At 42.8% G+C, this 115,343-nt stretch carries 99 protein-coding genes, 1 pseudogene and 1 riboswitch; of the genes and pseudogenes, 69 read left to right on the plus strand and 31 right to left on the minus strand.

Going from position 1 to position 115,343, the window contains the following annotated elements:
* From parE to EYR97_RS11145, 5 genes are all read left to right on the plus strand, one after another.
* Window positions 1-1,662, plus strand: a 1,662-nt coding sequence (parE, locus tag EYR97_RS11125; RefSeq protein WP_131093891.1) for a DNA topoisomerase IV subunit B, incomplete at its 5' end; no start/stop codon positions are given.
* Window positions 1,663-1,772: 110 nt separating this feature from the next.
* Window positions 1,773-2,429, plus strand: a complete 657-nt coding sequence (locus tag EYR97_RS11130) for a TnsA endonuclease N-terminal domain-containing protein (protein WP_131093892.1) — start codon at window positions 1,773-1,775, stop codon at window positions 2,427-2,429.
* A complete protein-coding gene (locus EYR97_RS11135; protein WP_131093893.1) occupies window positions 2,422-4,395 on the plus strand; it encodes a Mu transposase C-terminal domain-containing protein in 1,974 nt (657 codons plus the stop codon). The genes EYR97_RS11130 and EYR97_RS11135 overlap by 8 nt, the downstream gene beginning before the upstream one ends.
* Complete coding sequence (locus EYR97_RS11140) at window positions 4,376-5,407, plus strand: TniB family NTP-binding protein (protein WP_165478030.1); 1,032 nt, start codon at window positions 4,376-4,378, stop codon at window positions 5,405-5,407. Before EYR97_RS11135 ends, EYR97_RS11140 begins: the two co-directional genes overlap by 20 nt.
* Window positions 5,404-6,444, plus strand: coding sequence for a TniQ family protein (locus EYR97_RS11145; protein WP_131093895.1), 1,041 nt, complete (start codon window positions 5,404-5,406; stop codon window positions 6,442-6,444). The genes EYR97_RS11140 and EYR97_RS11145 overlap by 4 nt, the downstream gene beginning before the upstream one ends.
* On the opposite strand, the gene EYR97_RS11150 is transcribed toward EYR97_RS11145, so the two are convergent.
* From EYR97_RS11150 to EYR97_RS11160, 3 genes are read right to left on the minus strand one after another with little or no spacing between them, the layout of a single operon-like run.
* Window positions 6,441-6,791: a hypothetical protein gene (locus EYR97_RS11150; protein ID WP_131093896.1), complete on the minus strand. Its 351-nt coding sequence runs from the start codon at window positions 6,789-6,791 to the stop codon at window positions 6,441-6,443. The two genes, EYR97_RS11145 and EYR97_RS11150, sit on opposite strands and share 4 nt — an antisense overlap.
* 14 nt (window positions 6,792-6,805) lie before the next feature.
* The gene (locus EYR97_RS11155; protein WP_131093897.1) at window positions 6,806-7,339 is read right to left on the minus strand and encodes a hypothetical protein; all 534 of its coding nucleotides are present in this window, start codon (window positions 7,337-7,339) and stop codon (window positions 6,806-6,808) included.
* Window positions 7,332-9,065 (minus strand): hypothetical protein, encoded by a 1,734-nt coding sequence (locus EYR97_RS11160; RefSeq protein WP_165478031.1) that lies wholly within the window; start codon window positions 9,063-9,065, stop codon window positions 7,332-7,334. Before EYR97_RS11160 ends, EYR97_RS11155 begins: the two co-directional genes overlap by 8 nt.
* A 214-nt stretch (window positions 9,066-9,279) precedes the next feature.
* On the opposite strand from EYR97_RS11160, the gene EYR97_RS11165 reads away from it, so the two are divergent.
* The 5 genes from EYR97_RS11165 to EYR97_RS11185 all read left to right on the plus strand — a co-directional run bounded on the left by EYR97_RS11165 (window position 9,280) and on the right by EYR97_RS11185 (window position 14,220).
* Window positions 9,280-10,155 (plus strand): WYL domain-containing protein, encoded by an 876-nt coding sequence (locus tag EYR97_RS11165; protein WP_131093899.1) that lies wholly within the window; start codon window positions 9,280-9,282, stop codon window positions 10,153-10,155.
* Window positions 10,156-10,270: 115 nt separating this feature from the next.
* A complete protein-coding gene (locus EYR97_RS11170; RefSeq protein ID WP_131093900.1) occupies window positions 10,271-11,311 on the plus strand; it encodes a DNA adenine methylase in 1,041 nt (346 codons plus the stop codon).
* Window positions 11,304-11,846: a hypothetical protein gene (locus EYR97_RS11175; RefSeq protein ID WP_131093901.1), complete on the plus strand. Its 543-nt coding sequence runs from the start codon at window positions 11,304-11,306 to the stop codon at window positions 11,844-11,846. The genes EYR97_RS11170 and EYR97_RS11175 overlap by 8 nt, the downstream gene beginning before the upstream one ends.
* On the plus strand, window positions 11,834-12,991 hold the full coding sequence (locus tag EYR97_RS11180; RefSeq protein WP_131093902.1) for an AAA family ATPase: 1,158 nt from the start codon (window positions 11,834-11,836) through the stop codon (window positions 12,989-12,991). The genes EYR97_RS11175 and EYR97_RS11180 overlap by 13 nt, the downstream gene beginning before the upstream one ends.
* The gene (locus EYR97_RS11185) at window positions 12,988-14,220 is read left to right on the plus strand and encodes a 5-methylcytosine restriction system specificity protein McrC (protein ID WP_131093903.1); all 1,233 of its coding nucleotides are present in this window, start codon (window positions 12,988-12,990) and stop codon (window positions 14,218-14,220) included. The genes EYR97_RS11180 and EYR97_RS11185 overlap by 4 nt, the downstream gene beginning before the upstream one ends.
* Here the strand turns inward: EYR97_RS11185 and EYR97_RS11190 are convergent.
* On the minus strand, window positions 14,174-15,343 hold the full coding sequence (locus EYR97_RS11190) for a site-specific DNA-methyltransferase (RefSeq protein WP_131093904.1): 1,170 nt from the start codon (window positions 15,341-15,343) through the stop codon (window positions 14,174-14,176). The two genes, EYR97_RS11185 and EYR97_RS11190, sit on opposite strands and share 47 nt — an antisense overlap.
* Before the next feature lie 397 nt (window positions 15,344-15,740).
* Here EYR97_RS11190 and EYR97_RS11195 point away from each other — a divergent pair, with 397 nt between their 5' ends.
* The 3 genes from EYR97_RS11195 to EYR97_RS11205 all read left to right on the plus strand — a co-directional run bounded on the left by EYR97_RS11195 (window position 15,741) and on the right by EYR97_RS11205 (window position 18,617).
* Window positions 15,741-16,703, plus strand: a complete 963-nt coding sequence (locus EYR97_RS11195; RefSeq protein WP_165478032.1) for a nucleoid-associated protein — start codon at window positions 15,741-15,743, stop codon at window positions 16,701-16,703.
* Between the two features lie 71 nt (window positions 16,704-16,774).
* Window positions 16,775-17,959 (plus strand): hypothetical protein, encoded by a 1,185-nt coding sequence (locus EYR97_RS11200; RefSeq protein WP_131093906.1) that lies wholly within the window; start codon window positions 16,775-16,777, stop codon window positions 17,957-17,959.
* A gap of 43 nt (window positions 17,960-18,002) precedes the next feature.
* Entirely contained in the window at window positions 18,003-18,617 is a 615-nt protein-coding gene (locus EYR97_RS11205; protein WP_131093907.1) for a DUF6988 family protein, read from the plus strand.
* A gap of 29 nt (window positions 18,618-18,646) precedes the next feature.
* Here EYR97_RS11205 and EYR97_RS11210 read toward each other — a convergent pair whose 3' ends face one another.
* On the minus strand, window positions 18,647-18,949 hold the full coding sequence (locus EYR97_RS11210; protein ID WP_131093908.1) for a hypothetical protein: 303 nt from the start codon (window positions 18,947-18,949) through the stop codon (window positions 18,647-18,649).
* A gap of 74 nt (window positions 18,950-19,023) precedes the next feature.
* On the opposite strand from EYR97_RS11210, the gene EYR97_RS11215 reads away from it, so the two are divergent.
* From EYR97_RS11215 to EYR97_RS11225, 3 genes are read left to right on the plus strand one after another with little or no spacing between them, the layout of a single operon-like run.
* Entirely contained in the window at window positions 19,024-19,944 is a 921-nt protein-coding gene (locus tag EYR97_RS11215) for an L-histidine N(alpha)-methyltransferase (protein ID WP_131093909.1), read from the plus strand.
* Window positions 19,945-20,832 (plus strand): hypothetical protein, encoded by an 888-nt coding sequence (locus EYR97_RS11220; protein ID WP_131093910.1) that lies wholly within the window; start codon window positions 19,945-19,947, stop codon window positions 20,830-20,832.
* Window positions 20,822-22,228 (plus strand): sodium:solute symporter family transporter, encoded by a 1,407-nt coding sequence (locus tag EYR97_RS11225; RefSeq protein ID WP_165478033.1) that lies wholly within the window; start codon window positions 20,822-20,824, stop codon window positions 22,226-22,228. The genes EYR97_RS11220 and EYR97_RS11225 overlap by 11 nt, the downstream gene beginning before the upstream one ends.
* Window positions 22,229-22,404: 176 nt before the next feature.
* On the opposite strand, the gene EYR97_RS11230 is transcribed toward EYR97_RS11225, so the two are convergent.
* Window positions 22,405-22,623 (minus strand): hypothetical protein, encoded by a 219-nt coding sequence (locus EYR97_RS11230; RefSeq protein ID WP_242634990.1) that lies wholly within the window; start codon window positions 22,621-22,623, stop codon window positions 22,405-22,407.
* Between the two features lie 647 nt (window positions 22,624-23,270).
* Between EYR97_RS11230 and EYR97_RS11235 the strand changes: the two genes are divergently transcribed.
* From EYR97_RS11235 to EYR97_RS11255, 5 genes are all read left to right on the plus strand, one after another.
* Window positions 23,271-25,145, plus strand: a complete 1,875-nt coding sequence (locus tag EYR97_RS11235) for a methyl-accepting chemotaxis protein (protein WP_131093912.1) — start codon at window positions 23,271-23,273, stop codon at window positions 25,143-25,145.
* A 14-nt stretch (window positions 25,146-25,159) separates the two neighbouring features.
* A complete protein-coding gene (locus EYR97_RS11240) occupies window positions 25,160-26,329 on the plus strand; it encodes an alginate export family protein (protein WP_131093913.1) in 1,170 nt (389 codons plus the stop codon).
* Between the two features lie 48 nt (window positions 26,330-26,377).
* Window positions 26,378-26,779, plus strand: coding sequence for a hypothetical protein (locus EYR97_RS11245; RefSeq protein WP_131093914.1), 402 nt, complete (start codon window positions 26,378-26,380; stop codon window positions 26,777-26,779).
* 141 nt (window positions 26,780-26,920) lie between these two features.
* A complete protein-coding gene (locus EYR97_RS11250; protein ID WP_131093915.1) occupies window positions 26,921-27,271 on the plus strand; it encodes a hypothetical protein in 351 nt (116 codons plus the stop codon).
* On the plus strand, window positions 27,247-28,335 hold the full coding sequence (locus tag EYR97_RS11255; protein WP_131093916.1) for a S41 family peptidase: 1,089 nt from the start codon (window positions 27,247-27,249) through the stop codon (window positions 28,333-28,335). The genes EYR97_RS11250 and EYR97_RS11255 overlap by 25 nt, the downstream gene beginning before the upstream one ends.
* A 257-nt stretch (window positions 28,336-28,592) precedes the next feature.
* On the opposite strand, the gene amt is transcribed toward EYR97_RS11255, so the two are convergent.
* Complete coding sequence (gene amt, locus EYR97_RS11260; RefSeq protein ID WP_307722612.1) at window positions 28,593-31,661, minus strand: ammonium transporter; 3,069 nt, start codon at window positions 31,659-31,661, stop codon at window positions 28,593-28,595.
* 152 nt (window positions 31,662-31,813) lie between these two features.
* Between amt and EYR97_RS11265 the strand changes: the two genes are divergently transcribed.
* A complete protein-coding gene (locus EYR97_RS11265; RefSeq protein ID WP_131093918.1) occupies window positions 31,814-32,512 on the plus strand; it encodes an HAD family phosphatase in 699 nt (232 codons plus the stop codon).
* Between the two features lie 142 nt (window positions 32,513-32,654).
* Complete coding sequence (locus tag EYR97_RS11270) at window positions 32,655-33,953, plus strand: hypothetical protein (RefSeq protein WP_131093919.1); 1,299 nt, start codon at window positions 32,655-32,657, stop codon at window positions 33,951-33,953.
* Window positions 33,954-34,004: 51 nt separating this feature from the next.
* Here EYR97_RS11270 and EYR97_RS11275 read toward each other — a convergent pair whose 3' ends face one another.
* Window positions 34,005-34,337 carry a primosomal replication protein PriC gene (locus EYR97_RS11275; RefSeq protein ID WP_131093920.1) on the minus strand — a complete coding sequence of 111 codons (333 nt, stop codon included), beginning with the start codon at window positions 34,335-34,337 and terminating at the stop codon, window positions 34,005-34,007.
* A 133-nt stretch (window positions 34,338-34,470) separates the two neighbouring features.
* On the opposite strand from EYR97_RS11275, the gene EYR97_RS11280 reads away from it, so the two are divergent.
* The gene (locus EYR97_RS11280; RefSeq protein ID WP_131093921.1) at window positions 34,471-34,662 is read left to right on the plus strand and encodes a hypothetical protein; all 192 of its coding nucleotides are present in this window, start codon (window positions 34,471-34,473) and stop codon (window positions 34,660-34,662) included.
* Window position 34,663: 1 nt separating this feature from the next.
* Here the strand turns inward: EYR97_RS11280 and epmB are convergent, their stop codons facing one another.
* Window positions 34,664-35,689 carry an EF-P beta-lysylation protein EpmB gene (epmB, locus tag EYR97_RS11285; protein WP_131093922.1) on the minus strand — a complete coding sequence of 342 codons (1,026 nt, stop codon included), beginning with the start codon at window positions 35,687-35,689 and terminating at the stop codon, window positions 34,664-34,666.
* Window positions 35,690-35,725: 36 nt separating this feature from the next.
* Here epmB and efp point away from each other — a divergent pair, with 36 nt between their 5' ends.
* The 5 genes from efp to EYR97_RS11310 all read left to right on the plus strand — a co-directional run bounded on the left by efp (window position 35,726) and on the right by EYR97_RS11310 (window position 41,382).
* A complete protein-coding gene (gene efp, locus EYR97_RS11290) occupies window positions 35,726-36,295 on the plus strand; it encodes an elongation factor P (protein ID WP_131093923.1) in 570 nt (189 codons plus the stop codon).
* Window positions 36,296-36,431: 136 nt separating this feature from the next.
* The gene (gene epmA, locus EYR97_RS11295) at window positions 36,432-37,400 is read left to right on the plus strand and encodes an elongation factor P--(R)-beta-lysine ligase (protein WP_131093924.1); all 969 of its coding nucleotides are present in this window, start codon (window positions 36,432-36,434) and stop codon (window positions 37,398-37,400) included.
* A gap of 167 nt (window positions 37,401-37,567) precedes the next feature.
* Window positions 37,568-40,051: a TonB-dependent receptor gene (locus tag EYR97_RS11300; protein WP_131093925.1), complete on the plus strand. Its 2,484-nt coding sequence runs from the start codon at window positions 37,568-37,570 to the stop codon at window positions 40,049-40,051.
* 126 nt (window positions 40,052-40,177) lie between these two features.
* Entirely contained in the window at window positions 40,178-40,801 is a 624-nt protein-coding gene (locus EYR97_RS11305; protein WP_131093926.1) for a gamma-glutamylcyclotransferase, read from the plus strand.
* Between the two features lie 62 nt (window positions 40,802-40,863).
* The gene (locus EYR97_RS11310; protein ID WP_131093927.1) at window positions 40,864-41,382 is read left to right on the plus strand and encodes a GNAT family N-acetyltransferase; all 519 of its coding nucleotides are present in this window, start codon (window positions 40,864-40,866) and stop codon (window positions 41,380-41,382) included.
* 67 nt (window positions 41,383-41,449) lie between these two features.
* Here the strand turns inward: EYR97_RS11310 and EYR97_RS11315 are convergent.
* Together EYR97_RS11315 and EYR97_RS11320 are read right to left on the minus strand one after the other, a co-directional pair.
* A pseudogene (locus tag EYR97_RS11315) lies at window positions 41,450-42,059 on the minus strand (peptidylprolyl isomerase).
* 16 nt (window positions 42,060-42,075) lie between these two features.
* Window positions 42,076-43,287 carry a methyltransferase gene (locus EYR97_RS11320; protein WP_131093928.1) on the minus strand — a complete coding sequence of 404 codons (1,212 nt, stop codon included), beginning with the start codon at window positions 43,285-43,287 and terminating at the stop codon, window positions 42,076-42,078.
* 250 nt (window positions 43,288-43,537) lie between these two features.
* Between EYR97_RS11320 and EYR97_RS11325 the strand changes: the two genes are divergently transcribed.
* The 3 genes from EYR97_RS11325 (at window position 43,538) to EYR97_RS11335 (ending at window position 45,167) form a co-directional block, all read left to right on the plus strand.
* The gene (locus tag EYR97_RS11325) at window positions 43,538-44,194 is read left to right on the plus strand and encodes an alpha-ketoglutarate-dependent dioxygenase AlkB family protein (RefSeq protein ID WP_404840963.1); all 657 of its coding nucleotides are present in this window, start codon (window positions 43,538-43,540) and stop codon (window positions 44,192-44,194) included.
* 61 nt (window positions 44,195-44,255) lie between these two features.
* A complete protein-coding gene (locus EYR97_RS11330; protein WP_131093929.1) occupies window positions 44,256-44,576 on the plus strand; it encodes a BolA family transcriptional regulator in 321 nt (106 codons plus the stop codon).
* 9 nt (window positions 44,577-44,585) lie between these two features.
* Window positions 44,586-45,167 (plus strand): nucleotidyltransferase family protein, encoded by a 582-nt coding sequence (locus EYR97_RS11335; RefSeq protein WP_207308057.1) that lies wholly within the window; start codon window positions 44,586-44,588, stop codon window positions 45,165-45,167.
* Window positions 45,168-45,214: 47 nt separating this feature from the next.
* Here EYR97_RS11335 and EYR97_RS11340 read toward each other — a convergent pair whose 3' ends face one another.
* Together EYR97_RS11340 and EYR97_RS11345 are read right to left on the minus strand one after the other, a co-directional pair.
* The gene (locus EYR97_RS11340; protein ID WP_131093930.1) at window positions 45,215-46,591 is read right to left on the minus strand and encodes a nitrate regulatory protein; all 1,377 of its coding nucleotides are present in this window, start codon (window positions 46,589-46,591) and stop codon (window positions 45,215-45,217) included.
* A gap of 307 nt (window positions 46,592-46,898) precedes the next feature.
* Window positions 46,899-47,186, minus strand: a complete 288-nt coding sequence (locus EYR97_RS11345) for a hypothetical protein (RefSeq protein WP_131093931.1) — start codon at window positions 47,184-47,186, stop codon at window positions 46,899-46,901.
* Between the two features lie 239 nt (window positions 47,187-47,425).
* Here EYR97_RS11345 and EYR97_RS11350 point away from each other — a divergent pair, with 239 nt between their 5' ends.
* The 15 genes from EYR97_RS11350 to EYR97_RS11425 all read left to right on the plus strand — a co-directional run bounded on the left by EYR97_RS11350 (window position 47,426) and on the right by EYR97_RS11425 (window position 67,758).
* On the plus strand, window positions 47,426-48,991 hold the full coding sequence (locus EYR97_RS11350) for a SulP family inorganic anion transporter (protein WP_131093932.1): 1,566 nt from the start codon (window positions 47,426-47,428) through the stop codon (window positions 48,989-48,991).
* A gap of 340 nt (window positions 48,992-49,331) precedes the next feature.
* The gene (nirB, locus tag EYR97_RS11360) at window positions 49,332-51,881 is read left to right on the plus strand and encodes a nitrite reductase large subunit NirB (protein WP_131093933.1); all 2,550 of its coding nucleotides are present in this window, start codon (window positions 49,332-49,334) and stop codon (window positions 51,879-51,881) included.
* 32 nt (window positions 51,882-51,913) lie between these two features.
* On the plus strand, window positions 51,914-52,267 hold the full coding sequence (gene nirD / locus EYR97_RS11365; RefSeq protein WP_131093934.1) for a nitrite reductase small subunit NirD: 354 nt from the start codon (window positions 51,914-51,916) through the stop codon (window positions 52,265-52,267).
* A gap of 26 nt (window positions 52,268-52,293) precedes the next feature.
* The gene (locus EYR97_RS11370; RefSeq protein WP_131093935.1) at window positions 52,294-55,122 is read left to right on the plus strand and encodes a nitrate reductase; all 2,829 of its coding nucleotides are present in this window, start codon (window positions 52,294-52,296) and stop codon (window positions 55,120-55,122) included.
* A 25-nt stretch (window positions 55,123-55,147) separates the two neighbouring features.
* On the plus strand, window positions 55,148-56,086 hold the full coding sequence (cobA, locus tag EYR97_RS11375) for a uroporphyrinogen-III C-methyltransferase (protein ID WP_131093936.1): 939 nt from the start codon (window positions 55,148-55,150) through the stop codon (window positions 56,084-56,086).
* Entirely contained in the window at window positions 56,070-57,056 is a 987-nt protein-coding gene (locus tag EYR97_RS11380; protein ID WP_131093937.1) for a glycosyl transferase family protein, read from the plus strand. Before cobA ends, EYR97_RS11380 begins: the two co-directional genes overlap by 17 nt.
* Before the next feature lie 435 nt (window positions 57,057-57,491).
* A complete protein-coding gene (locus EYR97_RS11385; RefSeq protein ID WP_242634992.1) occupies window positions 57,492-58,760 on the plus strand; it encodes a bifunctional UDP-sugar hydrolase/5'-nucleotidase in 1,269 nt (422 codons plus the stop codon).
* 1 nt (window position 58,761) lies between these two features.
* A complete protein-coding gene (locus EYR97_RS11390) occupies window positions 58,762-60,360 on the plus strand; it encodes a diguanylate cyclase (RefSeq protein WP_131093938.1) in 1,599 nt (532 codons plus the stop codon).
* A 206-nt stretch (window positions 60,361-60,566) separates the two neighbouring features.
* Entirely contained in the window at window positions 60,567-61,157 is a 591-nt protein-coding gene (locus EYR97_RS22690; RefSeq protein ID WP_165478035.1) for a PAS domain-containing protein, read from the plus strand.
* 37 nt (window positions 61,158-61,194) lie between these two features.
* On the plus strand, window positions 61,195-61,884 hold the full coding sequence (locus tag EYR97_RS22695; RefSeq protein ID WP_165478036.1) for a methyl-accepting chemotaxis protein: 690 nt from the start codon (window positions 61,195-61,197) through the stop codon (window positions 61,882-61,884).
* Window positions 61,885-62,365: 481 nt separating this feature from the next.
* Entirely contained in the window at window positions 62,366-63,775 is a 1,410-nt protein-coding gene (locus EYR97_RS11405; RefSeq protein WP_131093939.1) for a CmpA/NrtA family ABC transporter substrate-binding protein, read from the plus strand.
* 90 nt (window positions 63,776-63,865) lie between these two features.
* Window positions 63,866-64,861 (plus strand): ABC transporter permease, encoded by a 996-nt coding sequence (locus EYR97_RS11410; RefSeq protein ID WP_131093940.1) that lies wholly within the window; start codon window positions 63,866-63,868, stop codon window positions 64,859-64,861.
* 19 nt (window positions 64,862-64,880) lie between these two features.
* The gene (locus EYR97_RS11415; RefSeq protein WP_131093941.1) at window positions 64,881-65,759 is read left to right on the plus strand and encodes an ABC transporter ATP-binding protein; all 879 of its coding nucleotides are present in this window, start codon (window positions 64,881-64,883) and stop codon (window positions 65,757-65,759) included.
* A 169-nt stretch (window positions 65,760-65,928) separates the two neighbouring features.
* Window positions 65,929-67,131 carry an alginate export family protein gene (locus tag EYR97_RS11420; RefSeq protein ID WP_404840964.1) on the plus strand — a complete coding sequence of 401 codons (1,203 nt, stop codon included), beginning with the start codon at window positions 65,929-65,931 and terminating at the stop codon, window positions 67,129-67,131.
* Window positions 67,132-67,758 carry a molybdenum cofactor guanylyltransferase gene (locus EYR97_RS11425; protein ID WP_131093943.1) on the plus strand — a complete coding sequence of 209 codons (627 nt, stop codon included), beginning with the start codon at window positions 67,132-67,134 and terminating at the stop codon, window positions 67,756-67,758. It begins immediately after the preceding gene.
* A gap of 33 nt (window positions 67,759-67,791) precedes the next feature.
* Here EYR97_RS11425 and EYR97_RS11430 read toward each other — a convergent pair whose 3' ends face one another.
* The 5 genes from EYR97_RS11430 to ccoG form a co-directional block, all read right to left on the minus strand.
* Window positions 67,792-68,382, minus strand: a complete 591-nt coding sequence (locus tag EYR97_RS11430) for an HD family hydrolase (RefSeq protein ID WP_131093944.1) — start codon at window positions 68,380-68,382, stop codon at window positions 67,792-67,794.
* 66 nt (window positions 68,383-68,448) lie between these two features.
* A complete protein-coding gene (locus EYR97_RS11435) occupies window positions 68,449-69,081 on the minus strand; it encodes a thiol:disulfide interchange protein DsbA/DsbL (protein ID WP_131093945.1) in 633 nt (210 codons plus the stop codon).
* Between the two features lie 386 nt (window positions 69,082-69,467).
* Complete coding sequence (locus EYR97_RS11440) at window positions 69,468-71,390, minus strand: TonB-dependent siderophore receptor (RefSeq protein WP_131093946.1); 1,923 nt, start codon at window positions 71,388-71,390, stop codon at window positions 69,468-69,470.
* 80 nt (window positions 71,391-71,470) lie between these two features.
* A riboswitch (cobalamin riboswitch) is annotated at window positions 71,471-71,724 on the minus strand.
* Between the two features lie 17 nt (window positions 71,725-71,741).
* Entirely contained in the window at window positions 71,742-72,725 is a 984-nt protein-coding gene (locus EYR97_RS11445) for a serine/threonine protein kinase (protein WP_131093947.1), read from the minus strand.
* Window positions 72,722-74,152: a cytochrome c oxidase accessory protein CcoG gene (gene ccoG, locus EYR97_RS11450; RefSeq protein WP_131093948.1), complete on the minus strand. Its 1,431-nt coding sequence runs from the start codon at window positions 74,150-74,152 to the stop codon at window positions 72,722-72,724. Before ccoG ends, EYR97_RS11445 begins: the two co-directional genes overlap by 4 nt.
* Before the next feature lie 480 nt (window positions 74,153-74,632).
* Here ccoG and EYR97_RS11455 point away from each other — a divergent pair, with 480 nt between their 5' ends.
* Window positions 74,633-74,998, plus strand: a complete 366-nt coding sequence (locus EYR97_RS11455; RefSeq protein WP_131093949.1) for a hypothetical protein — start codon at window positions 74,633-74,635, stop codon at window positions 74,996-74,998.
* Between the two features lie 35 nt (window positions 74,999-75,033).
* Window positions 75,034-75,588, plus strand: coding sequence for a DUF3016 domain-containing protein (locus EYR97_RS11460; RefSeq protein WP_131093950.1), 555 nt, complete (start codon window positions 75,034-75,036; stop codon window positions 75,586-75,588).
* A 153-nt stretch (window positions 75,589-75,741) separates the two neighbouring features.
* Here EYR97_RS11460 and EYR97_RS11465 read toward each other — a convergent pair whose 3' ends face one another.
* Window positions 75,742-77,502 carry an acyl-CoA dehydrogenase family protein gene (locus EYR97_RS11465; RefSeq protein ID WP_131093951.1) on the minus strand — a complete coding sequence of 587 codons (1,761 nt, stop codon included), beginning with the start codon at window positions 77,500-77,502 and terminating at the stop codon, window positions 75,742-75,744.
* 207 nt (window positions 77,503-77,709) lie between these two features.
* On the opposite strand from EYR97_RS11465, the gene EYR97_RS11470 reads away from it, so the two are divergent.
* On the plus strand, window positions 77,710-78,459 hold the full coding sequence (locus tag EYR97_RS11470) for an SDR family NAD(P)-dependent oxidoreductase (protein WP_131093952.1): 750 nt from the start codon (window positions 77,710-77,712) through the stop codon (window positions 78,457-78,459).
* A gap of 67 nt (window positions 78,460-78,526) precedes the next feature.
* A complete protein-coding gene (locus EYR97_RS11475) occupies window positions 78,527-79,396 on the plus strand; it encodes an amidohydrolase (RefSeq protein WP_131093953.1) in 870 nt (289 codons plus the stop codon).
* A 320-nt stretch (window positions 79,397-79,716) separates the two neighbouring features.
* Here the strand turns inward: EYR97_RS11475 and EYR97_RS11480 are convergent, their stop codons facing one another.
* The 3 genes from EYR97_RS11480 to EYR97_RS11490 all read right to left on the minus strand — a co-directional run bounded on the left by EYR97_RS11480 (window position 79,717) and on the right by EYR97_RS11490 (window position 82,226).
* Window positions 79,717-80,901: a mandelate racemase/muconate lactonizing enzyme family protein gene (locus tag EYR97_RS11480; RefSeq protein ID WP_131093954.1), complete on the minus strand. Its 1,185-nt coding sequence runs from the start codon at window positions 80,899-80,901 to the stop codon at window positions 79,717-79,719.
* 27 nt (window positions 80,902-80,928) lie between these two features.
* Window positions 80,929-81,696 (minus strand): class II aldolase/adducin family protein, encoded by a 768-nt coding sequence (locus EYR97_RS11485; RefSeq protein WP_131093955.1) that lies wholly within the window; start codon window positions 81,694-81,696, stop codon window positions 80,929-80,931.
* A gap of 92 nt (window positions 81,697-81,788) precedes the next feature.
* The gene (locus EYR97_RS11490; protein ID WP_242634993.1) at window positions 81,789-82,226 is read right to left on the minus strand and encodes a DNA mismatch repair protein MutT; all 438 of its coding nucleotides are present in this window, start codon (window positions 82,224-82,226) and stop codon (window positions 81,789-81,791) included.
* Between the two features lie 299 nt (window positions 82,227-82,525).
* Here EYR97_RS11490 and EYR97_RS11495 point away from each other — a divergent pair, with 299 nt between their 5' ends.
* The 6 genes from EYR97_RS11495 (at window position 82,526) to EYR97_RS11515 (ending at window position 90,746) form a co-directional block, all read left to right on the plus strand.
* Window positions 82,526-83,575 carry an efflux RND transporter periplasmic adaptor subunit gene (locus EYR97_RS11495; protein WP_131093956.1) on the plus strand — a complete coding sequence of 350 codons (1,050 nt, stop codon included), beginning with the start codon at window positions 82,526-82,528 and terminating at the stop codon, window positions 83,573-83,575.
* 13 nt (window positions 83,576-83,588) lie between these two features.
* On the plus strand, window positions 83,589-86,693 hold the full coding sequence (locus EYR97_RS11500; protein WP_131093957.1) for an efflux RND transporter permease subunit: 3,105 nt from the start codon (window positions 83,589-83,591) through the stop codon (window positions 86,691-86,693).
* A gap of 655 nt (window positions 86,694-87,348) precedes the next feature.
* Entirely contained in the window at window positions 87,349-87,753 is a 405-nt protein-coding gene (locus EYR97_RS11505; RefSeq protein ID WP_131093958.1) for a phosphate ABC transporter substrate-binding protein, read from the plus strand.
* A gap of 32 nt (window positions 87,754-87,785) precedes the next feature.
* Window positions 87,786-88,532: a hypothetical protein gene (locus EYR97_RS22350; protein WP_242634994.1), complete on the plus strand. Its 747-nt coding sequence runs from the start codon at window positions 87,786-87,788 to the stop codon at window positions 88,530-88,532.
* Window positions 88,507-88,968, plus strand: a complete 462-nt coding sequence (locus EYR97_RS22355) for a hypothetical protein (protein ID WP_242634995.1) — start codon at window positions 88,507-88,509, stop codon at window positions 88,966-88,968. The genes EYR97_RS22350 and EYR97_RS22355 overlap by 26 nt, the downstream gene beginning before the upstream one ends.
* A gap of 158 nt (window positions 88,969-89,126) precedes the next feature.
* Window positions 89,127-90,746: a methyl-accepting chemotaxis protein gene (locus tag EYR97_RS11515; protein ID WP_131093959.1), complete on the plus strand. Its 1,620-nt coding sequence runs from the start codon at window positions 89,127-89,129 to the stop codon at window positions 90,744-90,746.
* Window positions 90,747-90,872: 126 nt separating this feature from the next.
* Here the strand turns inward: EYR97_RS11515 and rpoD are convergent, their stop codons facing one another.
* The 4 genes from rpoD to rpsU form a co-directional block, all read right to left on the minus strand.
* Entirely contained in the window at window positions 90,873-92,708 is a 1,836-nt protein-coding gene (rpoD, locus tag EYR97_RS11520) for an RNA polymerase sigma factor RpoD (protein WP_131093960.1), read from the minus strand.
* Window positions 92,709-93,143: 435 nt separating this feature from the next.
* Window positions 93,144-94,922 carry a DNA primase gene (gene dnaG / locus EYR97_RS11525; RefSeq protein ID WP_131093961.1) on the minus strand — a complete coding sequence of 593 codons (1,779 nt, stop codon included), beginning with the start codon at window positions 94,920-94,922 and terminating at the stop codon, window positions 93,144-93,146.
* 138 nt (window positions 94,923-95,060) lie between these two features.
* Complete coding sequence (locus tag EYR97_RS11530; protein WP_131093962.1) at window positions 95,061-95,507, minus strand: GatB/YqeY domain-containing protein; 447 nt, start codon at window positions 95,505-95,507, stop codon at window positions 95,061-95,063.
* A 234-nt stretch (window positions 95,508-95,741) separates the two neighbouring features.
* Entirely contained in the window at window positions 95,742-95,957 is a 216-nt protein-coding gene (rpsU, locus tag EYR97_RS11535) for a 30S ribosomal protein S21 (RefSeq protein ID WP_012517258.1), read from the minus strand.
* Between the two features lie 426 nt (window positions 95,958-96,383).
* On the opposite strand from rpsU, the gene tsaD reads away from it, so the two are divergent.
* Window positions 96,384-97,409: a tRNA (adenosine(37)-N6)-threonylcarbamoyltransferase complex transferase subunit TsaD gene (tsaD, locus tag EYR97_RS11540; RefSeq protein ID WP_131093963.1), complete on the plus strand. Its 1,026-nt coding sequence runs from the start codon at window positions 96,384-96,386 to the stop codon at window positions 97,407-97,409.
* A 12-nt stretch (window positions 97,410-97,421) separates the two neighbouring features.
* Here tsaD and plsY read toward each other — a convergent pair whose 3' ends face one another.
* Window positions 97,422-98,024 carry a glycerol-3-phosphate 1-O-acyltransferase PlsY gene (gene plsY, locus EYR97_RS11545; RefSeq protein ID WP_131093964.1) on the minus strand — a complete coding sequence of 201 codons (603 nt, stop codon included), beginning with the start codon at window positions 98,022-98,024 and terminating at the stop codon, window positions 97,422-97,424.
* 253 nt (window positions 98,025-98,277) lie between these two features.
* On the opposite strand from plsY, the gene folB reads away from it, so the two are divergent.
* From folB to EYR97_RS11570, 5 genes are all read left to right on the plus strand, one after another.
* The gene (gene folB, locus EYR97_RS11550; protein WP_131093965.1) at window positions 98,278-98,631 is read left to right on the plus strand and encodes a dihydroneopterin aldolase; all 354 of its coding nucleotides are present in this window, start codon (window positions 98,278-98,280) and stop codon (window positions 98,629-98,631) included.
* A complete protein-coding gene (folK, locus tag EYR97_RS11555; protein ID WP_131093966.1) occupies window positions 98,632-99,138 on the plus strand; it encodes a 2-amino-4-hydroxy-6-hydroxymethyldihydropteridine diphosphokinase in 507 nt (168 codons plus the stop codon).
* Complete coding sequence (locus EYR97_RS11560) at window positions 99,135-99,935, plus strand: undecaprenyl-diphosphate phosphatase (RefSeq protein WP_131093967.1); 801 nt, start codon at window positions 99,135-99,137, stop codon at window positions 99,933-99,935. Before folK ends, EYR97_RS11560 begins: the two co-directional genes overlap by 4 nt.
* A gap of 52 nt (window positions 99,936-99,987) precedes the next feature.
* A complete protein-coding gene (locus EYR97_RS11565; protein ID WP_131093968.1) occupies window positions 99,988-100,359 on the plus strand; it encodes a histidine triad nucleotide-binding protein in 372 nt (123 codons plus the stop codon).
* A 205-nt stretch (window positions 100,360-100,564) separates the two neighbouring features.
* On the plus strand, window positions 100,565-100,858 hold the full coding sequence (locus tag EYR97_RS11570; protein WP_131093969.1) for a hypothetical protein: 294 nt from the start codon (window positions 100,565-100,567) through the stop codon (window positions 100,856-100,858).
* A 97-nt stretch (window positions 100,859-100,955) separates the two neighbouring features.
* Here EYR97_RS11570 and EYR97_RS11575 read toward each other — a convergent pair whose 3' ends face one another.
* Window positions 100,956-102,593 (minus strand): dipeptidyl-peptidase 3 family protein, encoded by a 1,638-nt coding sequence (locus tag EYR97_RS11575; protein ID WP_242634996.1) that lies wholly within the window; start codon window positions 102,591-102,593, stop codon window positions 100,956-100,958.
* 546 nt (window positions 102,594-103,139) lie between these two features.
* Between EYR97_RS11575 and EYR97_RS11580 the strand changes: the two genes are divergently transcribed.
* Window positions 103,140-103,976, plus strand: a complete 837-nt coding sequence (locus EYR97_RS11580) for an HDOD domain-containing protein (protein ID WP_131093971.1) — start codon at window positions 103,140-103,142, stop codon at window positions 103,974-103,976.
* Window positions 103,977-104,085: 109 nt separating this feature from the next.
* Here the strand turns inward: EYR97_RS11580 and EYR97_RS11585 are convergent, their stop codons facing one another.
* The gene (locus EYR97_RS11585) at window positions 104,086-105,234 is read right to left on the minus strand and encodes a benzoate/H(+) symporter BenE family transporter (protein ID WP_131093972.1); all 1,149 of its coding nucleotides are present in this window, start codon (window positions 105,232-105,234) and stop codon (window positions 104,086-104,088) included.
* 149 nt (window positions 105,235-105,383) lie between these two features.
* Between EYR97_RS11585 and EYR97_RS11590 the strand changes: the two genes are divergently transcribed.
* Window positions 105,384-105,956, plus strand: a complete 573-nt coding sequence (locus EYR97_RS11590; protein ID WP_131093973.1) for a helix-turn-helix domain-containing protein — start codon at window positions 105,384-105,386, stop codon at window positions 105,954-105,956.
* Between the two features lie 100 nt (window positions 105,957-106,056).
* On the opposite strand, the gene rdgC is transcribed toward EYR97_RS11590, so the two are convergent.
* Together rdgC and EYR97_RS11600 are read right to left on the minus strand one after the other, a co-directional pair.
* A complete protein-coding gene (gene rdgC / locus EYR97_RS11595; protein WP_131093974.1) occupies window positions 106,057-106,968 on the minus strand; it encodes a recombination-associated protein RdgC in 912 nt (303 codons plus the stop codon).
* A gap of 85 nt (window positions 106,969-107,053) precedes the next feature.
* On the minus strand, window positions 107,054-108,799 hold the full coding sequence (locus tag EYR97_RS11600; RefSeq protein ID WP_131093975.1) for a sensor histidine kinase: 1,746 nt from the start codon (window positions 108,797-108,799) through the stop codon (window positions 107,054-107,056).
* Window positions 108,800-109,015: 216 nt separating this feature from the next.
* On the opposite strand from EYR97_RS11600, the gene phoB reads away from it, so the two are divergent.
* The 4 genes from phoB (at window position 109,016) to EYR97_RS11620 (ending at window position 115,292) form a co-directional block, all read left to right on the plus strand.
* On the plus strand, window positions 109,016-109,705 hold the full coding sequence (phoB, locus tag EYR97_RS11605; RefSeq protein WP_014997327.1) for a phosphate regulon transcriptional regulator PhoB: 690 nt from the start codon (window positions 109,016-109,018) through the stop codon (window positions 109,703-109,705).
* A 63-nt stretch (window positions 109,706-109,768) separates the two neighbouring features.
* Window positions 109,769-111,070, plus strand: a complete 1,302-nt coding sequence (phoR, locus tag EYR97_RS11610) for a phosphate regulon sensor histidine kinase PhoR (RefSeq protein WP_131093976.1) — start codon at window positions 109,769-109,771, stop codon at window positions 111,068-111,070.
* Window positions 111,071-111,104: 34 nt separating this feature from the next.
* Window positions 111,105-112,106 (plus strand): PstS family phosphate ABC transporter substrate-binding protein, encoded by a 1,002-nt coding sequence (locus EYR97_RS11615; RefSeq protein ID WP_242634997.1) that lies wholly within the window; start codon window positions 111,105-111,107, stop codon window positions 112,104-112,106.
* 390 nt (window positions 112,107-112,496) lie between these two features.
* Window positions 112,497-115,292: a hypothetical protein gene (locus EYR97_RS11620; protein WP_131093977.1), complete on the plus strand. Its 2,796-nt coding sequence runs from the start codon at window positions 112,497-112,499 to the stop codon at window positions 115,290-115,292.
* Window positions 115,293-115,343 lie beyond the last annotated feature (51 nt).

The raw sequence follows: 115,343 nt of genomic DNA on the forward strand, positions 1-115,343 counted from the left end.
GAAGAAGGTATTTCTGGCGTCGAGCTTATCTTGTGTAAGCTGCATGCGGGTGGCAAGTTTTCAAATAAAAACTATGCGTTTTCAGGCGGCTTACACGGTGTAGGTATATCGGTTGTTAATGCCCTTTCCACACGCGTAGAAGTGACCATTCGCCGCGATAGCAATGTATATCAAATTGCATTTGAAAACGGTGATAAAGTCGAAGAGCTGCAAGTTATTGATACCTGCGGTAAGCGCAACACGGGAACGCGAGTTCATTTTTGGCCCGATCCTCAGTACTTTGATTCAGCAAAGTTCTCAGTTAGCCGTTTGATACACAACTTGCGTGCTAAAGCGGTACTTAGCCCAGGTTTACGCATACGGTTTGACAATAAAATCACCAAAGAAAGCCAAGAGTGGTATTACGAAGACGGGCTTAAAGATTATCTCTATCAAGCGGTTGAAGCTTTTGAGACGCTACCTTCAGATACGCCTTTTGTGGGTACATTCAGCGGCAATACAGAAGCGGCTGATTGGGCTGTGATGTGGCTACCTGAAGGGGGTGACCTAGTCACAGAAAGCTATGTGAACCTTATTCCTACTGCCCAAGGTGGTACTCACGTTAACGGCTTGCGCCAAGGCTTGCTAGAGTCAATGCGCGAATTCTGTGAATTCAGAAATTTAATGCCACGTGGGGTCAAGCTGTCTCCCGATGATATCTGGGACAGATGTGCGTATATCCTCTCGACCAAAATGCAAGACCCTCAGTTTGCTGGGCAAACCAAGGAGCGCTTGTCCTCACGTCAAGCCAGTGCGTTCGTATCGGGTATTGTTAAAGACGCATTTAGCCTATGGCTTAACCAACACACTGAAATTGCTGAAGCATTGGCGGAAATGTGTATTAACAACGCGCAGCGCCGTCTTCGTCAAACTAAAAAAGTGGCCCGTAAGAAAGTCACTCAAGGTCCCGCTTTACCAGGCAAGCTTACGGATTGTTCTTCACAAGACATTACCTACTCAGAGTTATTTTTAGTGGAAGGTGACTCAGCGGGTGGCTCTGCAAAGCAAGCGAGAGACAGAGAGTTTCAAGCCATCATGCCGCTACGCGGTAAAATTCTTAACAGCTGGGAAGTCGATTCGTCGCAGGTGTTAGCCTCCCAAGAAATTCATGATATATCCGTTGCACTGGGTATCGATCCCGATTCATCTGATTTGTCAGGCCTGCGCTACGGAAAAATTTGTATTTTGGCCGACGCTGACTCAGATGGATTACACATTGCTACCTTGCTATGTGCATTGTTTGTGCGTCACTTTAGAACCTTAGTAGATCAAGGCCACGTGTACGTTGCCATGCCGCCCTTGTTTAGAATTGATGTGGGCAAAGAGGTGTACTACGCATTAGATGAAGGTGAAAAACAAGGGATTTTAGATCGCATTGAAGCTGAGAAAAAACGAGGCAAAGTGAATGTTCAACGCTTTAAAGGTCTCGGTGAAATGAACCCACTGCAACTGCGTGAAACGACCATGGACCCGAATACTCGTCGTTTAGTGCAGCTTACTATTGAAGATGCCGAAGAAATGATGGAGCTAATGGACATGCTATTGGCCAAAAAGCGCTCTGGCGATAGAAAAACATGGCTAGAAAGCAAAGGTAATATGGCGGAAGTGGCGCTAGTTGGTTAGTCATTAAAGCAATTAATGACAAATTTAAAGTTTAGTTTGACAAATTTAAAGAATGGTTTGACAAATTGATGTGTGTGACCAAAGCTGAGAGATAGTCAGTGGAGGTCGCAATGTCGAATTTACGTGGTGAGCAACGTCGTGATTTAGGTGCTGTTTTCGGGAAGTCCATAGGGGTATTTCCGAAAAAGAAGCATAAAAATCCTGGAACTCTACTTGTTGAGGGTAGTTTAGAGACTGAGTATTGTTATCACCTAGAGTTTGATAAAAACGTTATTGAATATGAATCTCAGCCATTGGGATTCCATTATTATTTCGATAACAAACGCAGGTTCTATACTCCCGATTTCCTCGTTACATACGTTGATGGTCATCAGACTTATGTGGAAATAAAGTATTTAGAAGATATCGAGGGCAATGCTGATTTCGAAAGAGATTTTCCTCTTTGGCAAAATCAGGCTGAAGCTCTTGGTATCCCACTCGTTAAAATTACAGATAAGTTCATCAGGAAAGAGCCGTTTTTTTCGAATATTCGGCATCTCCGTAGGGCTAGTATCTACCCCAAACTATCAAGCCAATTCAAATTGAGGGCGCTGGAAATCATTCGAATGAATGGTGGTGAATTGTATGCGTCAGAATTGATGGAGCATACGGAAGTCTCTGATATCGGTGTTGTTTATCAGTTAATTGCCGAAGAATTGTCACTTGTAAACTTGCATAAAGAAGCCCTGGGGCCAGATGTTCTATTAAAGTGGGGGACTAATGATTAGTGAGTTAGTGGCTGGCGCAGAATTAATCATTGATGGCAATAAGTTCCGAGTAACGTCTATTGTCGCAGGGCAAGTTCACTTAATGGATTTAATAACTAAAGCTGAGCTAACTTACAAAAAGCGCGATATTGAAACGCTAATATTCAAAGACGAAGCTAAGTTTTCTTACGATGATCCAAAGCTCAGACGAATCACTGCTACCACGGCTGGAGATTTTTCGAGCCTGTCAGATAAGGATAAGAATATAGTGCGCGAGCGGCTGGCGTACATCGAGGCTGTGTTGGATGCAGGCATTAGAGGTTTGACGCAAAAGAACCTCGATCCTCTAATCGAAGAGGTCTCAGCAAAACTCAAAGGGAAGCGTCCCAATTGGCGAACCTTAAAGCGATGGAAAGACCTACATACGCAATACGGAAATGCCGGTCTTATTCCAAATTACGGAAAAAGAGGAAACAGGAAGTCGAGGGTTAATACGAAGCTTGATGAGCTCATTGATAAATCACTTGATGAACTCAAAAGAAAAGAAAAAATATCTTTCATCGAGGCGTACAAGACTTTCAAGGATTCAGTTGTTTTAACAAATCGTGAGTTGCAGGACAGTGAAAAGTTAAAGCCGATAAGTTATGTCGCATACTTGGCAAGAGCCAGAAAGCTAAATGCATATGAAGTTGCTGTCGGGCAATATGGTAAGAAGGTAGCCAATAAACTGTATCGAGAGAACAAGGAAAACAGGGTAAAGAGGTCAGTCAAATACATCCTCGATAGAGCAGAAATCGACCATACGAAATTAGATTTATTTATTTTTGACCACAGTACAGGATTACCTTTAGGTCGACCTTGGATAACTTCGGTCTTAGATATGAAGTCTAAAAGTGTTCTTGGGGTTTACGTTGGCTTTGAACCACCGAGTTTTGTCAGCGTGGGTAGGGCCATAAAGAGCGCGATTTCTGATAAATCAGAACTATTGAGTAGGTACGAAAGTGTAAAGAATGAATGGCTCTGTAGAGGAGTGTTTCATGTAATTGCCGTAGACCGCGGAAAAGAGTTCATGAGTCAATTGTTAGAAGAGGCGTTATTCGAGCTCTCTATCGTGATTGATAGAAATCCGGTCCTGAAACCTTGGTACAAAGGATCCATCGAGTCACACTTCAATTCAGTAAACAGGAAATTATTGTCTGGCTTACCGGGTAAAGTATTTTCGACTTTAGTTGACAAGAGAGAATATGACCCAGCAAAAAATGGGTGTATCTCGTTCAAAGCATTTTTGAATATTTTATACTTGTGGATAGTTGACGATTACCAAGTCAATAAAAACTCATCATACAATGTGCCTAACTTGATATGGCGACAGGATGAGCCTTCAGTGGATACACGCCCCATATCGAATCAGAAGCTTGAACTGGTATTTGCGGAAAATAAAACCCCAAAGAATTCTGAAAAGGGTATCCGAATTAACCATATTCAATATGACAACAGAGAATTACGTAACCTCAGGGTTCGTGATGGTTTTGGCAAAGTTAAGGTCAAATATAATAGAGAGGATATCGACTTCATTTGGGTCTGGGATTCTCATAGCGAGTCGTATTTTAAAGTCTATTCTTTGACCCCCAACTACACGCGAGGCCTGAGTCTGTACCAACATCAGACGATTCTGAAGTACCACCGTAAGTTCGTTGACGAAAATATTGATACAGAAGCATTGGTAGACACGCGGCAAGCGATAAAAAACATCGTTCTTGAAGAGCTTGCGAATCGGAAAAGGCAGAAAAGATCAGCAACAATGGCAAAAGCCTCTAGATACGGGAATGTTTCCAGTCACTCAGGAGGAGAAAAGTCTCTGCATGAGTCAATGCAAAATCATGCAAAAAATATTGATGACATAGCTACCATTGATACAAAAAAACTTGAAGAAGACCTTTTGAAACCAATTGATGACGATGATATCGATGAATTTGACTTTAGCTAAAAACCCCAAATATGAACCGGAATCTTGTAGAGAAAAGCGGAGTATTCAGGTTGGACAAGTGTTTGTGCCCTCAGAGTTTTTGCAAGAGATTATAAATGACATTAAGCAGTCTAGGTTCTTAGCAAAAGAGGTCGGATATGACGAACAGCCGGACTCGATACTCATTGTCGGAGAAAGTGGTGTTGGCAAAACAGAGCTGTTAAAGCGTTATGTTAGCCAATTTCCTCGGTATGTTAGGACAAATCAGGACGGTATCCCATGTGATATAGTCCCTATCGTTTCTGTCAGCCTGCCTGATGATGCCTCTGGAAGGGCTGCTCCAGTCGAAATTTTAAAAGCTTTAGGCGGTGAAGCTGACAAGCCAAAAGGTACGAGAGCTGAACTTAATCGAAGGTTTTGTAACAGAGCGAAAGATTCGAAAGTTGAGTTGATCGTCATTGATGAATTTCATCATGCGTTTTCAAATATCACGTCGGTCCAGCTTAAAAATGCAGCTGATTGGATAAAAAACCTAATAAACAAAACGGGAATCCCAGTGGTATTAATGGGGTTGCCTATTTGTCTTGAAATACTTCAGCGACATCCAGAATTGAGGAATCGATTTTCCATTGTCCATCAAATTGAACGATTTTCGTTAGCGGATATAAAAAAATGGCGAGTATTCTTAAAGAAACTTGATCAAAGCCTAGGCTTTAAATATCTAACTGGACTAGATGAGCCGGACTTGGCACTGAGACTTTTAGCTCTATCGGGGGGATTGTTAACAGTGCTAATGAAAAAAGTAATTCGCCCTGCCGCTCGGATGGCAATTGATAATGGAGAGGAATATATTTCAATTGAAAACATGCTCTCGGTATCTTGTAAAAGATTGAATATGCAAATGCGTGACAACCCCCTTTCCAAAGAGCACTTTAGTCAAGAAGATGTTCTAGCTCGCATATACGGAAACGAAAAGGAGTTGAAGAAGCGCTGGACTCCCACAAGCAATAAGATTGGTGATGTTTTCAATTGATTGACCAAAAATTACTGTGTCGTCCTACCCCAGAGGTAGATGAGTCCTTTCAAAGTTATGTTGAAAGGTTAGCATTTTACAACCATGTGAAACCGCAAGACCTCTTATTATTTTCGCAGGCAAAACTGAAGTATCCCGCCACTAGTAGGGAGCAGAAACTTTCAATACTTACATTATTGTCTGAATTAACAGAATATTCAGAATCTGAGGATCTTTTTGATATCCGATTAGTCCCAAAAGAATACAAAACCCTGTTTGATTTTGACTTTAAGAAAGTCTGCCAAAAATGCTTGTATGATCGTGCTTATTTCAGAGATATTTGGAGTTTGAAAAATTACGTTGTTTGCGCTGAACATCGAACTCCTCTATCAAGTCACTGCCTCAGCTGTGGAAAAATGTTCAGTTTTGAGTCGGCTTTTCTGAAAAAGTGTGATGGTTGTAATAGCCACTTTAGAGGCACAAGTAATGCGCAGTCTGTTTATGACCCAATATCAGAATACATTTTTAAAGTGTTTGACGGCAGTGATTCAGCACTCAAAGAAATTACGAAAAAAATTAAGCAACTTCAGCCGTATATTAGGCTAATTAATAACGGACGATTTGAGAATATCGAATCATTGAGAAAAGGTAATTTGACCGGTTTCGCTCGTTTGCAAGCTAGCAGCGCTGAATTGATGCTTGATAATGATAAATCGGTCGAAGCTTTCTCAAAATACTTAGCTTCTAAAGTCAATAAAAACGAATGGTCAAAAGCCTTAAACGGTTTTCGTGATGTTACCTCTAATCCGAGCGAATATGAATTTGCTGATGTAATGAAAAGAACGATATTAGAGCGAACTGGAGACATCGGAGACGGGGCAATAAGCTACGACTTGCTTGCGAAGATTTGGAAGTTAGACGCAAGTAAACTGACTCTTGCAATTCAAGAGTCAGTTCCGGACGAAGTGCTTATTAAGACAGGACGACACAAAATTAGATGTTCCGATTTTACAAATTATTGGGAACATATATTGGCTGCATATTCGGATCTAGGCTAGTCAGAGCAATCCAATAAATAAGTCACGTAAATACCACTGTATCCACTAGTATGAAAGTAGAGTTTCTGCCAAGGTGAAAGCGTCACTGAGTGACCTAATATCGAAACAATGTCGACGACAGGTAACTCTGTACAATCCAAATCAGCTGAACGCAGCAAACACACCCGGCTTGGTCCATCCTCCAGCTCGATACTCCAATCTTCATTGGGTTCTACCGAGATGCAGGTCTTAACAATTTGATAAGGTCCTGCGAACCCGTACCAACATTGAAGTTCGTTGGGGTTTACCAGCACACATTCATGGCTATTTCGCCCAGATTTTGAGGGGCAGGGAATTAGAGATTGCATAGCAGCTTCTCCTTTTAGTTTAGGTTTAACGATGAAGTCATGCCCTTTAAGCCAACATTGGCAAACTGGACAACTGGGGAGTCTTGAAAGTTGAAGCCGAGACTCGGCCCTCTTTCTGCTACAAAACCGAAAATATCGATCATGGTAACGCTGGCGAACATATAGTCCGCTTCGTCCAAAAATGTTGAATCTGTATGGTTGTGCAGAATGGACTCAATGCCCAGGTACATGTACTCGTATGCATGCAATTCCGAGAGTACTCTTTGGGTTCGGGGTTGTTTCCCTGAAAGGCTTAGCCCAAGCAGCAAGCAACTGGGAATGCACCCAACATGTGCCAGGACTTGCAAGTAGGCCTGTTCTTCCGTGCGCATAGGCGATACGAAGCCGCGCTCACCTAAAAGCGAGTGAGGCAATATAAAGCGTTTGTGAGGTAACTTTTCCAGATTTTCATTGGCGCACAACTGTTCTATTTCAGACATAGTCTTTGCTGGTAGTAGGTCGCCTAACCAAAGCGCCTTACATTCCATTATTGAATCGAAGTTAGCCATGATTTTTTCCTTCTGAGACGTGAACGTGGCGGTAAATATTCAGTAGCGCACCATCAATTTTCGGCCCACTGATGCAGATCAAGTTGTCTCGCTTTCGGGGTTTCAAAACATACTTCGCCTTGAATGCGTTGATTGACTCGACGGTAATCAGGCAGATTTTTCGAGAGTGAGAAGGAAGCTTGATCATCTGACTATCTAAGTAATTCCTTTTCGCAAGGTCATACACAGCATTCAGGTTTACACCCAGTAATCGAGTCACTTGTTTTGGCATCAGGTAACCGAGGTGTGAAAAGTCTGGTTCATCGGTCACTAATGGATGGAACTGATTTAGTGAAAGTGGACGGTTTTTGTCAGGGTGGAAAGCAAATTTAACCTTTCCTGCCAGCATATCGGAAACGACCTCTGCCGTTGATTTACCCTTGAAATGGAGGCTGCGCATCGGCACATGGGGAAGTACGCTTTTGTTATTGATTATTCGGCAACCGCCTTTACTCAGTGCCAGAATAAAGCGACTGATATGCCGTGTATCGAAAAGCCAGTCTCGGTGTTCATCGTCCGGCTGTGCAATGGAAGGAAGCAGGCCTTCTTTGACCAGCTGTACAACACCCGAACTGCTGAGCTCCATTCTGTTGCATAAATCACTCAGATTAATGTAATGATGCTGTTCAGCAGCAAATTTCAATACATTTGATTTACTCAGAAGCCTTACACCACTTTGTGTTTCACTGACATCGCCGAGCAATCCAAGCTTTATGAGTCGTTCAAGCCCTTTCTCACGAAGCCCCAATAACTGCATGGCCTGTTTGCAGGACATATTCTGTATACATTCGCTGGGTAGTAGCTTGTGATTCGGGCTCCATAAAGGCGTTGTGGAATCTGATCTCTGAACGAACGTCTCAAATGCCTTTTGCAAACATGAGTAGGCATAGGTATTGCGGTACGGACCAGCATACAGTTCGTCATAAATATCGCGAAAGACGGCTCTCAATCCATGGCCATTATTTGTTTCAATACCCGCAGTTTCACGGTGAAGAAACAATGGGAAGATCGAAGTCGGCCAAGTATGGAGTAATGAAAACGCATGTTCCCAGGCATCTATTGGGGCGTACCGCGGTCTGCTGCTACCCGATATTCTGGGATCAAACTTCACAATAAATCGCAACAACAGCAGCAGGTCAAACAGTGTCAATAAATGTATTGGTTGTGGTAGTCCGGTATCCGGCACTCCACTTGAAAGTCTGACGATGAGTAAACTCAATTCTATGGCATCGTCTGATGCCATAGAACAATCATCAGGCTCTTCGACCAGCTTCGACCATATATCTTGCTCACCCCAACTAAGTAGCTTGCCATCGTGCCAACAGTTGGTCAGTTTGCCCCCGTGCTTCGGACAAACAGTCATAGGCACCATTGCGCTGCTAAACGGAATGTACCCCATTTCTTCGAAACACTGGCGACACAGCTTAGGATGAGAAAAATCCAGCATATCGGTCGGAAACTCTTGGTTAAAAGCCTGTGTTTTTGCCGCCGCGATATTAACCGCATTGTCCTCAAGCAAGCTAACGTCGAGCTGTAAATTGTGAGCGAGCACATCAACGTCGAACGCACCAGTTACCAGCTTTCTGTGCGCAATTCTGCAATTTAGGGTTTCAAGTTCGCAGGAGAACAACAGGTCCTGCAAACACCGCATATGGTTTAGCCAACTTACCCGCATCATAAATGCCAATAAGTGCTCGTTTCGCTTTGGAAAGGGTCTAATCAAAAATCTCATCATTACCGCCTTTTACATCGTCTCTCGTAGACAGTTTAGACCGATTTTAAAAAGATCGTATTAAAATGATAGGATTAAATTAATATTATCTAATTGATAGGATTAAATTGATAGCCAGGCGGGATTGCAGTAAGGTAGAGAAAATTACAACAAAAATGTGAAATTCAGGGTGAGTAATCAAACTGGTGATCTGCTTAATATTCAGTACGCACAGCGAGAAAGGCTGGCGTTCATAGACTATTGCCTGGAGTATGTCGGTAAGGTAAGTCGCACAACTCTCGTTGCTCATTTTGACGTGGGTGTGGCAAGTTGTTCGCGCGACTTCAAGCTGTACACCTCACTTGCGCCAAACAATGTAACTTTCACCCATCGTGATAAATTTTATTACCGAACTGAAGAATTCACGCCGCTATTTAAGCACGAGCCTTCTGTAGTGCTAAAAAGCCTCTCTGAAGGGTTTGGTGATGGGTTTGTTAACCCCAGAGTGCAAATTGATTGGATCTTTGATGCGCCTGCATTGATGCTGCCAAAACCTGAATTAGTAGGGACTATCACACGCGCTATCGCCTCTGGTTCTGCTATTACAATCTGTTATCACTCAATCAGTTCCGGCGAAAGTGAACGCACCATTGTACCGCATGCCATTGTGAATAACGGGCAACGATGGCATGTCAGAGCGTTTGATCTCCAATCTCAATCTTTCAGAGACTTTGTGTGTACCCGCATCGAGCATGTTTCATCTTCAGATCACGTTATTGACGAGGCACAAACAGCCAGCGCTGATGATCAATGGCAGAAGCAAGTCAGCCTTGAACTTGTGCCACATCCAAAGTTAAAGCACAGAAAATCCATCGAATTAGATTTTGGGATGCAGGAAGGAATACGCGTAATTGAAACACGTGCTGCGCTTGCTGGATATCTTCTGCGTTACTGGAATGTGGATTGTTCAGACGATGCCCGTCTGCCTCCAGATAAAAATCAATTGTGGCTGAAAAACGCTGAAGTTAAATCGGCCATAGAAAACATTGGAGTCGCTTTAGGGTAGAGGTATTGAAATAATATGACTAAGAGAGTTTTGTCAGTTTGTTGTAAAAAGTATCTATGAGACCATGTGTAGCTCTCATAAAGGCATTTGATTTTGATAATAAATAAGTAGTGTTATGTCGTACAGGTATCTAGGAAATAAAAGCCGTATCTCGGACTGGATTGTCCAGAATATTTCAAGTCGGTTAGCCGAAGGTTCTTCTATTGTTGACCCTATGTGTGGCACAGGTGCAATGTCTGAAGCACTCGCGACAAAAGGATATTCGGTGACTGCTGGGGATATACTTTCATTTCCGGTGTTGCATGCTAAGGCAAGATTACTGCCTTTAACTGATTCACATTTTGAGGGGGTAGGTGGCTCATACGAACATGCGATAAGAGCGTTGAATGACGTTGAGCCCATTAAAGGTTTTTTTTGGGAAGAATATAGTGCTGATGGAAGTCCGAGAAATGGAAGTAAGCCTAGAAAATATTTCACTGGTGAAAATGCCGCGAAAATTGATGGGATAAGGAAACAATTGCTTACATGGAAGGAACATGAAAGAAATATGGCGGCAGTTGATAGGCTTACGCATGACTTATTATTAGCAGTAAATAAAGTTGCCAACATATCTGGCACTTATGGGTACTATTGTGCAAAATTTGGCAAAAATAGCTTATCGCCTTTGAACTTGAATGCGTCGCGGACAAATAGTTTCGGTACCAAAATGAACGTAGTTCAAGGAGATGTACTGACTGTTTCCAAGGCTAATCCTGCTGATGCTTACTATTTAGACCCTCCATACACAAAAAGACAATATGGTGGTAACTACCACATACTTGAAACAATTGCATTGCATGACTTTCCTGAACCAGCAGGTGAAGGTGGATTGAGGGATTGGAAGCCAACCGCATCGGATTTTTGCTACAAGCGAAAGGCTAAACTTGCATTTGAAAATGTTATTAAAAACATAGATGCCAAGTATGTTTTCGTAAGTTACAGTGATGATGGTCAAGTCAGTAAAGAAGAACTAATTGAATTGCTTTCATCGATGGGTGAAGTTGCTTTACACGAGAGAAGTCTGGAACGTTATAGCAGCAACCCCAATGGAATTAAAAAAAGTCATGTAACTGAATATTTATTTGAGCTGAAAAAAAGGGAGTTTAACATTGCTTAAAATCAAAGAATTATGGTCGCTTAGGATAAAACCTTCAGACTTATACAATATAGAGCGTATACCCGCTGATAAACCGGAAAATGGGGGCGGACATACTTATATTCAAATTCCTAAAAGAAGGGTTGAAGATACTCTGGAATTCTTACGCTCTTCTTATCCTCCCAATGGTAAGCCCATCAAAGTTCAGGTGTTAGATTTAAAAAAAGCCATTGATAAGCAAGATGCTTTTGAGCTTGAGTTTAGTTCAAAGTCTTCGGGACGAATGAGGATAAATCGACAAAATCGAAATTCTCAGTCTAGGCTACCTGCTTGGGATGCATCTCGCGGCTTCCCAAAATTAGAACCTTATGAGGGCTCAGATGTAGCAGACGAGCTTTTAAAAAGTATAGGTCATGCTCATGTATTTTTAGTACGTGATGATCAAGAAAATTTGTGGGCAGGTTTTACAAAAGGAACACCCAGCAGCGCTGATTCTAAACAGCCATTCAGTGATATTTTGTGGGGAGAAAATGATGGTGGTTTATGGAAATCTTAGATAGTGTTTTAGAGTCTCTAAAAGAACAGAAGAACGTACTTATCTATGGCCCACCTGGGACCGGTAAAACGTACCTTTTATCTCAAATTATTTCGAACCTTTGTGGAACCAAAGATGTAACTCCGGTAATTACTCCGGGAGAAGATGAAGTGTTCGGGCTAGCTGAGGGTGGAGATTGGAAAGCTCAAATACCCAGTAACATTGAGGTTGAGTGGGTGACATTCCATCAATATTATTCATATGACGACTTTATATTGGGTAAACGGCCAATACCAAAAGACGGAGGTATGTTTCTGGAACCATACCTAGGAATATTGACCGACGGGGCGTTAAGAGTTTCTGTTGGTGAAAGTGAAGCTTACCTTTTAATAATAGACGAGATTAACAGAGCAAACACTAGCCAAGTTTTTGGTGAATTTATAACTTTTATGGAACCGGGTTACAGGGCGACAATAGACGGCAAAGAAAACTCAAATGCTTTGCCAGTTAGGTTTCCGGGCGTAATTTATGAAGATGATAGATCTGAACATCTGTTATCGTTACGTAATGGGAATCGCTATCAAATCCCATATAATTGGAAGTTTCCCGAAAACGTTTTCGTCGTTGCTACCATGAATTCTGTTGACAGAGCTGCATTGCCTCTTGATTCAGCGCTTACTCGACGCTTTTATCGAATCGAACTGCGATGTGATCTCAAAGTTCTTGCTGAGAACTTGGGGCTCACTGAGGAGCCATCAAGAGATACGGCTAGTTTGGATTCAATCGGGTATAAAGAATGTGCCTATTTTTTGCTTGAAAGGCTGAATACTATCATTTGTGCGGAAATTGGAAGTGATTTTGAATTAGGACACTTTTTGTTAAAGGACCTGTTTAGTGCTTCTTCTGATGAAGATGGTTGGAATTTATTAATTGATGCTTGGGACCATAAATTATTCCCTCAAATTATGGATAGATTTACTGGTAGAAATGAAGTCTTAAAGGATATTTTCAAGGTTTCAGAAGGATCAGTAACAGAGCTTGTTTTTAACGAAATCCATTATTCTTCAGCTGAGGGTGTTGAATCAGGTTCTTATATAAAAGCAAGTAGACTTAAGGACGTTGAAACAGACGGTGCAATCAACGTCATTAAGCAAATTAGTTTATGACAAAGTTAATTGAGTATGGCCCAGCCAAAATAGTTAGTATTGATGAAAAGACCGCACATGAAATAGAGTTGGCAGGCTACAAATGGAAAGCTATTTTGGGTCTCCAGAGAAACCCTCTTATCATCAATAGACTGCGAAAAAATACATATAAAGTAGAGGCGAAAGGTGTTGCGGGCTTTATAAGCTTCAATCAGGTCGGGTTTGAGATTATTCCCAAATTTTTGTCAGAGGATGAGATTGGTGCTGAATGGAAGATCTCGATGTGGAATTTTTTCTTGTATGGTTCAGGCTTAACTATATTTGGTAAATCTAACTCTTCGATAGAATCTTTCGATGGAATTGTCGATCTGCTTGCTTATGCATTTATCAATGAATTCAAAAAGTCTTATGTGCGAGGGTTTCCATTTGAATATCAAAGTGTAAGGCTATCTTCATCTTCAATAAAAGGAAGACTTGATTCCAAAAGGTTTTTTAAATTACTCCCAGTTACAGGAAAGGTAGATCAGATACAAAATCGCTTAAGTCAAAATACTAATGTGGCTTCTTTGCTGAAGTGGTCTTGTTTGCAAATGATGAACAATGTCAGTTCAGGTCAGCTACGCCAGCAATTATCTGATATCTCAAGTCAAATACCGTCAGAAAGCAATCGGAAGCCAAATTATTTAGATGTCTTTACAGCAAAGAGAAGCTGTCCTCACCTATCTTCTCTTATTGATATCGCAATGGTGATATTTGATGACAAAACTTTAAATTTTGGTAACTCAGAAATGAAGCTGCCAGGGTTTTTGTGGAATTCTCATTCACTTTTTGAAAAGGTGGTTTTCAGGCTTTTTAAGGAGTCATTTCAGCCTGAAGACATTACGATTGAAAAAAGTGCTCAACGTTTACTTCAACCAAATAATGGTCGATATCCCGTAAATACAATACCTGACCTTAGACTAGTGAAAAATGGTGAAACAAACTATCTGATAGATGCAAAGTATAAGATTCTGAAGAATCAGCCAAAAACTGAAGATGTATATCAAGTTCTGGCTGGTGGAAGAATAAATCGTATCAGAGAGGTGTGTCTTATATACCCAGGGAACGGGGTTGATAATACTCATAAGGAATACGATGTGATGACTGACTCTCACCCATCTAAAGTTCTGACCTATAAGCTTGATTTAAGTATGTTTTCATCCCTCAAAAATTTGAACGAGTTAAAGCGTAAAGTTTCACTAGTTTTTTAATCAACGCATGCTCGCAGAGTGTGACGAACCTTCGGCTTGATTGAGACTCTATACTTCGATTATTGGTTACGTATTTAATCCTTGGCAATGTAAATTCATAGAACGTCCTTTCTTCTTTTTCTGTTGTAAGCCAACGCCGGTTAAGCTTCTCTGCAACTGCGGCAGTGGTACCCGAACCGCCGTAAATATCTATTACATAGTCATTTTCATTGGTTGCTATCCGAATGGCACGCTTAACGAGCTCCTCTGGCTTCGGTGTTTCAAAAGGAGTCAGTTCAGGGAATATAGATTTGAGGTGCTTTTTGGCACTGTCGGCAGTCCCTACTTCTTCTCCAGACCACCAAGTATTGGGCACCAACCCTGCATCTACTTCACACAGAAATCTTTTCAGTCTTGGCATAGAATCCCCACTTCCAAAGTAGATTCTATTGTCGGCAATCATTTCATCCAGTCGGTCTTTCGTGTATCTCCATGCAGTGCCGGTGGCAGGTCGCACGATTCTGCCTGAGGGAAGCTGTAAATCATAGAACTGAGAGGCTCTTCTTCCTGGACCAGCCTTTGCGGTAAGATCTCCTGAGGTCCAAGGTCCTCTTGGATCATTGTCTTTGTTCTTATATCGGGAAAGTTGCTCCTCAGTTGGGGGAAGTTTATTACGCGTTTGTTTCCATAAGGCTTTATCCTTTGCATAAACAAGTATGTATTCGTGCGTCGCAGAAATTAGGGTTCTATTATCGCGACTAAGTGATTTCTGCCAAACAATCGATGCTACGAAGTTCTTCTCTCCGAAAATGCGATCCAATGTAATGCGCGCTCTTATCATTTCCGCATCATCAATGTGCATCCATAAGCTACCATCCTCGTGGAGGCAATCTCTTAACAACCGACAATGAGTCTCCAACGTATCAACCCACTTATCTCGGCACATACTATCATTGTAATGGTGAAACTTTGTTCTCCTATTGTAAGGCGGATCAATCAAAGCCATTTTGACTTTGTTGTTAGATTCCTTCAACACAGATAAAAGCTCTTGCCCATTGCCATGCATTGCAAGAGATAATTCTCCCTCAAATATCTTATTAACCTCATGGATATTTAGTGCTTTCATTTCATCTGATATTTTCATACTACTTATCGACCTTACATGAGGGGTTCATTTGTATCTAGCCATTGTGGACGGGGACGGAGTTTAACATACGGTATTTTTTTATTCGTTAAAACTGTACTTCAATCGAGTTTAGGGAAAGGTTTTCTTGAAGGGTCAGTGTTTGAGTAGTAACTTATAAAAAATTGTCAATAAATGCTTAAATAGCGTTATAATTTTGTCATTATATGCTTAATTATTTTATGCGGATTTATGAAAGCCTTGTCATTCAATGAATGTTTACAAGTAAATTTGTCAACTTATGCTTTAATGACCATTGGTTAAGTATAAGCTGTCAAAATCAAAAAAGATATTGTCAAAATAAAGCATAAGTTGACAATATCTTTTTTCTATCCTTTAAAAATCTTTTCAATTCATCGTGCTCTGCTGTTATGGAACTAAAGATAATAATGCTATTTTTGGTACGTTTGCTTCTACTCAAGAAGAAAGAGGTTACTTTCCCGGAAAATTTGAAAAGTTTAGGGCAGGAAAGCAAGAAAAACTAGACTTCATCGAACTAACTAAAACCGCGATGAACTCTTTGCAGAATAAAGCACGAGATGTGAATTTTGCTTCTGGTGGTTATATCTTATTTGCATCTTACGTAAGTGATACTAAACCATTCTTGTTGGTTGCTATGATCAAACAGCGTGCGGGTATTCAATTAAATGAAAAGCTTGAACCTGTCGGTATCCAAGAATTAGATCTTAGCAAACTTCACAAAGCAGCAAGAATAAATGTTGAACGGTATTTGCAGCACGAAGAAGCAGAAGAAGAGGATAAAGATCAGTTTAGTTACTTAAGTTTTGTCAGCCCAAGAACAAATCAAAGTGCGTCAGGCTATTTTATTAAAGCATTAGGCTGTAGCGGAGGGGTTGCAGCTAGTCGCGCTACTGATTCTGCATGTAAAGAAACGGCAAAATTCTTTCGTAAGAACTCTGAGCTTAAAGCTAATGTAAAAGAATTAAAAGCTGATGTTTTATCATACTTAAGAGAATGCTATGACGAAAAGAGAGCCGCATCAATTAATGATTTAACTGGTATTGCAAGAAAACATCTTCCAGCAAATTATGGTGATGATAAAAGAAATGAAATGGAGAAGGAACTTGCTGAACATCTAAATAGTAAAGATGTGCAGGTTCCTAATGAGTTCAGGGTTCATCTAGCTACTATTAATAAACATGCAAAAATTAAACTTAAAACTGCTAACTGGCAGTTTCAGTTTGAAAAGCATGCGTTAGGCTCAACAGAAAACGCTGAAATTTGGTACGACAAAACAAATAATCGTTTGGTTATTAACAATCTAACGGAAGAAACTAAATCAGCTATTACAGATGATTAGCGATGGTAACCAAATCTAACAACATTAATAGTTCTTTACATTTAGTAGTCAGTCTATACAGGGCTGCGGGTTTGCCAATTATTTCGGATAACCGATTTGAAGCAGAGTTAAATGCGGATGAACAGCTAATATCTGTTATTGAAGAGAGCTTGTTGCTTAATAAATCTTTTGGAAGATTTGATGAATTATTAGTCGATGATTCTGAATTAAGCGACAATCAAAAAATTCAGGTAGGTCAAAACATACAATTTACTTGGGCACTTTCGACTAGTGGTTCTCTACCTTTTTATCAGAGCTTCGAACAGTTACTTAGCAGTAGAAAAACCATTTATAAGGGCGACTCACCAGAATGCTACTACATAGCAAATGCGGATCTGTTAGTAGAATCCGATACTAGTAATGTTATGGGGCAAAGGCTAAAGAGTATTTGTCAGTTAATAAAATTATTGTCTCAAGTCGCCCATTATCATGATAAAAAAAGTCAAGCTGATACATATCAGTTAGTTTTTGTTATTAATGATTCATCCAAAAACGGTTATCACCCTGTTGTTCTAGATACAAAATTTGAGCAATGTGACTTAGATGGTGAGGTACTTGATTTACGCACAATGGAGTATATAGTCCACGCAGAGCAACGCGCAGAATCTCATGCTCAAGAAAAAGCGAGTATGTTTAGACTGTGCCTCGCTGAAATAATTGAGTCAGCTCCCAAAGGTGAAAAAGCATTTAAGTACATGCTAAGTAATTGGGAAGAGCTACTAGCAAAATATAAACAGAATTTTGACGTGTATTTCAGTGGCTTTTCATTTAGCAAACTAAGAAATGAGCTGGCTAAAGCGGAAGTTGAAATTGCAAACTCACTTTCGAAAGTATTAAGTGATGTGACAGGTAAGTTATTTAGTATCCCATTGTCGTTTGCAGCACTACTTACAGTGAATAAATTGAAAACAATTGGAGAATCAGTTTTATTTGTCATGGGAACGCTATTGGTATCAATGATTATCAGTGGGTTGGTAAGAAGCCAGTTTCTTCTCAAGAGGAATATTGATTCAAGCCGAGACATGATATTTGGAGAGTTTGAACTAAAACGCGATGACTACCCTCAGCAGCTCAAAGACTGCTTGGATGAGGCTAAAACAACAATTGAAAATCAGTCTAAGCTACTAAACAGAACATTGCATAGAGCGAGAGTGTTAGGGTGGAGTATTAGTGTTATTGCAACTTGGATATTTGTCTTGCGGTTTTGGCCTTATTAATTGCTTAAAAGTTAATTGAAGTGGAAAGGTTGGTAAGAGTTAAATGGATGAGCTTTTAGAAAAGTCGGAAGGGTTAAGTAGTGAATTCAGCCGTATTTTTGAATATGGACCAATTGATGAAAGCAACCGAGTCATAGCAAGTTGGGTGATGTGTTCAGTAGCGCTGGAGCATAGCGCTAGTCTTCGACAATTAGTACTGAACGGTAATTATACTTCAGCAATTTGTATTATGCGGTCTCAATTTGAGGCATTAACTCGTGCTTTATGGCTATTTTATGCAGCTAGTAACCAAAAAGTTGATAACACAATGGCGCTGCTATCAGAACGTTCTCAAAATGCAGATCAAAAACCAAATAATAGTGAGATGATTACGAAGCTAGAGGGGAAAGCTCCAGAACAGGCCGTACAAATGCTAAAAGAGTTTAGGGATATTCAATGGAAAGCTTTGAACTCTTATGTTCATGGTGGAATACACGCTCTACAGCGTCATGGTACTGGTTATCCAGAAAAGTTAGTAAAGGATATAATAAAATCATCAAATGGATTGTTAACTATGACTGCAATGATGGCAGCTATACTAACTGGTAATAAACTAATAGTTCAGGATATTTCGAGAATACAGTTGAAACATAAAGATTGTTTACCTGTACTTTTGTAAACATGCGAATGTCATAATGGTGTTAGAGACTAATGAACCTTGCCAATGGATAAACCATTAAACATGCTAATCTGCTCTGGACTGAACCCCTGTCGAAGCAACTCAAAATCATGAAAATTAATGGAAGCTTGCTTACCTTCACCTAAGGTTTGGTAAAGGCTGCCACTGGTGGTTTTAACCAGTTTGGTGTGAGAGTTGAAATCTGTTATGCGTGAAGTACTAACATAATCACCAGCAGAAAAGCGGCAGGTCATATCATCAACACATATGCCCCACAATACTTCACCAATTTTACCTAATTCGCCAACAAGAAACTGTGGAGATTTTTGCAAGTAACTATTTGAAAGGTTGTGTAATTAATGTACAGTTGGTTTTATGGATTGGGATAAAACAACTAATAGTTAAAATGGATATTAAATTAGAAATTAGGAATAACCTGTTTAAGCAAATAGAGCGAGCTAAATCTAACGTTATAAAATTATCTTTGCCGCATTATTTGTACCAGACAACAGAACAAGCTAAGGCTTATGAGTTGGCTACTTATGGAAGTAAGCAATATCACGATAGCCTCGATCTACCAATCTTAAATCTTATTGAAGAGAATATTAATTTACTCTGCGACTCTCTACCTCAAAATATTCAATTCATTGACCTCGGCCCCGGATATCCTAGCAAATCTTTCAGAATCCTAGACGAACTGCAATTTAAGGGATTAAATATTACTTATTTCCCGGTTGACGTATCTGAGTTTTTTTTAAAAAGAGCAACAACAGCAGTAACCAGTAGAGGGATACATTGCAATCAAATTCACGAGAAGTTTGAAAACCTAGCTGAGGTGCTAGATCGAAAATTGTTTCGTGATGATGGAGCTAGATATATTTTTTTGGGCCTTACATTCAATAACTTTCAACCCGAATATATTAGTAAAATTTTATCTGGTTTAGTAAATAAGGGAGATAGATGTGTCATATGTTGCCAATCGCCAGAGGGAATTAGTGAAGAGAAGCTAACTTCACCATACAAGACTCAGTCAGTGGACGATTTTTGTTTCTATCCGCTTAAGTTGTTAGGGTTAACTAGAAATTCTTTTGAATTCACTGTGGTATTTGAATCGGATGCGGTTCGAGTTAGATATCAAGCAAAACAAGCGGTACGGGTTCAGGACTTAGTGGTTGATAAGGGAACAATTATCGAAACCTCAGCATCTTACCGTTATTCATTACCTGATGTAGAGAAAGCTCTAGCTCCTTACTTTCAAATTGAGGGAGTATTTAGGTCTAAAGTTGAGAACCTCGCGCTATTGCAACTTGGATGTAAGGAGCTTTAAATGGAACTAATGATTGTAATAACAGTGACTTCAATTGCTTTGTCTATTGTCATAACTATAGTCACCTCTAAGTTCGCTGGTACAAAAAAAGACGAGTTCCAAAGAGCAGCCATATTAACGCTCTGTACTACAATTTTATTTAATATTTTATTTCAGCGATATGAAGTTGATAAGTTGGCTGAGCCTATTAATACTGCTGCAAAGGCTTTAAGTGAAGAAAAAATTAATTCGATTTTAGTAGCGTTTAAGGACTCTCAGGAAAAATTCGCTGATAAATCAAATGATGTAATGCTTAACGCTCTTAAGTTGCGGTTTAGCGAATTTGAAGAAGCTATTACAGAAGTCTCAAGAACTGGAGTGCTAGCAGTCAGATTGACTGACCTAGAACCAGTTGCACTTAATATTGTTCAGTCTGCAAATAATAGTATTAAAGCAACCAGTTATGTTGATTCTAGTGAATGGTGGAAAAAACCTTGGGGCAGAAGGTATTTCAACTTAAATGCTAGGGAAATACAAGACGGAGTAGAAATTGACAGAATATTTATTTTCGAAAATGAGGAAGCTTTAAAAAAGGATAACGACCTTTTAGTTTGTAATGCAATGATTGGAGTGAATGTGCATGTACTTCTATTATCTGATTTATCTAGGCCGCTGGGAGAGGATGTAATAATTGTTGATGAAAATGTTGTAGCTGGTCAGCTAGTCTTTAACCCTCATAAGTCTATTGTGGCGAGCAATTTCTCTGCTTCATTTGAGTTTATTAAAAAAAGGCATGATACCTATGAAACGGCTCTGTTTAATTCGACAGAGTATGAAATGCCTGAGAACCCTATTTGTCCTTATTACACAATGTCAAACTTCAACAAGGAAGAGAATAATGGCACTTGAACATATCGTATTTTTATTGACACTTTTACCTATTCCTATTCTCGTTTACCTCGCAAAAAGAAATACAGATGTTAGAGATGAGTTTGGCGGCAAGACTTACGGTCGGTTTGCTGTGGGTATAAGTGCTGCTGCTACTGGAAATAGCGGATTCATAATGACAGGCGCTGTCGGGCTGGGCTATGCCTATGGACTGCAATGGATTCTGCTTCCTCTATCGTGGCTAATTGGCGACCTAATTTTTTGGAAGTATGGCCCAAAGAAATTAAATGGCTATTGTTCGAAAAACAATCTTTCTAATGTTGTAGAAGTTATTTCAGGGAAAGGGGGAAAGCCATCGTCCTACCTTTTCATATTTACACTTATTTTTGTAATAACACTCTTAAGTGCATATATTTCCTCTCAATGGCTTGCCGGTGCGAAGATTATTACAGGTTTTGTAGATATAGAGCCTGAACTAGCAATTGTATTGTTTGGAGGGTTCGTCTCAGCGTATTGTATAGTGGGTAAATATAGAGGGTCTGTCTATACAGATCTCTATCAAGGATTATTGATGTTAATAGTAACCACCCTTTCTCTATATTTAGTTTTCTCTCTTGATAACACTATTCAAACAGGGCTGGATGATAGCTTTTATTCAATAACGGGTAGCATGTCAGCTATATCTGTATTGGTTTTTGTTTTTGGCTATTTGACCGCAAGCATTGGTTTTGGATTTGGTCAGTTACAAGTTACAAGTAGATACATAAGCGCGAAAGATCCTGTTGAAGCAGAAAATGCTAGGTGGATCTATATTTTGTTTCTACAGTATACATGGATTGGAATGACGTTATTCGGAGTTATCTTACGACAAAAGAGTTTTCAAGTAATTGATCCCGAAGCTGCGCTAATCCCTTTCTTTCATGAAAATGCTGGCGCTATCCTCACAGGAGTGGCTGTAGCGGGGATATTTGCTGCTATTGCTTCTACTGTAGATTCTATAATTATATCCATTACAAATTTAATAAAGTCAAAGTCTACGAGTTTTATCAAAAGCCATAAATTCGTTGAACCCTTAACTATTTTCAGTATCGCAATTGTTACAGTAGGTTTTTCGATACAATCCAACAGCTCTGTATTTTCTATTGCGTTGATTTCAATATCGATGATTGGAGGAGTGCTAGCGGGGCCTATTATAATTAGGCTTTATGACTTTAAACATACAGATTGGTCATTGTTCATTTCTATTGTTACTAGCTGCATAGGTTGTATTATGTGGAGAGTGAATGGCCTTTCGAGTATTATCAACGAGGCTGTTATCGGAATTGGTTTGTCATTTGTTGCTAATTATTTTGCTTATTTATCAATCGCAACGAAAAACGAAAATCAAGGTCCTAAGGGAGAAGTAGAAAAGGGTTAAGCTTTGTAAAAGTATTACTTTTATGAATTCATCGTTATTGGCAAAACCTTTAAGTAGTATTTTGTTTTTAGGTAATCTTAATCTTTTATAAAAAGTGCCAAACGTTTGAACGCATTAATTTGCTCTGGACAGAACCCTTGTCGCAGCAATTCAAAATCATGAAAGTCAATGAAAGCTTACTTCCCTTCACCTAAGATTTGGTAAAGGCTGCCACTGGTGGTTTTTACCAGCTTAGTGTAGGAGTTGAAATCTGTTATGCGTGAAGTACAAACATAATCACCAGCAGAAAAACGGCAGGTCATATCATCAACACATATGCCCCACAATACTTTACCAATTTTATGTTCGCCTTCAATGATTGTCACGACTTGCCAGTTTGAAAGAATGGTGTTCATTAGCTTATCTCCGCCAACGTATGAACACCAATGATAAGAAACAAAGATTTGAAAAGATAATCAAACCGTGGAAGTAATATCGTTTTTTGGAGGCTCTGGCAAATAACAACACTACAACGGGTAGGTTATGCTAGCAGGAGTATTTGGACAGCATTTGCTTTATTTTTTGTGTTTTGTGCCGTTTAATGGTTATGTCATCTAAACTAATGAAACGTGAAAGTAGCGTAGCTCTTGCTCTAGAGATGATGGATTTAGACAGCTTTTGGTTTATTTGGTAGGCGCTTTAGGTTCTCAAACTCACCCTCCATACCAAATATTGATAGGCGTAGGTAAGAGATCGCTTTTTAACCTACGCCTTCTAATAAGTAATTTTCAAACTATCAACACCCTACCTTTTCTCTTTTTCTTTCGTCCACACGGATTACTTTAATCTCAACAGCCCTCATTTTCAGACGTATTGAGCGTCTGAAATGGATTACCTATTTCAATAATCAAAAACGTACGATTTGCTCCAAATTTCAGTGTTTTGGTTTACTTCTTGGTGTTTTTTCTACGTAGCCTAGCAACGGCAGCCGTAAATACTCCTAACACAAAGCAACGATGATTTGCGGTTAAAGAATAATAACAATATCAATGAGAAGAACACTGTGTTTGAACAGGTTATAGACAACAATGCTTACGAAAGCAAACTGCCAAGATGGTTTATTTTTGCGGTTTGTTTATGCTCGTTTACCCCTTTAGTTTACAATCTACTCGGTGGAAATGCCGCTGTATTAGGGTATTCCAACGAATCAGCGATTGTTCACAGCCACTTAGAATTCGCCGAACAAGCTCACCAGTTAGCGGGAACGAATGAAAGTACCCGAACAATCGGCAAATTTGTCGATCATTTATTTTATAGTTTACCCGGTGCATTTTGGCATGTTATATGGGAGTGGAGCTCAGTTGCCATCGCATTTTTGAGCGTCATTTTGGCGTTTGCCCATTATCGCGTACGTAAGAATCTCGTTGTACCATTAATCGGCATTGTTATGTTGTGTGCAGGTATTATGGATTTATATCACACACTTGCAGCAGCCCGCCTCATTAACGTTCATGCACCTAATGCAGATTTAATTCCATTTACTTGGGCTGAAGCTAGATTATTTAGCGCTGTGGGATTCACTATTGGTGCTTTGATTTTACTAGTAAACGTAAAGGAATCCCATTACACCACTGTGTTGTTTACAACAGGGGGAGGATTATTAGCGGCAGCCATCACTATAATGGCTCTAACAAGCGCAAGTGAGACGTTACCTGTAAGTCAATACTCAGACTCTCTTATCACACGTCCCTACGATGTTATTCCCCTTGTGTTGTACATATTACTTGCATTTGTACTTTTGCCGATCCTCAACAAAAAAGCATCGTCCATATTTGTATCAAGTCTTATCTTAAGTATGGTGCCTCAAATTGTCGCACAACTCTATATGGCATTTGGATCTAATGCCTTGTTTGACAATGGCTTTAATATTGGGCATTACCTTAAGTCACTGTCATACCTCATTCCGTGTGTTGGGATTATTATCGATTACGTCGCAATATCAGAGCGCGGTACACATATCACCAATAATTTGGAAACGTTACATAACAACATTACAGAAGCGGTTACAAAGTCAGTAGAAGAGCTCACAGTTGTTGCGAAACAAGTAGGGGAAGGAGCAAGTGCTGTTTCTACCTCTAGTAATAAGGTGAGAGAGCTTGTAAATAAGCAATTCGAATACACCACGCAGTGCGCTTCGGCCATGGAAGAAATGACCGTATCTGTAGAAGACGTAAGTATGAATACTCGCAATGTTGCAGATACCTCTCTAAGTGCGAATGAAGAAGCCATTACAGGAAGTAAAACGGTTGCTTCAAGTATCAATTCGATGGACCAAATAGCAAATGCCGTGACATCAGTCGCGGAAAAAATAGAAAGGTTGAATGTAAGCAGCGAAGAAATTGCGAAAGTCGTGTCAGTAATCAGCACAATTGCCGATCAAACTAACTTACTTGCACTAAATGCGGCTATTGAAGCGGCTAGAGCAGGCGAGCATGGTCGTGGCTTTTCAGTTGTTGCAGACGAAGTTCGCGGACTTGCTGCAAAGACACAAAATGCCACTAATCAAATTGTTACTACGGTAGAAGCTAATCTTACAGATACACAAATTTCAGTAGAAAGTATGCGACACAGCATGGAAATGGTGTCTATTGGAACGGAATCTGCCTCAACAGCAAAAGAAAATATGGAAAGCATTGTCAGAAGTTTTGATCAAGTCACCATGATGATATCGCAAATCGCCACGGCTAATGACCAGCAAGCGGCTGTCGCGAAAGAAATATCACACCAGCTCAATCACATTAATGAAATAAGCGCTGAAGTTGTTGAGACCATTAATAACGTAGCCGACTCCGCTGAGACACTCTCTCGCTTTTCTAAAAAGACACTAACGCTCGCCAGTGAACTTTCTTTAGAAAGCACAAAACAAGAAAAACAATAATAAAGGTAAGTGATATGAAATACGTCTTGATGATGCTATTTGTGTTATCTCCATTGTCTTTTGGACAGTCATTGGAAAATATTGCTTCAGCAATCAAATCAGGCGAAATTGACGTGAAATTTCGCTACAGAGTTGAAGCCGTTGACCAAGATCTACTATCAGAAAATGCACTAGCATCTACATTACTTTCTCGGTTTACATATCAGTCAAATCAAGTTAGAGGTTTCTCAATAGGCCTAGAGGTAGACAATGTGTCTCATCTTGGTGCTCAGAAATATAATGACACGATTAATGGGAACACGTTATACCCTGTCGTTGCAGATCCAGACGCCACCGATATAAACCAGTATTACGTAAAATACTCAAGTGATGTATTTACAGCTACGGCCGGACGTCAAAGAATTAATCATCAAAATCAGCGGTTTATAGGTGGTGTCGGTTGGCGCCAAAATGAGCAGACTTACGACGGTTTTAGGCTACAGTGGCAAGTTCTTGCTAAATGGAATATAGACTATAGTTACCTTCATAATGTGAATCGTGTATTTGGACCTAATGGAAACAACGCAAATTTAGCTGGCAATTTTCACCTTATCAATAATCAATTGAGCTTAACGCCATTCCATGAACTTTCGGTGTTTGGATATTGGCTCGACTTTGATGACAGCAAAGCACTATCCAGTCAAACGCTTGGCTTTGACTACAATGGAAGTTTTAAACACTTAAGTTGGCATGGAGCATACGCGCAACAAACCGACTACAGAGAGAACCCTGAATCATTCTCGCTCGATTACTGGGCTTGGGACGTTAAACTCGACTTGGATAAAAATACTGTATTTATTGGGCAAGAAGTCCTTGGCGGTAATGGTACTCACCGTTTCACAACACCGCTGGCTACATTGCACAAATTTCAAGGCTTCGCTGATAAATTTCTTGTAACACCGGTCGATGGCTTACGCGATAGTTTTATTGGAATAACGCAGCAGGTTGGCGCTTTTAATGTCGCGTTAACATTCCACTCATTTAAGAATTTGGACAGTGAGAAATTGGGCAAGGAAGTAAATGTGTCCATGACTTACCGTATTAGCGAAAGTGTAAACCTTCTTCTAAAGCACGCTAATTACAGAGCTGAAATACATCAGACCGATACCCAAAAATGGTGGTTGCAACTTAGTGTTACGGTGTAAATGGCTATCCACTTATTGTACTAGAAGTGAGTTTGAGGTTGGTACAAAATGATAACGAAACTTGAGTCTAAAAACCTGAACTATTTACCTCCCGATAGAGATTGCTTCTCTTTGTATGCATCTTTTTATAGAAATACCCTTTCTATGAGTCGGCATGGCTTCTTGCATAGTTTAGAAGACGCATGGCTAGCGCTGTGCAGCGACGCGGGGGCATGGTACGTGCGAGGCATTGGTATATGGATTATTCAGTGTAAATCTACACATCAATTACTTGGTACTGCGGGCTTTTGGCAGTCAAAGAGCAAAGCGAGAGTATTCGAGCTCGACTTGCTCCCCTACATGGTTGACTACACAACGAGGCAAGAAATTGTTCAAACCCTTATTAATTACCATAATGAAAAGTTCTGTCGATCAGAGTTCTGTGTACAGAACGTGGCAGAATATCTCTGAACTAACCAAGCGAGTCTCATGCTGCTTTTCTCGTTGCTAATTTGGAATAACCAAACCACGCAACTCGTTGATTGCCTGAAACTCGCTTGGAGCAAACAAAAAGTGTACCGCAAAGGTCAACACGCTATAGAAGGATTAAAATTGAAAAAGCTAATATTACTTACCGTAGGTTTACTCTCGAGTGGTGCTCAAGCCATGAACTGCGCTAATGAGTTTTCTTGGTTGAAAAAGACATTCGAAGAGAACGATGCTGGTTTTTCCTATGTGATAGACAGTAAAGGGGAAGCGAGCTATCAAAACCTTAATTCACAAACCATCAAAAAGCTTGATGGTGTTACAGACCCCAAGCAATGCCATGAAATCTTAAAAGACTGGCTGTTTTTCTTTCGAAAAGGGCATATTGCTCTTTTCTTAAATACGAGTTCTTCTAGTACTGTTGCGACAGAAAAACGAAAAATATATTTGATATGTCCTCGTTTAAAAAGCGCATAACTGCATTGCCGGCCGATGACTTACAAGGTCTGTGGCAGTTTTCAGATTATACCATCGCCCTAGATAAAACGGGTGAGGAATATGTGGGTTACATTGTTGAATCGGATAACCCCTCGTGGAAACCAAATGATATAAAACTTAAATTCATACTCAAAGATAATACATTGAGTGCAATTTATTACATGGGCGATCGCTCTCAAAGAGAAATTAGCAGTGTAGAGCGTTATGGAAACAATGCGATTATCTTAGATGATGGGTTCGTGGCAATGCGCCGGCTAAACCCAAAAGAAGAAGATGCCCAAGAAGTTAATCGATATGTACGGTTAATCACCGCCAATTCACCACTATTCGAACGCGTTTCTAGTGACACCGTGTTATTGCGCATACCGTCTTTTTTTCACGGGCAAAAGCAAGCTATTGATAGACTTATAAAAGAGAACTTTAAAACAATCGCTAGTACTAACAACCTTATTATTGATATACGCGGTAATGGTGGTGGCAGTGATGCCAGTTATAGCGAGATCCTTCCACTTCTTTACACCAACCCCATCAGGAATGTCGGGGTAGAGATGTTGTCTACACCACTAAATAATAAGCGCATGGTAGATTATGCTGAAGGTGAAGAGTATCCTCAAGAAATAAGAAATTGGGCAAAAGCATCGATTGATAAGTTAAACGCCAACGAAGGCAAATTTGTTCAACTAGAAAAAGAGAGGGTAACCGTTGAGCAGTTTGACGCTGTTCTACCTCAGCCTGCTCAAGTAGCTATTCTTATTGATAAAAATAACGGAAGCTCTGCTGAACAGTTCTTACTGGCAGCTAAACAGAGTAAAAAAGTAAAGCTGTTTGGCACTACAACTACGGGGGTGTTGGATATTTCCAACATACATCAAGTTAATTCGCCAAGTGGTAACCTTACATTGTACTACAGCCTTTCACGAAGCTTCCGCATTCCAGATATGACAATCGATGGTAAAGGTCTTCAGCCTGATTACTTCATAGACTCTAGTGTGCCTAAGTACCAATGGGTCGATTTCACTACAGACGTTTTGGAATATCAGTAATCGCATACAGAGGTTGTATTAGTCAGTGCCTGTCTTAGCGCCTTTGATAGCGCTTTTTTGGGGAAGTGAGCCAATAATTGGAGTGTTGATCCGGATAAATGCTTCATGCTACAGCGTGTGAGATTAGCGATAGAGTTTTTACTACAAGGCTTTTCACTTTGCGAATTTGGAATAACCAAACTACGCAACTCGTTCATTGCCTGAAACTCGCTTGGAATGAACAAAAAAGTGTACCGCAAAGGTCAACACGCTTTAGCTTAGTCACTCCCTTTCAAGGCTTTTGGTAATGTAGGTAAATAGGATTGAATATCAGTGCTGGAAAGGGGTTTAAAGAAATAGTACCCCTGAAACTCGTCACATCCCTGTTCGCTAAGAAAGTCAAACTGAGCTGCGTTTTCCACACCTTCTGCAACGGTTTTGAGCTCTAAGTTTTGCGCTAAAGAAATAATAGTTGCGCAAATTTTGGCGTCTTCTTCGGAAGTCGCACATTCATCAACAAACGAGCGATCTATTTTTAATACATTCACAGGTAAGCGCTTTAAATAGCTCAAGGAAGAATAGCCAGTACCAAAGTCATCAATTGCAATACATATCCCTAATTTCTGTAGCTCGGTGAGTACCTCAATACACAGCTCCATTTCAGTAAGAAATACGCCTTCTGTGACTTCAAACTCGAGTAATTCCCCTGGTAATGAGTATTGCTGCAAAATCTTTTTCACAAAAGGCAACATATGTGGCGAATGCAAGTGTTTACCTGATAAGTTAATAGCCACCGGCGGGGTTGCAATACCCTGAGCGTCCCATTCACATAACTGGCGACATACCAATTCAATAATGTGTTCTTCAATTTCTATAATAAGGTTTGCTTCTTCTGCCAATGGTATGAATTCAGTGGGAGGGATCCAATGACCATCAGGGTGTTGCCACCTTGCAAGCGCTTCAAGTCCAATAATAGTTTGCTCACTGTTCACTTTGGGTTGATACACAACGTGAAAGGCGTCATTAGTATTAAGAGATTGGCGTAGTGCTTGCTCAGAGTGAAATTGATGTGATGCTGTATTCGCCATCTCATCAACGAACACTTTATAGGTGTCGCGTCCAGCTTTTTTTGCAAAATACATGGCAATATCAGCATGTTGAATAAGGGTCTCGGCGCTAATATGCGAGTCATAGGCCAATGCAATACCAATACTAGTCGGAATTTTCAATTCCCGCCCACCAAGTGCTACTGGCTCACGCATCACGTGAAGAATTTTCTCTGCCGTGTGTTCAGTAGCTTGCACGGTAAGCGCCCCTCGCATCATGACAACGAACTCGTCGCCTCCCCATCGGGCAATAACGTCATTTTGACGCACTACTCGTGATAATCGTGCGGCAACTTCTAGTAATAGTTCGTCACCCGCTTTATGGCCGAGTGTGTCGTTGATTTTTTTAAATCTATCTAAATCTAGAAAGAAAATGGCAGTAATATCACCAGATGTCTCATTAGCCGTTAATGCGCGATTGAGTTGCTCGATAAGATAGGCGCGGTTGTACAGCCCTGTAAGAGGGTCAGAATAGGCTTGCTGGCGCAGTTTGTTCTGAAGCTTGTGTTGGCGGGTAACATCCCTTACGTGGAGAGTGAACTCGTCCATCGACTCTCGCCCAACATTAGCACTGGTGATCGTGATTTCAGCTGGAAATATATCGCCTCCGCCGCGCTTTAAACTAATACTATTGCGACGGTTGATTAGCAGCCCAGAGCTAGTAGCAAATTTGTGCTCAAGACTGTGCTGTACATCTGGTCGGTCTTTTTCTAGTACAAATGTGTTTATAAACGACGAGCCAACAACTTGGTTCTTATGTTGACCAAAAGTGCGCTCAGCAGCCGGGTTGAATTCAAGGACAAACCCTCTTAAATCGATAGTGATAATGCTGTCCATGGATGAATCTAGGATGGCACTTTTTCGCTTTTCGCTTGAACGAAAGTTATCAATTGCTTGGTCGCGTTGGTGCATTTCTTCTTTTACGCGATTGATCACGCGGTTGTACTGCCGTGCTATTTGACCTACTTCCGTAAAAGGCTCAACGGGCACTTTAGCGGCAAAATCGCGTTTATCTTCTTGTGTTTTCATTGAACTGAGTAAATCGATAAGCTCAGTAGACGCTCTGTGCTCTGAAATGTTCATACCGAGCATTTCATTTTTGTTAGATACTCGCAATGGGGTTAAGCGATTAATAAAAGATATAAAGGCGAAACTAATGCCAAAGCTGAACAGCCCAATAACGACTACGCCAAGGATTTGCACTTGAAATTGTGACCAATGTGTCGCACTTTCAGGCAGAGAGTCCGTGCGTGCAAATAAGGCTACCGCCAGCGTTCCCCATATTCCTGCGAATAGATGCGCCGGAACCACTGATAAAACGTCGTCAACTCGCCATTTATCCATAAGCCAGTTGCCAACATAGAGAATAATTCCGCCTACAAAACCAATTAGCGCGGCACTTAATGGGCTTACCATATGCGCTGATGCGGTTATTGATACTAACCCTGCAATGACACCATTTAAAATGTAGGTGACTTCTACATAGCGGTGACGTATCACAAATAAGCCACTAGCGGCGAGGCCTCCCCAAGCCGCTGCTACACAGGTGTTCAGCAGTACCGCGGGCACACTTTCGTTAAGCGCTAGGGTACTGCCACCATTAAAGCCAAACCAACCCAACCAAATAAGTAGTGTTCCCAATACGGCCATTGGTAGATTATTTCCAACCGGCAAGCGTCTGCTTTTATCGAAGCGACCGAGTCGTGGACCAATGATTATGGTTGCCGCAAGTGCAATCCAGCCACCAACGGAGTGCACAACAGTAGAGCCAGCGAAGTCGATAAACCCGATAGATTCAAGCCAACCCGTATTGCCTTGATCATAGGCTCCAGCCCAAACCCAATGACCTACCACAGGATAGATCACACTGCACAATATGGTTGTGATGATAAGGTAACCGTGGAAGGACATTCGCTCAGCGACAGCGCCTGACATTAATGTGGCAGCAGTACCGCAAAACATCATTTGGAAAAAGAAGAAGCTAATTTGCCAGGGGGTTTGTGTTGCACCAAAAAAGTGCTCTGAAGTGCCGAATATTCCCCATATTGAATCACCGAACATCAGTCCAAAGCCAAACATCCAGTAAACTATGGCGGCGATGATAAAGTCAGATAGGTTTTTAGCTGCTACATTGATACTGTTCTTGCTGCGAATTTTACCTGTCTCTAGGCAAAGAAAACCCGCTTGCATCAAAAAAACCAATAATGCAGAAATTAAAAGCCAGCCATAATCCAACGTCAACCACCATTTATGACAATATAAAAATGTGGTAGTGCAATTTTTACACCGCTATTAAAAAATAATGCAGCAGATATGCTTAAACGGCGCACAGTGGTATGGTATGGAGCACGTTGTAACCATTCCTGTTTTTAACTTAACCTCAGGGTAAACCAATGTCTATGTCGACCATTTCAGCACCTGATGATCAGTGGGTCATTACGCCCCAAACGAGCACGATATTGTTTGATCACGATGGTACCTTGATAGATTCTGAAACAATCCATTTCGACTTATGGTGTGACATTCTCGATGACTTCGGCGTGACACTGACTCAAGACTTTTATTGCAAAGTTATGGCTGGTATTCCGGTAAAGCAAAATGCTGTCGATTTGGTCGAACATTTCAATTTAGATGTCAGCCCAAGTTATTTGGCGCAGAGAAAGCATGACTGCCTGGGGAGCTTTCTTGAAACACAAGCGTTCCCTCTTATGCCTTATGCTAGAGAAACAATTCTGGCCTGCTCGAAGGCTGGTTTTACGCTAGGGATCGTAACGGGAGGAAGTAAAAAGTCAGTAGAGAAAACACTGTCACAATATGGATTGAGAGACTATATCTCTTGTGTAGTCGCAGTTGAGGATGTTGCTAGCAGTAAACCTGCACCAGATTGTTACCAGTTAGCAATGAAAATGCTTGGCGTCAGTGCACAAGAATGTATTGCCGTAGAAGATACTCAGACTGGTTTGGCTGCAGCAGTTTCAGCTGGGTTGCGTTGCGTGGTTATTCCTACCGTATTATCAGAGCACCACGACTTTACTCAGGCTACTGCACAGTACGATTCTTTGTCATCATGGCTAAAATCTGAAGCTATTTGAGCATGTTAACCTTTGCGGAAGGTTATAGCAGATAGGTGCTAACATTCCTAGTAGCCCTAACAATCGCATGGTGACAGGTGGAGTCACTCGCTAACTTCGCGTAATATAAATACGAAGACTAGGAAAGGTATTACACAATTTCATGATTTCTCGCGGTGTAAAATGGCTTCTAATGAGTATCGCCATTGTTGGTTTCATCATATTGTCAGGTACGGTGGTGCTGGCTTATTTGTCAGTGCAAAAAACGCCGTTAGTAACCACTTACGCTCCCACTCAATTGGATGGTGCAGACACCGTTAATGAGTTGCTCAGTCAACTACAACAAGCATTTGAAAAACGTAAAGAAGGTCACCAAGTTACGCTGACACAAACACAGGTTGAGAGTTTGGTTGGGGTATTACAACGCGCTATTCCTGATTTCAAAGGTATTGTTAACATCACACCGCTAGCCGGTACGATTAGCGTTACCTATAACATAAGGCAATCAAGTTACTACATTAACGCCTCTGTCCTTGTGCTACCTGATTCGAGCTTACGCATAGAGCAAGTTCAGCTTGGTGATCTTAAGGTGTCCGGTGGCTTTTTGCTTTCACTCATTGAACGGGCCGTGAACTTCTATACCGACTCTCAAATTGTGAGTCTCGCGCTTTCGAGAATTGAGCGAGTTAGCATGCGTGAAGGAGAGATCACATTAGAGCTTGGTCCTCTTGACGCCTTTATCAGTGAGTTTGACTATGTTGCTTCGCAACTCTCAGATGACGAAGTGACCGAGCTTGAACTGCTAACTGGCTATTATTTGCGTTATATCTCAGGTCGTCACATTGCGCTTTCACATGAGCCTGTTTCGTTGATTGAATATTTGCGTGAAGGCATGGCTAGAGCCAGAGAACAAAGTGATACGCCAGAGCAAGCAGCCTTTCACAACAAAGCTGTTATTTTAGCGCTTGCTGCTTATGTCGGGCATCACAGAGTAGGAAACTTAGTTGGTGATATTCAGCCTGATGCACTAAAAGCACTTAAACCTAGAACCGGTGCGGTACTGCATGAACGCAATGATTTAACTCGCCATTTCATCATATCTGCGGCGCTTGAACTGCTAGCCGAGCAAGGTATGTCATTAGCCATTGGAGAGTTTAAAGAGCTAATGGATAGAGGTGAGGGGGGCTCTGGCTACAGTTTCGTAGATTTATTGGCTGATATGTCGGGTACTGAATTTGCTAAGGTAGCAACCAACCCTAATTATGCTAGTGAAGTACAAAACACGATGGCCCGCATTCAAAGTGAGTTGGAAATTATCCCACCCATTGATGGGTTAAAAGAGGGGCTGAGCAAGCAAGCGTTTACGTTGCAATATGGAAAAGTAGACAGCGAAGCATATATGAAAGAAGTAGCGGCAATCAAAGAGCGAATAAGACAGCTTCCGCTTTATTCAAAGCCTTAATCATTACTGCCAACTAGAATTTCCATATTTGAGTTGGCAGAAGCGACTCAGTTAACCTTTACTCAAAGACTGTTGAAATTGTGCAATGGTGACCAGAGCCAATTCAATCTTCTTGATAAGCGGCGCTAACGCTTTTTTTGCCTCTTCCTCATTGAGCTCCTTTAAAGCCTGCCAATCACTAGCTATCTCTTCCACATAAGGGCCAAAGCGTTTTGATGAGGTTGTAAAAACACTATCTGCGGCGAAGACTGCTGTGAACTTCCCTTTTTGGTCACGTTGTAAATTATCTAGAATTTGGTCTGCATCAACAGCTTTTCGATACAGGGTCTGCATGGTTTCTTGTAGTTGCTGATGAATGGTTTGCATTTCCTGACTGTGTTGCATTTGCACGCCTTTTGTTTCAATTGTAAGTTTGTTTAAAAAAATGCTAAAGTTTGGTCGTTAATGGCCGATACTTAATGAAGTGGGCAATTTTGCCTACTTTTTTACTTTGCTACAAGCAACATAGGAATATGGTATGGATCTACAAGGTACTAGTGCCTCTGGAACGTCCGGTGCGTCACTTGAGTTGGCCTCTCTTAAACTTGCTAAAAGCCAGCAAGAGCAAGAGGGACAAGCGTCGCTTCAGTTGCTGGAATCAGCATCTGACGTACCAAAATCGTCATCTGCAAACCCCGCGTTAGGCGCCAACATTGATACCTTCGCGTAAGTTACGGGTGCATCTGTAAGTCGATAGGCGTTTTGCCAGGTTGACCGCCAATTTCTCTTACGAGTTTTGGTACCAAAAAGCCTGGTAGGCGCTTTATCGCTTCTTCCAACAGTTTTCTCGCGTTGTCATCATTCACGTAAAAGTGGCTTGCACCCTGGACTTTATCTAAAACGTGCAGGTAGTAAGGCAGTACCCCTGCATCAAACAGTTTTTCACTTAAAGCGCAAATTGCATCTGCATTGTCGTTCACATCTTTTAGCAAAACAGACTGATTTAACAAGGTCACTCCTTTATTTCTTAAATCCTGCAACAACAACGTCAGTTCCGATGATACTTCATTGGCATGATTGGCATGCAATACCAGTATTTTTTGTAAGGGAAGCTCGGTAAACCATTTTGAAAACGAATCGCACAACCTACTCGGAATGACGATCGGAAGACGGGTATGAATACGCAAACGTTTAATATGCGGTATTTTGGCAATTTCATTTGCTAGCCATGAAAGATGATCATCTTTTGCCATAAGCGGATCACCTCCCGAGAAAATGACCTCGTTGATACCTTTGTTTTCACTTAGGTATTTGAGAACATCAACCCACTGTTGTTTATTCACCGCGTTGTCTGCATAGGGGAAATGGCGGCGAAAGCAATAGCGACAATTGACTGCACAGCCAGTGCGAACCATCAGCAAAACACGAGAGTCGTATTTGTGCAAAATTCCTTTGCCGGCTGTTTCATGCTCCTGAAGCGGATCTGTACTGTAGCCCGGCGTACTTAAGAACTCATCGCTCAGCGGAAGAACTTGTAACAAAAGTGGGTCTAGCGGGTTACCTTTCTCCATTAAATCAACAAAATGGCGTGGCACACGCATGGGAAATAGTCGTCTGGCTTTGATGTGCTGGGTGTAGTTTTCCTCTGCCAATCCTAGATAGCGCAATAGCATTACAGGGTCGGTAAAACTATTTGATAATTCTTTTTGCCAGTTATGCTCTACAGAAATGGGTTTTTTAGGTATTATTTGTTCCACTAAACTTTTTGTACCTTATGTTAAGACAGAGGAAATATGGCTCATTACAGCACTAACGAGTTCAAAGGCGGCCTGAAAATCATGCTGGACGGCGAACCTTGCAACATTCTAGAAAACGAATACGTAAAACCAGGCAAAGGCCAAGCGTTCAACCGTGTAAAAATTCGCAAGCTTATTTCAGGTAAAGTTTTAGAAAAAACTTTCCGCTCGGGTGAATCAGTAGAAGGCGCTGATGTGATGGATACAGAGCTTGCTTACTTGTACACCGACGGCGAATTCTACCACTTTATGAACAATGATACATTCGAACAAATCGCTGCGGATGAAAAAGCCGTGGGTGACAACAAAAAGTGGTTGGTTGAAAACGACATTTGCACCATTACATTGTGGAATGGCTCGCCAATTACCGTTACTCCTCAAAACTTTGTTGAGTTAGAAATCACAGAGACCGATCCTGGTCTTAAAGGTGACACTGCCGGTACAGGCGGTAAGCCAGCAACATTAAGCACTGGCGCTGTAGTTCGCGTTCCATTGTTTGTGCAAACGGGTGAAGTGATCCGTGTTGACACACGCTCTGGCGAATATGTGTCTCGCGCACAAAAATGATCCTAGATTAAATAAACGTCCACAGTGGCGTTTGTAGAAAAGCCGGTGTATCACTAACAAGTGTTCGCCGGTTTTTTATTTGTAATTAAGGTGTGAACCAATACGCCTTAACGTGTTTATCGATATTGAGTGTGTAATGCAAAATTGGCAACCTACCACTACTAGCGAGGCGCGCATAGCTCGCGCAGCGATGCTTCGCTTAATTCGCGATTTCTTTTACACCCGAAGTGTGCTTGAAGTTGATACGCCACTTTTGTCGGCGGGTACTGTAACCGACGAGCATCTGGAGGCCTTTGAAACCCCCTTTCATTTTAGTTCAACAGGTGAGCCTGTGCGGTTGTTCTTACAAACGTCGCCAGAATACGCTATGAAACGCTTACTGTGTGCACAAAGTGGCTCTATATACCAAATATGTAAAGCCTTTCGACATGAAGGTGAGGGACGTTGGCACAACCCTGAATTTACTATGCTTGAGTGGTATCGCATCGATTTTGATCATTTCGCATTGATGAATGAAGTTGATGAATTGTTACAGCTGGTACTCAACACGCAAGCGGGAAAGCAGATAAGCTATCAGCGCGCTTTTATTGAATATCTTGACGTTGACCCTCTCAATACCTGCGACGAGGTGTTAGTTGATATCATGTCGAAAGAGAATATTGATATTCATGCGCCAGAAACCTTGAGCTTTGACAGTAAGCTTCAACTGTTATTCAGCTATTGTATCGAGCCGAAAATAGGTCAGCAGAGGCCTTGCTTTGTATACAACTTCCCCGCGTCTCAAGCGGCATTGGCGAAAATTAATGAAGACGATCCAAGAGTGGCTGACCGCTTTGAGGTTTATTTTAAAGGTGTGGAGCTTGCCAATGGTTTTAACGAACTCAGTGCCGCACAAGAACAGAGAAATCGATTTCAACAAGACAATGAAAAACGCCAGCAAGCTGAGTTAGCAACTAAGCCAATTGATGAGAATTTTTTGTGTGCATTGGAAGCAGGGCTTCCCTCGTGTGCAGGGGTTGCATTGGGCATAGATCGCTTACTAATGCTGAAAATTGGTGCACAGCACATACAAGAGGTGATTAATTTTCCAGTAAGTCGCGCTTGAGCGATATAACAACCAAAAATGCAGGTCAATACGCTCTAATAGAGTTACTGACGTCGAGTTGAATGCTAGAGAGCTTGAGACAACTGGCAGTTGACATTAAAGCCTATTTGCTGAAAAATGTTATAACATCACAAGCTTATGTTATAACATCTCCCAGAAGGAAGCTCATGAAAATGCGTTCACTGCTAAGTTTGACAATAGCAGGGCTGCTAAGTGCACCTGTATATGCCACAACGGTAACCGGTAAAGTGACGGACTCTACCGGTCAGCCTGTTGCTGGAGCAGAAGTTAAAATTGAGGGAACACGTCGTGTAGCCTTCACAGATGCAAATGGTATCTATCGTTTTGAAGACGTTAAGCAACCTCACATTCATTTGCACGTTTACTCTTCTGACTATATTCATGGCGACAATGACCTCGGTGATGTCAGTACCGATCAGAATGTGGATTTTGTGCTTAAACCCGCCTCTGTTGAAAACATCGTTGTCACCGCCAATGCATTGCAATCATCAGTACTAGAATCAGTAACACCTGTGACGGTAATAGGTGCTGACAAGCTGCGTAAGATTGAAGCACCTACGCTAGGGGAAACGCTAAAGAACGCACCTGGCGTGCACAGTACGTATTTTGGCCCGGTATCGAGTAGCCCGGTTATTCGAGGCAACGATGGCCCTCGTGTGAAGATTGTTCAAAACGGCTTGGATGTGTCAGACGTTTCTCGCGTAGGTCCTGATCACAACGTAGCCACTACGTTGGCGAGCGCTACGCAAGTTGAAGTTTTGCGTGGACCTGCGACCTTACAGTATGGCAGCGGTGCAATTGGTGGTGTGGTTAATGTGGTAGACAAACGCATTGCACAATATCAACTTGACGGCGTAGAAGGTGAAGCCGAAGTAAATTACAGCACGGTAAATGAGGGTAAATATACTCGCGGTGATATTACCGGTGGCAATGGCAATATTGTGTGGCACCTCGATGGTTTTTATCGCAATACCGAGAATGCTGATATACCTGGGTATGCATCTATAGAGCCCGATGAAGACGAACCAAAGGGTGTTCTTGAAAGCAGCGCAATGGAAACTACTAATGTTGTTGCTGGCCTTTCTTATGTTGCAGAGGAAGGCTATTTCGGCTTTGCTGTAGAAAAGCTAGACAATGAGTACGGTGTGCCGGGGCACAGTCATGCGCATGGTGAAGAAGAGCACGAGGACGATCATGAGCTTGAAGGTGATCACGAAGATGAACATGAAGAGCATGGTGCTGAAGGTGTGTTGCTTGATGTCGATATGACCCGCTATCAAGCTGCTGGTGAATGGCATTCACCAGTACAAGGCTTAACCAATGTGAAGTTCGCCGCGGCTTACACCGACTACGAACACGCTGAAATTGAAGATGGCGTTCCCGGTACTGTATTTACTAACAAGAGCAGCGATATTCGTTTGTCGGCCTATCACGAAGAAATAAGCGGTTGGCACGGTGTATTCGGATTGCAGTTCAATCACAGTGATTATAACGCAGTAGGTGAAGAAGCGTTCACTCCAGCGAATACGACATCTGGCTTTGCGCTTTATTTAATTGAGCAGAAGAAGGTTGGTGATGTTACGTTTGAGCTAGGTGGGCGATTAGAGCGCACCACACTAGATGCCGATGATAGCGAAATTGAACTCGAAATTGCGCATGATGAACACGACGAGCACGAAGGTGAAGAGCACGAAGGCGAGGAGCACGACGAACACGAAGAGCATGACGCTCATGAGTTAGCGTTTGATTTTCCTGAGTATGACTTTACCAGCCTTTCATTGTCAGCGGGCGCAAATTGGGAATACATTGAAGGCTACTCTGTTGCCCTAACACTTTCTCGTAGCGAACGAGCACCTAGTCAGCAAGAGCTATTCTCAGCGGGCCAACACTTGGCAACGCAAAGTTATGAAGTTGGCCTTATTTTCGATATGGACGAAGAAGGCCATATTGAAGAAACGCTAAAAAGTGTTAATGAGGAAGTGAGTACCAACCTTGATATTACTTTCCGTAAATTTACTGGCGATTGGGGTTACAGTGTATCGCTGTTCTACAATCAAGCTGACGATTATATTTTTCAAACCAGCACTGGCTTGATTGCACTGGGTGGGCATGATGAGCACGAAGAAGAAGGTGTGGAAGAGGAGCATGATCACGAAGACGAGAGTCATGCAGATGAAGAAGGCTTACCGGTCTATTACTTCCAGCAAGCCGATGCTGACATTTGGGGCTTCGAAGCCGAAACCTATATCGACTTAAGTAACACGCTTCGTTTAACCATGTTTGCTGATTATATTCGCGCTGAAATAGAAGATGACAACCTTCCTCGCACACCGCCAATGCGCTTTGGTAGCGAGTTAAGTTACGCAAACGATGGTTTAAGTGCGGATGTGGGGTTCACATGGTATGACACGCAAACCGATGTGGCTTCGTTTGAAACTGCAACGGATGGGTACACACTTGTAAATGCCAGTGTTCAATACGAGTTTGGTGGTCAGGGTGTCGATTGGATTGTATTTGCGCGAGGCGATAACCTGACGGATGAAGAAGCGCGTGTACACACGTCATTTTTGAAAGATCAGGCGCCCCTACCTGGACGTAACTTCACCGTTGGTGTTCGTGCAATGTTCTAGTAAGGCGTTAGCATAAGTTAACACGCTTTAACTTAATCTTATCGATAAGCGGTGTTTCCAACACCGCTTTTTTCGTTATAGTGAAAAATTATTCTTAGTTTCCTGATTAAGTAATAGGGACCCCAAATGCATCAGCTTAAACAGTGGCTAGAATCGCTTACCTCGCAGCACGTTGTAGTGGGGTATGGAAGTTTACTGAGCAAAGATAGCCGTGAACGCTTTTCAAATATTCACACCACAAGCTTACCGGTAACTGTACAAGGTTTCGAACGTGCTTGGGTTACACGCAGTATTCAGGAAAAGCAAACCTATGTGGGTGCCGTAACGAAATCAAGCAGCCAGCTTAACGCTCAGCTCATTCCCACAGATATAAACCCTTCGCTTAAAGAGCGCGAAAAGGACTACCGTTTTGTGAAAGTTAACTTGCAAGATATTGCGTTTGTGAATGAGGGGTTAGACAACTTATGCCTAAGCTACGATGCCTTGGAGCAATTGTCTTTCTGGATATGCGAGACACTAGACTGTGTGCCTCCATCGCTAGATTTTCCTGTGAATCAAAGCTATGTTGATACGTGTATGTCAGGATGCCTAGAACATGGTGGTGTTGGGGAAGCGGAAGCATTCTTCGCTACCACACAGTTATGGGAGCACCCTAGAAGTAGTGACAGAAAAAATCCGCAATACCCAAGGGCTGCAAAGGTCAGTCGCAATATACAAGATGAAATAGATCGCATCATTGGGCAAGCTTAAAAAACGGCGTTACACGACACTTTCCATGAGATTTTACAAGAGAGACTACATGAGACGTTACATTGAACAGTAATTCCACGAATTTATACTCTGAGCGCTTATGCCTTCGGCCTTTAACACTGGCCGATCAGCATTGGGTATTAGCACTTCAGCAAGATGCACTGTGGCTTAAATATATAGGCAGCAAAGGGGTGAATACCCTTCAAGATGCGTGCGACTATATTGAAAATACTAATGCACAGCGTCAGGAGTGGGGCTATGGTTTATGGGCAGTTGAAGACAAACATACCGCACAACCTCTAGGAGTGTGTGGGTTATTTAATCGGTTTGCCTTTCAGTGCCCCGATTTGGGTTTTGCTATGCTGCCTGAGTCGCGAGGAAAGGGAATATGCCAAGAGGCATGCCATGCAGTGATTGCATGGGCAAAGGCGCAAAACTACACTTTCCTCACGGCCATGACCCACCCAGAAAACAGTGCATCACAATGTGTTTTACAACGGGTTGGATTTACCAAACAGGGCGTGTTTTTCGACAAAGCTTTTTCTGGGCAAACACTGTTCTGGTTGAGTTTGATTGATTAGAGCGTGCTTGTTTTCTCACACGCTCTGTTCACACTGGAATGCCGTTATATGCCTCCAGCTATGTTGTTTAAAGTGGTGGAAGCACAGTTACTTTTTTAATAACAATTGGTTCAATAGGCACGTTGTTAGCATTGAGTCGAATTGAATACTCGGTTTCAACTTCTGACATTGCATCAACAATGTCTTCTCCTTCAACAATGACACCAAAAACGGCGTACCCCCAGTCTCTTCCGGGGTTTAAGCTGGTATTGTCATTCACATTAAAAAACGAACTGCCTATTGGCTGTATGTGGTTCGCTTTGTCTTGCCATCGCGATAGTGTGCAAGTCATTGGTCAAGCCATTTCCCGATTCGTTGAAAATATCGGGAAAGTTAGACTTTCCGTTAAAGTCCGCCGTGTAGCCCCCACCTTGTACAACAAACCCTGGCACTATGCGGTGGAAAATGGTGTCTTCGTACGCGCGTTTATCAACATAACGCAAGAAGTTGTTTACTGTGATCGGGGCGCGTCGTCTATCCAATTCTACAATAATGTCGCCCATGGTCGTTTCAAACTTAACCCTAGGGTAATAGTTATCTGGTTGTACATGGGAGCCGTCGTCGTTTTTTGCAGCAACAGTGACGGTACTAAATGCAATAAGTAAGAATGAGATAAAACTAAACAGTGTCTTATTCATGAATAATCCTATTTTTTCAACGTTTTGCGGTGCCCAAGATAACGAATTTTTTATCGCTGGCAAGTACTTTAGCACCACCGAATAGCTTTTTGAGTTTAATGTGGTAATCGAGATGACGGTTTCCCACTACCACTAAATGGCCACTTTTCATCAACAGTTCACGTGCGTCATTAAACATTTGCCACGCGATGTGATCGGTAATTACATTTTGTTGATGGAATGGCGGATTACAGAGTACTTTAGTGACCTTTGGACGAGGCTCTCGGGCAATCAAATTTTCTAAACAGTTACTTGCAACAAACTCGCATTGGCCAATTTTATCGGGGAAATTGTTGAGCACGTTAAGGCGCGCACTTTCAAGCGCCATATAAGACTCATCAACAAAAATAACCTTGCAATCAGGGGCTATCGCTAATGCATTGACGCCTAATACGCCGTTGCCACAACCTAAATCGACAACTACATCATTACTACTTACTGTCATGTGCTCAAGCATTATTCTTGCGCCAATATCCAGTGATTGACGTGAAAACACGTTGGCAAGATTATCCAGCGTCAAAGCAACGCCGCTCGTTCCTTTACACTCCCAACGGGTTGGGTAGGGAGAGGTATGTTGCTTCTTATCTTGTCGTGGCGTCGAAAAAATAAGTCGCGACTTTTTCTTCGCAAGGGAGGTGGTGGTTTCGCCAATATACTTTTCAAACAACGCAAGTACAGACTTGGTGATGGATTTTACTTTTCCGGCAGCGATAACACGGGTTTGTGTTGTTAAGTAAGGTTGTAAGTCGATAAGCTGTTGTTCAAGTAACGCCAAGGCTCGCGGCACTTTAATTACTACTACGCTCGGAGTTTGGTTTGAATTTAGGGGTAAAGGTTGAACACTGGTAAGCACTGTTACTGGCTCAAATGACGCATGATCACTTGCGTTATCAAGTAACGCATTTCCTGCCAAGTTCTCTTTAAGCGAGCGTGTGGCAATATAGGAGTCTGAAATCCACAGCGGCTTCAAATAGGAAAACCAGCAACCCAGTGTACCAAAGTCATCATTGTAAATCGCAAGAGGTGAGTCTTGCGTTATCGCAACAGCACTTTCACTTTGCAGATTTTCAATGTATTCAATAATGAGCTCATCCGCACTGTCCCACGCTTGTAAGCTCACATGCTGATGTTTCTGCGGGTAGCGGATCAAACTGAGTTGACGGTCTGCAAATAAAAATTCTGTATTCATGGAAAAAGTAAGTGGGCCTTAAAACGCGTACAATGTGTACTTTATATGGCGACAAACACCGTATTAATTTACCCCGTAGAATACCATTTTCTGCTGCTAAGGACATGCATCAATTATACTTGAAGTCTAAATACAACTGACACTCGTATGTTATACACAATCTGTGCGGACTGGTATTAAGCTCGTATGTTAAGCTAGATATGTTGTAAAGCGGTTTGCAATAACGCAGACAAGCAATCAAAAGGTCCTCATGCAGTTTTCGTTATTTGACAAAAGTACTGATGGCACACCGGGCAATGGTGAAGAAAAAGTACGTTCATCACTGGAGTCGATGTTGCTGCCTTTGCCTGATGCGCACGTACAGTATTTTCCCAATGCAATTGCAAGCGCTCACGCCGATAACTACTTTGAAACTCTTAAAGCTCAGTTACCGTGGCGGCAAGATGTTATAAAGCTGTTTGGCAAATCGGTCAAAATTCCGCGCTTACAGAGTTGGCATGGTGACCCTCAATGTCAATATACTTACTCCCATTTAACCATGCAGCCGAATCCGTGGACGCATGAACTCACCGATATAAAAACACTATGTGAGTCGTTGTCGGGTTCACGGTTTAATAGCGTACTGGCGAATTGGTATCGAGATGGGCAAGACAGCATGAGCTTTCACGCCGATGATGAGGCAGAACTAGGTGCGAACCCTGTTATTGCTTCAGTAACCTTTGGGCAAGCCAGACCGTTTGTGTTTAAGCACAAAGTTACCCGAGCAACCTATCGATATACGCTTAACCACGGTAGCGTGCTAGTGATGGCGGGCGAAACACAGCGACATTATGTGCATGGCATAGCAAAGACGGCAAAACCGATAGGTGGTAGAATTAATCTCACATTCCGACAGCTGATTTTGTAGATATTGTTTGTCGGTGCATATTGTAGATGTAGATTGTAACTATTTGGGGTAAGCAGAGATAATGGAAGTAAAAGCGTTTTTAGAATCAGCTATTCAATCGGCTTTAGCGCCAAGCTATCTTGATGTCGTTGACGAAAGTTATATGCACAATGTGCCAGACGGAGCCCAAAGCCACTTTAAAGTAACTGTGGTAAGCGACGCATTTGAAGGTAAGCGTTTGTTAGCACGTCACCGTGAAATAAACGCCCTAGCGGCGGATGCCCTTGCAGGGCCTGTGCATGCATTAGCCTTGCATACTTATACCCCTAACGAGTGGGAAGATAAAGGAGGGCAAGCTATCGCCTCACCCCAGTGTTTAGGTGGAAGTAAGCAAGACAACTAGTTCACAATCATGCAACCAAGGTCCTATTCTATCTTACCTGAACACTATGAAGCTGTTTCGGCTCTTATAGCGGCTGATGCGTTTAGAATGGCCTGCTTAACTGCCTTGCGTAGTATGGCGTTACCGCAAGGTTATATAGGGGCGGGCTTTTTGCGCAATGCCATTTGGGATGCGCTGCATAACAAAGCCTTCGCTACCCCGCTTAATGATGTGGATGTTATTTACTTTTGTCCAAACAGTACCCAAAGCCAAGATAAACACATAGAGGCCGAGTTGGCGAGACTAATGCCTGACGTGAATTGGCAGGTAAAAAATCAGGCGAGAATGCACCTTCTACACGGTCACGAGCCCTATGCCTCTTGTGAAGAAGCTATTTCATATTGGGTAGAACGAGAAACCTGTGTAGCAATAAAGTTAAACGATAACGACAAACTGGAACTGCTAGCTCCCTTTGGCTTAACAAGTAGTTTCGAAGGTAGTTTAAGCATAAATCCCATGCATGGTAGACCCGATGTGTTTCGCGCAAGAGTTGAAGCCAAACAGTGGTTAACACAGTGGCCGAAACTTAGGTTGGAAAAAGAAACTTTTTAACCCTTGCTCGCATTCCTTTCTTTGCTTTAACAAGGCCGTATTTTTATTTATGGTTTTTGCCTTGCCTTTGTGGTTGTAGTAACGGCAACCACTTTGGATGCAATATCTATAATAGTCGTATTTTCACTCATGGCCTGCTTTTGCATACGTCGGTGCGCGTCATTTTCGCTAATGTGGAATTTTTCCATGATCACCAATTTGGCGCGACTAATTAGTTTTTGTTCGTTAATTGCGCGTTTAGCATCTTCCAGTTCTCTTTCAACATCTTCGATATGTTGGGCTTGTGAGCGCAATAAATCGTAAAAAGATCGATGAGCCGACAGTGTTTGAGTTTGCTCTGTCAATGACGAAACCTTTTTGTTTCTGTTTATTCCCTCTTTCGTTTGCTTGTCTTCAGCTTTTCCTTCTTCAATCAAACCAGGCATACTTGGATCAAACAACAACGTTAACGGTGAACCATCCGTAGCATGTTGGTGATTGAAGCTTTCAATCAATTGCTGGTGGTTAGCCATCTCATTTTTTGCATCGATCACCTTTTGGTTTGCCTGTTGAAGTAAAGCCTCCGTCAGCTGCACTTCAATATTTTGCAGGGCATCAATACGCCGCGTTGCGATATCAAACCACACTTCTGAAATCTCTGATGCTATAGGGCTTCCATTGCTTAATTGAGAAATCATGTTTCTAAGCTGCATAATGTCAGATGCTGCGGAACTACTTTCCAGCTCAACAAATGCCTGTTGAAGTGCCCTGTCACTGAATTCATTGAAAATTGCAAAATGGCGTTCTTGCGCCTGCTGAAGTGTCGTCAGTTTCTCGCAAAGGCTAACATCGAAGTGGGTTTCAGCAAAACCTATAGCTCCCCATGCACGTTCTTGCCCAGCATATTCTTTTGCTTGCATAAAATTAAAAAGTGCAACGAGAAGTCGTGTTATAGCAGGGTCGCTTGCAATATCTGCTGCTTCAAAAACAACCGTTAATAAACTTGCAATAAGACGGCTAAAAGCGCGAGTAGAGTCAAGTGGTGAAAGGTTTTGTTGTGTAATTTTATCCCTCAATATAGAGAGGTGATCTGCTGCTTGCATGGCAAGTGTAATACTGCTGAGTAGTCGCGGATTCCCTGACTGAATAGAGTCTGTCAGATACAGCGACTTCAACTGACTGTTAAGAGCCGACTCAGCTTCATCACTCGCGACAAGGTACTGTTGTCGCTCACTAACATAACGCTCACCTTGGGAAGCAAGATAGATATTGCTTGCTCCTCGTTCTTTTTGCAGTGCATGAATGAGCTCTCGCACCGCTATTACAATGCGGCAATTACTCGATAATTGCTCTAAAACGGCGATTTCCGCGCGTTTCGTTGCCAATAGAAAACGCTTTGTTGCGTCACTGCACAATGCACTGAAAGATTCAGATTGTTTAAGCATAATGATTATTTGCTGTTATTACGTCTTAGGCGACAAGATAGATAGGAACTTGTTGCTTACTGAATAATTAAAAATACACAGCACAACACGCTCCCGAATATTCTAATACCTTAGCCTGCAACAGCTATGCCTTATTTCGACAAGTTCAGTAATTTCCTCTAAGGTGATAAACCTTAACTGAGGCTAGGCAGGAAAAGATGGAGGATTTTTAGAAATTAGACCAAAACTTAATTTGATCCAGTAGCAGAGAAAAGCGTAATTCGGAAAGGTTGGCTGCACCATTATGGCGCAACCAAGCAGTGATATATCAGTTTCTAACGACGCGTAAAAACCAGCCCACGAAAAGGGAGATAAGAAACCCAAAAAAGGTAACTAAGATTGTAATGGTGAGCATCTGACCAGAAAAGTCGGCGTTTTCACCGGTCTGTTCACTAACTAACATGCCAGAAGCTTGAAAAATAAAAAGTGCGGCAACTGAAAATAGTAATATTACCGCAGTCGACATTAGTGTCGCTTTCCAATACGCCTTAGGTGACATCCAGTGAATTGCGCCAGCCACACAGACGCATAAAATGGTGAGTGTATAGGGTACCACTTTGACTCCTCTTGAGAATTTTATTCATTATGGTAATGCATCACAGTCGCCATAGTAACAAATCAGTGAGAACAATGTGATCATTTGACGCACCGCACTAACAACCTATTAAAAGATTTTATGCACTAATGGTGATAGAATCGCCAACAAATTTCTATAAAGCCTTTTAGAGCCTGTTGTTCGACGACAGAGATGCTATAAAAGGCTTTTGTGTTTAACACCCTAGTTTCTGAGAGAACATGTTCAATTTAATTACAAGTAAAGACAGCAATGTAAAAAATGATGTGCTTTCTGGTATTACTGTCGCATTGGCGCTAGTACCGGAAGCCGTGGCATTTGCATTTGTAGCTGGCGTTGAACCCATGATTGGTTTGTATGCTGCGTTTATGATGGGATTGATCACATCCGCTATTGGTGGGCGCCCAGGCATGATATCTGGTGCTACTGGTGCAATGGCCGTTGTTATGGTGGCATTGGTTGCTCAGCACGGTGTGCAGTACTTATTTGCCGCCGTGATTTTAGCCGGACTACTGCAAATTTTGTGTGGTATTTTCAAGCTTGGGAAGTTTATTCGACTTGTGCCATATCCTGTTATGTTAGGGTTTGTGAACGGTCTTGCTATTGTTATTTTTCTTGCTCAGCTTGGTCAGTTTAAAGTCATTAATGCGGCGGGTGAGCTGCAATGGATGGAAGGGACATTACTTTATTGGATGCTTGGCTTGGTCGCGTTAACCATGGCAATTATCTACTTATTGCCCAAATTGACCACGGCGGTTCCTGCTTCGTTGGTGGCAATTGTAGCCGTTACAGCCTTGGTACATGGTCTAGACCTTGAAGCGCGTACAGTTATCGATTTCGTAAGAGACCTGTTACCTGCTGACCAGCGAGATTCCGCGACGCTGGCCGGTGAATTGCCTAGTTTTGCAATTCCTATGGTGCCATTCACGTGGGAAACCTTCATGATTATTCTACCTACATCTGTCATTTTGTGTCTTGTAGGTTTAATTGAATCTTTGTTAACACTTACGCTTATCGATGAGATGACCGACACCCGTGGTCGCGGAAACAAAGAATGTGTTGGCCAAGGTGTTGCCAATACAGTTAATGGCTTTTTTGGTGGTATGGGCGGTTGCGCCATGATTGGTCAAAGTATGATTAATATTAACTCGGGTGGTCGTGGGCGTTTATCTGGTATTACTGCAGCTGTTGTACTGTTGGGGTTCATTTTATTTGCTGCTCCATTAATCGAAATGATCCCATTAGCAGCGTTAGTTGGTGTGATGTTCGTTGTAGTTATTGCTACCTTCGAATGGGCATCATTTAGAATTGTGCGCGGTGTGAATAAAGAAGATGCGTTCGTTCTATTTTTGGTAACCGGTGTAACCGTTATCGCTGACTTGGCAATTGCCGTTGTTGTGGGTGTTATTGTGTCTGCACTTGTCTTTGCGTGGAAACACGCACGTCATATCGAAGCAAAATCACATATCGATAATGATGGCTGGAAGGTTTACGAACTTGATGGGCCGTTGTTCTTTGGTTCGGTATCTCATTTTAAAGACTTGTTTGATATAGCTAACGACCCAGAAGATGTGGTGATTGACTTTAAAGAGTCACGTATTTGGGATTCATCAGGCATAGATGCGTTAGATTCACTTGCTGGCAAATACGAAGAGCAAGGCAAGAAGCTGCATATTCGCCATATTAGCGACGAATGTCGTTCATTGTTACGCAAAGCGGATAAGTACGTAGAAATTAACGTGGTAGAAGACCCGCGTTATCGCGTTGCGACAGACAAATTAGCGTAAATCCACGCAAAGAGCGTGCCGTAACACGAAGAGGGTGTTTGCTGCACCAAGTAAATACAATATTGCGTTTGTTTGGTGCATCTAGTGTACTTGTTATCGTGTGATTTTTTGACTTATTCTATGTAAATTAATAAGTTACAGATTTGGCACTTATATTGGATACTCTTTAAGGTAAAGTGTGATTTAGCGATTTTGTGTCAATCGCTAAAAGTGTGTGAAATAAAACACTCCGTAAAATGTGTGAGCTAAGCATCTTGTCAGTGCTTAGCAAATAGGCAACGAAGCCCGCATCAACGAAAGTTGAAGCGGGCTTTTTTTTGTCCCAAATAAGGGGAATATCATGACTTCATTGGACGTAAAAAAGCGAATTGTTGTTGTTGGTAACGGCATGGTAGGCCACCACTTTGTCGAGCAGCTTCACCAAAGCGAAGCCAATGTTGACATTACCGTACTATGTGGTGAGTCACGTTTGGCCTACGATCGGGTTTACTTGTCATCGTTCTTCAGTGGTGCAACTGCAGAAGATTTGGCCTTAACCACACCCGCGCAATATGCCCAATGGGGGGTGAATGTAGTTACCAATGCAATGGTGACTGATATTGACCGCACTCAACAACAGGTCACAACACAAGATGGCCAGTCCTTTGAATACGACAAGCTAATACTTGCTACTGGCTCTTATCCTTTTGTACCGCCAATTCCCGGCAACGATCAAGAACACTGCTTAGTATATCGCACTATTGATGACCTTTTGGCAATTGAAGCATCGGCAAAAGTCAGCAAGGTTGGCGTTGTCGTTGGCGGTGGTTTACTGGGCCTTGAAGCGGCCAATGCATTAAAACAGGCCGGCCTTCAAACTCACGTTGTCGAGTTCGCTCCTCAATTAATGGCAGTGCAGCTAGACCAAGCAGGTGGCAATCTACTAAAAGAAAAAATTGAATCACTTGGTGTGACGGTACATACGCAAAAAGCCACACAAGTTATCGAAGCAGGAGAACAGTGTCGTTATAAAATGGTGTTTGCTGACAACTCGGTATTAGAGACAGACATGATCCTTTTCTCTGCCGGTATCAGACCGTCTGATCAACTTGGTAAAACGGCCTCACTGGCCTTGGGTGAACGCGGTGGTATCGTCATTGATAATCAGTGTGTGACATCTGACCCTAATATTTACGCTATTGGTGAATGTGCGCTTTGGGACAACAAAATTTTTGGATTGGTTGCCCCTGGCTATGCCATGGCACGTGTTGCAGTGAGCCACTTAACCGATGGTGACAAGCAGTTTACTGGTGCAGATATGAGTACCAAACTCAAGCTTATGGGCGTTGAAGTTGGTTCAATAGGTGATGCCCATGAACGCACGCCCGGCGCGCTTAGTTATACCTATTTGAATCAGCCGGAAGGCGTGTACAAAAAACTTGTGGTAGATAGCGCACAACAAAAAGTACTCGGCGCCGTTTTGGTGGGTGATACGTCTGAATATGACACGTTACTGCAATACGCTTTGAATGATATTGCGTTGCCCGAGCACCCTGAAAGCTTAATTTTACCATCGTCTGATAGTGCACCTGCTCTTGGTGTTGATGCATTGCCTGATACTGCTTCTATTTGTTCATGCTTGAATGTAACGAAAGGAGACATTGTCGCAGCCATCGATAGTGGTTGTTGTAGTGTGGCTGATGTCAAAGGTCAAACTAAAGCAAGCAGCGGGTGTGGCGGCTGTGCTGCGCTTTTAAAGAATGTGGTTGACGGTGAACTTGAAAAGCGTGGTGTGGAAGTATCAAAAGCCATTTGCGAGCACTTTAATCACACACGCCAAGAGCTATTTCACATTGTTAAAGTGAATGGTATACGCACATTTGAAGAGCTGATAAGTCATCATGGAGAAGGACTTGGGTGTGACGTATGTAAGCCCGCAGTAGGCTCTATTTTGGCATCAGTTTACAATGAATACATTCTCGATAAGGCCCATTTGCCTTTACAAGATACCAATGATATTTACCTCGGTAATATGCAAAAGGATGGCACTTACTCCGTTGTGCCTCGGGTACCGGGTGGTGAGATTACACCAGAGAAACTCATTTTATTGGGCGAAATTGCCAAGGAATATCATCTTTACACCAAAATCACGGGTGGGCAACGTATTGACCTGTTTGGCGCCCGCGTTGAGCAACTACCAGACATTTGGCAAAAGTTAGTCGATGGCGGTTTTGAAACCGGACATGCCTATGCCAAAGCGCTTCGCACAGTGAAGTCCTGTGTTGGCAGCACATGGTGTCGCTATGGCGTGCAAGATTCAGTTGGTACCGCTATTGACCTAGAAAATAGATACAAAGGCTTACGCGGGCCGCACAAGATTAAGTTTGCGGTTTCAGGCTGTACCCGCGAGTGCGCCGAAGCACAAAGTAAAGACATCGGTGTAATTGCCACTGAACAAGGCTGGAACCTTTATGTGTGCGGTAATGGAGGCATGAAACCTCGTCATGCCGATCTGTTCGCTACCGATTTAGATACTGAAACCCTCATCAAATATATCGACCGCGTTTTAATGTTCTACGTAAAAACCGCCGACCGACTGCAAAGAACATCCGTATGGATGGACAATCTAGAAGGCGGCTTGAGCTATTTACAAGACGTAGTCATCAACGACGCGCTTGGCATTAACGATGAGCTGGAGTCGCAGATGAATGCCGTTGTAGATGCGTATCAATGCGAATGGAAAACCACACTTGAAAATGAGGAGGCGAGAAAACGCTTCCGTCAATTTGTAAATAGCAATGAAAGTGATAGCAACATTCAGTTTGTGTCTGAACGGGGGCAAGTGAGACCGGCAACTGAGAAAGAAAAGTTAGCTGGAGCCGAAAAGCTCATCCCTGTGGCGATGGTGTAATTATCTTAATTTAAATTTTTGAGGAACGAAAAATGACTGCAGCGCAAGATATATCACCGGTTTGGCATTACGTCTGTGACGCCAGTGAACTGGTACTTAATAGTGGTGTATGTGCACTCGTCGGTGAGCAGCAAGTCGCAATATTCAATATCGATATGAACGGTTTCACTTCCCTTTATGCGGTGAGTAATTACGACCCTATTGGTAAGGCAAACGTTATATATCGCGGTTTGATAGGTTCATTGGAGGGGGAGCCAGTGGTGGCTTCACCTTTGTACAAAGAACACTACTTTCTGCAAAGCGGAGTGTGTAAAGAGCGCAATGACATAACACTTAAAACCTTTGCGATAAAACAAGATGGTGAGCAAGTCTATATTGCTTGTTAGCGCTTAATTTATAAGTAGGATTCTAGATGAATATGCCAATACCTCAACCTGAAATAGCGACTGAACAATTAAGGCAAACCACATGCCCTTATTGCGGTGTAGGTTGTGGTGTGGATATCAGTTGCAACGTAAGTGCGCGTGCCATAACCCTGGACAACGTTAAAGGCACGCCCGAGCATCCCGCCAATTTTGGAAGATTGTGTATAAAGGGCGCAAACCTGCTAGAAACAAACGGCTTAGAAGGGCGTTTGTTGTACCCAACCATAGCAGGAGAGCGGGTGGATTGGGACACGGCCACAAGTACCATTGCAGATAAAATTACTTCTACCATAGCGCAGTATGGTGCGGATGCCGTTGCTTTTTATGTATCTGGGCAATTACTTACGGAAGACTACTATATCGCCAATAAGCTCATGAAAGGCTTTATTGGCAGTGCCAATATCGATACGAATTCTCGTTTGTGCATGTCTTCAGCGGTGTCAGCTTATAAACGTGCGTTTGGCGAAGATGTGGTCCCGTGCAATTACAGCGACCTTGAAAATACCGACCTGCTGGTGATTACGGGGAGTAACACGGCGTGGGCACACCCTGTTCTTTTTCAGCGGATAACACGGGCAAAGTTACGTAACCCGAACATGAAAGTGGTGGTCGTCGACCCCCGTCGCACCGAAACATGTACCATTGCCGATGTACACCTAGCCATCAAACCAGGTAGTGATGTGGCATTGTTCAATGGCTTGTTAGATTTTGCGCAAAGCACAGACCGTATTAACCACACTTTGGTTAGCCAGTTTGCAGAGGGGTTAGCAAGTACACTTGAATCAGCAGCTGGCCTGACAATAGAAGAGATTGCACAGCAATGCGACATATCAACATTGCAGTTGAAAGCGTTTTACTCCCTCTTTTGTTCATCACCACGGGTTATTACTTTCTACTCTATGGGCGTAAATCAATCGGCTTTTGGCGTTGATAAAGCACAGAGTATTATCAATTGTCACTTGGCGCTCGATTTAGTTGGTAAGGAAGGCTGCGGGCCGTTTTCTATCACAGGGCAACCCAACGCCATGGGCGGGCGTGAAGTTGGCGGCCTTGCAAATATGTTGGCTGCACACCTTGATTTAGACAATGAAGAGCACGTTCAAGCGGTTCAAACATATTGGAATGCTCCTAGTATGCCGGCGCAACAAGGGCTAAAAGCCGTAGATTTGTTCAACGCAGTTGAGCAAGGAAAGGTAAAATTCATATGGATCATGGGCACTAACCCAGTGGTAAGCATGCCCAACCGTTTGCAGGTAGAGCGTGCACTGAAAAAGTGCGACATGGTTGTGGTTTCAGATATTGTGGTGTCTAATGATACCCTCAATTTTGCGCATGTTGCGCTACCTGCAACGGGATGGTCTGAGAAAAATGGAACGGTGACCAATTCGGAGCGTCGAATTTCAAGGCAAAGAGGCATTCTTGCCGCGCCTGGCGAAGCAAAGCACGACTGGCAAATAATGTGTGAAGTCGCCAAGGCAATGGGATTTGTTGATGCTTTTAGCTTCAGTCACCCCGCACAAATATTCAGTGAGTACGCAGGGCTAACTGGGTATCAAAATAACGGAAAGCGTTTGCTTAATCTGTCGCCATTAAAGGGTTTAAGTGAAGCTCAATATGATGGGCTTTCACCCATACAGTGGCCAATTCGTCATGCATTCGAACAGGGCGACGAGCTTGTTTCTCTTCGCCCTTTCGCCGATAAACAGTTTCCAACAGCAAGTGGCAAGGCGCGGCTCGTACCCGTGAAATTTAACCCGCCGTTGCAACTCACCAATACTACTTACCCTTTTGTAGTAAATAGCGGCCGTGCACGAGATCAATGGCATACTATGACCCGTACAGGCAAGGCCACTAAGTTGTTGGCTCATATGGCAGAGGCTTGCGTACATATACATCCTGACGATGGGAAAGCATTAGGGTTAAGTAACGGTGATTTGGCGTCTTTGAAAAGTACTTCAATGGAAAACACAACGAAGTCTGATGATGAAGACCGCTTGGGAGGCAATGGCAAAAATAAAACCAAGGATGCCACAACATCAAAGGTTATTTACCCAGTGAAAATAGACCCTTCCATGCGTAAGGGAGAGGTATTCATTCCTATTCATTGGTCTGGTCAATGGGGGTCGCACAGCAAGTTAGGGGCATTATACGCAAGTGCCGTCGATGCCATTTCAGGGCAGCCTGAATTGAAGCATGCTGCAGCCTCTATTACCCCTGTCAGCTACGACGTGTACGGCAGTTTTTTGTTTGGTGAGCAATGTGACGAGTACGCCTTAAAGGAATCTGTGGATTTTTGGACAAAGACCCTCGTTCCTACTAGTGATAATTCTGAAGCAGAAGTTTTGAACTTCGCTAAAAATGGTAAACGTGCCGATATTGCAAAAGCGCTGTTGACGGTACTGCCTCAAAATACGGTACAGCATCAATTTCATCACAATGATTACTCAGTGTGTATAGCCCTTAAAAATGATGTGTTGTGTTTTATTGCTGTTTTAAGTGATGAACCTATTATTCCTAAATTAGAGTGTTACATGCCAAGTAACTGGTTAGCCTCGTTGTTGAATAACCCCCTTTCGTTGGAAAAGCAATGCAAGCTTATGCGCTGTGAAGTGGATGAAAGTTTCCTTAATGGCAGTGTGGTGTGCAGTTGTTTCAATGTGAGAGAAAAGCCCATTAATGAAGCAATAAAAAATGGAGTGAATTCAGTGAGTGAGCTGGGTTTGAAGCTTAAGTGCGGTACGAACTGCGGTTCCTGTAAGCCTGCATTAGCAGACATGTTATCTCAATCGACGTCTATAAAATTTCAAGCGAATTAATGCCTTTTCTTTTAGGAGTGAGCTTATGTTATCAGTTACTTCAGTATTTTCTTTTCTGAATTCTTCGTTGCTTTCTTCCGTATTATCACAATCGCCATTATTGCGGTTATCACACTATTTAAGAACGGGGCCGTTTGCACTTAAAACGCCGTTACACTCAAGAAATGATACACGAAGTAGTCAGGACTCTTCTAAAGGGCAAGTATTCATAGTTGGCGCAGGGCCAGGCGATAGCGAGTTATTAACGCTAAAAGCGTTTCGACTGTTACAAACCGCTGACGTTGTATTATTCGATGCGCTAGTGAGCGACGAGGTACTATCGCTTATTCCAAACGGCGTTGCTAGGGAATACGTGGGTAAACGTTGTAAGAAGCACAGTGCATCGCAAGCTGATATTTGCCACCGTATTGTTGATTTGGCCCTTCAAGGGAAGTTAGTAGTGCGACTTAAAGGCGGCGACCCCGCGTTATTTGCCAGAACAAGTGAAGAGGCCGTTGCTCTTGAACAAGCAGGTATTTCATTTGCTATTGTGCCTGGTATCACTGCTGCTTCAGGTGTTTCTGCTTATACAGGTATTCCGCTCACTGATAGGCGTTGCGCCCAATCGGTTAGTTTTATCACGGCGCATTTTAAAGATGCATCCCAATGGCCTGAAATGGCACCATTGGCGCAAAATGTACTCAAACAGACTGTAGTAGTGTATATGGGGCTAAGTCGTCTACAAGGCTTGTGCAATGGGCTTAAGCAGTTTGGCGTACCTAGTGATTGGCCAGTAGCAGCAATTGAAAATGCCACAATGCCGTCGCAGCGCATAATCACCGGTACACTGAGTTCAATAGGCGCCAATGTTAGTCATGCCAATTTAACTGGCCCCACGTTACTTATTTTAGGAAAGGTGGTAGAGTTTCGACATTCAGTCGATACCATCCTACTTCACACGAAAAAGCATGCAGCCACCATTTAGTGAATACATCAAAATAATTGGCAAGGGCCAAAAAGGGGGGCGCAGCCTTACCCGTGAAGAAGCCTATTACGCAATGAAAATGGTACTTGCCAATCAAGTGACTGGTGAGCAGCGCGGCGCGTTTTTGATGTTATTGCGAACACGGGAAGAAACCGCCGAAGAAGTCATCGGATTTATCGATGCCTGTCGTGAATTGCTTACCCCAGATGTCCGAAGCTTAACCCCTACCATTGATATTGGCTGTTACGCGGGTAAACGCAGACAGCTACCCTGGTATTTACTCGCCGTGGCCGTGCTTGTAAGACAAGGTTACGCTATTATGCTTCACGGTGCCCACGAGCCTGGTTCTGGTCGTCTGTATGCCAGTGAGGTATTACCCGCGTTAGGATTACCTGCAGTTGAAAGTATTGCCAGTGCTCAACAGCAGTTGAATTCTCAGGGGGTAACCTATCTTGATTTGTCTTATCTTTTGCCTGCCCTTGATGACATTATAAAGTTAAGAGAAGTTTTTGGTTTGCGCTCATGTGCTAATACATTGGCGCGGTTACTTAACCCCAGTGCGGCTAAATATTGCGTACAGGGTGTTTATCATATGCACCTAGACTACAAACACTGTCGCGTAAATGAAAACTACCCCAATACCGATGCCTTGTGTTTCAGAGGTGATGGCGGAGACCCAGAAGTCAATGGCGAGAGAGAAACCGCGCTACTTATTACCCGAGCAGGGCAAACAGAAGAAGTGACATTACCTGTTGTCTCAGATAAATGGGCGTTGAAAGACAAGTACATGAACGTAGAGGATATGCTAGATGTTTGGTACGGTAGTAAGAATAGTTTATATGGTGAGCAAGCCATTATAAGTACCCTGGCAAGTTATTTGGTGCTCATTAGTCAATGTGATGCCTCTGACGCGCTAAGGGATGCTCGCCGTTTATGGGCAGAGAGAAATAAATCTGCGTTACCTTTTTAAGGGAGGAGATATTTTAGAAAGCTGACCCTCGAATATCCATTTTTGCTTAAAGGCTTCAGCGAAAACGTAAATCAAAAATCCTAAGGTCCTATTAACAAAAGGTTTACTTTGAGTTTTCTTAGACAATAGTCTCCTTCTTGCGTCATCGTCTTGACTTATTAGTCGCTATAATTGTTAATGAGATAAAAATGAGCGTGGATAAAGCAAAACAATGCGACTGGGGCTATTCCTTCTTCTACTTACTATTTTTCCGTTAGTTTCTAAGGCTGATCATGCTCACCTGCCGGTTACTTTTATTTTTTCAGCGGACATGCCTAATATTTCGGAAGAGCAATCCGGTTACTACGCACAGTTACAAACACTTGTAAAAAAATATCGAAAACAAGGTGGTACGGTTTTTTTATCTATGGCGGAGGCTCGATAGGCCCAAGTGCGTTGTCTTCGTTCGACCGTGGGTCGCACATTATCGATATTCTTAATACTATTGAACCTGATGTAATGGGGATAACGAAGCGCGAGTTTAGTTTCTATGAAGATGAACTGTCATTGCGTTCCTATGAAGCGGCATTCCCTTTTGTCACGAGCAATGTCATTGATAATCGTGTGGGGCGTGCGCTAGATGGTCTAAATACATCAGTACTGATTACCAAAAACAATATTACGTTAGGGGTAATCTCTGTCCTTCATGACAGAGTAATAGATGAATATCAACTGTCAGATATCTCGATAGAGTCACCTCAAAAAGCCATTTTAGAAGAGGCAAAATCACTTAGGCAACGAGGGGCTGATATCGTATTATTGCATTATTCTTACCCATTTCCGTTTGTTGAAAACCTATTAGCTAAACACGTTGTTGATATCGCTTTTATTTCAGATAGCCGTTTAAGCGAAAAGCATGCTGACAGCGAAGCGCATTCACCAAGTAGTATTCGACTACAAAAGGCTGGCTATGCTGTTGTTGCAGAATTAGGTGAGCAATCGCATTGGACAATTGCTAATGTAGAAGAAATTGAGTTGAGTCAGTTAACGGCGGACGCGTTTGTTAAAGAACAGATTAAAGGATATGAATCAAGGCTTAAACGCTTGCTGAACATTCAAATTGGTGAATGGCAATCGAGCTTCTCAACCTTAAGAACTAAAGTAAGAAGCGAAGATAATGCATTTGCTAATTACATTGCGGATACACTGCGAAACTACGCTAAAACGGATGTGGCTATAGTGAATGGCGGTAGCATTCGAGGGAACAAAGAGTACACCGCAGGCATGCCGATAACGAGGCATGATATTGTCACTGAAATTCCTTTCAGAGCACATGTGGTGAACATGAGCTTGACTGGAGCGCAGTTGATATTAGCTCTTGAAGAGGGATTGTCCCAATACGAAAATTTAAAAGGTGGGTTTCCTCATGTATCCGGCATGACTTACACCTTTGATGCCAATGCTCAGCCACTTAAACGTGTGAAAAGCGTTTTGGTAGCAGGGCAGCCACTTGACAGGCAAAAAGTTTACACCCTCGCAACCAGTAACTTTCTCGCTAATGGTGGGGATGGATTTTATGCACTAAAAGATGCACGGCACAATAAGGCGCAATCGATACGTCAACCTCAAATCTCCGACTTAGTGATACGGTCTATTACTAGTCAATATGAAGTGACACTTGAGAAAGAAAAAAGAGTCCTAAACGAAGCGGAAGGCGGGATTTAGGATGCAAAATAAAAAGACAACTTTGTATGTTTTTATTTTTGCACAATGCAGCGTCATGGTGCTATTTATTCTTATTCTGTTACTGTCCCTTTTTAGGCTTCACGACGTTCGCCAATTACTCGGTGATGTAACAACTAACGCTGTCCCTGCTTTAAGCCAAGCGGCGGTGATTACTCGAGATGTGCAGCAATTGGTTTCGTTGACAACCCGTTTAACTTCTGTGGAGAATCAGTCGGCAAGGCGTATTATTAAAGGTCAGTTAGATGAAGCGCTTGCTAGGCTAGAATCATCAGCACTTCAGCAAGAGCACAGTGACAAATATTTTTCAACACAGTTGAACGTGCTTGCACAAGAAATAGAAGAACTCAACACACTAGTTCGTCAGCAAATAGAGGTTGAGAAAGAAGTAAAAGTTGAGCGAGAAGCACTTTTTGATTACCTGAATCAAGTTTTTGAAGGCCGAGATGAAAGGTATATTGAGCTCAAGTCTTCTCAAGTTCTTGTATCTCTCACGTTAAAAATTGCGCAAATTAACCAACAGTTTCAGTTGCATGAACTCAGATTATTAGAAGGCAAAATTGCCCATCAGCTAAAGCAATTACGCGAAAGTGCAGATAAAGGGCAATATACTGATAAATTAGTTATCACTCTTGAAAAGGCAATATTAGGCGAATGGGGCATGGTTGATAAACAGGCCAATGTCATGCGGATTCGCGGGCGTTCTCGTGGAAGAGGGAGTTTTGTTGAGCACCTCGCTGAGGAAGTCGCTTCTAGCATAGAACTTCGAGCAAGTGAGGTTACAAAGAATACGGCACAGAGTGCGTTATCAGCAAGCACACGCGTTACTGACCAGATTACCCTGTCGCTAGGGTTGTCTACACTCGTTATGCTTATTTGCTGCGCCATCATTTTCTATATTTATAAGCGTATTATTCTTCGCTTAATCGCCTTGACCAATATGGTTGAGCACGCTAGTGATGAGGTGGTTGAATTTGAAGGTAACGACGAGGTTTCTCGCTTGGCAAAGAGTTTTGCGCTGTACTTTAATCGTGTGAAAACACAGGAAGCAGAGCTAATAAGGCTGTCTTTAAGTGATGCGCTTACTAATATCGCCAATCGTAGAGCATTTGAACTTGAAATAGAAAAAAGTATGGCAATGGCTAAACGCCATCAGTGGCCATTAACGATCATGCTTATCGATGTGGATTTCTTTAAAGCTTATAACGACCATTATGGCCACACTCAAGGTGATTTGTGCTTAAAAGCAGTCGCGTCATGTTTAAACGACACTATAACGCGAAATACCGACTTTTGTGCACGTTTTGGTGGTGAAGAATTTGTCGCTATCTTACCTAATACCGATGAAAAGGGCGCACAAGTTAAAGCGCAAGCAGTGCGAGAAGCGGTAGAACAACTCCAAATAAAACATGAGAAAAGTGTTGTGTCAGCGCATGTGACAGTAAGCTTGGGGGTGGCAACATATTATTCTACTACCGATGCTAATTGGGGTGTCAAAACCGTGCTAGATACCGCTGATAAGGCACTCTATAACGCTAAAGTTTCTGGTAGAAATCGATGTGTGTTTACTATCCATAGATAAGGTAATTATGGGCGCTTTATGGTGTCGTGTTTATATCGAATAAATTCAGCCTAGTAACGGGTCTCTGCTAAGTTTATATACCTTCTGACTTGGTTTTGTCAGTTTTTTCCAAAAGAAGTACTGCACCAAAGGGGGAATTACGCTTTAGAGATATGACAGTTTGTGATACTCGGGAATTTCAAAAAAAACTAGAAAAGGAGTGCATCTTGTTTTTTATAAATAAAAAGTTAGCTGAAGAAAATCAAAGGCTTATCAAGGAACTTGAAGCATTTAAAACAGTCCAGAAAGAACTGCGTGCAGAAATGATGTTTGTGGAATTTGACCCTCAAGGAAGAATTCGTGACGTAAATGAGCTCTTTACCAACGCTACAGGTTATAAAGTTAATAATGTTATTGGCAAATCACTTTCAGACTTAATCTGTGATAATAAGCAAACAAGAAATAGCGCACAAAATTTGCAAAGTGCTCTAGATGCAAATAATCATTGGCATGGCACTGTAAGTTTGTTGAATGCTTCGGGCGAAACAATTTGGGTTAGGGGCATTTTACAACCTGTAGATGATATACATGGTAATGTTTCATTCATTACTTTTTATATGTCAGAGCAAACAAGGACTATCTCAAAAGCCAACGAAATGAAGGATATGATTAGCGCCTTACATAGATCATCTGCGGTTATAGAGTTTACATTAGATGGCGTTATTCTCGATGCAAATGAGAATTTCCTGCAAAGTATGGGGTATCAACGAGAGCAAATCTTAGGCAAGCATCATCGTAGTTTTTTGCACGCAGGATGAAGCTAACTCCCAAGATTACAAAACGTTTTGGCAGGACTTGAGGAACGGGAAGTCAACTTCAGGGCGTTTTAAACGCATAGATAGCCATGGTAACGAGGTGTGGCTTGAAGCTTCATATAATCCAATTCACGACGAGAACAACAAGCTCTATAAAGTAGCCAAGTTTGCCACGGTAATTACGCAACAAATGCAGCGAGAGTTTGCGATTTCCGAAGCCGCGACTGTAGCTTTTGAGGTTTCACAAGAAACTGGTGAACAAGCTAAAAAAGGTAACGACATTCTCGATTCAACGGTGCGAATTATGGAGGAATTAGCCAAGAGCATGGGGGATGCGAGTGAAGGTATTAAGGAGCTAGATGAGCAATCGCAAAAAGTAGCTGACCTCGTCAAGAGTATAAGTGGTATTGCAGATCAAACGAACCTTCTCGCGCTAAATGCTGCCATTGAAGCAGCCCGTGCAGGTGACCAAGGGCGAGGCTTTGCAGTTGTCGCCGATGAAGTGCGTCAACTAGCTTCACGTACCAGTGCTGCCACGGAAGAAATTGTGAATGTAGTTGCTGAAAACAGAAAGTTGACGGAAAGCGCTGTTCAGCTTATAGAGGCCGGGCAAGACAAGGCACGTGAAGCACTGACATTTTCTACCGAATCTGGCAAAGCCATGCGTGAGATACAAGAGGGGGCCAGTGAGGTTGTCAATGCAATAGGGCAGTTCACTCAGCAATTATAGCGCACCAAAAAGAATCAATTATGCGGTTTTGGTGCACTAAAAAAGAATAATTGGCAACTTTAATGGCATGAGTTCTTTTTTTGTTAGCTAATTCAATGTCTTAAATTTTTGGCATAAGGTGTGCTTTTAAATAAATGTAATGTGGCACACGATGCAATAAAGCTTAACAAATCCTGTAAAGTGACAAGCGTGAGTGTAGTACGCAGCACTAGCTATAACGTTCTAAGATGGAATCGTAGGAGTCAGTAAGGAAGCCAATATGTCTCCAATTGGTTATGGTAAGTGAACAATAATAACTATAAATCATTTATTTTTAGCCTCCTACAAGTGAGGCAACAAGGTTAAGCGAATTGGCTTAGCCAACTACAATTTAATGCGTTTGTAAGTACTCCGATATTACAGACACGGCAACGAAGCCCACCAAGCATGACATTTAGATGTCAAACGCTGGTGGGTTTTTTTTTGGCTTTGAGGAACATCTATGACCGGTTTGAAAACAAATTTACTACACCGCTTAAGACAATCTTTAGCTAAAGGCATTGTGACCACACTGTCAGTGTCTTTGCTTAGCTCGCCCTTTTTGGCATTCGCACAAGAAGAGGCGTTAGGTTGGCCCGAGAAAGAAGAACTTAAATTTGGGTTTATAAAGCTTACGGATATGGCGCCTCTCGCAGTGGCTTATGAGAAAGGCTTTTTTGAAGACGAAGGTTTGTACGTTACTTTGGAGGCTCAGGCAAACTGGAAAGTACTGCTAGACCGCGTTATTGACGGACAGCTAGATGGCGCGCATATGCTCGCTGGGCAACCTCTTGGTGCCACCATCGGTTTTGGTACGCAATCCCACGTGGTCACTGCTTTTAGTATGGATTTGAATGGCAATGGCATCACGGTATCCAATGAAGTGTGGAACAAAATGAAAGCACATATTCCACACGAAAATGGGAAACCTGTGCATCCTATAAAAGCGGATTATCTAAAGCCAGTGATCGACGAATATCGAAGTGCTGGGAAGCCTTTTAACATGGGAATGGTGTTCCCTGTATCAACGCATAATTACGAACTACGCTATTGGCTGGCAGCAGGGGGGATTCACCCCGGCTACTATGCACCGCATAAAGGGGATACTGCAGGGCAAATTGATGCACAAGCACTACTCTCAGTTACTCCACCTCCACAAATGCCTGCAACAATGGAAGCGGGCACCATCTATGGCTATTGCGTCGGAGAACCTTGGAATCAGCAAGCCGTTTTCAAAGGCATAGGCGTACCGGTAATTACCGATTACGAGATATGGAAAAACAACCCAGAGAAGGTTTTTGGCGTTAGCCAAGCATGGGCTGAGCAATACCCCAATACACATATTCGCGTGGTAAAAGCACTAATTAGAGCGGCGATGTGGTTGGATGCAAACAACAATGCAAACCGAGCAGAGGCGGTAAAAATTCTTTCAAAGAGTAATTATGTTGGCGCCGATGAAGATGTGTTGGCAAACAGTATGACAGGTACGTTTGAGTACGAGAAAGGAGACAAGCGCGACGTACCTGATTTCAACGTATTTTTCCGTCATAACGCAACTTACCCCTATTACAGCGATGCCATTTGGTATTTAACACAAATGCGTCGTTGGGGACAAATATCAAGCGCTAAGTCTGATGAATGGTACAAGGAAACTGCGAAAAAAGTATATAAGCCAGAAGTTTATGCAAAGGCAGCACGTGCACTTATCGCTGAAGGAAAAGCGAAGGCGGCCGACTTTCCAGAGTTTTCTACTGAGTCAGGCTTTAAACCACCGCAAAGTGAATTTATCGATGGCGTTACCTTTGATGGTACCCAGCCTAATGCGTACTTAGAGCAATTTAACATTGGTTTGAAAGGCACAACAGAGTTGTAAATTTCGTTTCTTACAGGGCTTCTTTCTCATAATTGAAAGAAGCTCTCGAGCTAAAGCTTTCAAAAGCTCAACAAGTATCAGGAACATAAAATGAGCAAAATAAGCACAATTTTAAGATTTACACCGGCTACATCCCGTTCAGAGGGCGTTACCGGATTCTTGTTTCAAAGTGCGCCGACACTGCTACTCCCAATTATTGGATTGTTATTGTTCCTTGCCATTTGGAATGGCGTTGCAAAAAGTATTGATACCTCACTAGGGCAGTTTCCTGGACCTGCACAAGTATGGGAACAAGTAGGTGCCCTTGCTAATGAGCATATTGAACAACGCGAGAGTGCGGATGCTTTTTATACACGACAAGCTGAGCGTAATGCAGCAAGGGTGGCACAAGACCCTAACTATGTTCCAAAGATAAGAGCATTCACTGGTGCGCCGACTTTTTTGGATCAGATTTGGACAAGTCTATATACGGTACTAGTTGGGTTTCTCATCGCGTCAATTGTCGCAGTACCTGTGGGTATTTTGTGCGGGCTAAGTAAATCTGCTTATACAGCGATAAACCCATTAATTCAGCTATTTAAACCTGTATCTCCATTGGCGTGGCTGCCTTTGGTTACTATGGTCGTCAGTGCGCTCTACGTGAGCGATGATCCAGCATTTTCCAAGTCATTTGTAACATCAGCGTTTACAGTTTCATTGTGTTGCTTGTGGCCCACGCTTATTAATACGGCGGTTGGAGTGTCTAATATAGACAACGACCTTATCAACGTCAGCAAAGTTTTGCGTTTGTCACCGTTGTCTCATCTCACAAAAATTGTTTTGCCTTCATCCATTCCTATGATTTTCACCGGTTTGCGCCTTTCGTTAGGCATTGGTTGGATGGTCTTAATTGCCGCAGAGATGCTCGCGCAGAACCCAGGCTTAGGTAAATTTGTGTGGGATGAATTCCAGAACGGCAGTGGTGAGTCACTGGCGAGGATAATGGTAGCTGTTTTAACTATTGGGGCAATTGGGTTTGTATTAGACCGTTGCATGTTATCAGTCCAGCGCGCTGTTAGCTGGGATAAGTCTCGCGTTTTACGCTGATAAATTAGGAGAGAAAACTATGTCTACAAAGCACTTAGAGTTGGCCCAAGTAGGTATCGACTTTCCTACGCCTAAAGGGCCATTCAGAGCACTTGAAAACGTCAATTTGAAAATAGAAAAGGGTGAATTTGTTTCCCTTATCGGTCACAGTGGATGTGGTAAATCTACTGTGCTTAATATTATTGCGGGTCTGCATCAAGCAACCACTGGTGGTGTCATTCTAGATGGTAGTGAGGTGAATTCTCCAGGGCCAGAAAGGGCTGTGGTGTTTCAAAATCATTCTCTTCTACCTTGGTTGAGTGTGTACAAGAATGTAGAACTGGCAGTGAAATCAACCATGCAGGGCAAAAGTAAAAGTGAAATGCGTGAGTGGATCTTACATAACTTGGCCTTGGTTCATATGAGTCATGCCCTCGATAAATTTCCCAATGAAATTTCCGGTGGCATGAAACAGCGTGTGGGTATTGCCCGTGCTCTAGCCATGGAGCCAAAGGTGTTGTTGATGGATGAACCCTTTGGCGCACTTGACGCGCTTACTCGCGCTCATCTACAAGATTCACTGATGGAGATTCATGCTAGTTTGGGTAATACGGTTATCATGATCACCCATGATGTAGATGAAGCAGTGTTACTTTCCGACCGCATTGTGATGATGAACAATGGTCCTGCTGCAACCGTTGGTGAAATTCTTGATATCGCGCTACCACGTCCACGCGACAGACTGGTACTCGCCGATAGTAAACAATACAACCATTACCGACATGAAGTACTGACCTTTCTTTACGACAAACAAAAGAAAGTGGAAACCGTATCGTCGCATGGCAAAAGCACATTAAAGCAATCAGCTAATGGGGTGTCATCTGAGAAAAAAGACAAAAGTAATTCAGATGCCGCCTAACCATACCGGCCTTTGAATGAAGCGACAATAGTAACGCGACAAATAGTTCAAACACGCTAAGTCGCCATCTAAATTTCCGTAACTTTTTTCCTTGTTGTTAAAGCAGGGGGGGAATGCTGCGCTTAATATTTGATATCGATTGGGAATAAACATGAAAACCTTACACAAAATGAGTTTGAAACTACTTTCAACATCTTTACTCATCAGCTTTGGCACACATGCATTGGCGAATGACATTCATGATGCATTGAGTAATTCATCTGCGTATGCAGATTTTAACCTCCGCTACGAGTCAGTAGACCAAGACAATGCCGTAAAAGATGCCAGCGCATTGACGTTGCGCACATGGCTGGGCTTTTCAACGGGCAGCGTAAATGGCTTCTCGTTTACGGCTGAAGTTGAGGATAGTCGTATTGTGATGGGGCAAGACGAATATACGGTTGGGCCTACAGGCTTTAATGTGGGTGAGTACTCGGTTATCGCTGACCCAGAAACCACTGAGCTAGATCAAGCCTATATTCAGTACAAGAGTGATAATTTTACAGCGCGAGTAGGGCGTCAAGTGATCACCCTTGATGATCACCGATTTGTGGGTCACGTGGCGTGGCGTCAAGACAAGCAAACCTTCGACGCGATAAGTGCCAAATACGCAGTAAACAGTGAATTAGAGCTATTCTATAGTTATTTGTATAAGCGCAATCGTATCTTTGCAGAGGCGGCTGACCTAGACTCTAAAGATCATATCCTACACGCTGCATATCAGTCGAAAATAGGTAAGTTTGTTGCCTACGCTTATTTACTGGAGGTAGACAATGATACCAACAATGCATTGGATACATATGGCATTAGCTATGATGGCAAAACAACCACAGAAAGTGTGAACTGGGCCTATGGCGCAGAGTTTGCCACTCAAACTAGTGAGTCAGGCAGTGGTGATGCTGCAACCAGTTTTGACGCGTCTTATTTTAATGCCTATTTGGGAGCTACGTTTTCAGGTATTACTGCCAAAGTTGATTACGAAGTATTGGGTTCTGACGACGGGCTCTATGGTTTTGCAACCCCACTGGCCACGCTACATAAATTTAATGGTTTTGCTGATCTCTTTTTGGCAACACCTCAACAAGGCTTACAAGATTTGAAGCTCTCCTTGGCAGGCGCTGCAGCTGGCGGTAAATGGCTGTTGGCGTATCATAACTATTCTGCTGATGAAAGTACCGCGACTGTAGATGATTTGGGTAGTGAAGTGAATCTTCAATACACTAAGAAGTTTGCAGGTAAGTACAATGTTGGAATTAAATATGCGGCGTATGATGCTGGCGATATCAAAGTAGACACAAATCGTTTCTGGATGTGGGTAGGTACGCGCTTTTAAATGAAGATTGCATCATCGAGTTTTGAGCACTGGGGCGAAGGCGCTGACGACGTTAGCGCTTTTATCCTGTGTGGTGGCCAATCACGGCGTATGGGACGCAGCAAAGCCGCGTTAACATTAGGTCATAACACCTTCTTGGAAACCGCCAAACAGACCGTGGTCAATACGGGAGTCAAAAATCTTTATTATGTGGGGCAAAAGGGGTGCGATTTTGTTGATGATGTGCCATTTAGAGGGCCGGGCGCGGCGTTAATAAATGCCTTGGCGCAGTTTATTCGTTTTAGCACGTTAACTACATCACCACAGCCAAAAGAACGAGCGAGTAACACTGTGCTGGTGTTACCCGTGGACATGCCGCTTTTGACTCCTGAATTACTTTGTGTGCTGCTTAAACATGCCAGAAGAAAAAGACGTAGCGTGTATTTCGAGAACGAGTGCTTTCCCCTTGTGCTATACAATGTAAAGCATTTGAACAATAAACTTCAAGCACTCGCCTCTATTAATGAGTCGCCCTCTATCCGCTCTATTTTAAAAGCGATAGATGCTGAAAGTATTGAAACGCCATCTAGATTTAAACCCAGTTTAATGAACGTAAATACCCCAGATGACTATGCGCTCATTTCTTAACCGCTAATCTCTTAGACACAAATATCGTAATCACTAATTGACTAGCCAGCCACGTTCAACTGCAATATCAAGTTGGGCCATAACATAGTCCCAAAGGGCAGGGGCACTGGTTTGAAGGTGTGCATTGCGCTTTTCTATTTTGTCTCTGGCAATGCCATGCTTTTTCCAACTGCCGCCCTCGTCTTTCATATTTTGAAATACTGGCAGCACGCGATCCATGGCTTTGGCAAACTCAGCATCTGCAGTTTGGGCCTCTTCAAATTCTAACCAAAGGTTTAGCAATTCGTTGTTTAAAGGCGTTGGAAGTAAACCAAAGATGCGTTTAGCCGCATCGAGTTCTTTTTGCGCTTGTGCGTCGTGATCGTCTTGTGCGTTAAAGGCAAACATGTCACCTGCGTCAATTTCTACAATATCGTGAATGAGGATCATACGAATGACGCGGGTAACATCAATTGGCTTTTGCGCATATTGGCTTAACACAGAAGCCATCAGGGCAACGTGCCAGCTGTGCTCAGCTGAGTTTTCTTGTCGATTGTTGTCAGCGGGTAGCGTAATTTGCCTTTTTACTGCTTTGAGCCTATCGAGTTCGCAGATGAAATCTGTTAAGTCACTAACGGGATACATAGTGAAAGTACTCCTGAAATAAAAATGGGCGCTTAAGCGCCCATTATAAAATACAAAAAACGTAAATTATTTTTGCTCTGACAGCCAAACAATCAAATCAGCGATATCATCAAATGTCATGTCAGAGGTGAACGTTGGCTGATACTTACCATTAATAATGAAATTTGGTACGCCGGTTAGGTGCTCACGGTAGTCATCAATAAGTTGTTGGTTCTTACGTAGCATGCTGTTTACACCAAAGCTCTTCGCCATTTTGTCAAACTCTTCGCCATCTACACCGTTTACTACAAAGATATTGCGAATGTCTTTAAGGCCGGTAATAGATGCACGCTGTTTATGAATGTAGTTGAAGATAGCACCATTCAATGCATCTTCTTGTTTCATAGCACGAGCAATTAACATTGCTTTAGTGGCGTCGTCTTGTACTTCTGGACCTGTAAAGCGCATGAAATTAACGTGCACTTTAGTGAATTTAGTGCCTTCGCTTTTCTTTGCTTTAATTTGTTCAACAATGGGCTCGAACTTAAAGCAGTGTGGACACCAGAAAGAGAAGTATTCAGTAATAACTGGTTTATCAGTAGCTTCTTTATCGAGTACGGTGTAATGCGTACCTTCCTTCCATTTCGACGCTGGTTCTTGTGCGCAGGCCGTTAAAGGCATAAGTATTGCCATGACAAACATTACTGCAAACTTTTTCATCAAATAGCTTCCTGTAGTAAAAATGAAAATGGTGGTGCGTTGCACTTTATACCAATCCGCATAGGAGTCTACCCTCTTAGAGTGGGAAAGCTCCTATACAGATTGGTATTAGTTGGAGGTTATCATAGCCTTCTCGCGTTAACTAGAACAATGCCCAATAACGCGACAATCAGACCAAAAAACACAATGAACGTAAGTTCGTACTAGGATGAGTTTATAAGTGCGAAGCTGAACAGCGCATGAATTTAGAGAGGATACAAAAAAGCACCGCCAATTGGCGGTGCTTTATTTGAACCTTATTCAGATCTTTACGTTTTACAACACTTAGCCAGCATTGCTTATGATTAGCCTATGTCGTGTAAAACCGCGTTAAACCAACATAAAATCTACATGGTATAGTCTACGGACAGCATTGCGCGGCGCTCTTGCCCAGCGTAGCCAACAATGTCTTCATAATCGGTATCGAACACATTATTTACTTTAAGCGAAACTCGCCATTGTTCATCAACTTGATAACTAATATTAACTGTTCCCAGCGTATAAGCCGACAAGGCTAGCGTTTGTGCTGAAGCAGGGTAGGGCGGGTAGAATGTATCAAAGCGAGTACCAGTGTAGGCTAGTTTAGCGTATAGGCTAAAACGCTCTGTACCAAGGTTCGAGGTATAAACTAAAGAGCCTTGATGACGAGCACGGCGCAATTCTGTACTTGTAGTGCCGGCATCTGTTTGAGATGCATCCAAATAGCTGTAATTAGCGCTAAGTTTTCCAAAGTCACCTAACCAATCCAGTGAAACATCAACACCGTCACGGGCACTTTCACCGTCTACATTGGCGGCGCTAAAATTTCCTAACTCAGGAACAAACACAAAGCCATTAATTTCGTTCTCAAGGTCAGCACCATACACACTTACTTGACCATTAAACTGACGCCAGTTGGCTTTTACGCCTACTTCCCATTCTTCGCTTGTTTCTGGCTCAAGGGCAGGGTTGCCGATGAATGTGTCAGGGTAATAGCCGAAACGTTCGGTGAAGGTAGGGGTCTTAACCGCTTTTCCTATGCTACCAAAAACGGCGTAGGTATTCGTTAACTGCCAGTTCAAACCAGTGCGATAGCTGGTTGCGTTGTCGAACTCGCTATTGTTGTCAAAACGCGCGCTTACTGTTGCCACAAGTGAGGAAGTGAGTTCTCCTGTTAGTTCGGCAAATGCACTTTGGGTGTTGTCGTGTTGCTTTTGATTGGGATCGCCAAAATCAACTGGACCACGCTGTTCGAATAAGCGTTGCAAATATTCTACGCCTCCTGCCACTTGCCAATTGTCAAAGGAATAAAAATTGGTCCAGTTGAGCTCAATACGCTCACCTGTGGTGCCGCCCGCATCACTACCTGACGTGCGGTTGTCATTCTTGTCTTGACGGAATTGACTGCTAAGCACTGAGCGATAGGCTGAATTAACTGGTGAGTATTCCCAAGCTAACTTAGTACTGAGTTGTTTGCCATCGGTGACATTGTCAGCATCGGCAGGAAGACCAGTAGTAACAAAGTCGGTACCGTCGTAATCATTTTTATAATCAACTGCTCGTAAATTGACTGAGAAACGGTGTGCTTTGCTGGCAATATAGCTTGCGTTGATACCCGCGGTAGTATTGTCGTAGCCGTCATCTTCAGCACCTGTTCTTGCGATATTGTCGCCATCGGTACGCATAAAGTTAACGTATGCGGAAATTTGCGCGTTATCTGAGTGAGATGTCGCATTTACTCCGCCTTGGTAGGTGTCCTGCGTGCCAGCGCCGACAGAAAGACTTAATGAAGTCCCTTTTGGGGCTGAGCTGCCCGCTTTGGTGGTAATGCTAAGTACACCGCCAATAGCACCGCTACCCCAGCGGGCACTTTGTGGGCCTCTGATAAGTTCGATACGCTGTACGTTTGCACTTGTTAGGTGCGCCAAATCAATCAAGCTACCTTGACCAACATCATTGGCAATAACTCCGTCGATAAGCACCAACAAATGATTAGTTTCGCTGCCGCGCACGCGCACTTCTGTTAAGCCACCTGGGCTGCCAGATTGAGACAAACTGACACCGGGTAATCCGCGGATCAAGTCGGTCAATTGTATTGCGCCAGAAGCTTGTATGTCTTTTTCCGTCAGAATGGATACTGAGCCTGGAAACTGTGTGAGTTGAATTGGAAGACGCGAACCTGTCACAGTGAGCGTTTCGATGTTTTCTTGTTGGGTTTGAGATAATACAGGGGTGCTTAAGCACGACAGTACCGCAGTGGTAACCGCTGCATGAATAAAATGTGTACGCATAGTATTTGTGTTTTCTCTAATGCGCTCCGCCCGAGCACATGATAGTAAGTGGTTGTATGCTGGATTGTTGAGTGTAATAGAGCATACCGCGAAGCACAGGCCGGTATCCGGGCTTACTCATCAGGTTTGCTTTAAGCAGGCACTGATCCTTTTGCCTTCCCATCTCTGCAAATGCATTACGCATTTAAAAGACAGTGGCGCGTGAAAAGAAAATGTCTTGCGACAATGAGTTTACCGTTGCGGGGGCAGCATCAGTTTCGCACTGATTTCCCGTTTAACGCTAACTGCTGTGGAACTCTATAGCGGTTAGCGCACCTACGCAGACGGAAGTATATAGAAGTTAAATGATGATTAAAACCCAAGCTTAAGCGGCGGTTCGTTAAGTGCTGCTAATTGCTCTTTAAGTGCAAGAATTTGACCTTCCCAATATTTGTCTTCAGCGAACCAAGGGAACGCGCGAGGAAAAGCCGGATCTTCCCAGCGGTGTGAAAGCCATGCCATATAATGCACCATGCGCATTGCTCTAAGCGGCTCAATGAGTGAAAGTTGCGCAGTATCAAAGGTGTGAAATTCTTCATACGCCTCTACTAAGGTGTCGAGCTGCAATAGTTGTTGTTGCCTATCGCCGCTTAGCATCATCCACAAATCCTGAATGGCAGGGCCCATTCGGGCATCGTCTAAATCAACGAACGTGGGACCATCTCGCCACAAAATATTTCCCGGGTGGCAATCACCATGTAGCCGAATGTTATCGTGACTACAAAAGGCACTTTTGGTGGTTTCAATAACGGGGTTTAAAATTGCAAAAAATGCGGTTTTTAAATGCGCTGGAAGTAACTGACTTTGTTCAAGTACTTGTTTTGGGGCGTCTAAGTAGCTATCCACAGCTATAGAAGGCCTGTGCTGAAAAGGCTTACTTTGTGAGACGCGATGAATACGCCCAATGAATCGCCCCATCCACTCGAGCTGATCTAAGTTATCATTCTCAAACTGACGGCCACCCACAGAAGGGAAAAGAGTAAATCGGTAATCGGTGCCTTCAACGTCGAAATGGTGAAGTGTTTGTCCGTTTAAAGCTAAAGGCGCCGCCATAGGTATTTCATTTTCAAGTAATTCTTGAGCGAAGCTATGCTCCTCTAAAATTTGCGCATCAGACCAGCGCCCAGGGCGGTAAAATTTCACTACATAACGTTGATTGTCCTCAGCCAAGAATTGATACACGCGATTTTCATAGCTGTTCAGCGCAAGTAAGCCGCTTTGTAGAAAAATGCCCTGGGTTTCCAGGGCATCTAAGATAGTATCTGGGCTAAGGCCCGAGAATGTAAAATCTGTCATCGATAAAGAAACTTGGTTGGTTCATCAACCGTAACCGACTCACCATCAATTGATGTGGTAACGCTGATAAAAATGTCTGTTACCGTATCTTCCAGATTATACGCATCGGTTGCAACCGAAATTGGTGTGCTATACACCGCACCGCCTTCTACGACCACTTCTTGCTCACCAATATATTTGTAGTCAGGCAAGCCTTTGACAGAAATAGTGTAGGTGTGTGTTTGTTGCGTCTTATTTAGTACCTTGATGGTATAGACGTTTTCAATTAAGCCTTCATTGGTTTCGCGGTACAACGAGTTTCTGTCGCGAATAATATCGACCTCTGTTGGGCTCCGGGTCCAAATATTGGCAAACAGTAACCCCATCATGATGACCAACACCACGAAGTAACCGATTAATTTAGGGCGAATTATGTGTGTCTTACCACCTGAAAGTTCTTCCTCGGACGTAAAGCTGATAAGTCCTTTAGGGTAGCCCATTTTATCCATCACACCGTTACATGCATCCACACAAGCGCCGCAGTTAATGCACTCGTATTGTAAGCCGTTGCGAATATCGATACCGGTTGGGCAAACTTGAACACACAGTGCACAATCGATGCAGTCACCTAGGCCTTTTTCTTGGACTTGTTCGTGACTCAATTTACGAGGGCGAGGCCCACGTTGTTCACCGCGGTTAGGGTTGTATGAAACCGTAAAGGTGTCTTTGTCGAACATGGCTGATTGAAAGCGTGCGTAAGGACAAATATGCGTGCACATAATTTCGCGCATATAGCCAGCATTGCCATAAGTACAAATGGCAAAGAAAATGATAGAGAACCCTGCCCAAAAGCCAGTGTTAAATGTGAAAAAGTCGATAAATAGCTGACCTATAGGGGTGAAATAACCCACGAAGGTAAGTGCGGTGAGTAGTGCAACGATAACCCATGCCGTGTGCTTTGCGGTTTTACGCAAAAACTTGTCGGTATCCATTGGGCGCGCATCTAAAGCGATACGTTTGTTTCTAGGTCCTTCGAATTTTTCTTCAAACCAAGTGTAAATATACACCCAAGTGGTTTGAGGACACATAAAGCCACACCATACTCTTCCTGCAAACGTAGTGACGAAAAATAGGGCAAACGCAGAAACAATAAATATATAGGCTAACAATGTAAGATCTTGTGGCCACAAAGTGAGAGAAAATATATTGAAGCGCTGTTCACCTATATCAAGAAGTACCGCTTGCTGTCCGTTGTATTGAATCCAAGGAATAATAGCGAAAAGAGCGAGAAAGAAAAGACCGAAGAAACGGCGAAATGACTCAAGAGGCCCCTGTACCGCACGCACATAAATACGACTTCTTGAATCGTAGCGTTTACCTTCCGTTGCCCCTTTGGGTTTGTGTACTTTTACCGGAGTTACATTCTTAACCGGTATTTTGTCGTTCATAATTCAACCTTCGCTAACAAATGTGCACTGCATAACATAGAGCGTATTGACCTTTGTGGTACGTTTTTGCAGCAAAGTGTACCGCAAAGGTCAACAGGCTCTAGTATAACAGTACAAACTAAAGCGTGTTTAATGTAGATCAAGAATGATGGGTATGGTCTATCCTTTCGAACTTTCAGTCAATACTGAAAGTTTAGAAGGTTATGTTGTTTTATACGAGGAAGCGATGTCATACGTCAAATATATGCCTAAAGGAAGTGTATACTTGCGTATATTTTGGCAGATTTACAGTGAGAGGGTTTACGGTCTATTATCATAGAAAAAGGATAGTGTGTTAAAACTAACAAGCAAGATTTTGTCAACTTTACTGAAGGTGAATGCGTATGAATCTATGTTGCTTTTTATTGAGAGTAGTGAAACCCTAAACGTGTATGAAACTTCATAAGTTGTGCACCGCTTTCAACGATTAGATGAGATGTCATGGTTCGGTTTTTCGTAATTACTGCAGAGATTATTTTGTTGGTCATCGTACTTAGGTCGTCGTTTGCGCAATATTTGTTCGAAGACATTCAGCATTCAATCTCAGATTGGCTAGTTGAAATAGCGACGTTGCCTGAACGGGAAAAGTTGGAAGAACTACGCAGTCAAATCTACAGTCAGTTAAGCCCATTAAAGCCTTATCAACAAACCTATGTACAGCAAATTACTGTGGATATCCTTGCGGTCAAACGCTTTCACGCAATGTATTGTGAGACCGACGACATAAATCCCAATTTTTCGGGAACTAAACGTGCGCACTTGTGCCTAATTGTAAAGCAGTCATCGATAATGCAAGATAAACATTAACGAAAACGGGCAATAGCTGTTTAAGGAGTGTCAGTGTGAATAAACTGTTAACGGTTACAAGTTTTGGCTGTGCTGCCATGGTTGGCCTAGTAGTATTTGGAAATTCTCCACACGCAGCAGAAGTGAAGCTAGTCTGGGAGGAGCCAGAGTCTTACACAGACGTTCGACCATCAAACGAGTCGCGCAAGCGTTTTAGAGATCGCACCCTCGAAGAGCTTGAAGCGTACATTACCGAACTAGCTGCGTCATTACCTGAATCTCAAGTGTTGTCGATGACCGTAACGAATGTGGATTTGGCCGGTGAAGTGTGGCCAAGTCAATTTGTTGGCTTTGGAAGTGCTGGGGCCAGCGATGTGCGTATTATTAAGCGTATCGATATTCCAAGAATGTCGTTTAGTTACACGTTATCAAGTGAAGATGGTCAGGTTTTACTAAGTGAGCAAGAGGTAAAACTAAAAGATATGGACTTCATGGAATCAAATATACGCCGTCACCGCACCGACTCACTGTCTTATGAAAAAGCCATGTTAGACGATTGGTTTGCAGATACGTTTCCCAAACAAGTTGCAGTGAATAATACTGAGCATTGAGTTTATTTAAGACACTGCAAATTTGTTATAAAGAACTACGATATAGAGTTGCTATAAACAACTACTATAAAGCGATACGGTGTCTTTATGAAAATGAAAAACGGTCACAAAGCGTGACCGTTTTTGGTTTAGAGCAATAGTAAATTGCAAGGCTTACAGGTAATCGAATTCGCTACCTGAAATTGCCATTGTGCTATCTGGGCCTGCCAAATAAGCTGCCTTATGTGCTTCTCGGCGTGGTAAAAGGCGCTCAATAAAGAAGTCTCTTGATTTTGCTTTCGACGCAGCGAGTACGGCATTGTCAGAACGCTGTGCAGTATCCGCCATACTATACCAAAGTACGGCAATCAATGAGTATGCACTGTAAGCCAAGTAATCACAGGCCGCTGACGCTGCAGTAGTCGCATCCATCCCCAGGCACTCGGTCGAAGAGACTTTCCATTCATCAAGAATTGCTTGTGCTTTCGCTTTGCTTTGCGCATCTTCAATATCAGCTACTAGGGCGTTAAATGCACCGTAGGTCGCTTCCAACATGTGACCGCCATCACGGGTTAGTTTGCGGCCGATAAGGTCGAGGGCTTGAATGCCATTGGTACCTTCGTACAACATACTAATACGTACATCACGCATTAGCTGTTCCATACCCCATTCGCGAATGAAACCATGACCGCCAAATACTTGTACCCCTAAACTTGTCGTTTCAAGGCCCATGTCAGTCATAAAAGCCTTACAAATTGGCGTCAAGAATTGCAGAATTTTCTCTGCATTTTCTTTGTCTTCCTCAGTGCCTAATTTTTCAATATCCATGTACTTGGCATAGACTAAAGACAATGCTCGGCAACCTTCAATTAGGGTTTTTTGTGTTAACAGCATACGTGCAACATCGGGCTGGAATACAATAGGATCGGCTTTGCCTTCTGGGTTTTGAATGCCCTGTGGGGCGCGAGATTGTATACGCTCTCGAGCATAGGTTAATGCGCCTTGGTAAGAAGCTTCTGCCGCACCTAATCCTTGTAAGCCAACTTGGAAGCGAGCATCGTTCATCATGGTGAACATACACGCCAAGCCTTGGTTTTCTTCACCTACCAGCCAACCAGTTGCGCCGTCGAAATTCATCACACACGTTGGGCTAGCTTTAATACCCATTTTGTGTTCAATACTGCCTACAGATAGACTATTCGCCTCGCCGGGGGCATTGTTTGCATCAGGCAAAAACTTCGGTACTAAGAAAAGGCTAATTCCCTTGACGCCTTTAGGAGCATCGGGAAGTCGAGCCAGTACTAAGTGAATTACGTTGTCACTCCAGTCCTGATCGCCCGCGGTAATAAAGATTTTATTTCCGGTTACCTTGTAACTGCCATCACTTTGCGGTTCTGCTTTTGTGCTTAATAGGCTTAGGTCTGTTCCTGCGTGCGGCTCTGTCAGGTTCATCGTGCCTGTCCACTCGCCGCTAATGAGCTTAGCTAAATAGATATCTTTTAATGCTTTACTGGCGTGTTTTGTTACAGCAAGTGTTGCACTTTCTGTCAGCATCGTGGTTAAACGCCAGCTTAAGTTTGCTGCATTTAACATTTCATGAACAGGGACGGCCATGGTGTAGGGAAGGTCCTGACCATCGTATTCAGCAGTACCAAGCATGGCATTCCAGCCGTTGGCAACATATTCTTGATACGCTTCTGCAAACCCTTTTGGTGTGGTCACTTTGCCATCTTCCAGTTTGCAGCCTTCTTCGTCACCTTCTCGGTTTAGTGGCGCAACAACATCAAGCGCGAACTTCGCACCTTGTGCAATAATTTCGTTGGCTAGCTCACTGTCGAAATCACTGATTCCTAGTTTTTCGTAGTGCGCATCAAGTCCAAGCCAATCTTTCAAAAGAAACTGAAAATCAGCCGTTGGGGCATGGTACAGAGGCATAGATGACTCCCTTTTCAAACAAGTGTTTTAATTTTGTCTATTATAGTCACAAAATACGTATCAGAGTAGCCCGTTAACTCAAAGTTAATAATAAATATGATCTATGCGGATTAGTATTATGCGTTGCTGGCTTTTATCCATCGCTTGATTTTCTGAATGGTATTGGCATGCTAGAGCAAATTTGAGTTAACCAAATAATAAGTACCTATGACTAACGAACGTCCTATTTGTATTGTAACTGGTGGTAGCCTTGGAATAGGGCTGGCGGTGTGTAATGTGTTTTCAGCACGAGGCTATACGGTAATCAATCTTGATATTAGAGACTTTGATAATACGCCCGATAATGCTCATTGGCATCACTGTGATGTAAGCAACGTCGAGAACGTGAAGCGTGTTATTGAGGAAGTCGTCGCTCAGTACAAACGGATAGATGCATTGGTTTGCAATGCGGGTATGCATGTCTCTGCAACCATTGAAGATACAGATGAAGCGCTATTAGATAAAGTGTTCAGCCTTAACGTCAAAGGTGCATATGCTTCAATAAAAGCATGTTTACCGTTGATGAAGCAGCAACATGCAGGCGCCATTGTGGTGATGGGATCAGATCAATCCTTTGTCGGTAAGCGCAATTCATTTGCCTATGGCCTAACAAAATCTGCCTTGGCGTCCATCGCAAAAACAACGGCACTGGATTATGCTCCCTTCAACATACGTGTAAATGCAGTATGCCCAGGTACAATTGAAACGCCTTTATTTCACAATGCTATCGATAAGTACGTTGAGCGTTCAGGCGTGAACAAAGCTGAGGTTGTAGCAGAAGAAGCTGCAGCACAGCCTCTTGGGAGATTAGGGCAGCCAAGTGATGTCGCTGAGCTCACTTACTTCTTGTGTAGTGACAAAGCAGCGTTTATCACAGGAAGTTTACATGCAGTAGATGGCGGTTATACCGCTCAGTAGGCCATGCTGTTAAAGGGTCTTTATTAGTGTTTACGGTATATATTAGTAGGTAAAGAGCGAACGAAGCATGACAACTACCACAAATTGGATCGACCCCCACATTCATTTGTTTGCATTGGGAGTTGGAGAGTATGGTTGGCTTCGCGCTGAAAATCCGCCGTATTGGTCTGACAAGGCACTAATAGCAAAAGAGTTCACTGAAACACAGCTAAATGCCGCTTCACAAGGGCGACTTCAAGGTTTTGTGCATATTGAAGCTGGCTTTGATAATCAACGGCCTTGGCGTGAGCTTCAGTTTCTAACAACCCATTGTAAGCGTCCTTTTCGGTCTATTGCGTGTATCGATTTAAATACGTGTGAAGCACATTCACACATAGATACACTTGCAGCCTATTCATCTGTAAGTGGTCTGAGGCATATTCTTGATGATGATGCAGCCCACTTGTTACATACGCCAAAAGTGCGTTGGTCACTGGCCCATATGGCATCGCGTAATTTGTCATTTGAGGCTCAGTTTGATGTGGCTGACTCAATAGCCGTAAAAGCACTACTTCAAACGTTAGAGCGAACACCTGATTTGCGTATTGCTATTAACCATACCGCCATTGCGCCTCTCGCGCTTTCAAGCTCTCGTTTTATGATGTGGAAAGAGCACATTCGAAGATTAAGTGAAACGAAACAGGTGATGTTTAAATTCTCAGGACTCGAAATGCAAGATAGGCAATGGTCGTGGCAGAGGGCATATTTATTATTTGATGCGTTGTTATCGATAACGTCACCTCAGCAAGTTATGTTGGCAAGTAATTACCCTCTGTCGTTATGGCGCATGCCATACATTAAATTGTGGGAAGGATATTGTGAGATGGTATCGATACTTCCTACGTCTGAGCAGGAGGCGCTGTTGAAACGTAATGCGCATAAATGGTACGGCTTTTAGTTAATGTTTTTAATTCAACTAAGCCTTAAATTTTTTCTCTCTACACTCGCTTGGAATAGGCAAGCTACGCACTTGGTTTATTGTCTAAAGTTCGTTAGATATGAACGAAATGTGTACTGATAAATATCGATACACTCAATTATTAGTGAAATTGAATGAAGGTAACGAAAATTGAGTAAAGCCATAGACGGAAAGTAAAAACAAAAAAGCAGTACATTTTCTTACGAATAGTTAAACTTAATTGGTTTAAGGCCAATATCGATAAAACTAATTTCGAAAAAATGTACCGCTTTGCAGAGTGGTCAAGTGTGGTTAAAACCTTACTTTAACGCTGTCACTGTCATATGAGGCGAGCGATATACCACTTCATCGTTAAGATCTATGCCAATTCCCGGTGTATCTGGTGCCTCAATAAAGCCATTAACGGGTTGTGGATCTTGAATACATAACTCTCTATTCCAATCTTTAATCGCATAAGTATGGTGCTCGTGGATTAAGAAGTTAGGAATGGCCGTTTCAAGGTGCAAGCTTGCTGCCGTTGCTACTGGCCCACCGCACACATGCGCTTGAATACGCACATCGTAAATATCTGCGTAGTCACATACTTTTTTCGCTTCAGTAAAGCCACCGCATAAGCCGACATCAGGTTGGAGCACATCAAGAGACTGGTCTTCCAGGTAAGGGCGTACGTCCCATCTGTGATATAAACGCTCGCCACCTGCAATAGGCACGTTTACATTTCTAGCAACTTTGTCGTGCAGTTTTGAGTTCAAGTAGTTCACTGGCTCTTCGTAATACAAGCAACCAATTTCTTCTACAATATCACCCAGTTGAATAGCGGTAGAGGCACCTAACAAACTATGACATTCAAATATGATGTCACCATCTTCACCCATGGTATCGCGAATGGCTTGAAGCCTCGCTTTGAAAAGCTTTAGTTCAGGTTTGGTGAATAACTTGGTTCTATCAAAATGGGTATTACCGTCTTTGTCATAAACAATAGGGTCAACTTTTACTGCATCATAACCCTCTTTTAGGGCTTTTTCTGTTGCTCTTGCGTAGTCCGCAGGGTCATTTAGTTTAGTAACTTCTTTGTCCCAATCGAACTGAAGCTGGCTGGCATAACTGCGTAGTTTGCCATTTGTTTTACCGCCTAATAATTCATACACAGGCAAGCCTAGTGCCTTACCTTTGATGTCCCAAAGTGCGGTATCTATTGCGCTCATGGCCGCATAAATAACAGGGCCGCCACCTAATCCCCAAAAGCCTTCGCGCAGCATGCGTGACCACAATAACTCCGTGTGGAAAGGGTTAAACCCAATGAGCATGGCTTCGGCAATTTCCTTTATCATGTGAGCTGCTGCACTATGACCCCAATCATAAGCCAAACCGGCTTCACCAACGCCAGTTATACCTTCATCGGTGTAAACCCTTACAAAAACAGGGTTCCACTGGGGGCGTTTAGGGCACTCAATATCAAATATTTCTACTTTGGTTACTTTCATCGTAAAGTACTATTCCGTTCTAAAAGGTTATTCGCAAAAACTCGGATCTAGCTTGTAGGCTTTTCTCAACATAGCTGGCCACGCTTTTTGACCACCGGTTTCGCCGCTGTGCACCACGTTGGCTTGCGCGTAAATGCCGTCAATAATAGGTTGTGGTATCTCAATTTTTTCATCGTTCGATTGCATGAGTGCAACTTGAATTTCGCAGGCCCTTTGCAAATCATAAAAGCGCATGAACGCATCACCTACGGTTGGTCCCAATGTTAAACCGCCGTGATTGGGCAACAACATGTGATTGGTTTCGCCTAAATCTTGTTGTAAACGTAGCTTCTCACTGTCATTAACCGCAAGGCCCTCATAACTATGATAAGACAGCGAGGAAAGTGAAAACAGGGAGTACTGGCTCCATGGTTTGAGGCCGCCTTTAACAGAAGCGACAGCAATGGTTGCTAAAGTGTGTAAGTGGATAACACATTGAGCGTCGTGACGAACTTCGTGAATGGCACTGTGAATAGTGAAACCGGCTGGGTTAATACCATAGGGGGTGTCATCAAGAATATTACCGTTTAGATCAACTTTGACCAGATTTGATGCCGTTACTTCATCGAAGGTCAGCCCAAATGCGTTTACCAGATAGTGTTGTGTGCCCGGGACTTTTGCAGATATATGGGTATAAATTAAATCGCCCCAGCGCATATCTGCCACCAAGCGATAGCAGGCGGCTAAATCAACACGTGTTTGCCACTCTTCTTCTGATACTTTGCCTTTGAGGCTTAACGTTTGCAATGAAAACAAGTCGCTTCTCCTTTAAAAACCAATGTCACAATTTACCAATACCCTACCTAATGAACAATGCTTTGTGATTGCAATCATCTAATCAAAACGTCTTACTTATTCAATTTTGTATAACCATCACGTAAAGGGATAAGGTCATCGGCGTTGTGCATGGCGTCATGGTCAAGCAAAAACGGGCTCACTTTTTCCAGTGATAATACATGTTGCTTGACCCACTCTGGGGGTGAAAAACTATTTGATAAAGTGTCTAATCCGGCATCAACCTTACAGTTGAATAACAATACCCCTTCGTTTGTTACACCTAAATACTCATTCACCTCTACGTTAAAACCCGTTTGAGTCCAGGCCCCACGATGTGCAATACACGCAGCAGAGAGTGTATTGGTTCTCTTTTCTTTGGGTAAATCAAGTTTGTCAGAGTACTTGTTCTTAATAAGCAGCACCTGCTCTTGTGTCTTGATTACGCATGCAGCTGCATTAAATTCGCTATCTAAAGGGAAATTGACGTTGTTTGGTGGAAGGTCTTGCATATTCACCGTTCTGCACTCAGGCGGTAAGGGCTCAGAAGGTGAGCAGGCGAAAAGCGTTAAAACCGCTAAAATAGCTGATAAGTGCAAAAAGAATGACATCGAATTAGGTAAAATACTCGTAACAAATGTAAAGATTGATGATGTGTGTGCAAGCTGCAACCTTCATCACGTTCTAATAAATTAAAACAATAACATATCGTGCATAAATCGAGGTTAGGTTTGCAGTAAGCATAACCCTAAAGCACGTCTAAAGCCTATCAGTGTCACGATAGGTTATCATTTTACCTATAGGAAAGGTTATGTCTTCACGTACTCTATTTTCGCCATTGTTGCTTGGGGTTGTATTGCTGGTCGCTGTGGTTGTCTATTTGAATTTACCCAGTGAAGAGGTGGTTGGGCAACAAGGGCAGCGCTCTACGCCAGTCAAAACCGCGATGGTAAAAACGCAAACCTTTCCTATTACCATTGAATCTTTAGGTACTGCTATTGCCAATGAGTCAGTTAGTATTACTGCGCAAGTTACAGACACCATAAAACAAATTAATTTTGAAGATGGTGACAAGGTGCAACAAGGGGCACTACTGGTTCAACTAAATAATACGGAAGAACGCGCGCGTGTCGCCGAGCTTAAAGCCAATATAGATGAAGCAAAACGTCAGTTTTCTCGTATTGCAGATCTTCGTCAATCTAACGCCACCTCAGAGCAACTTCTTGATGAACAGCAAGCAAGAGTGAAAGCGTTAGAAGCTCAGTTAGACATTGCCAATGCGCAACTGAAAGATTTGGAAGTAAGGGCGCCGTTTAGTGGATTGCTGGGAAATCGTGAAATCAGCATTGGTTCATTAGTGCAACCCGCCACCCGCATCACCACATTAGATGATATCAGTGTGGTGAAAGTAGACTTTAACATTGCTGAGAATCACCTAGCCAGTGTGGCAAAAGGGCAGCGGATCACAGCTTCATCCATCGCTTATCTAGGTGAAGCATTTGAAGGTACTATCAGCAATATTGATACCCGATTAGACCCAATCAGCCGTTCTATTCGCGTAAGAGCAATAATTGATAATACCGATGAGCGTTTACGTCCGGGCATGTTACTAACGGTTGTAGTGGAAAAACGTGTATTAGAAACGCTGGTACTGCCAGAGAAAGCGCTGGTGCCAGTGCAAGACAAGCAATACGTTTACGTAGTACAAGATAATGTCGCAGTTCAAACTGAAGTCCAAATAGGCGAGCGCAGACCCGGTGTTGTGCAAATAATTGGGGGCTTGCAAGAGGGTGATGAAGTAATTACGGAAGGTACCTTGCGCGTGCGCGACCAATCGCCAGTTAATGTTCTGAATCGATAAGAGGAGCTCTGCGATGTTATTGTCTGACGTTTCAGTAAAGCGCCCCGTTTTCGCTACGGTAATAAATTTATTGCTGATTATTTTTGGAGTGGTGGCAATTTCAATGTTGTCACTGCGAGAATACCCAGATATCGACCCACCCATTGTATCAATCTCTACAAACTATACAGGTGCATCGGCAAACATTGTTGAAACACGTATAACTCAGTTATTAGAGGACCGAATTTCTGGTATTGAAGGTATCAAGAATGTTACCTCTACATCGCGTAATGGGCGTTCGAACATCACGATAGAGTTTAAGTTGTCACGTGATATTGATGCAGCTGCTAACGACGTAAGAGAGAGGGTAAGTCGCGCCTTGAATAACCTGCCAGATCAGGCCGATCCACCTGAGGTGTCAAAAGCCAACTCTGATGAAAGTGCAGTAGTGTGGTACAACTTGAGAAGTACTAATCTTAATACCATGGAACTTACTGATTACGCTGAACGTTTCTTAGTAGACCGTTTGTCTATTGTTGACGGTGTTGCACGTGTGCAAATAGGCGGCGGCAGACGCTATGCCATGAAAGTATTTCTTGATCGTAATGCTATGGCGGCAAGGGGCATAACCGTCAGTGACGTAGAACGGGTTATTCGCGCTGAAAACGTGGAGCTTCCTGCCGGTGAAGTAGAATCGACAGACAGAAACTTTGAAGTACGTGTTGCTAGAACCTTTTTATCTCCTGAAGACTTTGCTGCACTGACTGTTGCGGTTGGTGACAATGGTTATTTGGTGCGCTTAGGCGAAATTGCCAATGTGGAATTAACCGCAGAAGATGACGAAACCGAGTTTCGTGGCGATGGCGTGAATATGATAGGGTTGGGTATTATTAAACAGTCAAAAGCCAATACCCTTGATGTAGCTCGTGCAGCAAAAGCACAAATTGAAAGGATAGAAGCCACGTTACCGGACAACATTTTTATTGTACCGAGTTACGACTCTTCGGTTTTCATAGAAGCGTCCATTGATGAAGTTTATGAAACCTTAGCCATTGCCATGTTAATGGTCGTGATCGTTATCTATCTTTTTCTCGGTAACATAAGAGCAACGTTTATTCCCGCTGTAACCGTACCAATTTCTATTATTGCGGCCTTTATTGTTATGTATGCCCTGGGTTTCTCAATAAACCTGCTTACCTTACTTGCAATGGTATTGGCCATAGGTTTGGTTGTTGACGATGCTATTGTGGTTTTAGAAAACATATATCGTCGTATTGAAATGGGCGAACCACCAATACTAGCGGCCTATCGCGGAGCTAAAGAAGTTGGGTTTGCTGTAATTGCTACCACCTTAGTCCTGATTTCCGTGTTCGTGCCTTTGGTATTTTTAGAAGGCAATATTGGGCGACTATTCACTGAATTTGCCCTAGCTATTGCTGCGGCAGTGGCGTTTTCTAGTTTTACTGCACTAACATTGTCACCCATGATGGCATCGAAAATACTCAAAAAGCGCGAGCGTTCATCGGGTTTTGGTAGCTGGATGGATGCACGGTTTAATGCCCTAGAAACGCGTTACTTTAATAGTTTGGGTAAAAGTCTTCACCAACCAATTCTGATGTTGTTGTTGCTGGCAGTCGCTGTTGTTGCCGTTGTACAGCTATCCGAAAAAGTACCCAGTGAATTCGTGCCAAAAGAAGATCGGGGTAACTTCTTTATTTTGATGAATGCACAAGAAGGGGCTAGCTTCGAGAGTAATGCAGACAACCTAAAGCAAATCGAAGACATCTTAATGCCTTACCGTGAGAGTGGTAAGATCAATCGACTACTTGTAAGAACACCGGGCTTCGGTGGAAATGCAGGTATAGCCATTGTTGGCTCGGCTGATTGGGATGAACGCGATTTCAGCACTTTTGAGCTCATGGATGAAGTCAGTGCTAAGCTAAATGCCGTACCAGATGTGAGGGCTTTTGCGATTATGCGAAGTGGTATATCTGGTGGTGGCTTTGGCCGTCCAGTGCAATTTGTACTGCAAGGTGATACTTATGAAAACCTTGTTGCATGGCGTGATACCGTACTTGAAAAGGCCAGCGAAAATCCTAATTTGGTGCGTCTGGATTCAGACTACAAAGAAACGTCACCACAATTATTAGTGAAAATTAACCGAGATCGTGCAGCTGATTTGGGCGTATCTATCAGTGATATTGGTGGTACATTAGAAGTGATGTTAGGGCAACGCCGCGTATCGACATTCCTCGACAGAGGGGAAGAATATGACGTTATCATGGAAGGCATAGAGGAAGACTTCAGAAGCCCTAACAGCATTGATAATCTATATGTGCGTTCCGCGCGTACCGGTGAGCTTATCCCTATGGATAACTTGCTTACTTTTGAAGAACAAGCAACATCTGCTCAGTTAAATCGCTATAACCGCATGCGCGCCGTAACAATTTCTGCAAATTTAGCAGACGGTTATACATTGGGGCAGGCACTAGCGTATTTAGAAGATATTGTTCGCACTGAATTGCCAGATAATGTGTCTATCGATTATAAAGGTGAGTCTCAGTTATATCACGAAGCTGGAAACTCATTTGTTTATGTATTTCTACTCGCCCTAGCCGTCACCTATTTAATACTTGCGGCGCAATTTGAAAGTTGGGTGCATCCATTGGTAATCATGTTAACGGTGCCGTTAGCATTAGTTGGTGCATACATTGGGCTGTTTTTCTCCGACATGACCATTAATATCTATAGCCAAATAGGGCTGGTTATGCTCATCGGACTTGCAGCTAAAAATGGTATTCTAATTGTTGAGTTTGCAAATCAGCTTCGCGATGCGGGAATGGCGTTTGAAGATGCACTAAAACGTGCCGCAGCTCAGCGTTTACGTCCGATTGTTATGACAGGCTTTACTACGGTGTTTAGCTCTTTACCACTTGTACTTGCAAGCGGTCCAGGAGCAGAGAGTAGAATGGTAATAGGTATGGTCATATTCTCAGGTGTTTTGGTTTCTGCCTTTATGACGTTATATGTGGTGCCTACTGCATACAGTTGGCTTGCCAGAAATACGGGCTCACCACTTAAACGCACCATAGAAATTGAAACGCTAGAAAAGCAAATTCCTTATAAAAAAGGCGAATAATCAAGTTTTGTGCTCGTTCGCGCCAAACTGTGTGAAGTGAACGAGCACGGCACAAAGCCTACATGCGCCAATTACAGCGTTGCGGTTACAACCTACAAATATCTTATAAATCACGTACAGCAGCACAGGTACTTAAGTTTAGATGGCATACATGTCGGGTACCTGATCTAAAACTACGGTTAATCATACTGGCTTTACGTATATAACTTGCATGGCAGGGTATTCAAAATTATTCCAATTATTTTTATTCTTTATGCCATATGACTTATTCTTGTTGTGTTTCTTTTATGTAACCTATTGTAATTTGTGACTAAAGTTGCCTTTTGTGTTGACACTAAGGTGAGAAAAGTAATTGATAAGTGCAGTGCCTCTTGTAGTTATTAGACAATTGTATACTTGAATAAACATTTCCTTCCTCTACACTGCGCGAAAAATTCAAACACTTGTATAAATAGCTAATTTTTAGACATTAAAATTTTTTGTTTTAATTGGCGAATATGTCATTTGTGACTAATACTTACTTGGTTATTGGCGATTGGCAGGTAAGTAATAATAAAAATAGTAACCTCAAGTGATTGCGAATACCTCGCACGTCACAGGTAATAGAACTATTACTACAATCGCAAGCATTCCAATAAACACACGAGGACACACCATGAAAAAATGGATACTTGCAGCAAGTTTATGCTGCAACGTTGCTTTTGCTGACGTCGCCGTTATTGTCCATCCAAGCAACGGAGACACACTAGATAAAGATAGCATTAGTCGTCTGTTTTTAAATAAGGCTAAAGCGTTCCCAAATGGCACGCAAGCCGAACCCATCGCACTTGCTGAAGGCCAACCGGCCACCGATGAATTCAACGGTAAAGTGCTCAATAAATCTGCCGCTCAGTTAACTGCGTTTTGGTCAAAACTCGTTTTTACCGGTAAAGGTCAACCCCCAAAAGCACTGGCCAGTGACGCAGATGTTGTTTCTGCTGTTGCGAGCAGCGCCAATGCAATCGGTTATGTTGATGCGGGCGCAGTCAACGATAGCGTACGCGTAGTCGCGACGTTTTAATCTATCGTCAATAAAGAATGAAAGGAACAAGCATGAAAACCAGATTTGCTATTTTTTCTATGGCTAGCCTATTGGCAGCACCTGCGCTTGCAGACGTTCAGATTAATGGTTTCGCAAACCTTATTGGTGGCATGACACTGGACGATAATGAAACTGTTTATGATTATGACAGTGATTTTAGCTTCGACCCTGCAAGTGTATTTGGTCTTCAAGTACGCGGAGAAGTCAGTGATAAACTCTCTGCAACAGCACAGCTAGTAGGCCGCGGTAAAGACGATTATGACGCGGATTTCGAATGGGCTTACATGACCTATGCCGTGAATAACAACACGAATATTAGCGCAGGTCGTTTACGTATGCCGTTATTTAAGTACTCATCATCACTTGATATCGGCTACTCATATCATTGGCTAACGCCACCAGATGCTGTGTATGGCATTGATTTCAACAATATCGATGGTGTACGAGTTGATTACAGTAACTTTTCTGGCGATTGGGAGTATGGTGTTCAGTTAACCGCAGGACGTGTTGAAACTGATACTACTATTTCAGGTACACCAGCAGCGCTAGAGTTAAAAAATGTGGTGGCTGTTTCTTTTGAAGTCACAAGAGATTGGTTTAGCGCAAGAACGTTGGTTGGTAGAGGCAAAACGAGTGCGGAAAACGAGCAGTTTGACACCTTCATTGCGGGTATGGCGCAATTCGCTCCGCTTATTCCGGCTGCGGCTTCATCTGCAACGGGTTTCAGCGTAGATGAAGATACCGGCAACGTTTTTTGAAGTTGCTGTCGATATCGACAAATACGATTGGTTTGTTGGCGCAGAATTTACCCAAACAGAAGTTGATGGGTCTGTTATTGCCGACAACAAAGCGTGGTATGTAACGGCAGGCATGCGCTTAGGAAAATTCACACCACACATTACTTATGAAGTGGAAGAAGCTGACAATGCTGATCAACTCGCATTAGTTGCCGCTTTACCATCGTCTATTTCAACTGGTGATCAAGTAACAGATGCCACTTGGTCTGCTATTTACCAAGGCGCTACAGGTATTGCGACGCAACAAAAGTTTGAGGTATCTGCAGTGACAGCTGGTTTGCGTTACGATGTGGAACCGGGTTTTGCTTTAAAAGCTGATGTAACCTGGTACTCAGATGACCTAGATGATGCAAATGATGCAACCTTATTAAAGGTTGGTGTTAACTATACCTTTTAACACCTAGTTTCGAATTTGTTGCTACACACTACTATTTTAAAGATAGTAGTGTGTATTTTCGCTAAAGTTTTGCGTTATTAATAAGATAAAGTAGAACAGGGGTAATTTTGTTTGGCTGAGTTATAGCTAAGCGATATTAAAAAACGGTGACATAGCAGATGAATTTCCTTAAAAAAATGCCTATTGCAAGTAAGATATTTCTTATACCTGGCATAGCGGCAATTAGTTTTATTATCTATTTACTTATAACTGTCTACACCGCTCTTAATAACGGCGCCACACTTGAAAAAGTACAGCAAGTTCAATTTCCAGCTCTGCAAATCTCTGCCACTGCACTGGTAGAAATGCAAAAGGTACGCGATACATTAGCCAGCGCAGTGACAACCGGCGATCAAGATACACTTGCTATGGCGCAAGATTTAGCCAGTGAAGCTAAAGCGAACCTTAATCAAATAGCTGGTATTAGTTCCGACTTCCGCCCTGAGATCTCTCGCATAGCATCTGGCTTTGATGACTACTTTAAAGTGGCCTTTGAGGTGTCTCAGTCTATGGTGGACGGCACAGCTGACTTCAGCCGTATAGGTGAGTTGTCAGCGCAAATGAACAAGTCTTACGACGGTGTTATCGCGGCTATGACTCGTTTTAGTGATGAGCAAAAAATTACTTTTGAAAAAGCATTTGAAGACACCGATACGGCGAACACGTCACTTATCAGTACGGGTATAGTGTTGGCTATTGTCGTAACTGTTTTACTGTTTGCTACCGCGGTACCTATCGTTAGAGGCATCAAACAAAGCATTGATGATGTTGTACGTTCGCTTAAAGATATCGCACAAGAGAATGGTGACCTCACTGTTCGTATTGAGACAAAAAGCGAAGATGAGATTGGTGACCTAGTGTATTGGTTTAACCAATTTATGGATAAGCTACAAGGTGTGGTACGAGACGTCGTAGAAGCAAGTTTGCCCTTGTCAAACCTTGCGCAGAATTTGCGTGGTGTAACAGAAGAGACACAGCGCACAATTGATGTTCAACAGCTCTCTGCAACTAATGCAAAGCGTGCGGTAGATACGATGAGCGGTTCCGTTGATGGCGTTGCTCACAGTGCTGCACAAGCTGCCGGTGATGCGAATGAAGCAACCAACGCAGCAAGCGAAGGTCGTCAGATTGTTCAAAAGACAGTAACAAGTATTCAACAACTAGCGGATAACGTGCGCGAAACGGCCGATGTCATAGCACGCTTGGAAGCAGATTCAAATAAAGTGGGCTCTGTGTTAGATGTGATCAAAGGCATTGCAGAACAAACTAATTTACTAGCCCTGAATGCTGCCATTGAGGCCGCTCGCGCTGGTGAACAAGGCAGAGGTTTTGCTGTGGTTGCAGATGAAGTACGCACCTTGGCATCACGTACACAGCAATCCACCGAAGAAATTCAGAACACGATAGAGCAGCTACAAAATGCTGCGCACTCGGCGGTAGAAGTGATGGCACGAGGCACAGAACAAGCAACAAGTAGTGTGGAAACGGCTAACCATGCAGGAAGTAGTCTTGAAACTATTACCAGTACAATTGGGCGGATTAATCAGATGAATGAGCAGATCGCTCAAAATACTGAAGAACAACGCTCTGTAGCCATTGATATTGTGCGTCATGTTGATGAGATCCACGAGCGTACCGAGCAAACGGCAAACCGTTCTGGCGAGCTAGGTAGCATGTGTAATGAACTTGCCGACCTTGCACAGCATTTGGAGTCAATTGCGAAGCAATTTAGAGTGTAGAAAGCAACTTAGAGTAAAGGTAGCAATCTAAAAACGCCTTTGATATCGAGGCTTTTTTCAAAATATAAAAAAATCCCCAGCCATGCTGGGGATTTTCGTTTTCTCATCACAAGTAATACAAGTGGCCTACTCGTCCAAGAAGCTGCGAAGCTGCTCAGAGCGGCTAGGGTGGCGAAGCTTACGTAGTGCTTTCGCTTCAATCTGACGAATACGCTCACGAGTAACGTCAAACTGCTTACCCACTTCTTCTAGTGTGTGGTCGGTGTTCATATCAATACCGAAACGCATACGAAGTACTTTGGCTTCACGTGCTGTAAGACCTGCTAACACTTCTTGTGTCGCGTCTTTCAAACTACCACCTGTTGCTGAATCGAGGGGCTGAATAATGGTGCTATCCTCGATGAAGTCGCCAAGATGTGAATCTTCATCATCACCGATGGGAGTTTCCATCGAGATTGGCTCTTTCGCAATTTTAAGTACTTTACGAATTTTGTCTTCAGGCATTAACATACGCTCTGACAACTCTTCAGGAGTAGGCTCGCGACCCATTTCCTGTAGCATTTGACGAGAGATACGGTTAAGTTTGTTAATCGTTTCAATCATGTGTACCGGGATACGAATTGTACGAGCCTGGTCTGCTATTGAACGAGTAATTGCCTGACGTATCCACCACGTTGCATAAGTCGAGAACTTGTAACCACGACGGTACTCAAATTTATCAACAGCCTTCATTAGACCAATGTTACCTTCTTGAATAAGGTCTAGGAATTGAAGTCCGCGATTGGTGTACTTTTTCGCAATTGAGATAACAAGACGAAGGTTAGCTTCAACCATTTCTTTTTTCGCACGGCGAGCTTTCGCTTCACCAATTGACATACGACGGTTGATGTCTTTAATGTCAGCGATAACCAAGCCAGTTTCTTGCTCTACTTGATTCATCTTGCTGATGCTGCGCTCAATTTCTTCTTGGTTGATAACCAATTCTGCTGAGTATGGTGCACCAGACTGAATTGCAGCATGTAGCCATTCAGAAGATGTTTCGTTACCCGCAAATGCCTTGATGAAATCTTTCTTCGGCATTTTTGCGTTAACGACGCAATACTTCATAACAAGGCGTTCTTGAATACGTACTTTGTCCATCATTTCACGCATGTTTCTTACCATGCGATCAAACTGCTTAGGCACTAGACGGAATTCTTTGAACACATCGCTCAATGCGTTGATTTGATCACGTGAATCAGCGTGTGCTCGACCTTTTTTCTCGATGACGTCGCGAGTTTTTATGTATTGCTCACGGAGTTCAGCAAAGCGCTCGCGCGCTAGTTCCGGATCTACACCGCTATCGTCCTCGTCGGTGTCATCGTCGTCGTCGCTATCGTCATCTTCGTCATCTAATTCTTCTTCAGATAACTCTGAGCCAATGTGCGTTGCAGTTGGAGCCAAATCTTGTTCGTCGTTAGGGTCAACAAAGCCTGAAATAATGTCACTAAGACGAATTTCTTCAGCTTCGTAAAGGTCCCATTGGTCGAGTAGATACGTAATGGCTTCCGGGTATTCTGCGACAGAGCATTGAACCTGGTTGATACCGTCTTCAATACGCTTGGCGATTTCAATCTCACCCTCACGTGTTAAAAGTTCTACGGTACCCATTTCACGCATGTACATACGCACAGGGTCGGTAGTACGGCCAATTTCACTTTCTACAGTAGCGAGTGCCTGGGCTGCTGCTTCAGCAGCGTCCTCGTCAGCATTCGCTTCTTGCATGAGAAGTTCATCTGCATCAGGAGCTGATTCAGAAACTTGAATTCCCATGTCGTTAATCATGCGGATTATGTCTTCGATTTGATCAGAATCGACAATATCTTGCGGCAGGTGGTCGTTAACTTCTGCAAAGGTTAAGTAACCTTGCTCTTTACCTTTTGCAATCAGGAGTTTAATCTGAGACTGCTTGCTTTGCGCCATATAACCTACACTTCTCACATTCAATTAGTTTGCAATAAAAAAGACAACACACGTTGTTGTATGTTCCCTTATCTGCTGTAGTACTGCTCTTCAAGGCCGCTTATGCTCGATGCCACGCTGCGATAACGCTTTCATTTGCGATGCACATCTGCTCGGGTTTGGTTCTGCCCGTTACTTTCGGCGATGTTTTTGATACTTATGTTGCTGCAATTATGTTCGTTTTTGTATTATCTACCTAAAGATACACACACTTACAGCGAATTAGCCAGTATAGCAGAATAAAGGGGTGTTTGACCAGATTGGTGGCTGATTTTTTAGCCACTATTTGAGCTTATGTCCTTCTAATCAAAGCCTGTTTGTAGCTAAATTAGTGGTTCTTCATCTTAAATGGTGGTTTCACACAAAACTGGCAGTCCAACCAAATGGACTAAACACCTAGCCTTTTTGTCTTTCCCTCATCAACAGGGTCAGTTCCTCTTTTTCCGCTTGCGTTAGCGGTTGAACCCGTGAGCGTGAAATTAAGGTTTCAATTCGACTATCAAAATGTCCATCGAGCAAGCGTGCAAAGCTGTCATTGAAAACTCGCTCGGCGTCTTCGTCTTTGACTAAATGCTCTTGCAACAATAATTTCGCGATAGTAGTAGAATGGGGATGGTCGCGGAAATTTTCAACAAGTTGCGCAGTATTAGCGCGCGGGTTGGATAAACAATAGGCGTGAATATCTCTCAGTAAATCCATTCCTGCCGCTTGACTACCTGTAAAGATACCGATTTGAACGTCCTCGCATTGGCTGGCTAAAGCGGGCTTATCAAGTAAAAGACGAATAAGCATGCGAAGAGGTGACAATTTGGGCTTGTTTACCTGATTTCTGTTGGGTGAATAGCCAGGCTTTGTTCCCTTATTGGCTCTGGAAATGTCTTGCTGTAGTTTGAAACGATCAAACTCGCCGGTGTGCTTGGCCAGTTCTTCTAATAACATTTGCTTTTGGTCGTCACCCAGTGTGCTTTCAATCAGTGGCGTGGCTGCTTTTTTTAGCGCTATTTTCCCTTCAGGTGTGCCAACATTATGAGTTTTTAGCAAGTTCTCAAAGAAAAAGCGTGATAAAGGAGTAGCTTTATCAAGCATTGTCATAAAGGCTTCCTTACCTATTTGACGCACCATGGTATCGGGGTCTTCGCCGTCAGGTAAAAATAAGAAGGATAACCGCACGCCGTCTTTTAAGGCAGGAAGGGCATTTTCTAACGCACGCCAAGCCGCTTCTCTTCCTGCGCGATCGCCATCGTAGCAACACACAATGTGCGATGTTGCACGTACCAACATTTGAATGTGTTCTGGCGTGGTTGCTGTACCAAGTGCAGCGGTCGCAATATTGATGTCAAATTGGCTTAATGCGACCACGTCCATGTAACCCTCAACCACAACTACAGTATCGAGGTTTCGATTGTGTTGACGGGCAGAATAGAAGCCAAATAATTCACTGCCTTTATGGAAAATACGCGTCTCAGGAGAGTTCAGGTATTTGGGACCACCCTCATCGAGAACTCGTCCGCCGAAGCCCACCACGCGACCGCGTTTGTCCCGAATAGGAAACATGATGCGATCGCGGAAAAAGTCATAGGTTCTTCCTTGGTCATTTCGATTAACCAACTTTAGCTCTACAAGTTGTTTGATGCGCTGTGGATCAGTACCAAATGCAGTTAGAAGTGCGTCCCAACTATCAGGTGCGTAACCAATTTCCCACTGCTTGACGATATCGCCACTAAGACCGCGATTTTTTAAATACTCAATAGCTTTTGCGCTATTGCTGTTTTGACGAAGCTGTTGTTGGAAAAAGCGGGTTACTTGTTCCATTACCGCATAGTCGTCTTGCTGCTGTTGGCGCTTTTCTTCGCTCATCGCAGGGCGACTGCCTTTTTCTCGCGGTACTTCTAGACCGTGATAGCGCGCCAGCTCTTCAATGGCTTCAACGAATTCTAATCTATCGAACTCCATGATGAACGATATGGCATTGCCATGAGCTCCACAGCCGAAACAATGGTAGAACTGTTTGTCTTGGCTTACGGTAAATGAAGGGCTTTTTTCATTGTGGAAGGGACAACAGGCTTGGTAGTTTTTCCCTGCTTTTTTCAACTTAACTCTGCTATCGACAACTTCTACTACATCGGTTCGAGAGAGTAGGTCATCAATAAAGTCGCGAGGTATTTTTCCAGCCATGAGGGATATTTACACGTAGAACAAAGTTACTGTTGTCAGGTAAGCACTTTAACAGGGAAGTGGGTAAATGAGAACGACTAACCGCTTTGCTCATTCATAATGAACGGTTAGCCATCAACATTATAATTGTCAAAAGCGTTAGGCGTTTAAGCGCGCCTTTATTTTTGCGCTTAGTGCACCCATATCGGTACGACCTTGCACTTGTGGCTTCAGTGTGCCCATGACTTTACCCATATCTTGCATACCTGATGCACCTGTGGCTGCCATAGTATCGTCTATCAGGCTGTTAAGCTCATCGTCAGTTAATGGCTGAGGGAGAAAAACTTCAATATAAGTAATTTCTTCACGCTCTTTACTAGCAAGGTCTTCGCGGTTGGCTGCATCGAACTGAGAAGCAGCGTCTTGGCGTTGCTTAACCATCTTAGTGAGAACGGCCAAGATGGCACTGTCATCTAAGGTGATTTGTTCGTCGATTTCTTTTTGTTTGATTGCTGCAAGTGCCATGCGAATTGTACCAAGACGAAGCTTGTCTTTGGCGCGCATTGCATCTTTCTGCGCGTCTTTTAAGTCATCAATTAGTGCCATGATATTTCCTGTTTTTTTCGTTATCAAGCGATAGCGCTAGGTGAACTTACATTAAGTGTATTACAAGCGTCTAATACATAACAGAGTCAGCAGCACATAAGGTTTGTGCAATTAGAGGCCTGTTTATATCGAATATTTATTTTAAATAGAATGCGACACAAAAATTTCAGAGGCCCAGAAACACGAAAGGTGCTGCAATTGCAACACCTTTCAGACTCGTTACTTAACCCTATATTAGTAGAGTTTTACGCGACGTGCGTTTTCACGAGCTAGCTTCTTAAGATGACGCTTCTTAGCAGCAGCTTTCTTGCGCTTGCGTTCCCAAGTTGGTTTTTCGAAGAATTCACGACGACGAACTTCAGAAAGAACACCTGCTTTTTCACAAGAACGCTTAAAACGACGCAGCGCCACATCAAACGGCTCGTTTTCTCTAACTTTAACGATAGGCATTAAACACTCACCTCAAAACTTTTACTGTGTAAATCCGGGTAAAATTGTGCGCTAAAAAGGCCACCCGGGTTAAAAATGGTGCGAAATTCTAATCATATCTACAGAGAATGTAAAGGATGAATTGCTAAAAATTAGCCAATATTGTGCATTTACCCCTCTAATGCCATTCCAAGAGCATGGGATTAAAGGTAAACTCTGCGCCCAAACTAATGGGCATCCCAAATAAACTTATTGCTCTTGTCGGTGTTAATAGCTGAAAAACATCAATAAATGTTAAATAAACCTACATCAACAAGATGAAACAAATAGGATTTACATGGGGTAATATTTTGATCGCGGCGGGATCATAATGATGATCGCCTCAGATCGCCAGAAAAATCTAATGCTCATTTTACAGAGATAACATTGCCAAATAGGGGTGTTCCCATGCGAATACTAGGAATTGAGACATCTTGTGATGAAACGGGAATTGCTGTTTATGACGACGAGCAAGGTTTGTTGTCACACGAATTGTACAGCCAGGTAAAACTACATGCCGATTACGGTGGTGTTGTTCCTGAACTTGCTTCTCGTGATCATGTTAGAAAGATCATTCCACTTATTGAAAAAGCAATGGCAGATGCAAATACAACATCTTCTGAAATTGACGGTGTTGCCTTCACGCAAGGTCCTGGCCTGGTTGGTGCACTTTTGGTTGGCTCGTCTGTAGGGCGCGCTTTGGCCTACGCATGGGATGTACCTGCGGTAGGTGTTCACCATATGGAAGGGCATTTACTTGCTCCAATGCTAGAAGAAAGTGCACCAGAATTTCCGTTTGTCGCACTTCTGGTGTCAGGCGGTCACTCTATGTTGGTGAAAGTGGAGGGGATTGGCCAGTATGAAGTACTGGGTGAATCTATTGATGATGCGGCCGGTGAAGCATTTGATAAAACGGCAAAGTTATTGGGCTTGGATTATCCGGGGGGGCCATTGTTGGCAAAATTAGCAGAAAAAGGCGAGCCTGGTCACTATAAGTTTCCGCGCCCAATGACCGACCGCCCAGGCTTAGATTTTAGTTTTAGTGGTCTTAAAACCTTTGCCGCTAACACAATTCGAGATGCTGACCTAAGTGCTGATAATGCCGAACAAACCAAGGCAAATATCGCATATGCTTTTCAAGAAGCGGTTGTCGACACCCTTATCATTAAATGCAAGCGCGCGCTAAAACAGACCGGCATGAAACGATTAGTTATTGCTGGTGGTGTAAGTGCGAATACCATGTTACGAGAGCAAATGAAAAACTTGATGGCTGATTTAAAAGGCGAGGTCTTCTATCCGAGTCTTGCGTATTGTACCGACAATGGAGCAATGATTGCTTATGCTGGAATGCAACGTTTGAAAGCCGGTGAAATAGTAGGTTTGTCATCACAAGTAAAGCCCCGCTGGCCGCTTGACACGCTTTCTGCAATTTAACCATTGAAAGCGTTATTCTTTCGTATTGCCTTTATCCCATATCTTACTTTCATTGCCCGCTAATAAACGGGCAATGTTGTCTTTGTGGCGCAAAATAATAAGCAGGGATAGCATCGCAACGGGAATAGTGTAGAGCGGTTTTATCCAAAAAGTGAAAAGCGGCGCTAACGACACGGCGATTAATGCGCCAAGTGAAGAGTAGCCTGTTAAAAATACAACCACAATCCAACTTAAAATCAGTAGCCCAGCCAAATCTAAACCAATTGGAAGCATGGCGCCAAATGCGGTGGCTACGGCTTTTCCCCCTTTAAAACCAAAATAAAGGGGGAAAATATGACCAAGACAGGCCGCGATAGCTATGACACCAAGTAAAATAGGTTCGATACCTAGAAAATAGCTTCCGTAAACAGGAATGGTGCCCTTTAGAATATCCATAATAAGTACTAACAAGGCTGGAATTCGCCCGCCAAGGCGATACACATTGGTGGCGCCCGGGTTTTTGGAACCTGCTGTTCTTGGGTCTGGCAAACCGAAGGCCCGAGATATAACCACAGCACTGGACAAAGAGCCAAATAAATAGGCCACAGCAACCATTAAAACAGTTAAAGAAATCATGTATTAGTACTACTTAATCCTATCTATTCTTAGTACGAAAGGGGTTTTAGTTCACACCACACTGCGATGGTGCAGGTTAAATTTAACAACCTTTGTTGCCCCTTATTGGCATACAGCGTTATAGTTGACGCAAAATTCATTTAAAGCTACTCCATCCACACGTGATATACCACCTTTAGGCCGCTAGAAAGCGCGTTTATTGGGGTGGTAAGACGAGTAATGCAGACAATACCAAACAAGTTGAAGTAAATTCATGGGTAAAATTTATATAACAGGGTTAGCCGTTGACACCCTGATCGGTGTGTATGACTGGGAGCGCACTGCGCAAACACAGCTTTTAATTGATATCACACTAGAAGTAGATTTAGCCAAGGCAATGTTAAGTGATGATGTTAATGATACCGTCGATTACGCGAAAGTTGCTGAGTGTGTTGTAGAAGTTGGAAAGGATAGTTCATTTGAGCTACTTGAGGCTTTTGGTGCCAAAGTTATGGATACGGTGCTTTCACGCTTTAAGGTGGACGCCATTACGCTCAAAATTGTTAAGCCTAATATACTGCCTAATGCGCAAACCGTGGCGGTTGAAATGGTTAAAAGGGCTGATTGAATGTCACTTCACACCATCCTGATAAGTATCGGGTCTAATATTGAACGCGAACATTATACGCGCCAGTCTGTCATTGCCCTTAAAGCACATTTTGACGATGTTCGGGTATCATCTGTGTATGAAAGTGAGGCTGTCGGCTTTGACGGTAGCCCATTTTATAATTTAGTGGCGAGCGCTAAAACGTCGAAAACAATCGCGCAAGTGTGTGAGACTTTAAAAGCAATTGAAACGTCTCATGGTCGTGTGCACCGAGACAAAAAGTTCTGCGCGCGTACACTCGATTTAGACCTCCTTACCTACGATAGCGTAGTAACCCAATCGCCGGTAATACTTCCTAGGGAAGAAATTTGCTATAACGCTTTTGTATTGTGGCCCTTAGCAGAACTTGTACCCGACGATATTCACCCTGTTACAAATAAAAACTATGCGCTCATGTGGCGTGAATTTGACAAACAAAAACAGCAATTGTGGCCAATTGACTTTACGTGGAGCACAGCAAAGGAATGACACTTTTCGAAATCATTATATTAGCCATTATTCAGGGTATCACTGAATTTTTGCCCATCAGCAGTTCAGGGCATTTGTTACTTCCTGCTGAGTTATTTGGATGGGTCAGTCAAGGGTTGGCCTTCGACGTGGCGGTGCATGTTGGAAGTTTGTTGGCGGTGATGATTTACTTCCGTCAAGAAATAGCTCAAATGACGGTAGCTTGGGTTACTCAAGGTTTTTCTAAACAGCAATCAACTGATAGTAAACTTGCTTGGTATGTGATTGTGGCAACTATTCCTGCCGTTATCATTGGGTTTTTGATGAAAGGCTGGATTGAGGACAACGCTCGCACGGCTCTCGTCATTGCAGGAACGACCATCATTTTTGGTTTATTACTGTGGTACGCCGATGCAACGGCAAAGCGTGATAAAGAGCTAGAGGGTTTAACACTGAAGCAGTCAGTGATTATAGGTCTAGCTCAAGTGTTAGCGTTAATACCTGGTACATCCCGTTCAGGCATTACTATGACAGCGGGGCTAATGTTGGGCTTAAAGCGAGAAGCCTGTGCGCGTTTTTCCTTTTTGTTATCCATACCAGTGATCCTTGGTGCAGGTTTACTTGCTACCCTTGACTTATTAAATGCTGAAGAAGTCGTTGACTGGTATGCATTGCTTTATGGTGCAGCTTTTTCTTTCGTTAGCGCTTACTTGTGTATTTACTTATTTTTAAGTTGGATATCGCGAATTGGTATGTTGCCATTTGTGATTTATCGTTTGGCGCTGGGCGTCATATTATTGTGGTTTGTGTTTGCCTAAGCCCATTGGGCGATGACGAATTTTGAATGGTGGAAAGTGAGGAACACTATCTATGTCTGAGACAATTTTTACTAAAATTATCAACAAGGAAATTCCAGCAGAAATACTCTACGAAGATGAGCTATCTCTGGCATTTAAGGATATCAACCCGCAAGCGCCTTTGCACTTCTTGGTGATCCCAAAAAAACCTATCGCTACAATTAATGATATTGCAGAAGAAGATCGCGAAGTAGTGGGTCATTTGTCATTTGTTGCTGCAAAAATTGCCGCAGAGCATGGGTTTGCTGATCAAGGCTTTCGGACCGTAATGAACTGCAATGAATTTGGTGGTCAAACTGTTTATCATATCCATCTTCATGTGTTAGCAGGAAAGCCACTAGGCTGGCCTCCTTACACTGAAAACATGAAGCAGCATGTTGAATAGATAGAGAAAAACGCCGTAAGTTATCACTTACGGCGTTTTAGTATTGCGCGCTGTTTAAGACTATTCTCAAAGAAAGCCCTCGCTCCTGATAGTCAAAAATTTGTGTTGAACAGATGGATAAACATTGTGGTGATACAGTTTTAATTTTCATTTTTTAATGTAGTAGCTTTCTTGGAAATTCAAATCGCTAAAAAGCACATTAACTATGTCGAAATTAAACATCATACCTAGCTTATCTATCATAGTAGCTTTAGGTGCATGCTCTAGCATTCAACCTCCCGCATATGAGAAAGACAAGTCTCCAGAAAACCGTAGAGAATACAATGGGCTAAAGGGAGTTATACAACAACAAAAAGATCAAAGTTACCTTATGTCTGCTGAGCTACAAAAGAAATGTAATGCTGCACGAATAGATCATGCTGTTGCGGAATCAACTGGAGATGATGCTCAGTCAAAAGCGCAACAGGCAATAATTAAAGCAACTTGTGTGACTGATTAACTTAAACTGAAATAAAAGGCCTGATCCCGACAAAAACCAAAAATCAGGCCTTTACTTCTATATAACAAAAGACGCCAATAATTAAATCGAACTAGCGTTATAACCCGAGTACTTCTTTGCCTTGATTGAAGTGGATATCAACAGGTATATTAGCCGCTTCAAGACGGGCTAAATCTGCTGCCAGTGCCGGTTTAATTACGCCCATATTAGCAACTAACTCAGCCACGCCGTCATAATCACCATCGCCTTGAAGCGTTAGAATTAAGGCGGAAAGAGCCTTGATAGCAGTCCCCATTTTTTCCATATTGACGCTATATAACCCCGCTTCGGTTTTTTCAAAGGCGCCTTGCTCAGCGAAAAAGTTAAAGCGGATCATATTCGCTTTACCGTGGGCTGAGCTTGCGCCAAAGCGCACTGAGCGGAAAATGCCTGCCATGAAGGTCACATAGTAGTCTTTCAATGTTCCTTCCGTTATTTCGCCTTTCTCCAATAAGCTTTGTACCATGTACAAACCAAGGATATCCGCCTTACCTTCTTCCAGTGCAGAGGCATGCTCTTTTAATGCGCCACGTACGGTATTACTACCATCAAGGGTATTTTTAATCCCTAAACCGTGGGCAACTTCGTGGAACATGGTGTTAGCAAAAAAGGCGTCAAAAGTAATATGCTCTCGCTGCTCCGGAACAATTAGCGTATCGGCAATGGGAACAAGAATATTGTCAAATTTAGCGCGCATCGCGTTTTTCAGCTGAAGGCGACGGGTTCCTTTCTCAAGTTGAACTCGTTCGTCATTCGGTAGGTTTATCGCAATCGTTTTACTTCCTGCATTGGAATGTCCGGCGTAGTAGATAACATCGTAAGCGTTTAAGTCAGCATCAGAGCCCGGCATCTCAGCTTTGTAGGCGCTCTCTACTGGTAAACCTTGTTGTAGCTCAGGCAAAAAGGCCGCGTACTTGGCAAGTTTTTCGCTCCATTTTAAGTCTTTTACCAGTACATAAGCTTCAAATGCTGCGCGATACCCAAAGAGTTGATCTTCATAGGATTCAATAGGACCTATGACCAGCTCTACTGGGTTGGTTTTCATATCCATCCATGCCATATCAGAGGCTAAATAGTCATCGGTTAACAACGCTTCAGCGCGAAGTAGTAAGTACTGCTTAAACTCTTCATTGTTTGCTAATGCAGATGCTTCTTTGAGTAAATTGGCGGCCTTCGTTAGCTCATCACTGTATGCCTTTGAATAAGGTTGAGTAAACAATTTACCTGTATCGTCGCGTTTCACGACGGAGTACAAACCTTGTTTGTCTTCAAAGTTCGCACTTTCAAATTCAGTTTTGGTCATATCATGAGGATAAAACTCTGCACCCAATGCTTTTTCTTCAAAACCGCTTAAAAAGGGAGCATCGCCGTTCAAGCGATCCCATGGGCCATAATTAATCTCAGCAAAGTGACGAACGTCTTTGTCTTCAATAGCGCTTAGAAATGCACTTTTATCTTGATTGAAGGCTTGTTGCCAAAAGAGGTCGTCCATAATTTTTGATGCATCAATAAGCAAGGACAACATGCGCTTTTGATTGTCACTTAAGTGTGATAAATCGCTGGTAAGGTCAACTGGGTGGTAAATCGACAAGCGAGACTGCTCAATAAGCAATGTGTGTTGAGCTGCAGGTGCGACTTCGGTTACTTGTTCTTCGCTTGTTTGTGGTGGCTTGCTGCAACTTGCTAGTAGAAACACGCTGGCTAGCGTAGTTGCTATTGTTGAATATGTCGTTAGTTTTGTTTTTTCATTATGTCTCTAGCCGGTTGATAATATATCTATGCTTTTGATTTCATACAAAAGTATGAGAGTTATTTGTTCGATATCAATAGTGATTTCGCACTAGTTGTCTATACTTGGTCTATGCTTCCATATTTGTTGAGAAAAATACACAACAAACACAACTGTCAATTTGAAAACCTCATCGAGATTAAGCCGCATTACCAACCGTGCTGATGTATATTTTTGAGAAGGTTAATCATGTTGAGCAAATGGAGCGCTCTAATATTGCACTAATATTGAACTAGGATAGTATGGTATTGGAGTTACCTAAAGAATGCTAAGCAAGCTTTGGTTTTATCGTCCAAGGTTGTAAGTAAAGTCTAAAACAATAAATATAATTTAAGCTGTAAATGGAATTGGGTATCACGGAACAGGTATACAATTTGTTCAGTTTGCTCGTCGATGATGGTCTACAACCACCTCTTACAAGGGTGGCGTAACAAACTCTTTAAGGTAGAAAATATGTCTACACAGAATGCGCTATTAACGATACTAGTTGAGAAAATAAATAACGATACATTAGTGCTTCCTACACTTCCAGCTATTGCATTGAAGGTGCGAAAAGCAGCTGATGATCCTGAAATAAACTTAAATGATATGGGTGATGTTATTGGGCAGGATCCATCTTTAAGTGCGCGAATGATTAAAATCGCAAACAGTGCTTATATGGGACGTAGTGTAAAAGTAACTTCTGTTAGCCAAGCCGTCACTCGTATCGGATTACGTCAAATAAAAAATATATCCACCGCCTTAGCCATGGAGCAGTTGTTTGTTTCTAAAAATGATGTTGTAGCAAATTACTTGCAAAAAGAGTGGGCTAATACGGTAAAAATAGTGGCTAATTCTATGGCTGTGTTACAGCTTTACATAGCGCGAACCAAAAAGCGTGAAATGAGCATGGACACCATGACGCTGGCAGCGCTTGTTCATAATATTGGTGTGTTACCGATTTTGACTGAAGCCGAACGCCACGCAGAGGTGTTTGCGAACCCTTCATTTCTTGATGTGGCTATTGATAAATTAGCAGGGCGAATTGGTGCTAGCATTATGCAAGAGTGGGGATTTGGTGATACGTTTGTTAACGTAGCAAAAAACTGGAAAGATCTCAGTTTCATACCTGAACAATTGAGCTATATTGATTTTGTTCGCGTTGGCGCAGCGGTATCTGGCGCTATGGATAGTCAAAAAGACGCGGTACTGAATCTGGCAATTCAACGCGGTGTGGTTGCAGAAATGGGTGAGTTGCACTCGGATGAGTTTGAAGATTTAGCCAGTGCTGCGAAGCAAATTTTCTTGTAACGCATTTTACATGTTAATGCTTTAAAAGCCGATGTGTGAGTCACATCGGCTTTTTGTTTTCTAACGCGGTTTGTTGGCACACTTTACTCAATATCACGGTGCATTTTCGCTACGTGGGCTTTCTTTGAACCAGTAATAACAGTAACCCAATAGCCAAGCCCCAAACAGCAGACGTCATTGAAAATAAGCTAAAGCCGGATGCAGTACAAAGCATGGTAAGCAAGGCGGGGGCACGGTGATGCTCAACTTCCATCGCGCGCACAATTGCACCTTGTAACGTCGCAAGTAGCGCCAAACCTGCGAGCAAATGCACAATTACTGGTGGCATACTTACAAACAGCGCAACGACCACCGAGGCCAGTAAACCCATTAACAAGTATGCCAAACCCGCGGCAATTGCCGCTTTATAACGTTGTGATTTATCACTGTCAGCTTGTTCTCCCATACATAGTGCAGCGGTTATTGCTGCCAAATTAAAGGTAAAACCGCCGAAGGGAGCGAGTAGCGCTTGCACGCACGCAATACCACTTAGAATAGGCTTGTGATCTGGTTGGTAGTCGTGTGCATGATGAATGGCTATTCCTGGCAAATTTTGCGATAGCGTGGTAATTAGAAATAGTGGAAAAGCTAAACCAATAGTGGCGCTTAAAGAAAACACTGGTGTAGTCCAGATAGGCACTGGCAGCGTAAATGAAATATCTATATCTTGCTGTAAGTAAATACTAATAGCCACTGAAAGTATTAACAAAACAAGCATTAGGTAACGTGGAAACAATCTACTGCCTACTAAATATAAAGCGATGAAACTCGCAACAAGTATGGGCGAGTTGTTTACATCACTGAAAATTGCTAGGCAAATAGGAAGTAGAATCCCAGCGAGTAACGCAGAAGATATTGCCACAGGGATACGGCTAATTTGTGCAAGCAGCGCGCGACTTTGTGCAGTGATTAATGAAAATAACGCACATAAAACAAATGCTCCAATGACTTCTGGTAGTGTATATGCATCTACAGTGGTAAGTAGAAACGCCGCCCCCGGTGTCGACCAAGCGGTTACTACAGGCATTTTTGTGAGCCATGAAAACACTATGCAGGTAAAGCCCATACCTAAACCGAGCGCGAGAAGCCAACTCACTACCATTTCATCAGTTGCGCCAGCACGACGCGCTAAGTCAATTACAATAACGATTGCGCTACTATAACCTACGGTCACCGCGGTAAGTCCTGCACTAATGTGACTAAACTTCCATTGCTTCATATCAACCCCTTTTTAAGCAGAACACTTGAGTGAATTTCAACAACTGCTATTCTGTGCGTTATAACGCACATGGAAAGTCAGCAACATATCATTTGTGCGTTATAGCGCACAAGTGGTGTGCCAAAAAAATTGTAAAATATAGAGTGATAATGAATATGGCAGGAAATGATCCGACGGATATTGCACAAAGTATCTCAACGCATCTTCGCGAAGTACGCAAAGAAAAAGGACTATCTCTTGATAAAGCGGCCGCGTTAACGGGGGTATCTAAAGCCATGTTAGGTCAAATAGAGAGAGGTGAATCTAGCCCGACTATCGCCACATTGTGGAAGATAGCAACCGGGCTAGAATGTTCATTTTCATCCTTTTTACTAGATAGTAACTCTGCGGTGCTCTCACAAGCGAGTCGGATTCAAGGTGAGTTCGCCAACGATCCTAATATGACGGTAAAAACCCTTTTTCCTTTTAACCCAGAAACAGGTTTTGAAATGTTTGAGCTTTGCTTAACGGCCCATCATGAGCAACATTCTAGCGCCCACCAAATAGGTGTTACAGAGCATATTCATGTGACTAAGGGGACATTAAGTGTATTTCAGGAAGGTACTTGGCATACTTATGCCAAAGGGGAACAGTGTCTGTTACGTGCAGATCAAGCTCATGGCTATCGCGACGAAGTAGGAGAAACGCGGTTCATTGCTGTTATTCACTACCCAAAACGATAGTAATAGGGTTCACACAAAGAGAATAAGGACTTGATATGAACCCATGTGTTTCTGAGCGTTTTAAACACTAACGCTTGTCGAAAGACTTTCAATAGTGAAATTATAGGCTAGCGTCGTTTAGATTGAGCACGTTTTGTAAAAATACAATAAGCGCTGATAATTCTGCAGACATCAGAGCAAATTCAGCATCAAGCCTTGCCTCAACTTGATCTTTTGGAACGTCATCTGTCTCTTCTTTAATGCGATCAGTAAATTTAATGCGTTTAAGCGCGCCGTCTTCGCACAAAATTGCAGTTAACGTATCGGCATATTCAAAAGCCACTTTTTGAGCCAGCTTGCCAGCGGATAAATGAATGCTGATTTCTTCACTGTCGAGCGGCTGATTTTTGCACCGTATAACACTACCCACATCGTCAGTTGACTTGAATTCAGCTTCTTCTAGCAACGCAATACCTTCAGGAGTACTGTCAGAAATCCAATGGGTGAGCTCACTTTGTAGACTTCTGCGCGTCAATGGAACAACGGGCAATGAACCAATCGCTTTTCTCACCATAGCAAGAAAGGCCTCAGCTTTTCCGTCTGAAGATGCATCAACAACAACAAGGTTGTCTGGCAAAGAAATAAAACCATGGGTGTAGCTGTTCTTAGTAAAAGCTTGAGGAAGCAAGCGCGTTTGAATTTCCTGCTTCAAGTCGGCCTTCGCTTTTTTACCTACGGGTGCACCTGTTTCGGCTTCAATTTTAGCCACCATTTCTTCAAGTTCGCCGTTAACTACAGCACTCGGTAAAATCTTTTCTTGTTTCTTTAACGTGATCCAATAACGTTGCTGAACCACATGACACATGGTGCCTTGCTTACCTACTTGTGAAAACGGAGAGGCGAAGCCCATTGTCGCGAGGTCTTGACTGCCACAAGGGCGGAATGCATGTGCGCTTAGTACGCGCTCTAAATCGTCATCGTTTAACGAAAGTGGTTGGGTAATTTGATAAGCTTTTGCGTTTTTAAACCACATAATGAAAGCAGTCTCATATAGAAAAAGAGCGCGCAAGCGTACCAATGTACGCTACGCGGTGCAATTGAATAGGAAAAAAAACGATTTAACTGTTTTTATCTACAGATGCATCAATGGGAAAACGGATTATGTAGCACAACCCTTTACCGAGAGTACTCTTTGCATCTATTTGCCCATGAAGGGATTGGGTCACTAAATTGTACATAATGTGCGTACCTAAACCGCTACCGCCCTCACCGCGTTTGGTGGTATAGAATGCATCGAAAAGCTTATCTAGTTCTTCTTTCGACAGGCCTCGTCCATCGTCTCGGTACTCGATAACAACTTCGTCGCCATCTTCCCTTATATCAAGTTGAATATTGCCAGCATTCATGCCCTCGAAGCCATGAGTGATAGAATTAACCACCATATTGGTAATGATTTGTGCGATGGCACCAGGTGCACAATTGACCCGGAAGTTTTCTTTGCAGTTAACCGAAATAGAATGTTCGGTATGTTTAAAGCTCGGTTTCAGTGACTGCAAAATTTCTTGTACATAATCACCTAATACAAACTCGCGCTCGGTCTCGCTGGTTTGATCAACCGCTACGCGCTTAAAGCTTGCAATTAGATCAGATGCACGCTCTAAGTTACTCAGTAACAAGTGTGCAGTTTGGTCTGCTTCGTCGATAAAGCTAGCCATGTTTTTAGTGGTTAAACTCTTGTCTTCGAAGTCATTTTTCAGGTTGTTTAAGCGCTCTTGTAAGAAGCTTGCCGCGGTAACACTTACGCCAAGAGGGGTATTAACATCATGCGCAATACCGGCTACTAATCCACCTAGTGATGCCATTCGCTCAGACTCTACCAGTTGTTCTTGTGCTTGATGCAAAGTATCCATGGAATTCGCGAGCTCTTCGTTGCGTTTGCGAAGCTCTGCTTCGATATACTGGCGATTTTCGTTTTCTTGTCTTAGCTCGCGTTGATGAGCAATCAGTTCATCTTTTTGTTGCTCAAGATCTAGCATGATTTGAGAAAGTGACGCTGTTTTCTTGGCAACTTCTTGTTCTAGTATAAGGTTCTGATCGTCGAGCTTTTTGTTCGCTAGCGTGAGCTCATCCTGTGCGTCTTTGAGCTTTTGGTTTGAAACAATCAAATCATCAATAACTTGGTTATAGGATTCTTTAAGTTGAAGTAGCTCATTGTCATCTTCTAACTTAATGGTGATTTTACTTTCTTCAGGGTGCTGAGGGTCGAAATTCCCCATTTGTTCTGTGATATTTTGCAATGGTTCTGACAACATGGTTCTAAACGCTGTCATGAAGAGGAAAACGAGGAAAGTTGTTTTAACCAGTGCATTTCCGATCAAGAAAAAGACGCCGACTTCAATACGGCTAAAAATAGTATCAAAACTTGAATAAAGTGTTACATCACCAACCGTTGATTCTCTACCAGAAAACTTGAACACCAAAGGAAAGCTGTAACTGAATACACCGCCTCTGTGATCTTCTATAATTTCTCTATCTACAGGGTTGGGAGAGCGTTGAGCCCGAATGCCATACTCAGCTATATAGTTGCCGTTTTCACCCCTAACTTGCAAGCCTTCGACGATAGGCAGAGACATTAAACCTTCGGCGATGGCGCGAACTTGGTCGTTATTAAGTTCCCAAAGAGCACGAGTAAGACTGGAGGAAAAGGTATTTTTTAAGGTTTGTAGTTCACCTTCAACGTGATTTTTTGTACTGAGGTACTCTGTAAATATCTGCCCAACAGTGACGATTAACGTTAACGCGAAATAAACCGACAAAACTCTCGCTAAGAGCTTCCTTGATAACCCTGTTTTAACGGCAGCCATCGATAAACATACCCCTGTTCATAACCGATTACCCAATACATTATCAAGAATATGCGCAAATCATTTAATAAACAAGATTATGTGCTTAAACTTTGAGCTTATTATAAGAAGATTAATTTCTCACCAAAACTTGACACATAAATGTAATCAATTTAATAAAACTGTCACAGACCACATTAATAATAGCGGCGTTTTAATATGAGCAGGAAAATATCAATGTCTCGAACAGTATTGGTGGTTGAGGACGAAGCGCCTATTCGCGAAATGCTTAAATTTGTGCTTGAGCAATCTGGCTTTAATATCATTGAAGCCGAAGATTTTGACATCGCACAAGAAAAAATCTGCGAACCTTATCCAGACTTAATCTTGTTAGATTGGATGTTGCCAGGCGGCAGTGGAGTGCAGCTAGCAAAGAGCCTTAAACAGCATGAGTTTACTCGAGATATTCCTGTAATTATGTTGACCGCTCGTGGCGAAGAAGAAGACAAAATACGTGGTTTAGATGCTGGTGCCGATGATTACGTCACCAAGCCCTTTTCACCCAAGGAGTTGGTTGCGCGCATCAAAGCAGTTATGCGTCGAGTAACACCGACATCCAGTGAAGAACCTATTGAATTCAATGGACTTAAACTCGAGCCCGTATCTCATCGTGTTATGGCTAATGATGAACCACTGGATATGGGGCCCACTGAATTTAAATTACTTCACTTTTTCATGACACATCCAGAGCGCGTATATAGCCGAGAGTTGTTACTTGATAATGTATGGGGGACTAACGTGTATGTTGAAGATAGAACGGTAGATGTGCATATTCGTCGTCTACGCAAAGCTATCTCTCGTCACGGACATGATGCTATGATTCAAACGGTTCGAGGTGCGGGCTACCGTTTCTCAACTAAGCTTTAATCATGGATGGGAGTGGTACTTCGCTTCCATCATTTTAGCGTTTTCACTTATACGAGTTTGTTCATGTACTACCCATTCTCTTGGTTGAGAAGCTCCATTCGCCTAGTGCTATTCCTGTTGGTTTTCGCGCTGGTGGGCTTGTATTTGGACGACTTGGTAATGGCAATAGCTGTTGGTGCTACCTTGTTGTTGTGCTTCAACTACTGGCATTTATACAAACTCAACCGATGGTTATGGCACAGCCGTAAAATGTCACCACCAACCGTAAAAGGGATGTGGGAGCACATTTATGAAGGTATTTACTACCTTCAACGCCGCAATCGAAATAAGCGCAAAGAGCTCGGAGAGTTGGTCAAACGGTTTCGCGAGGGTTCTGAAGCTTTGCCAGATGCAGCAGTGGTGGTTGATGCCAAAGCCTGTATCATTTGGTGTAATCGTCTAGCACGTCTCGATCTGGGCTTAAAGTGGCCTCAAGACTCTGGCCGAAGAATTGACAATCTATTGCGTCATCCTGAGTTTATTCAATACTTCCATGCAGGGAATTATAAGTACCCCATCGAAGTTCCATCACCAACAAACCCTAACAAAACTTTTGAATACCGCATAATGCCCTACGGCGAGGAGCATCTACTGCTGATTGCTCGGGATATTACGCGAGTGTCGCAACTAGAAGAGATGCGCAAAGATTTCGTGGCTAACGTTTCTCATGAACTTCGCACGCCGTTAACAGTGATCAATGGTTACCTTGAGATATTGCCTATCGATGAAGACGCTGATCCATTCATGCAAAAAGCCATGAATGAGATGGTGTCTCAAACGCATCGCATGCAGAACCTTATTGAAGATTTGTTGGTACTATCTCGTATTGAAGCGAGTTCTGAGCGCATTTATGAAAACGTAGTAAATATGCCCGCGGTACTGGCGCAAGTAGAAACCGAGGCATTGGCTTTAAATAAAGAAAAGCAGCACCGGATTCATTTTCATGTTGATCCCGAATTATGTGTTTTTGGTGTTGAAACAGAACTTCGCAGTGCATGCTCCAACCTCGTTTTTAATGCTGTTCACTATACACCTGCAGGTGGTGAAATTAATGTGTATTGGCATCGCAAAAGCGATGGCGTTCACTTTGCTGTTGTTGATAATGGCGATGGTATTGAGCCGAATCACTTAAACCGATTGACTGAGCGATTCTATCGGGTCGATAAGGCGCGCTCTCGTAAAACCGGTGGTTCTGGGCTTGGGCTATCCATTGTAAAACATGTGCTAAGCCATCATAATTCAAGGTTAGATATCACTAGTTCGCTAGGAGAGGGAAGTCAGTTCTCTTTCGTTTTAGACGGTGAATTGGTGGCAGAGCTGGGTTGATAGGAATATTTCACGGCATGAAGAGCACTCGACAATGACCATAAGACAGTGGAGTAGTTACACCCTATCTATTGTGTGTTTTGTATTTCTTGCCAATATTTTCGGCAACAGAGCCGAAGCTATCCACACTGTAGAGCAGTCTACTACCCGCTATGACGTTCCTTCCTATGAAAGAGTCCCAGGGGTTGCGGGAAAGATTTCATCAGTGGGCTCAGACACTCTTGCTAATTTAATGACATTTTGGTCGCAAGAATTCAAAACCCTTTACCCCCAAGTGGGTTTCCAAATTCAGGCTTCAGGTTCATCTACGGCTCCTCCCGCGTTGTTAGAAGGTACAGCTACCATTGGCCCTATGAGCCGTGAGCTCAAGCCCAGTGAAATTCGCGACTTTGTACGTGAGCACGGTTATCCTCCAACAGTATTGAAAGTTGCAATGGATGCGATTGCCATATTCGTGGATAGGCGCAACCCGCTTTCGGGTATGTCACTGGAGCAAGTTGATGCGGTGTTTTCTGAAACCCAGTTTTGTGGCAGTAATCAAAAAATTGAGCGCTGGCAGCAACTGGGACTTGATGAAGATGGTTATCGCTCTCCCATTCGAACATACGGTAGAAACTCGGTGTCAGGTACATACGGGCTATTTAAAATCATGGCGCTGTGTGACGGTGATTTTAAGAACACGGTGAACGAGCAACCGGGGTCGGCTTCGGTAGTGTTGTCAGTGGCCAGTGGTACTGGTGCAATTGGTTATGCTGCCTATGGCTACAAAACAGCGGGTGTACGAGCCTTGCCACTTGGCGAAAGTTTGGACAGCCTTATTCCACTTTCCATTGAGACCGTGCGCAATGAGACTTACCCTTTTTCACGTTTTTTGTATCTGGTCATCAACAAAAAGCCCGGTGAGCCATTACCAACCTTAGAAAGGGAATTTTTACGCTATATCCTTTCAAAAGAGGGGCAGCGCCAAGTAGTTAGAGATGGCTACTTTCCTATTCGCGAAGATGTGTTAGTGCGTCAGCGACGCTTGTTAGAGTGATTTGTGTAATTCACCTTTGAGAAATTAATTTTTGCTGCACCTGTTCATACATATATCACTGCAAAAAGTGAAATATAACGGTCACACACAATTGTCATAGTGTCATTGAATTACGAATAAATGACACTTTTATGACTGTTGGTGAGTCTCACTTTTTCGGTTTTTAGGCTATTCAGTTGAATCAGAAGTACTTATTTTTTCATCTTAAATCGCTTTTCAGACTGTAATCTAAGAAAAACATCTCAAATTTAAGCCTTTCGTATAGTTCAGATTGAAATTTTTTATATGAAACTTTTGTTACAGTCGCTTTGTGTAACAAATGTGTCATTTACCTTAGGTAAAGTTTCCGCGTTTTCTAAATCCATAATTATACCGTACTTGGAGAAACGCATGGAACTTAAGCAATTATTCAAAGCTTCAGCTATTGCTACAGCACTTGTGCTAGCTGGCTGTGGTGGCGACATCAATATCAGCGAAGGCGATATTGACAACAGTGTGACTAATAATACTACAAACAATAATGGTGGCACTGATGGCGGTAACGGCGGCAACGGTGGTGAAACCCCTGTTGATACTGCACCAGGCGAAAGAAGTTCGTTCCTAAGCGGTGAAGTTTCTGATGCGTTTGGTCAAACTGTCGAGGTTCGCGTACTTTCTGGTCGTCTTACTGCTGACGACGCAGATGACCAAGGCGTTATTACGCTAACAAACGATACAGTTTGGGCGCTTGAAGGTCCCGTTTTCGTGGGTAATGACAAAGCTGACAGCGTTACTCTAGCGGTAGAAGAAGGTACTATTATTTTCGGTCGTACTGGTGCTGACTACTTAGTAATTAGTCGTGACTCTAAAATTGAAGCCGAAGGTACTGCATCTTCACCTGTTATCATGACGTCTTTCAACGACGTTGTTGGTGATGAAGTTGGCGCAGGCCAGTGGGGTGGTGTGGTTATTCTTGGTAATGCGACCTCGACTAAGTGTCCTCAAGATGGCTCTGATTGTGCTCTTCAAGTAGAAGGTGCAGAAGAAGGTGCAGTATTTGGTGGCTCTGACGATACTGATAGTTCAGGTATCTTAAAGTACGTTGTTGTTAAGTACGCTGGTTTCGAAATTGCGCCAGACAATGAACTTAACGGTATTACTTTTGGCGGCGTTGGCTCAGGCACTGAAGTAGATTATGTTCAAGTACACAGCAACGCAGATGATGGCGTTGAGTTCTTTGGTGGTGCAGTAAATGCGAAGCACTTAGTGCTTACAGCTAACCAAGATGATTCAGTTGACTGGGATAACGGCTACAAAGGTAAACTACAGTACGTCTACGTTCAGCACGCTGCTGACAATTCTGATGCCAACCGTGGCATCGAAGGTGATGGCGATGGCGGTGACGGTTTAGAGTTCTCTAAGCCAATGGTTGCTAACATGACGGTTATCGGTAATACATTCGATACTGCTGATGCCGATTCTGAAGGTCTTTTACTTCGCGACCAAACGGGTGCAAACCTGATGAATTTCTTGATCACTGGCCCTGAGGGAATGGGTGAGTGTTTGGAAATGGACACGGATGATACGGTTCAAGCGAACCTATCTGACGGTGATTTGACTATGACTTACTCTGTAATTTCATGTTCAGAGCCATTCAATACACCAGATGGTGCTGTAGACCTTGAAACCTGGTTTACAGGTCAAGACGGTAATCAGTTAATTGCTTTTGAAGATCGTGCAAACCTAGGTCTTAACCCAGATGGTACGTTAACTTCAGAAAGTGCCTTGTTAACTGCTGGCGGTGACGCATCAACACTTCTTGATACTTTCTTCGAAGCAAATACATTTGTGGGTGCTGTTGGTGAAACTGATTGGCGTCAAGGTTGGGCATTTGGTTTCGGTGGCGGAACTATCGAACTTGTCCAAACGGCATCAGGCTGCCCTTCAGGTACAACAAGTATAACTCCTGTTGATGGTTCAACAACGACTTGTGAATTGTCTGGCACAATTACTTCTGACCTTCGTCTAACTGAAGGTAACTTGTACGCATTGTCTGGCGCTGTGTTCGTTGGCGGTGACAAAGAAAACAGCGCAACACTTACTGTTGACCCAGGTGTAACCGTATACGGCGCGTCAGGTAACGATTACCTTGTAGTAAGCCGTGATTCTGAAATTAATGCTAACGGTACAGCAGACAAGCCAATCACATTTACTTCGCGTGACCATGTTGTTGGTGGGCTTGAAGCGGGTGAAGCTGGTCAATGGGGCGGTATGATCATCCTAGGTAATGGTGAATCTACCAAGTGTCCTCAAGACGGCACGTCTTGTTCACTGCAAGTTGAAGGTGCTCAAGAAGGTGCTGTATTTGGTGGTACTGACAACACTGACAGCTCTGGTACGCTTCGCTATGTTCGTGTTATGCACGGTGGTTTCGAAATTGCACCTGATAATGAGCTAAACGGTATTACCTTTGGTGGTGTTGGTTCAGGTACAACTGTTGAGTATCTACAAGTTCACAAAAATGCTGATGACGGTGTCGAGTTCTTTGGTGGTGCAGTAAACATTAAATACCTAACGCTTACAGGTATCCAAGATGACTCTGTTGACTGGGATAACGGTTACCAAGGTAAACTTCAGTTTGTTCTTGTTAAGCACGCTGCTGATAACTCTGATGCTAACCGCGCTATCGAAGGTGACGGTGACGGCGGTGACGGTACTGCATTCTCTAACCCTATGGTAGCTAACATGACTATCATTGGTAACGAGTTCGACACTGCGGATGCTGATTCTGAAGGTGTTCTACTTCGTGACCAAACTAATGCGCAACTATACAACTTTGTTGTAACAGGTCCTGCTGGTATGGGTGAGTGTTTTGAAGCTGACCTAAGTGATGGCGATACTACGCTTCTTGCTAATATGGACGGCACTAACACGCCACAACTAACGTTTGAAACTTCAGTTCTAGCATGTGCTGAAAATATCAAAGACTCTGGCGATTTCAACCAAGAAGCATGGTTTACTGGTCAAACTGGCAACAGCTTGCTAGACAACACTGCTACAGTACTCAATGGTATCTACACAGTTGATACTACTACTGCAACAGACGTTTCTACGCTAGACAGCTTCTTTACAACCGTAGACTTTATCGGTGCGGTTAAAGATGCTGATAACGATTGGACTGCTGGCTGGACTGTAGGTCTTGAATAAGACCTCTTAAATCTAAGCTAAGATCAAGCAAGTACGTTGCACAAGTGACGT

The organism is Alteromonas sp. KUL42 (assembly GCF_006538325.1).
In the GTDB taxonomy this organism is placed as follows: Bacteria; Pseudomonadota; Gammaproteobacteria; order Enterobacterales; family Alteromonadaceae; genus Alteromonas.

Coding starts and splice junctions, on each gene's coding strand:
- EYR97_RS11180 (WP_131093902.1), top strand. CDS start 11,834: ATGGAAATCTTAGATAGTGTTTTAGAGTCTCTAAAAGAACAGAAGAAC.
- EYR97_RS11370 (WP_131093935.1), top strand. CDS start 52,294: ATGAATATGCCAATACCTCAACCTGAAATAGCGACTGAACAATTAAGG.
- EYR97_RS11350 (WP_131093932.1), top strand. CDS start 47,426: ATGTTCAATTTAATTACAAGTAAAGACAGCAATGTAAAAAATGATGTG.
- EYR97_RS11530 (WP_131093962.1), bottom strand. CDS start 95,507: ATGGCACTAATTGATGACTTAAAAGACGCGCAGAAAGATGCAATGCGC.
- EYR97_RS11245 (WP_131093914.1), top strand. CDS start 26,378: ATGATAACGAAACTTGAGTCTAAAAACCTGAACTATTTACCTCCCGAT.
- EYR97_RS11580 (WP_131093971.1), top strand. CDS start 103,140: ATGTCTACACAGAATGCGCTATTAACGATACTAGTTGAGAAAATAAAT.
- EYR97_RS11220 (WP_131093910.1), top strand. CDS start 19,945: ATGGAACTAATGATTGTAATAACAGTGACTTCAATTGCTTTGTCTATT.
- EYR97_RS11305 (WP_131093926.1), top strand. CDS start 40,178: ATGCATCAGCTTAAACAGTGGCTAGAATCGCTTACCTCGCAGCACGTT.
- EYR97_RS11590 (WP_131093973.1), top strand. CDS start 105,384: ATGAATATGGCAGGAAATGATCCGACGGATATTGCACAAAGTATCTCA.
- EYR97_RS22350 (WP_242634994.1), top strand. CDS start 87,786: ATGAAAACCAGATTTGCTATTTTTTCTATGGCTAGCCTATTGGCAGCA.
- EYR97_RS11560 (WP_131093967.1), top strand. CDS start 99,135: ATGACACTTTTCGAAATCATTATATTAGCCATTATTCAGGGTATCACT.
- rpsU (WP_012517258.1), bottom strand. CDS start 95,957: ATGCCTATCGTTAAAGTTAGAGAAAACGAGCCGTTTGATGTGGCGCTG.
- EYR97_RS11215 (WP_131093909.1), top strand. CDS start 19,024: ATGGATATTAAATTAGAAATTAGGAATAACCTGTTTAAGCAAATAGAG.
- EYR97_RS11140 (WP_165478030.1), top strand. CDS start 4,376: ATGAATTTGACTTTAGCTAAAAACCCCAAATATGAACCGGAATCTTGT.
- EYR97_RS11240 (WP_131093913.1), top strand. CDS start 25,160: ATGAAATACGTCTTGATGATGCTATTTGTGTTATCTCCATTGTCTTTT.
- EYR97_RS11320 (WP_131093928.1), bottom strand. CDS start 43,287: ATGAATACAGAATTTTTATTTGCAGACCGTCAACTCAGTTTGATCCGC.
- EYR97_RS11505 (WP_131093958.1), top strand. CDS start 87,349: ATGAAAAAATGGATACTTGCAGCAAGTTTATGCTGCAACGTTGCTTTT.
- EYR97_RS11335 (WP_207308057.1), top strand. CDS start 44,586: ATGCAACCAAGGTCCTATTCTATCTTACCTGAACACTATGAAGCTGTT.
- plsY (WP_131093964.1), bottom strand. CDS start 98,024: ATGATTTCTTTAACTGTTTTAATGGTTGCTGTGGCCTATTTATTTGGC.
- EYR97_RS11470 (WP_131093952.1), top strand. CDS start 77,710: ATGACTAACGAACGTCCTATTTGTATTGTAACTGGTGGTAGCCTTGGA.
- EYR97_RS11270 (WP_131093919.1), top strand. CDS start 32,655: ATGATTTCTCGCGGTGTAAAATGGCTTCTAATGAGTATCGCCATTGTT.
- rpoD (WP_131093960.1), bottom strand. CDS start 92,708: ATGGCGCAAAGCAAGCAGTCTCAGATTAAACTCCTGATTGCAAAAGGT.
- EYR97_RS11255 (WP_131093916.1), top strand. CDS start 27,247: ATGTCCTCGTTTAAAAAGCGCATAACTGCATTGCCGGCCGATGACTTA.
- ccoG (WP_131093948.1), bottom strand. CDS start 74,152: ATGAACGACAAAATACCGGTTAAGAATGTAACTCCGGTAAAAGTACAC.
- EYR97_RS11135 (WP_131093893.1), top strand. CDS start 2,422: ATGATTAGTGAGTTAGTGGCTGGCGCAGAATTAATCATTGATGGCAAT.
- EYR97_RS11620 (WP_131093977.1), top strand. CDS start 112,497: ATGGAACTTAAGCAATTATTCAAAGCTTCAGCTATTGCTACAGCACTT.
- nirD (WP_131093934.1), top strand. CDS start 51,914: ATGACTGCAGCGCAAGATATATCACCGGTTTGGCATTACGTCTGTGAC.
- EYR97_RS11190 (WP_131093904.1), bottom strand. CDS start 15,343: ATGAAAATATCAGATGAAATGAAAGCACTAAATATCCATGAGGTTAAT.
- dnaG (WP_131093961.1), bottom strand. CDS start 94,922: ATGGCTGGAAAAATACCTCGCGACTTTATTGATGACCTACTCTCTCGA.
- EYR97_RS11410 (WP_131093940.1), top strand. CDS start 63,866: ATGAGCAAAATAAGCACAATTTTAAGATTTACACCGGCTACATCCCGT.
- EYR97_RS11130 (WP_131093892.1), top strand. CDS start 1,773: ATGTCGAATTTACGTGGTGAGCAACGTCGTGATTTAGGTGCTGTTTTC.
- EYR97_RS11415 (WP_131093941.1), top strand. CDS start 64,881: ATGTCTACAAAGCACTTAGAGTTGGCCCAAGTAGGTATCGACTTTCCT.
- folK (WP_131093966.1), top strand. CDS start 98,632: ATGTCACTTCACACCATCCTGATAAGTATCGGGTCTAATATTGAACGC.
- phoR (WP_131093976.1), top strand. CDS start 109,769: ATGTACTACCCATTCTCTTGGTTGAGAAGCTCCATTCGCCTAGTGCTA.
- EYR97_RS11185 (WP_131093903.1), top strand. CDS start 12,988: ATGACAAAGTTAATTGAGTATGGCCCAGCCAAAATAGTTAGTATTGAT.
- phoB (WP_014997327.1), top strand. CDS start 109,016: ATGTCTCGAACAGTATTGGTGGTTGAGGACGAAGCGCCTATTCGCGAA.
- cobA (WP_131093936.1), top strand. CDS start 55,148: ATGTTATCAGTTACTTCAGTATTTTCTTTTCTGAATTCTTCGTTGCTT.
- EYR97_RS11565 (WP_131093968.1), top strand. CDS start 99,988: ATGTCTGAGACAATTTTTACTAAAATTATCAACAAGGAAATTCCAGCA.
- EYR97_RS11430 (WP_131093944.1), bottom strand. CDS start 68,382: ATGTATCCCGTTAGTGACTTAACAGATTTCATCTGCGAACTCGATAGG.
- nirB (WP_131093933.1), top strand. CDS start 49,332: ATGACTTCATTGGACGTAAAAAAGCGAATTGTTGTTGTTGGTAACGGC.
- EYR97_RS11275 (WP_131093920.1), bottom strand. CDS start 34,337: ATGCAACACAGTCAGGAAATGCAAACCATTCATCAGCAACTACAAGAA.
- EYR97_RS11615 (WP_242634997.1), top strand. CDS start 111,105: ATGACCATAAGACAGTGGAGTAGTTACACCCTATCTATTGTGTGTTTT.
- EYR97_RS11325 (WP_404840963.1), top strand. CDS start 43,538: ATGCAGTTTTCGTTATTTGACAAAAGTACTGATGGCACACCGGGCAAT.
- EYR97_RS11280 (WP_131093921.1), top strand. CDS start 34,471: ATGGATCTACAAGGTACTAGTGCCTCTGGAACGTCCGGTGCGTCACTT.
- EYR97_RS11500 (WP_131093957.1), top strand. CDS start 83,589: ATGTTATTGTCTGACGTTTCAGTAAAGCGCCCCGTTTTCGCTACGGTA.
- rdgC (WP_131093974.1), bottom strand. CDS start 106,968: ATGTGGTTTAAAAACGCAAAAGCTTATCAAATTACCCAACCACTTTCG.
- EYR97_RS11600 (WP_131093975.1), bottom strand. CDS start 108,799: ATGGCTGCCGTTAAAACAGGGTTATCAAGGAAGCTCTTAGCGAGAGTT.
- EYR97_RS11425 (WP_131093943.1), top strand. CDS start 67,132: ATGAAGATTGCATCATCGAGTTTTGAGCACTGGGGCGAAGGCGCTGAC.
- EYR97_RS11570 (WP_131093969.1), top strand. CDS start 100,565: ATGTCGAAATTAAACATCATACCTAGCTTATCTATCATAGTAGCTTTA.
- EYR97_RS11405 (WP_131093939.1), top strand. CDS start 62,366: ATGACCGGTTTGAAAACAAATTTACTACACCGCTTAAGACAATCTTTA.
- EYR97_RS11155 (WP_131093897.1), bottom strand. CDS start 7,339: ATGGCTAACTTCGATTCAATAATGGAATGTAAGGCGCTTTGGTTAGGC.
- EYR97_RS11480 (WP_131093954.1), bottom strand. CDS start 80,901: ATGAAAGTAACCAAAGTAGAAATATTTGATATTGAGTGCCCTAAACGC.
- EYR97_RS11150 (WP_131093896.1), bottom strand. CDS start 6,791: ATGCAATCTCTAATTCCCTGCCCCTCAAAATCTGGGCGAAATAGCCAT.
- EYR97_RS11495 (WP_131093956.1), top strand. CDS start 82,526: ATGTCTTCACGTACTCTATTTTCGCCATTGTTGCTTGGGGTTGTATTG.
- EYR97_RS11515 (WP_131093959.1), top strand. CDS start 89,127: ATGAATTTCCTTAAAAAAATGCCTATTGCAAGTAAGATATTTCTTATA.
- EYR97_RS11170 (WP_131093900.1), top strand. CDS start 10,271: ATGTCGTACAGGTATCTAGGAAATAAAAGCCGTATCTCGGACTGGATT.
- EYR97_RS11380 (WP_131093937.1), top strand. CDS start 56,070: ATGCAGCCACCATTTAGTGAATACATCAAAATAATTGGCAAGGGCCAA.
- EYR97_RS11225 (WP_165478033.1), top strand. CDS start 20,822: ATGGCACTTGAACATATCGTATTTTTATTGACACTTTTACCTATTCCT.
- EYR97_RS11340 (WP_131093930.1), bottom strand. CDS start 46,591: ATGCTTAAACAATCTGAATCTTTCAGTGCATTGTGCAGTGACGCAACA.
- EYR97_RS11300 (WP_131093925.1), top strand. CDS start 37,568: ATGAAAATGCGTTCACTGCTAAGTTTGACAATAGCAGGGCTGCTAAGT.
- EYR97_RS11445 (WP_131093947.1), bottom strand. CDS start 72,725: ATGACAGATTTTACATTCTCGGGCCTTAGCCCAGATACTATCTTAGAT.
- EYR97_RS11585 (WP_131093972.1), bottom strand. CDS start 105,234: ATGAAGCAATGGAAGTTTAGTCACATTAGTGCAGGACTTACCGCGGTG.
- EYR97_RS22355 (WP_242634995.1), top strand. CDS start 88,507: ATGAAGATACCGGCAACGTTTTTTGAAGTTGCTGTCGATATCGACAAA.
- EYR97_RS11390 (WP_131093938.1), top strand. CDS start 58,762: ATGCAAAATAAAAAGACAACTTTGTATGTTTTTATTTTTGCACAATGC.
- efp (WP_131093923.1), top strand. CDS start 35,726: ATGGCTCATTACAGCACTAACGAGTTCAAAGGCGGCCTGAAAATCATG.
- EYR97_RS11435 (WP_131093945.1), bottom strand. CDS start 69,081: ATGAAAAAGTTTGCAGTAATGTTTGTCATGGCAATACTTATGCCTTTA.
- EYR97_RS11475 (WP_131093953.1), top strand. CDS start 78,527: ATGACAACTACCACAAATTGGATCGACCCCCACATTCATTTGTTTGCA.
- folB (WP_131093965.1), top strand. CDS start 98,278: ATGGGTAAAATTTATATAACAGGGTTAGCCGTTGACACCCTGATCGGT.
- EYR97_RS11455 (WP_131093949.1), top strand. CDS start 74,633: ATGGTTCGGTTTTTCGTAATTACTGCAGAGATTATTTTGTTGGTCATC.
- EYR97_RS11265 (WP_131093918.1), top strand. CDS start 31,814: ATGTCTATGTCGACCATTTCAGCACCTGATGATCAGTGGGTCATTACG.
- tsaD (WP_131093963.1), top strand. CDS start 96,384: ATGCGAATACTAGGAATTGAGACATCTTGTGATGAAACGGGAATTGCT.
- EYR97_RS11420 (WP_404840964.1), top strand. CDS start 65,929: ATGAGTTTGAAACTACTTTCAACATCTTTACTCATCAGCTTTGGCACA.
- EYR97_RS11230 (WP_242634990.1), bottom strand. CDS start 22,623: ATGAACACCATTCTTTCAAACTGGCAAGTCGTGACAATCATTGAAGGC.
- EYR97_RS11465 (WP_131093951.1), bottom strand. CDS start 77,502: ATGCCTCTGTACCATGCCCCAACGGCTGATTTTCAGTTTCTTTTGAAA.
- EYR97_RS11330 (WP_131093929.1), top strand. CDS start 44,256: ATGGAAGTAAAAGCGTTTTTAGAATCAGCTATTCAATCGGCTTTAGCG.
- EYR97_RS11440 (WP_131093946.1), bottom strand. CDS start 71,390: ATGCGTACACATTTTATTCATGCAGCGGTTACCACTGCGGTACTGTCG.
- epmA (WP_131093924.1), top strand. CDS start 36,432: ATGCAAAATTGGCAACCTACCACTACTAGCGAGGCGCGCATAGCTCGC.
- EYR97_RS11205 (WP_131093907.1), top strand. CDS start 18,003: ATGGATGAGCTTTTAGAAAAGTCGGAAGGGTTAAGTAGTGAATTCAGC.
- EYR97_RS11490 (WP_242634993.1), bottom strand. CDS start 82,226: ATGCAAGACCTTCCACCAAACAACGTCAATTTCCCTTTAGATAGCGAA.